Genomic DNA, 115,343 nt, shown 5'->3' with positions numbered 1-115,343 from the left:
TCCGCTTCGCGGGCGCGATCCTCGCGACGGGGGTCCTCGCCGGTCTCGTCGGGCGCCTCTGCGTCCTCGCCCTCCATCTCGTCGAGGCGATCGCGTGGAACCGCCGTTCGGGCGCCTTCCTCGATGCCGTCACTCAGGCCTCCCCCCTTCATCGCCTCCTCGTCCTCCTCCTCGCGGGCGTCATCGCCGGCGTCTCGTGGACGCTGATGTTCCGGAGGGACCGTGGGCTCGTCTCGGTCGGGGCCGCGGTCGAGGGGACTCCGATGCCCCTCGCGCGAACCCTGTGGCACGCGCTCACGCAGATCCTCGTCGTCGGGCTCGGGGCTTCGATCGGACGGGAGGTCGCGCCGCGCGAGATCTCGGCCTCCCTCGCCTCCTGGGTCGGCCGCAGGATCGGGCTGTCCGCGGAGGACCTGCGGATCCTCGTCGCCTGCGGGGCGGGCGCGGGCCTCGCCGCCGTCTATTCGATCCCCCTGTCCGGGGCGGTCTATACGCTCGAGATCCTCCTCGTCGCCCTCCGTTCGAGGACGGTCGCCCCCGCCTTCGCGGTGTCCGCGATCGCGGTCCTCGTCTCGACCGGATGGGAGAGGCCCGCCCCCTTCTACACGGTGCCCCACCTCGAGCCGAGCGCGTCCCTCGTCTGCTGGGCGCTCATCATGGGCCCCTTCATCGGATGGCTCGGCGTCCTCTTCCGCCGCACCGTCCACTCCTTCGAATCGGCGCGCCCCCGGGACCGCCGGCTCCTCGCGACCCTCCCCCTCGGCTTCGGGCTCGTCGGCCTCGTCGCGATCGGGGTCCCCTCCGTCCTCGGGAACGGGCAGGCGAGCGCTCAGACGCAGTTCGACGCCGAGTGGCTCGGCGGGGCCGGGCTCGGGCTCGCGCTCCTCGTCCTCGCGGCGAAGGCCTTCACGACGCTCCTCACGATCCGCGTCGGCGGCTGGGGAGGCACTCTCACCCCGGCGGTCGCGCTCGGCGCGGGTCTCGGCGCGGTGACGGGGCTCGCATGGTCGTGGGCCTGGCCGGGGACCTCGATCGCGGCATTCGTCTTCATCGGCGCGGCGGTCTTCCTCGGCGCCTCGATGAAGGCGCCCTTCACCGGCCTCGTCCTCGTCCTCGAGTTCACGCAGCAGGGCGCGCAGATCCTCGTCCCGACGGCGCTCGCGATCGGCGCCGCGGTCGCGGCCACGGCCTGGGCCGAGCGGAGCGCACCGGACGCCTCGTAGACCCCTTCGCCGAAAGCATCACCTTCAGGCATCGAAAGCATCACTTTCAGGCGCCGAAAGCATCACTTTTCTCCATCGAAAGCATTACCCCCGCACGCCGGGCGCAGAACCGTCGGCACGACGAGGAGAAGGGCCTCCCGGCGGGGCCTTCAACGAGGGCGACGAGGGCGGGGCGCATTTCACAAAGGGCATTTTCAGCGGGCCCCTCCGCCGAGGAGCACGCGCTCCTCTTCGACGAGCGCCCTGATCCTCAAGTGAGGCGGCCGCCCCTCGAAGTTCGATTCTGCGCGGAAATCCGCCGGTCCGATGCGATGCGCCCTCCCGGCGGGGAGGGATGAACGCGGTCCGGAGCGGGGGCGACTCGCCTTCGCAGGGGCGCTGCGCGCAGGCAGGAGCGGAGTCGACGAAGTCGAGGAGAAGGACTATCTTTCTAATGATAGCCATTCCCATTACTTATAAAGGTTTTCATGCGTCCCCTCGACAGGCTTCCCGCGCGTCACCCCCTCCAGGCCGCGCTCATCGCCCTCGCGCTCGCCCTCCTTACGGGCCTGCTCCCCCACAAGGCCATCGCCGCCGAGACGACGCCCCCGACCGCAACAGGATCGGCCACGACGACCCTCCTCACACGCGGTCACACCGACGTCTTCGCCCTCGTCCCCAACGGCGATTCGATCTCCCTCGTCGCCAAGGAGGACCTGTCCACGCCCGGAACACCGCACTTCCACAACCCGGCGACGATCATCTTCGGAGTCGGCGAAGAGGCCAAAACCGAAGCCACGGCCTCAATCGAAGGAATCGGCACGGCTGGCTACGCCCTTCCGCAATCGGAGAACCCGTCCCTGCTCTGGCCCGGATGGGACTCCACGCGCATCGCCGGCCTCTCCCCCAGCCAGATCCGCCTGGTGATCGACACCGTTGAAGGACCCGGCACGGTCCACCTGTGGCGCTCCGGAGCCTTCAACGCCGTGAACCCGGTCTTCGAACAGGGAGGGTACGATGTGGCGCCGGGTCGCTCGATCCTCCAGCACTCCCCGACCCACGAGCACGCGAATTGGCTCTTCAGCGCGCCCGGCGACTACACCCTCACCCTCCACGCCGAAGCGGAGACCCCGAAGGGACGGCTCGTGAGCGAAGCCGCGGTCTACACCTTCGCGGTGGGCGGCGAAGCCCTCGCCCGGGCGGAGGCCCGAGCCGCGACCGTGCTCCCCTCCCGCGCATCCGGCGAGAAGCAGAGCCCCTCAAAGCCCGCGAAGGACGCCCCCGCCTCCGAGAAGACCCAGACGAACGGCGCCTCGGAGCCCGCGGCCGCGACCGGCGCGGAGCAGTGCATCCCGACTCCCCTGACCTCCTCCGGCGGCGGCACGGCCGTCGGCGGCTCCCATACGATCCGCGCGAACACGCACGTCCACCCGAACTGGGTCTTCACCCAAGCCGGCACCTACAAGGTGTCGATCACCCAGAGCGCGCGCATGAAGTCCGGGCAGATCGCCCGCACCTCCGCGATCCTCACCTTCGAGGTCGGGGGCTCCGGCAACGCCGACTCCGGCCACTTCGACATCGGCACCTCCGCCAGCGCATCGGGGATCTCCATGCTCGTCAAGGACGACCGGACCCAGCCCGCCCGGTGGCTGAACCCCGCCGCCCTCGTCTTCGGACTCGGGTCGGCCGCCGAGGTGACCGCACCCGCAGGAATCGAATTCATCGCGAAGCAGGGCCAGAAGGTCTGGATGATCTCCTCCAGCCAGGTCGCCTCGGTCCCGTGGGTCGGCGCCAACACCATGCACCCCGACCTGCTCCGCAACACGAGCGGCGACGTGACGTGGACGCTCAACGGCGTCTCCGGTCCGGGGGCCCTCGCGGTCTTCGAGTCCGGAAACTTCGGATCCCTCGTCGGCACCCGCTGGTTCGGCGGCATCGGCGGCCCGGGCGGCCAGACCACCTACGTGGGGCGCACGGCCGACGGGCGGCCCTGCACCCTCGACGAGGCGACGATCGCCCGCCTGCGCGCCGAGGGCCACAACGTCGACGCCTCCGCACTGCCCTCGGGACTCGCATCGACGGGCTCCTCCGCCCTCACGCTGCTCGTCGTCGCCCCCGTTCTCGCGGTCGTCGGCTTCGCCCTCGCACGTCGGCTGCGCGCACTGTGAGCACCGCATCGACCGCGTCCCGGCACAGAAGGGGCGTGCGCAGGACGGGGCTGAGCGCCGCCGCCCTCGTCCTCGCCGCGACGGGGCTCGCCGGGTGCGCGCCGACCGGGACGGCGCCCTCCGAATCCTCCGGGCCTGGGATCTCGATCGTCGCCTCCACGCCGATCATCGCCGACCTCGTCCGCAATGTCGCCCCCGATGCCGAAGTCCACTCCCTCATCCCCGAGGGCGCCGACCCCCACTCCTTCGAGCCCTCCATGGCCCAGTTGCGCGACATCGCCCACGCCGACATCGCCTTCTCGAACGGGCTGCTCCTGGAGAGCACCGCCCTGTCCAAGCAGATCGACGCGAACCTCCCCGAGGGCGCGCCCCGCATCGACCTCGGCTCCGAATCGGTGCCCTTCGGCGCACGGCCGATCCCGCTCGTCGAAGACATCTCGCTGGCGACGATCTGGCTGGGCCTGCGCGTCGACGGCAAGGCGTCCGCGGACTCAACGGTGCGCTTCGAAGCGACGAGGGCGACCGGCCCCGGCGACATGGCGGCATTCACCACCGGCACTTTCGGCGAACCGCGCCCCTGGATCGCCTCGAAGGACGGGATCGACTCGGACGACCGGGTCGAGCTGCCGACCAACGCCCATACGCACATGTCCTGGGGCTTCACCCGGCCCGGCGACTACACGCTCGACCTGAAGGCGACCCTCGTCTCCCCCGCCGGGGAGACGCCCCTGGGCACCGCCGGCCTCGCCTTCTCCGTCGGCACCGACCCGCACGCGATGGGCCGCACGATCCTCGATTCCGGGCACGCCGACCTCACCGCGCACCTCGAAGGCGGACTCACACTGCGATCGGACGCGAAGGGCGAGCTCGACCCCGCGCGGATCGTGATCGCCGTGCCCGACACGACGACCACCCTGATCCCGGACAACAAGTGGCGCTTCCTCGCCGACCCCGGCGACGAGGTCCGCATCCTCGCCCAGGCCGTCATCGGAACGCACGTCCACGGCGAGATCGACCCGCACATGTGGCACGACGTCACGAACGCCATTGCCTACACCGAGCTCATCGCCGATCAGCTGGCCCGGATGGACCCGGAGCATGCCCCCGAATACAGGGAGAACGCCGCCCGGACGAAGGCCGAGTTCGAGACGCTCGACCGCTGGATCCGGGGCGTCATCGCCTCGATCCCCGAAGCGAAGCGCTCCCTCGTGACGGCCCATGATTCCTTCGGCTACTACGGACGGGCCTACGGGCTCAAGATCGGGGGCTTCGTCGCCCCGAACCCCTCGCTCGAGCCCTCCGCCTTCCAGCTCGCCAACCTCGCGCGAGTCCTCAAGGCCTCTCCGGCGTCCGGCGTCTTCGTCGAAGCCAACTCCCTGTCCCACCTGGGCGAACTCACGGCCCTCGCCCGGGCGACGGGCAAGTCCGTCTGCGAGCTCCACTCCGACACGCTCACCGCCGAGGTCCCCACCTACCGGGCGCTCATGGAGTTCAACACCCGTTCAATCAAATCCTGCCTCGACCCCGAGTCCCTGCCCGCATGGCCGCTCTCGGACGAGGATTCCGTCCCTTCCCTCTCAGGAGAACAGTGAAACTCTCACGCATGCTCATCCGCGCCACGGCGCTGACCGCCCTCGTCCCCGCGCTGCTCGTCGGCGCGAACCCGGCACTCGCCGAAGACTCGACCACGCTCGACCCCTCCTTGACGCAGGTCGTCGAATCCGATGAGGAGATCGCCCCCGCGGGCACCCCCGTCGAGATCTCCGCAGGGCACGTCGACTTGGGCCCGAAGTTCATCGACGGGAAGTGGACCTTCCTCGCGCGCGACGACACGGCCGAGCACCCGATCTGGCGGCACATCGATGATGTCGTGTTCCGGGTCTCGGACGCGGCCCAGCTCTCCCTGCCCGAGGACGACGCCTACTCCTTCATCCAGGCTCAGGGCCCGGTCTGGGCCGTCCCGCAGTCCGAGATCGCCGAGGTCGTCTGGCTCGGGTGGAACACCCAGGATCCCGAGGTCGTGTCGCGCCTCGCGCAGGGCGCGACCCTGGTGTTCGAAGGACACCAGGGCGAGGGCGACTTCCACGCCTTCGTCGAAGCGGGGAACTTCTCCGGTCCGCAGGAGCTGTGGAACTCGACGAAGGAGACCGCCCAGTCGATCCACATCGACGCCAACACCCACACCCACGCGAACTGGGTCTTCACCCGGCCGGGCATCCACCTCGTCCGCCTGTCCCTTCAGACCCAGCTCACCGACGGATCGACCGTCGAGGATACGCGCGTCCTCCGCTTCGCCGTCGGGAACGAGGCCGACGCCCAGAAGGCGCTGGAAACGACGTGGGCCCAGTCCACCGCCCCCGAGGCGCCCGCCCAGATCGACGAGCCCTCCGCCCTCGATTCCCACGCCTCCCTGCCCCTCTACCTCGCCGGCGGTCTCGGAATCGCCGCCCTCGCGCTCCTGGCGTTCGTCTTCGTCGCCCAGAAGCACTCCCGCTCCCGCGAGCGCGCCGCGGAGAAGATCGTCGAGGGCGAGAAGCGCGAGCAGGAGGAGGAGCGATGAACCTGGCGCTCGAGGTCGATGCGCTGTCCGTCACCCTGGGGGGGCGCCGGATCCTCGACCGCGTGAGCCTCACGGTTGAAAGCGGTGAGCTCGTCGGGCTCATCGGCCCCAACGGGGCGGGGAAGACGACCCTCATGCGCGCCATCATGGGGCTCCTCAGCACTGAGGGGCGAGTCCGCACGATGGACGGCCCCATCGGATACGTGCCGCAGCGCCAGGACCTCGACTGGTCCTACCCGATGAGCGCCGCTCAGCTCGTCGCCGGCGCCTACGTCGGGATGCGCCGCGCCCCCCGGCGCCTCGAGCGCCTGGAGGCCGTCTACCGGGCGCTCGACGCGGTCGGCATGTACGGCTATCGGAATCGCACGATCCAGGAGACCTCCGGCGGCCAGAAGCAGCGCCTCCTCGTCGCACGGGCCCTGGTCACCGGACCGAAGCTGCTCCTGCTCGACGAGCCCTTCACCGGTCTCGATCATCCGAACCAGGACGCCCTGTCGCGCCTCTTCGTCGACCTCGCGCGCACGGGGGTGGGCGTCCTCATGTCGACCCACGACCTCACTCAGGCCGTCGACATCTGCCACCGGATCGTCATGCTCAACCGCTCCGTCAAGGCGGACGGTGAGCCCGATGCGCTTCTCGAGCCCGGCCTGTGGATGGACACCTTCGACGTGGCGGAGGACTCGGCCCTGCTGCGCTCGCTGGGGATGGTGAAGCGATGACCTTCCTCGACTTCCTCACCGACTTGACGAATCCGACCTTCGCCTTCCTGCCCCGCGCGCTGCTTATCGCGATCGCATCCTCCGTGATCTGCGGCGTCGTCGGAACGCACGTGGTGCTCAGGGGCCTGTCCTTCGTCGGCGACGCGCTCTCGCACGCGGTCTTCCCCGGCATCGCCATCGCCTTCGCCCTGCACGGGTCGATCCTCGTGGGGGGCGGTATCGCGGGCCTCCTCGTCGCGGGCCTCATCTCCGCCTTCTCGCAGAACCGCAGGATTCGCGAGGATTCCATCATCGGGATCTTCTTCGCCGCGGCCTTCGCGCTCGGCCTCGTCATCGTGGCGAAGACGCCCGGATACACGGGCTCCCTCGAATCGCTCCTCTTCGGCTCACTCACCGGTGTGACGAACACGGACCTGCTCGCCTCCCTCATCGGGTGCGTCGTCATCGGGCTGCTCCTCGCCGTCTTCCACGAGCGCATCGTCCTCGTGAGCGTCGATCGGGACTACGCGAGGTCCCGGGGGCTGGGTGTTGCGGGAATCGACCTGGTGCTCCATCTGGCCATCGCCGCGGCCGTCGTCATCTCCGTCCAGACGATCGGGAACATCCTCGTCCTCGCCCTGCTCATCACGCCCGCGGCGAGTGCGCGCCTCCTCACCGACCGGGTCATCCCGATGATGATCCTCGCCCCGATCCTCGGCTCCCTCGCGGCCTTCCTCGGGATCTGGGCCTCATGGTCCTTCGACATCCCCTCCGGCGCGGCGATCGTCCTCATCTCCGCACTGCTGTTCATCCTCGTCTGGCTCTTCGCTCCTGGGCGCGGTCTCATCGCCGCTCAGTTCGCGGGCATCCGCATGGCCCGCACGGAAAGGACCCCCGTATGAGAATCCACTCCCCCGCAGCCCTCCTCGTGGGCGCCGCTCTCCTCCTCGCGCCTCTCGCATCGGCGCCCGCGGCCCGGGCAGAGTCCCCGGAGTCGGACGCGCCCGCCCTCGCCGCCGAGCACAAGCCGGGACAGGCGGGGGTCGGCGATCTGCTCCCCGCCGACCTCACCGTGCCCGCGGGATCGTCGGCCGCCGATCCTGCGGCCACTCCGGGAGCGGATGGGCGCGTTGCCCACGCCTGCGCCGGCCGCAAGATCCTCCATCACAGCCACGTCGATGCCGCCTACGCGACTCGGATCAAGGGCGAGCTCGCCATGACCGTCATCGACGGCCAGCAGGTCCTCGACGATCCCGCGTCGGTGTGCATCCGTCTCGCCCCCGACGCGCGCAGTTCCGACGGGCGTGAGGTCTCGCGGATGGTGATCCCCTCGCAGACCAAGGGGCTCTTCGACTTCCTCGGCAAGCCCGGGGACATCGTGTGGAACGCCCCGCAGGAGCTCGTCGACAACTGGCGGCCCGTCTGGGCGGGCATCGGCGCCTTCGACGTTCATCACGAGAACTCGCTGCCCGAGGGCGTGCTCCTCGATGAGATCTCGATCCAGATCACCGGGGTCTCCGGTCCCGGTCGGGTCGAGGTGTGGCGGACCGTCGGTTCGGATTCGCTGAGCCGGGGATTGTCCTCCGACCCGAGTCTCGCCCCTTTGAAGCTCCGCATCGGCTCCCACGGCCACTGGAACTGGAGCTTCACGCAGGCGGGCGTCTACCGGTTGACCATGGTCGCCTCCTATCTGCCCAAGGACGGCGGGGAACGGGTGGTCTCGCGACCGACGACCGTGACCTGGCTCGTCGGCTCCGATGCCGAAGTCGGGCTTCCCGAGGGGACGACGACCTCCCTCACCCCCGTCTGCGTGAGCGCCGAGCAGGTCCGCGATCAGCCCTCGGGTTCGGGCGCTCCGTCCGCGGGCGGGACGACTGGCGGCTCCGATCCCGCCCCTGCGGCGCCGGCCGCCGACACGACCTCCGTTGACGAGGCCCGCGCGCAGATCAACACCCTGTTCCGCCACCCGCGCTTCATTCCCGCCCCGCCCTCGGCACCGCAGAACTACGTCTACGCGGCCTCGATGACGGACGCGCAGCGCAACGGCAAGACGATCAAGGCCGTCGAGCTCACCGTCACCCGGGACGGAGCCCCCACCTCCGACGCCCCCATCCTCGAGGTGCCCGATTCGCTCCGCCAGAAGACCGAGATCGGCGAGGCCTGGGTCCTGCCCGCATCCGGCTCGAACGGCTCCCTCGGCTACGACTTCACCAAGATGCCCGCCGAGCTGCGCTCCCAGCCGATCGTCTTCGACGTCGCGGTCTTCAGCGGCCCCAAGGAGGGGCGCTACATCGCGGGCACCATCGCAGACGGGAAGATGACGACCCTCCACGACACCGTCACGAGGGCCGCCCGGAAGAACCACACGAACGATCCCAAGGCCCTGCCGCTCGCGCACGTCTTCACGAAACCCGGCGTCTACAAGGTGGAATACTCCATCAGCGCAGACGACGTCGCGAAGAACCACTCCTACGCCTCCCGGGTCGCCTACTTCGTCGTCGGAGACGCCGCCATCCGCGCCCTCAAGGAGATCGACGCGGAGAAGAAGCAGCCGACGCCCGCCCCGGACGCCCCTTCGCAATCGGGTGGGACGAGCGGCTCGAAGGATCCCGTCAGCCCCTCCGCGCCCGCAGAGGGTGAGACGAGCGGGGGCGCAGCGGCCTCGCCCCTCCACCTCATCACCGAGGGGCACATGGATCAGGCGCTCGCGTTGAAGGACGGAAAGGCTCAAGTATTCGTCCTCGACACCGTCGATCCGCGCAAACCGGTCACCCGCGAATCCGGCACCTTCGCCTACGCCGTCCCCGACCGCACGCACGCCATGATTCCCGGGACCGCGAAGGGCTACGAGGAGCTGCGGGCCGCCGCGCCGAAGGGCGTGTGGAGCCTGCCGGAAACGCAGATCGAAGGCATCCCCTGGGTCGGCTTCTCGACCGAGCGCGTCGACTATTCGGCGCTCGGCCCGGCGGGGGTCACCGTCCGCCTGGCGAATTTCACGGGCCCCGGGCGCCTCATCACGGGGAACACCTCCCTCTTCGACGGCTTCGTCACGCGCCTCGATTCCCTCAAGCCCGACACGGCCATCTCCTACCGCTTCGGATCGCACGACCATCAGGCCTTCTACTTCACCGCGCCCGGCCGCTACGCGACGGACTTCGTCTACACCGCGCATCTCAAGGACGGGACCTCCGTGGACAAGACCCTGCGCGCGGTCTTCCTCGTCGGAGATGCCGCGATCGCGAAGAACATCGCAGGAGGTGCGGCCCCCGCGCCCGGATCCGCTTCGGGTTCCGCCTCCTCGGGTCGGGGCAGGCTCCTGCCGATCGATGAACTCGTCGCGTCCCTGAACGCCGCTGCGCGCGCCGAATCGTCCGGGGGCGCCTCCACGCCCGCGGCTCCGGCCGCTTCGACCGGTGCGCAGGCCGCCTCCTCGCCGATCCCCCTGCCGACGAGCGCTCATCCGGTCCTCGGCGCTCCGAGCCCCCAGGGCGGAACGGTCACCCAGGCGGCGGGAGGCGCGAGTCCCGCACCCGTCTCTTCCGGCGCGACCGCGTCCTCCTCGGCTTCCGCCCCCTCCGGCGCATCGGGGTCCTCCGCGGTATCCGGGACACTCGTCTCGGCGAGCGGATCCGGAGAGGACGGCGCCGCCTCCACGGGCGAGACCGCCGAGGACGGCGCTGCCGAGGGCCTCTCCTTCGAGGAGGGGACAGGCGAGGGCTCGGTCCGCGCCCTGAGCAAGGCGGAGTCCCCGGTGAGCGCCCTGCTCAACCCGGAGCGCGGATCGGCCGCCTCCCCCTCGTCCGCCTGGTGGAGCTGGATCCTGGTCGGCATCGGCATCAGCGCGTTCATCGGCGTCGGCGGGTGGGCCTTCTTCGTGCGCAGGCGCGCCTGAGAGTCCCGGCGGCGGCTCGTCGATGCACCGATCCCCCGGGGGACGCCCGTTCCCAGTGGCGGCTTCACCAGGCGGAGAGGAGAAGACGAGCCTGCTCGCCGAGGGCGCGAATCGCCTGAGGCGACTCGTTGCCCCACCGGATGTAGTGGAACTCGCCGCCGCCCGCATTGATGAAGGCCTCGCGATTGAGCTGGTCGATCTCTTCGAGCGTCTCCAGGCAATCCGCGACGAATCCCGGGCAGATGACGTCCAGGCGACGCGTCCGCGCTGCTCCGAGGGCTTCGATCGTGTCGATCGTCGCAGGTCCGAGCCACTTCGAGGGGCCGAAGACCGACTGGAAGGTCGTCACGCACTCCTCCTCGGCGAGCCCGAGCCGTTCCCTCAAGGCCGCAGCGGTCTGAAGGCATTCTGATCGGTACGGATCGCCCGCCTCATGCATGGCGACGGGGATCGAGTGGAAGGAGCAGACCAAGCGGTCGCCCGCGGCGAAGTCCGGGCGCCCGACACGCCCCCAGTGGGCCCTGACCGCCTCCTCAAGCGCATCGACATACGCCGGAGCCGTCGGGAAGGAGCCCGCCAGGCGGATCCGGGGGTGCGCACGGCGCGATTTCAACCAGTCGGCCACGGCATCGTTCACGGAAGCCACGGTCGTCGCCGAATACTGCGGGTATGCGGGAAGAACGGCGATCCTGCCCGCCCCTCGGGCGCTCAGTTCATCGAGGACGTCGCCAAGAGCGGGTTCCCCGTACCTCATCGCAGGCACCACACGAACGCCGAGCTCAGCCTGGAGGAGGTCCGCCTGGCGCTTCGTGTAATGCCCCAGGGGAGAGCCCTGAGGCATCCACACCGTCGCGTATTTGGCGGCCGAAGCCCTCGGCCGGACCCTCAGGATGATCCCCTCGAGGATCGGCCGCCACAGGAGACGGGGGAGCTCGACGACCCTCGGATCCATGAGGAATTCGCGCAGGTACCTGCGCACATCCTTCGTCTTCGGGGACTTCGGCGTCCCCAGGTTCACCAGGATCAGTACGGGCTCATCGGCTTTCACCCGCTCAAGGCTAGCCCAGGAGGGCGGGCGCGCGTATGCCGCCGGATGGGCCGGAGGCTCTGCGCACCCCCGCCTCACCTTCTTCCGGGCACGACGATCCGGCCGAGGATGCCGAGCATCAGGAGGAGCAGGGCCACGCCCATCACAGCGGAGGCATCGCCTCCCGTATCGGCGAGCCCGGGCGCCGGGCCTTCGGCCGGCGGAGGCGGAGCATCCACTCGGACGGTCTGCCCCTCGTCGTCGATATCGGCGTGAACCGCGACGAGCCCCTCATCCGAGGAGAGCTCCTCGAAGACCACGAGCTCCCTGCCCGCGAGCGCCGTCGCGTTGAGCGTGAATTCCACGTCGACGCAGCCCTTGGGCTCATCCGGCGTGAACTCGAGCTCCCCCGTGACCCGGGTTTCGCCCTCGAGCAGGGGCGAGTTCAGAAGGCGGTCCATGAGCACTCCGCTCAGCCAGTAGCGCATCCCCGGGTTCAAGCCCTCATAGCAGACCTCGTCGAGGATCCGGGCCCCGGGGCCAGCCGGAATGGACGCGTCGCCCTCGTCCCCGTCGCGCGCGGTGGTGGAGATCTTCGGGGCGGGCCCGGTCCTCACGCTCTGCCCCTCATCATCGAGGTCGGCGTGCGCGGCGATGAGCGCGCCGTCACGGCTCAGGCGCTCGAAGACGACGCTCGTCCGACCGGCGAGCCGCGCGCCCTCGGCTTCGAACTCCACGTCCACGCACCCTTGCGCCGCCTCGGCGGTGAACTTTGAAGCCCCCGTGATCCGCGCGCCCGCGCCGTCGAGCACGGGTTCCCCGGAGTCGCGATCCATCAGCACCCCTTCGAGCAGGTAGGACGCCCCGCCCTCGAGTCCTTCGTAGCAGACGCGATCACGGATCCGGACGGTGCCCGCGGGCGCGAGCTCCTTGTCGCCGTCAGCGGCATCGGTGGCGGTCGTCGAGAGTTTCGGCTGCTCATCGGGCTTGTCGACGCGGAACTGCTCGCTCGGGTCCTCGACGCTCGATTCGAAGGGCCTCACTCGCGCGTCCCCGGTGAAGGACGACACGAACACGTAGGTCCCCGGCCCGCCGTCGACCTTGAAGTCCGTGGACCCCACGCTCGGATGGAATCCGTTGCGCGCCGGGACCTCGACGCTCGCAACGAGCTGCGCGCGATCCCGATTCTCGTCGAGCACTTCGAGCCCTTCGGGGAAGAAGAGCAGGCGCTGCGTGAGGGTCGGAGCGTCCGCATCGAAGCCCATGCCTCCTGTGAAGGCGGGGTGGTCCGAGGGGAAGCCCTTGATGAAGAGGTCGTCCACCAGGTAGTCCCCGGATTTCGTCGTCCGAGTCGTCAGCGAGGAGTCGATCTCGAGAACGGCGGGGACCGAGCTCGTCTCCTCGGGGAGCCCGAAGGCGTCCGACCAGTTCGCATGGACGAGGTCGCGCACGCTCACGCTCTCGCCCCGATCGTCGACGCTGTGGCTTTGCGCCTCCTTGTCGACGCGCCAGACCCACGTGAGAAAGCCCGGTTCCGCCCGCTCGTCCAGGGCCGCCGAGTACTCGCCCGGGCCTCGTGCGATGATCCGCACCGTCCCCACGGGTTCGGCTCCTTCGGGTACGTCCGTGCTCGTCTCCGGGAGCCGTTCTCCGAGGGCGTAGGCCGTTCCCTCGAAGACCACCGGGACCGGAGCGCCGCCGATGCTCATCCAGGTCCCCGACCCGTAGTCGGGATCGGCCCCGACTGTGAGCACATCCGAAGGCGGCGCGTCAACGACGTGCTTCGCGTCGCCCACCGAAGAGCGGGCGATCGGCTGGAAGTCGAACTCGACGCGCCAGCTCGGTCCGGTGACCCGGCGTTCCACGGGTTCTCCTGCGGGCCGGTCCCCGATCGATACGGTGTCTTGAATGCCCGGACTCGTCGTATAACGGGTGAGGTTCGTCCGCGCCGGATCCGTGTACACGATCGATGCGTTAACGGGGCCGTTGCCCGTCGATCTCCACGCGAGCGACACGGGTTCGCTCGCCGTCGACCCGGACCATGTGCTCGATCCGGTGGCGGTGAACACGGCCGGCCCCTCCAGGATCGCCGTCACCGCTCGGCCCGCGACCCACCCGCTCGCCGACACGATTCCTATGCCGCGAAGCTCCCCCTTGCGCTCCCCGTCACCGATCACCTCCGCCGAGGAATAGCGCACCGCTGCGGAGCGGCGGGCCTCTTCGACGTACTTCCGCGCGAGCGCATCGACCTGGGGGATCTGCGTCCTCACCGCGCTCACCAGTCGGCTCACCGAATCGGCGGGATCCCGACCCGGATCGGCGGATTCGAGATTCGCATGAACGAGGTAGGCGAGCGCGGCGCGGTTCGTCGCCTCCTGGTTCCCCTGATACTCCATCAGGATCCACGCCAGTTGCGCGGTGGTCGCATCGAGTTCCGCCGGCCCCCATTGGGAGGAGTCGGTGAGGGTCGAGAGGGAGGCGGAATGCTGAGGCTGCGGATCCGTGCGCCACATGTGCGTGCACCAGGTCGGGTAGCGCTTGTCCCCGTTCGCCGGCGCTTCGAAGGCGCCGAGCCACAGGTCCTGCCCTCCTCCCCCGATGTTCCGGACGATGATGCCCGCTCCGTTCTGACGCGCGTGCGCCGGGGAGGGGGTTCCGACGAACAGCAAGGAGAAGAGTATGAGGCACATGACGAGGCCGAGCGCTCGACGGGATCCGGTGCGGTGAACGAACTGGCGGGCAGAGGGCATGGTGGCGCCTTTCGACAAGGGTCTTCACGATTCCGGACGTATCGGAACCGGCTTCCCGCGGCACCGCGGGATTCATCGACGAGGGCGCCCTCTCGTCATCACCATCGTGCGCCGTCCGAGACGGATCTGCCTAGAGCCCCTCTAGCGCTTGTGGATAACCCGTCGCGGCGCCGAGGTGTTCGCGCCGGGCGTTCGGAGCGCAGGCCTTCTGAGTGCAGGCGTTCAGCCCGCAGCGGGTCTTCGGAGCGCAGGCGGATGCGGAGAGGGGCGGGGCGGCGGAGGGTTCAATCGTTCAGCAGTGTCAGCGCTTCGTCGAGGTCCGCGGCGGCCAGGGCCGGGTTGGTGCGCGCCAGGGCCAGAGCCGAGATGTTGAGCGCGACGAGCATGCGGGCCGTGCTGCGCGCCTGCGGGGCGCTGAGTCCGGGCTTGGCGGCGAGGACTCCGGCCGTGAAGGCCCTGAGCAGTTCGGCGTGATAGTCGGCGATCACGCCCGCCACGAGCGGGTCAGCGCCCACCGGGGCGTTGGCCGCGGCGACGAGCAGACACCCCGGGTGCCCGTCTTCGCTCACGACGCCGTCGCGCAGCTTAGTGAAGTAGCGGACGAGGGCCTCAGGGGAGACATCGGGCCCCTTCAAGCGGGCGATGAGGGGGCGCACTTCCTCATTGAGATAACTGTTGATCGCCTCGTCGAAGAGGCCTTTCTTCGAACCGAAAGCGTGGTAGAGGGAGGAGCGTTTGAGGCCGGTGGCCTCCTCCAGATCGGGGACCGCGGTCGCTTCGTAACCCTTGGCCCAGAAGATGTCCCGGGCGCGAGCGATCACGACCCGGCGGTCGAAGGTGGCGATTCTTCCCATGTGCGCAACCCCATAACCCTCACGCTTTTTGTACTGTGCATTTCACTATATATTGACGATCCTCGCCGGCCTCAGCATCGCCCGCCTCGCCGCCGCCCTGCACATCTTCATCTTCTACATCGAATCCCTCGCCTGGACCACGAAGGGCGTGAAGATCTTCGGCCTCACCCCACTCCAGGCGGAGCAGACCAAGGAGATAGCCTACAACCAGGGCTTCTACAACCTCTTCCTCGCCCTGATCGCCACCATCGGCACGATTTTCCACTTCGCGGGTTCACCCCGGGTCGGCCTCGCCCTCGCCCTCGCCGGAACGGGCTCCATGCTCGCAGCCGCCCTCGTCCTCTTCCTGTCCTCGCCCGAGAAGCGCGCGGCGGCGATCAAGCAGGGCGCTCTGCCCCTGCTCGCCGTGGCCCTACTCGCCATCGGCGCGCTCTCCTGAAACGCCCCCCTCGGAGGCGGGGCGCCACCGCGCGCAGGACCGGTGCCGCACTGAAGGAGAGGGGCGGTATGAAGCGGGGCGGCCCCGAGCGCGTGTCGTCGCACTCGGGGCCGCCCCTGCGAAGGCCGGGTTCAGCGGCCGTGAGGATCAGTCATCCTCAGGCCTTCTTGCGCCTGCCCGCTCCCCAGGCCAGCGCGCCCGCACCGCCCAGGAGGAGGGTCATCGCACCGACGCCCACGGCATCGGCACCGGTCTTGGCGAGCCCGCCCTTGGGGTTCTGGGTATTCGTCACGACGAAGCCCGCGGCCCCGTCCTTGTCGACCCGGGAGGTGTACCCCTCGATGCGGTCCTCGACGATCGTGTAGGCGATCTCCTTGCCCTTGTCCTTGAGGAAGAGGTCCGTCCAGGTGTGCGTCCACCCCGTCGATCCGCTGAGCTCGACGGGAGAGCCCAGGGCCTTCCCATCGGCAAAGAGCTGAACCTTCACCGATTCGGGGCGCTTCCCGTCCTGGTCCTCGGCATCGTCCCAGGCCTTGGTCACACTCACAGAGGTCTTGCCGGGAGTGTAGGAGTTGATGATCTGCTTCCCCTCGATCCGGGTCGCGTACTCCGGCACGGCGTCCTCGGTCACCGTGTACTCGATGAGGCGCCCCTCGGTCGTGTACTTGGGCAGCCCGGTGAAGGCGTAAGACCAGCGGCCCCCGGCGTCGGGCGTGACGGTCTTGGAATCCTTCTCCACCCCGTCGGCCTTGAGGCGGACGACGGTGCTCTCCGGCCGCTTGCCGTCGCGGTCCTCGTCGTCGGACCACGTCTTGACGCCGTCGACATCAACGGTCTCGATATTCGCATTCGTGATCGTGAAGCCGCAGATCGTCGACATGTTCCCGGTGATCTTCACCGTGTACTTCGACGGGTCGACACCCGCGACTTGCGCTTCGGAGATCGTGTATTCGATGAGCTTGCCGCTCTTGTACTTCGGCAGTCCGGTGAAGGACCCCTTCCACCCCATATCGGCGTTGAGCACCAGGGTCTTGCCCGTATCGACGCCGTCGGCCAGGAGGTGAACCGTGATCGAGGCAGGCCGCTTGCCGTCCTGGTCGTCACCGTCCTTCCACTTCTTCTCCACCGAGACCTCGACGCTCATCTTCTTATCGGTCACGGTCTGGATCGCACCGCCGGCGGGCGTGACATTGAGGGTGAACTCCTGGTCGTTGAGCTCATAGCCCGCGGGGGCCTTCTTCTCCTTAACCTTGTACATACCCTGTTCGAGGACGCCCGAAACAACCGTTCCGTCCTCGCCCGTGGTGAGTTCGAAAGTCGATCCGTCCGGCTTCGTCACCGTGAAAACCGCGTCCTTCAAAACGATCTTCTCATCAGCGGCGTCCACCTTGATGAGCTTGATCTCGAGGCGAGGTCCCCCTCAGCGGTACCACCCGATTCGGCCGACTGATAGGCGGAGGCACTCTTCCACTCCCCGTTCGTGGAGGTGAGAGAGGCACTGTTTCGCAAGACGGATCCAGGCTTATAGGTCGAGTTGTACGTGAGCCAGTACTGTCCCCCGTCAATGTTGCCGAGGTTGATCGTGAAGGATCTCTTATCCGCGGAGAGCTCGAGTTTCCCTCCCAGATCAATCTTTTCAAGTTCCGGACCCAAGTCCCCCTTCGGCGACAGCTCGACCCGGCTGAGTTTGAAGGTGTCTTCGATGTAGGTCTCGTCGCCTGCGCCTCCGGAAAGGGCGTCGGAGATCCGGACGTTCTTCAGCGTCGCCTTCGTATGATTGATGCGCATAGTCCATTGAGCAGCTCCACTTTGGCCCGCAACCGCGACGCCCCACTTCGACAGATGCTCATTTTCCAGATCCTTGTTTCCAATGATCTGAATCGACGGGGATGTCAAGACCTGAGAATTCACCGTCACCGAGAAGGTATTCGCATCATCCGTCTTAACGAGTGTTCCTTCGAAGGACGCTCCGAGGTACATCGTGCCCTTGACGTTGTACTTGTTCTCCACCGCATCGGTGAAGACGACATGCACCGTCCCCCCGAGGCCGTTTTCACCAGGGGTCACATGACCCTTCGCGAAGACGGTTACCCCATCCATGCCGAGCAGATCGAAATCCGCAGCAGAGGTATCGCTCGGGAAACGCATCTCCTTCGGCAGGGTGACATCGAAATAATCCCCCTTATGCACATTCGCGCCGAGATGCGTGGCGTCCCATTCCATTGACAAATAGAAGCGATCGTACACGAACAGAGTGCTGACACTCTGTTTCTGCAAGTTGAGAATCTGGAAGTTCGTGACCTTGACGTCCACCGCTTTCGCCTCGGCATGGGCGCGCGACCCCAAACCGGGGATGATGAGAACTAATGCAAGTACGAGTGTGAAGACGGCCCAGATGCGTCTTCTGGCAGGCAAGGTATGGGTCCGTGTGAACACGACTGACTCCTCGATGAATCGGCAGCCCCGCAGGGCTCGAAAATGGAGTGTCCTGGTTCACGAGAAGAAGGGGCAGGATACGCCCCCCATCTACGCAGTAACACGGCCAGCCTACTGCACAAAGATTTGAAGCATTAGGCTATTATGATGTCCGTCACACTGTGCGCAAGCAGGGCCCCATCGCCTCCATCAGCCCCGATAATCGCCTTCACCTGCGAGAAGAAGACGCCCGAGCACCCCACCCGCACAATCCACCGCCTTCGACGCTGTCAAGATCTCGCCACGCCGGATCGGGCCAGAGCCGCACACAGGGCGACCTGACCTCCAGCACCCCACCCGGACCGCTCATGAGCGGCCACACGTGCAGTCCCCCTGTCCAGTTTCAACGGGAAAACCCGAGACCCCAACGCTGTTTTCGTTGGAATCTCGGGCTTTTTAGAGCCACCTGTGGGAATCGAACCCACGACCTATTCAAGAATCTGTCCGCGCGCACGGAAATCGGTGGCATCATCGCCAGCGAAACCGCAGCGAAGTGCGCCGACCTCGATATGAAACTCGACTGGCTCCGCGCCACCCACGGCGCGAGGGTAGCGACCTTCGCCACTGCCACCCCGATCGCCAACACGATGGGCGAGATGTGGGTCATGACTCATTACTTGCGACCCGACCTGCTCACCGACGCTGGCCTCGACACTTTCGATGAGTGGGCACGAACCTTCACTTCCACCGAGCAGCGCATCGAATCAACAGTCGCCGGCGCACTCACCATCAGGCAGCGTGTCGCCCGCTTTCAGAACATGCCCGAGCTCATGAACATGTGGAGTGTCTTCGCTGACGTGAAGACCCGCAGCCAGCTCGACCTGAAGATCCCCGAACTCGCTGTCGGCAACAAGGGAAGACGAGAGCCGAAGGTCGTAGCCGTCAACATCGGACCGGCGATGGACGAGTTCTCTGCGGCGATCACCAATCGCGCCGACTGTATCTCAAGCGGCACTGTGCCCCCATATGAGGACAACTTCCTCGCCATCACGAACGACGGCAAGGCAATGGCCACCGCCTACCGCCTACTGTCGGAAGAGTCAGCCACGCGAGCACTCGCAAGCATCCGTACTCCGATCGGCAATCAGAAAATCGACGCCGTGGCCGCCCAAGTTGCACGCATCTACCACGCGACCAAGGGCCGCATCTACCTCGATGCCGCCGGCCGCCCCTCACCCACCCCCGGAGCCCTCCAACTCGTCTTCTGCGACCTGGGCACCCCGAAGAAGGGGTGGAATCTCTACGACGAGCTCAAGACCCTCCTCGTCAACGCCGGCGTCCCCGAAGACACGATCGCCTACACACACGACGTATCCTCCAGCGAAGAGAAGGACCGACTCTTCATGCAGGCCCGCAACGGCGCCATCGGAGTCCTCATCGGATCAACCGACAAAATGGGTACAGGCGCCAATATCCAAGCGCGGGCGATCGCCCTCCACCACGTCACTGCTCCCTGGCGACCAGCTGACCTCGCCCAACGGGATGGACGCATCCTCCGACAGGGAAACCAAAACGACGAGATTGAGATCTTCCGCTACGTCACGGAGCATTCATTCGACGAATACTCCTGGCAGACCCTCGAGCGCAAAGCCCGGTTCATCAACCAGGTGATGACCCACAACCTCAACGAGAGAACCGCTGAGGACATCACCCAGTCCGATGAAGAAGTCTCCTACGCCCAAGTCAAAGCAATCGCCTCAGGCAACCCCCTTCTCCTCGAAGAAGCCCGCCTAAAGAACCAGGTCGAAACCTACCGAGCGCGGGCCAAGAGCCACGACCTCCAGCACAAGCATCTCCAGACTCTCCTCCCCTCATTCGACCGGCAGATCACGGCTCTCACACGCAAAGCCGAAGTCCGTGAGCATTTTTCTGCACAGAGTCTCCCCACCAAGGGTGATGCATTCGCAGCCGACATGAACGGAACACACCTGTCCACCCGGACCGAAGCAGCAGAGGCCCTCGCAGCCGCTCTACGCGCCTGCGACCTCGGAGCTAACCGCATGAGCTTCGTGAACTTCTCCAGACGGGGGCTGTCCACCCTAGATGTCCACCTCGGCGGACATGACTTCGTCTTCGGCGTTGCACCGCTCCCCAGGAATGAATGGGATCGTCCTGAGATAACCGAGCCCACCATCATCGTGGCCGCCCTGGCCTCAATGCACGAAGACCCCGCCTATCTCGCATCCGAAGCCGTCCGGTTCCAAGTGACCGACCTCCTCGAAACCAGCCAGATCCTCGGGGTCATCCGCAAGCTCGAACACCATCTCGCTAACCTCGAAACCACCGCAAAACGCTACCGTCAACACGCACACGACGCGGAAGCTGAACGCGACCGCGCTCAAAGCGAACTCGCCCGCCCGAACCCGTATACAGACAAGCTGCGCGCCGCCGAAACTGAACTCGCCACCATCCACACCCAGATGGCACACATAGGCCTCGGGCAAGACACGATTCCCGCCCTCGATCCCACGCCTCTCACAGAAGATGCCGCACTCGCCCGAATCCGCGCGCTCCCGCTCGATTCCGCACACCAATCTCCAAGAGCATTCCATCCGAAAAATAAACAGCTCCTTACACAACATCAACCAAGCGAAATAATCAAACAAGCCCCCGCAAACAGATCTTCAAGGCACTGAATTGAAGAGACTTCGGAAATATGAGAAACATATTGATCGCCAAGCCAGCCTCCATCAGAAAGAGTTGTGCCGCCAAGGAACTCCTTGACGGCACAACTCAGCGAAACCAAGACAGATCAGCAGATCAGCTGGCTGACGATCTTAGCTAATCATGGCAGCGAAACATGGATACAACTCCCGTTGTACGCCTTCCATGTCATCGCACTTCCGGTTGCCGGACCATAAACGCCATCAACATAAAGACCGTGAGCGTATTGCACATTCTTGACTGCCTGCTCAGTCGCGGGACCATAGACCCCATCAACTGCGATCTGCTGACCGTTGCACCGTTTCAGTGAATACTGAAGCTCCGCAAGCCCCTGTTCTCCGAACCACGTTCCAGATAGCAGTTGTAGGAGAAACCATAGTATGGCATCCATGCAGGAAGACGCACCCATGTAGTCCCGTGCTCAACCCCTTGAGTGAACGAGTCCGTGCATTCCACAGACGCAGCCCTTGTCATAGGCAACTTTTCCAACTGCGGCGATTCCGACGGGTTGCTCGGAAGATCGATTCGGAACGGGGCGATTTCTGGATCATCATCAGGAGCAACAATCGCGACCTCCTCTCCAGCCACACCATCTACCGACTCTGAAATTTCAGTCGCATTCGCTGCTGATGCAACAAGAAGAAACCCTGCCGCGACCACAACAGAGAACACTCTTCTAAAACTACGCATATTCGACATCTGAACGACCTCAATTCATCTCACACCACACACCGTTGTGTGATGGTGAATACAGACTGCTCTCAAACGAGCGCAAGCGGAAGGGCAGCGGAATCCAGGTTGCGAAACGAACAGGACCCCTCCCTCAGCCAACAAGACGCCTCAATGGCAGAAGCCCTGCTCAGTGACCATTAGGCGGACAAGCTAGCGACTCACTGACCCCAGACTCCGGCGACACTTCGAGCGCGGCGCCATCTGAAGATTCAACTTGATCCAACAAAGGTTCCTCCGCCACCGACGCTCGCCCATCGCTCGTGACATAGCCAATTTCGTCAACGAACGGCTCATCTTGACGAAGAGAGTTCCAAAGCTGCGAAGCATACGGCTCTTGAGGCTGATCTCGATTAGGATCTTTTTCCCAAGGCTCACGAGGCATCGTGACCAATCGAACATTCTGTGAAGGAATGTTTGCAACCGCAACCAACAAAGACAAATCCGTTTCAAATGACGCGAGCTGGGGAGAAACATGCACTGCTGTCAAAACGCTCCGAACAAAAGCCACAAGAATCGGCAGATTACCGCTCGAAACCTTGCGAGACACCTCTCGCACAAGCGCCGCAACAAGCTCCTGCTGCCGCCCAATTCGAGATGTATCAGACCCGTCACCGAGCGACTTACGTGCCCGTGCATACCCTAGCGCCTGTTCACCATTTAAGAGCTGACACCCTTCTGCAAGATAGGCATTTGCCTCCGGATCAACGACATCCTGAGGAACATCAAACCAAACACCACCGAGGGCGTCCACCACACTCTCAAACCCCTTAAAATCAACGACCACAAAGTTATCGATTTGAAGCCCAGTAAGGTTTTCCACAGTCGACTGCGCACAAGCGACACCGTAAGCGATATCGTAATTGGTACCAGATCCTAACATCATCGCAGAATTTACTTGTCCGAAGGACGCCGACACCTCTTCTCCATTCGAAAGCAGACAGTTCGGAATCTCCACCATCAAGTCTCTCGGAATAGAAACCAGCGTCATTGAATCACGCTTGCCCGAAACATGCACAAGAATTGTCGCATCACCGCGTATACCTTCAACATCTTCAACAGAACCAAATTCTGGGGCCTGCTCTTTTCTTGAATCAATTCCTAACACCAAAATATTCAGCGGTTCACCGGGAGCAAGAGGGTTTACTCTTTCTTCACTACCAGATTGATTTGAGACCGTCCGACGAATTTGCTCAGTATCAAGAGATCTCTCACTAAGATCATGCGACAAATCAAGCCAAACGAAGCCTGTAGTGGCAGCCAGAAATAAAGCGACAGAAAATATAAGCAAGACTACTATCCGCAGAGGCTCATATCGACGAGGATCTTGAGCTCGATGGAGCGCCGGACGTCGCTCTAGCCACCAGTTACCAACGCTCATACAGCCACTCTAGAGCAGTCTGCTCCACTCCACCAGGTAGCTGCGGCGAGAGCTGACATCTATCAGCGTTAGATCAGCTCCAACCCAGTCGAAGAGTACCAGCCAGGGGCGAGTATTGTAACCACCAGCCCGGCAACAGCCTGCACTCACACCTGCAATCCCAAATTACACTGCACTCGGAAGCCTTAATCACAACCACCCCTTCGCACACTCAATTTGAGACCACTGAAGGCATAGACTGAGTTCCAATAGCTACATTACAGACACCCGCTCTGAATGAAGGTTTCAACTATCGCAACACAGTAATTCAGAATTAAACTGCATACCTAATAGACCCGCGACCGGCCCAGCATCAGGAACCTCATTGGAGGCGCGGCTCTTGGAGCCGCTGGCACACGTGGCGCATTTTAGCCGAACCTTCTGCTTCACAGCGCACAGTCCAACATCGTTGACGGTATGATTCGGATCAAGAACATTGAAAGCAGTGCGTCGCATCGACGTCCTCTGGATGTGCGGCGTAGATATCAGCCATCAGGGATTCTCAATCTTTGCCAACCACCTTCACGTCATCCCCGGGTTATAGGACAGATTGTGTTGGTCGGGGGTTAGTCCCAGTCGTGTCGGTGGGGGCTTGTGTGGTGGAGGTCGTTCCAGGCGATGGCGTTGCCCCATCGGGGGATGATTCCGGAGGCGCCGTGTTCGCGTGAGGCGTGGTGCCAGGCGGCTTCGATCTGGGCGTCGGTGGGCATGACCTTGAGGATCTTGGCTGCAGGCAGGGGATGTTCGGTGTGCATGTAGCACCACCAGAAGACCGCTTTGATCCGGCGGCTGAGCCGCATGCCACGATGGTCCCTGAGCAGTTGCCGCACAGGCGCGTTCGTGACCCCTTCGATCTGGTTGTTCATCGCCGGCAGGGCCCCGTCAAAGTCGGGATCGGTGTAGGTGAACAACACCCCTTGGCTAAGTAGCCGGTTCACACTGTTGCGCGCCCGCACAAGCCGCGCGTGCGTGTACCCCCACCCACCATCGTCCCCAATGGTCTTCTCGGCGAGGAACGCCTCCCACCTCATGCACCACCCCAGGTATGTCTGGTTTCAGGACATCGTTCCGGTTGTGGTGACGGTGGGGTGTTTCAGGACATTGTTCCGGGGGTGTCCCACGTGATCGTTCCGGTCGGTGCGAGGGTGGGTCATGAGTTATTCGCGTAATCGAGCTATCGTCCTGGCGATCATCGAGGGCGGCATGACCCAAACCGAAGCCGCCCACCACTTCGGGGTGTCCACCCGCTGGGTACGCAGTACGCACCCTGTACCGCCGTTTTGAACGCGACGGACCAGAAGGCCTGCATCCGTTGTCAAGGAGGCCCCACACCCAGCCTACGAAGACAAGCGCGCAGGTGACAGACCAGATCCTTGCCGTACGTGAACGGCTCGTAAGTGAGGGCCTGGACGCGGGCCCGGAGTCGATCCTGGCCCGCCTTGATCCTGCTACTGCTCCGAGCCGCACCACGATCTGGAGGATCCTCACAAAAAGTGGTGCCGTGATCGCCCAGCCTCACAAGCGTCCTCGCTCGTCATGGCACCGCTTTGAGGCCGCGAGCCCTAATGAATGCTGGCAGTCAGACTTCACCCACGTCAGGCTCGCTGACACAAGCGCCGTCGAGATCATCTCTTGGCTTGATGACCACTCGCGCTACCTGCTGCACATCAGTGCATATCGTGCCATCACCACCCCGATCGTCATCAGCACGTTCACTGCCGCCCAAGACGCTCATGGGCTTCCCGCATCCACCCTTACCGACAACGGCATGGTCTACACGACCCGACTGTCAGGAGGCCAGAACGGCTCCTACCAGCCCAATGCCTTCGAAACCCTCCTCGCCGATTTGAACATCACCCAAAAGAACGGCCGCCCCAACCATCCCACCACCCAAGGCAAGATTGAGCGCTTCCACCAAACCCTCAAACGCTGGCTCAACTCCCAACCAGCCCCCACCACCCTGACCGAACTCAACACACAGCTCACCGTCTTTCAGGCCATCTACAACACCCAACGACCCCACAGAGCACTCAACGGGCGCACCCCATACGCCGCCTACCATGCCACCCCCAAAAACGGCCCCACACTCACACAAACCCGCAACACCTGGCGTATCCGCTACGACCTCGTCCACGACAACGGCACCATCACCATCCGCTACGCCGGCCGCCTCCTCCACCTCGGCATCGGCAGAAGCCACAAAGGCCAACGCGTCATCGCTTTAGCCAACGGCCCCCAAGTCCTCATCCTCCACCCAAAAACCGCACAAATCATCGCCGAATACACCCTCGACCCCACCCGCACATACCAAAAGAAAACCCGAACATCACCGGAACGATCACCTGAGACATCACCGGAACGATCACCCGGGACATCAACACCCCGAACATAAAAGAAGTCCCAGGACATTGCCGGAACAATGTCCTGGGACATCACACGGAGCCACCTGTGGGAATCGAACCCACGACCTATTCATTACGAGTGAATCGCTCTGCCGACTGAGCTAAGGTGGCGCGCCTGCCGTTCCCCGCGAGGGGCGTTCAGACAACGGTGAGAGTCTAATGGGCCGAAGCGCCGCTGAGCAAATGACGCGGGCGCCCTCGTCGATGGTTCGGCTCACACCGCCGCACCGAATACTCGATGCTCAGCGGCAGACCAGACCGTCCTCGGGGAGCACTCCCCCGATGAAGAAATCCTCCACCGCACCCGTGATGCAGGAGTTCGCCTCACGGTCGTAAGCCGTATGCCCCCATCCCTCGTTGGTCACGAGGATCCCCGAATCCAGCTGCTGGGCGAGCCTCTTCGCCATCGCATAGGGCGTCGCGGGGTCGTGGGTCGTACCGATGACGACGATCGGAGCGCTCCCCCGAGCTGCGATCGGCCCCCGTTGCGCATGACTCGTCGGCCACTTGTCGAGCCCCGCGGACGCGTAGCCCGCGAGGTCGCCGAAGACCGGGAGCTCGGAGCGGATGAGGTCCGCGTTCTTCGCCCACTCCTCGATCGTTCCTGCCGGGCCGTAGTCGAGGTTGTTGACGGCCATCAGCGCTTCGGTCCCGTTGGAGGAGTAGCTTCCGTCATCACCGCGATCGCTGAGGATGTCCGAGACGAACAGCAACTGGGAGCCGTCCCGGCTCTCGATCGCCGGGATGAGGGCCTGGGTGATCATCGCATAGGTGCTCTCCGAGTAGAGCATGCCGATGATCGCCGTGGTCGCGAGGTTCCTCGTCAGGGGGCGCTCGGGGTCGGAGGTCTCCAGGGGGGACTCGTCGAGGCTGTCGAGGAAGTCGACGAGCTGGCTCCTCGCCTGCTCATGGCTCCCCGACAGCGGGCAGGCGCTCGAGTCGAGGCAGCTGTCGATCCAGTGGTTGATCGAGTCCTCGAATCCGCGCATCTGCATGTCGTACACCTCATCGACCGTCGCCGCGGGATCGATCGCGCCGTCGAGGACCATTCTGCCGACGCGCTCGGGGAAGAGCTCGGCGTAGGTCGCGCCGAGGAAGGTCCCGTAGGAGTAGCCGAGATAGTCGATGGTGTCGAGCCCGAGGACGGCGCGCACCATGTCGAAATCCTTGGCCGCGGAGATCGTGTCGATGTGGCCGAAGAGCTCGCCGCTCATCTTCTGGCAGCCGGCTGCGACTGCGGCGTTCTCAGCCTGGGCCTGGGCGACGATCTCCTCGGGGGTCTGCCCCGAGGCCGCCTTCTTGCCGAGAATCGACCCTTCCGCGTTGTAGAGGTCGAGTTGCTCATCGCTCAGGCACTTGACCGGGGTGGATGCGCCGACGCCCCGGGGATCCAGGGCGAGCAGATCGTAGTGATCGACGAGGGCGGTGCCCAGGTTGTCCTCGACCTGGCGGCTGAGGGCGCTGACCGCGGCGCCTCCCGGCCCTCCGAGATTGAAGAAGAGGATCGGGGCGTCGGCCTTTCCGGAACGGTGGATGCCGAGGGCGAGCGTGATCTGCTCGCCGGAGGGATCATCCCAGTCGAGGGGCGCATAGAGGGTTGCGCACTCGTAGGAGCGCAGGTCCGCCGGACGAGCGGAGCCGGTGGCGACCTGGCTGCTCGCACAGCTCCCCCAGTGGATCTTCTGCCGGTAGAAGTCCTCGGCGCTCTTCGCCGCGACCTCGTCCGCTCGGGCTTGCTCGACCTGAGATCCCCCCATCACGGACATGACCAGTCCGGCGCCCCGGTAGACGAGGGTTCCGACGAGGGCGAGGCAGATGAGGACGGAGATCACGGCGACGGCGATGACGGGTTTCGAGGCTCTCATGCCCCCAGGGTATGGGATCTGCCTGATGGTCGGGGTATTCAAGAATCGCCTTCGCCGAAATGATGCGGACTCGGGCCCCGATCCCGCCAGTCATTCCGCAGTGATCGACCAAGGCCGGGCCTCGCGCTCACGAAGGGACGGCCGCAGCCGCCTCCGCACCCGAGCGAGGCCTACGAGCCCTCCACCTGGGGACGCAGCGACACCGCCATCGCCTCGAGCACGAGGAGGGGTTGACCGTTCATGACGAGCCTGCGGCGGGCCCTTTCGATCGCCTCGATCCGCGTCATCGTCTGCTGGGGGGTGGACTCCTGCGCGATCTCGGCCGAGAGGTCCTCGAGGTCCGTATTGATGAGCTCCTGGTCGGTCCCCAATTGCAGCATCAGCACGTCGCGGTAGATCGACATGAGGTCGAGCAGCGCCCGATCCAGTTCGTCCGTAAGGGCGCGCTTCGCCCTCTTCTTCTGCTGCTCCTCCAATTGGCGGATCATCGTCGCGTACTGGCGCGGAGGGGCCTTCTTGTCCTCGATGCCGAGCTGTCGGAGCAGCGCCGCGCGTTCAGCCGCGTCGCGCGCGCTCACGCGCTCCTCGCTGCGCTTCTTCGCGATGTCGTGAAGATCCGCGGCGGCGATGACGGCATCGCCGACGGAGCGCACGCGCACGGGAGCCGTGAGCGTCGCTCGCCTCTTCCTGCGCAGCTCCGGGTCCGCGGCGAGTGCGCGCGCCAGGCCGATGTGGGACTGCGCGGCGCGGGCCGCCTCCATCGCGGTCTCCTCGTCCGCGACTCCCTCGCCGACCAGCAGGTCGGCCACGGCCCTCACCGAGGGAATCCGGAGACCGAGATGCCGGCAGCGCGAGCGGATCGTCGTCAGCATGTCTTCGACGCTGGGGGCGCACAGCAGCCACACCGTCCGCTCCGGAGGTTCTTCAATGGCCTTGAGCAGCGCATTCGCAGCCCGCTCGTGGAGCCTGTCGGCGTCCTCGACGATGATGACACGCCACCGCCCCTGAGACGGCGCGACCTGGGCGTCCAGCACCAGGCCCCGCGCGGTCTCGGTGTTGATCACCGAGGCTTCGGTCACGACCAGACGCACATCCGCATTGGAGTCCGACATCGTCGTCCGGCAGCCCGGGCAGACGCCGCACCCGGGCTCGTCGCCCGTGCACTGCAGGGCGGCCGCGAAGGCCTTCGCAGCATTGGAGCGCCCGGATCCGGGAGGCCCGGTCATGAGCCAGGCGTGGCTCATGGCTCGGGACTGATCCTCCCGGGCGCCCTCCTCGAGCCCGGCATCGACGATGGCGCGCGCAGCGCGCGCAGCCTCCTTCAGAGTCTCGACCGCGCTGTCCTGCCCGACCAGTCGGCCCCATACGCCCCGGTCGTCCGCAGAACCTCGGCGGCTCACAGCTCCGCGTCCTCATCCCCGAAGGGCCACAGGGTCGCCTGCCGTTCCAGGAGACTCGCCAGGATCGGCTGATGCGCCCCGGGAGCATCCTTCTTCACGGCGTCCTCATCGGCGCGGGACTCGTCGCCCTCACCGGTCGGCTCCTCCGCGCCGTAGGAATGGCCCGCATCCCCGAAGCGCTCTTCAAGGACGCCTCTGATCTCGGCGAACACCTCATCGGGGGTGCCCACCGCATCGATCACGACGATCCGTTCCGGCTCCGCGTCGGCGAGCCGCAAGTACTCGTGGCGCACCCGCTCGTGGAAGTCCATCGACTCCCGCTCCAGGCGGTCGGGCCGGTCCGTGCGCCTGCGCGCACCCACCTCCGGAGGCAGATCCAGGAGGAAGGTGAGGCGGGGGTGAAGGCCGCCCGTCGCCCACTGCGACAGGGAGCGGATCTCCTCGACGCCCAGGGAACGGGCCGCGCCCTGGTAGGCCAGGGAGGAATCGATGTAGCGGTCGCCGAGGACGACTTCCTCACGGGCGAGCGCCGGGGCCACCACCGTGGCCACGTGATACGCGCGGTCGGCGGCGTACAGCAGCGCCTCGGTCCTCGGATCGACATCCTCAGGACCGTTCTGCACCAGGCGGCGTATGTCGACGCCCAGCTCCGTTCCGCCCGGTTCGCGAGTGACCAGCACATCGCGCCCGCGCGCCGTGAACCACTCGCGCACGCGCTCGATCTGCGTCGACTTGCCCGAACCATCGCCGCCCTCGAAGGTGATGAAGACACCCTCGCCCGCTTCGCTCACACCAGCACTCGCCACCATGCGCCCATCCTCCCACGCGCCGTCGGCATCTCGAATCGCCCGGCGTCCGGCACCGCTCACTTCGCCGCGGATTTCTTCGCCGAGGTCCGAGCCGATGCCTTCTTCGTCGTGGTGCGCTTCGCAGTCGAACGGGCCTTCTTCGGCGCGGGCCCTTTCGCGCGCTTGTCGGCGAGGAGCTCGAAGGCGCGCTCCTGCGTGAGGTCCTCGACCGTTTCGGCGCGCGGAACCGTCACATTCGTCTCGCCATCGGTGATGTACGGGCCGAAACGGCCGTCCTTCACCGTGACCTTCTTGCCCGAGACCGGGTCCTCGCCGAACTCGCGCAACGGCGGCTTCGCCGTCCCGCGGCCGCGCGTCTTCGGCTGCGCGTAGATCTCCAGCGCCTCCTGGAGGGAGATGGAGAAGATGAGGTCCTCGCTCGCGAGCGTGCGCGAGTCCGAGCCCTTCTTCAGATAGGGCCCGTAGCGCCCGTTCTGCGCGGTGATCACCTCGCCCGTCGCAGGGTCCGTGCCGACTTCCCGGGGAAGCGCGAGCAGCTGAAGGGCCTGATCGAGATCGACCGTCGCCAAGTCCATCGACTTGAACAGCGAAGCCGTACGCGGCTTGAGCGCCGCCTTCTTCCGGCCCTTCGCCTCCGCCCCGGCCTCGGCCTCGGGCAGCACCTCGGTGACGTACGGGCCGAAACGGCCGTTCTTCGCCACGATCACGTGGTTCGTCGCGGGGTCCACGCCCAGCTCGCGGCCGTCGTCGGCGGCCAGGGCGAACAGCTCCGCGATCTTGGCGTCGTCGATCTCATCGGGCGCGATCTCCGCCGGCAGATTCGCCCGCGACCCGTCCGCCTTCTCCAGATACGGCCCGTAGCGCCCGACGCGGACGACGACGCCCTCGGCGACCTCCTGGGAGTTCACCGCGCGCGCATCGATGTCGTCGCCGAGCGAGGCGACCTGGAACTTCAGGCCATCGGCATCGCCCTCGCCGTCCGCGCCCAGGTAGAAGAGGGAGAGGAAGTCCACGCCCGATTCCTCGCCGGCCGCGATCTTGTCGAGGTCGGTCTCCATCGACGCGGTGAAGTCGTAATCGACGAGGTTGCCGAGGTTCTCCTCCAGGAGGCGCGTCACCGAGAAGGCCAACCACGTCGGCACCAAGTACTGCCCGCGATGCGTGATGTACCCGCGGTCCCCGATCGTCTGGATCGTCGCGGCGTAGGTCGAAGGACGGCCGATGCCCCGTTCCTCCATCGTCTTGACCAGAGTGGCCTCGGTGTAACGCCCCGGGGGCTGAGTCTCATGCCCCTCAGGAGTCGCTCCGACGAGGTCCGCGCCATCGCCCTCGGCGACATTCGGCAGGACCTTCTCCGCCTCGGCGTCCTTCTCCGAGTCGTACCGCCCCTTGTCCCGGCCTTCCTCGTAGGCGCGGCGGAAACCCGGTTCGGTGATGACCGTGCCCGACGCCGTCGAGATGACGTCGTGACGGCCGTCATCCAGGGAGATGCCCGTCAGGACGCGGATGGAGGCCGTGAAGCCGACGGCGTCGACCATCTGCGAGGCGACAGTGCGCTTCCAGATGAGGTCGTACAGGGCCAGCTGCTGACGATTGAGCTCCGCCGCGACCTGCGCGGGAGTCCGGAAATGATCCCCGGCGGGACGGATGGCCTCATGCGCCTCCTGAGCGCCCTTCGCGACCTTCCCGTACACGCGGGGCTTCTCGGGGATCGAGGAGGCGCCGTACAGTTCGGCGGCCTGCGCCCGCGCGGCGGCGATCGCCTGACCCGACAGGGCCGTCGAATCCGTGCGCATGTAGGTGATGTAGCCCGACTCGTAGAGGGACTGGGCCGTCCGCATCGTCGAGGCCGCGTTCCAATGCAGCTTGCGCGAAGCCTCCTGCTGGAGCGTCGAGGTCGTGAAGGGGGCCGCCGGACGCCTGCGGTACGGCTTCTGGGTCACGCCCTCGATCACCGAGGAGGCCGAAGCCTCCAGGGCCCGGGCGAAAGCGCGCGCACGGGCTTCGTCAAGATGAGCGACACCGGCAGTCGCGGCCTTCTCACCCAGGACGCCCTTCTCGGTGAAGTCCGACCCCGTCGCCACGGACCGCCCATCGATGTGGGTGACCTTCGCGTCGAAAGCCTCAGCGCCCGCCTCGACCCGGGTACGGATCGACCAGTACTCGGCCGACACGTGCGCCATGCGATCGCGTTCGCGGTCCACCACGAGTCGCGTCGCCACCGATTGGACGCGGCCTGCGGACAAGGAGGGGCGGATCTTGCGCCACAGCAGCGGCGACACCTCGTAGCCGTAGAGGCGGTCGAGGATGCGACGGGTCTCCTGCGCATCCACCAGGGAGGCGTCCAATTCACGCGTGTTGTCGAGGGCGCGGGAGATCGCCTCCTTCGTGATCTCGTGGAAGACCATGCGCTTGACGGGCACCTTCGGCTTGAGGACTTCGAGAAGGTGCCAGGCGATCGCCTCGCCCTCGCGGTCCTCATCAGTGGCCAGGTAGAGCTCGTCGGCCTCTTTCAGGGCCTTCTTCAGTTCGGAGACCTTCTTCTTCTTGTCCGGATTCACCGCGTAGTAGGGGGTGAAGCCGTGATCGACGTCGACCGCGAAGCGCCCGTAGGGGCCCTTCTTCATTTCGGCGGGAAGGTCCTTGGGCTGAGGCAGGTCGCGGATATGACCGATCGAGGCCGTCACGTGGTAGTCCGGGCCGAGGTACCCCTCGATGGTCGCAGCCTTCGCCGGAGACTCCACGATGACCAGCTTCGAGGCTCCCATGATCCACCCTTCCGGCGTTCGTCACTTAGAGACGGCGATTGCCGCTCCTGCCTGACCTTACAACGGCGCGCCCCCGTTTCCGCTCCGGCTCCACAGGACGCGCGCTCGAAGCGGAGACGATCACGCACGATCGGACGCGTCCCGGCCGGCAGCCCCGTCCCCTCCTCCCACGGGTGAGGCCCGCGCACGACGGCGGGCCCGGGCCCTCCGACGACGCGGAACACCGCGGGAACAGCGCCGCGCCGACCTGCTCAGTCCTCGACGATCCGCAGCATCCCGGCCCGCAGGAGCCCGCGCAGCGGCTCGTCGACCTCGGCGCGCACCTCGTCGGCATCGCGCTCGGTGAGCATCGCGACGGCGGCGATGATCTGACCGACCTCCAGCTCGCCGTCCGAAGCCCCCACGACCGCCGAAACCGCCGTCCCCACCATGATCGAACGCCCCAGACCCGAGCCCTGATGCAGGATCATCACCTGCGGATCGGGGCTCCCGGGCACGTAGTGCCGCTCCTCGGTGACGTCCTCGGCGCGTTCGAGCCGCAGGGGCGCGAGATCGGCCGGGAGGCGCAGCGCCCGCAGAGTCTGCGCGACATCGGCCCCTCTCGGCCTCGCCCCCGCGAGGCCGAGGTCGAATCTCAGCACCGCCGCGCCCTCGTCGCTTGCATGCCGGCGAATCGCCATGAAGCCCATCCCGATGCCGCCCACGCCCGCCGCGTCGAAGTCGGCGAGCCAGGCGCGGTAGGCGTCCTCGTTCGCGGCGCCCATCGGATCGGCGTCCTGGAGCCACATCTCGATGTAGCGAGCAGGATCGAGGACGTCGCGCTCGACGATCCACGCATCGACCGCCAGGCCCTCGAACCACTCCTCGAGCCGCAGCCCCCATTCAGCGTCGGGATCACGACCGGCGGGGATCTCCCAATTCCCGATGAGCTGGAGGATCCCGCCGGGGACGAGGTGATCGGGGCCGGATCGCACGACCGCGCGGATGAGCCCGTCGCGGCTCATCCCCCCATCGCGGTATTCGAGGAGCCCCCTCGCGCCGCGGAGCGAGTCCGGAGTGATGACGAAGGGCGGATTCGTCACGATGAGATCGAAGGCCTCGCCCGCGACCGGTTCGAAGAGGGAGCCCTCGCGGACCTCGATGTCGAGGCCGTTGAGGGCAGCGTTGAAGCGGGTGAAGGCGCAGGCGCGCGCCGACAGGTCCGTCGCGACGACCCTGCGCGCGTGAGTCGTCAGGTGCATCGCCTGGATGCCGCAGCCGCACCCCATGTCGAGGGCGGAGTCGACGCGATCGCGGATCGTCATCTCGAGGAGGCTCGTCGAGGCGCCGCCGACGCCGAGGACGTGATCGGGCCTCAACGGCCCGCCCGCCCTCGATCCGGGGATGTCGGAGGCGATCCACCAGGCGACCTCCCCGGCCGTATCGTCTGAAACGCCGGTGACGCCGAGCGTCGCCGCGTAGGGCCGCAGGTCGAGGAGGGCGCTAAGGCCAGCGCCGGCCCCGCCCTCCTCCTCAGCGGGGGCGACGAGGCCGAGGGCGCGCGCCCCGCGACCTCCGAGACGGGGGAGGGCGGCGGCGAGGTCCGCCTCGGATTCGACGTTGCCGAGCACGAAGAGGCGGGTGAGGACCGAAGCGGGATCGTCCCGGCCTTCGAGCTCGATGAGGGCCGGGAGCCGCTGCTCGCGCGCGAGGGCGGCGCGGGCCCGATCCGAAAGGATCTCCTCGAGGGCGTCGACCGTCCATCCGGCCTCCTCGAGATCGTCGCGGAGCGCGGCGATGAGGGCAGCGTCGAGGATCGGGGCGTCGTTCGCATTCATGGGGCAAGCGTATCGAGAGAGCCCGCGGGAGCCCCTCCCGCCCCCGCGCATGCCCTCTGCGAAGCCGGGAGCGGGGAGCGCTCACGGTCGATCATTCCGCTCGAATCCGCCCCCTCCGATCCGCTCGTCGTCATACTCTGAGCTCATCCCGTCAAGTGAGAGTGAAGGAGATCCGAGTCATGAGCCCCATCCGGTCCGCCGCAAAGTCCTCGGCGTGCTCGCTGTGGCCCTTGTCTTCGGAGGAATCGGGGCGCTCGTCAACGATGATCGGACTCCCCCTCAGAAGGCGCCGAGTCTCGTCGATGCTCCCGCATCGGCAGGCAAAGCCAAGACACCGGTGAAGACCTCCTCGAAGACCGAGGATCAGCAGTCCGCAAGACAAGCGGCACGACGAGCCGAGCAGCGGGCAGCAGAAGAAGCCGCCCGGCAAGCCGCACAGCAGGCCCCCGCGCCCCTGGTGAGCACTCCGAGCGCCTACTACCCGAATTGTTCCGCCGCCCGAGCCGCAGGTGTGACCCCTCTCTACGCAGGAGATCCCGGGTACTCCAGAAAACTCGACCGCGATGGCGACGGCATCGCCTGCGAGTGAGCGCAAGGGAGGCGTCCTCGGGCGCGCGAGGGATCCGGCCTGGCATGATGGGCGCAGGCGCACCCGCGCCCCTGCTCTTCGACCTCAAGGACTCACATGGCCGGCGGACTCATCGCCCTCCTCGACGACATCGCCACCCTCGCGAAAGCGACCGCCTCCTCGCTCGACGACATCGCGGCGGGCGCGGCGAAGGCCTCCTCCAAGGCGGTCGGCGTCGTCATCGACGACACCGCGGTCACTCCGCAGTACGTATCGGGCCTCGATCCGAGTCGCGAGCTCCCGATCATCAAGCGGATCGCCCGCGGATCGCTCATCAACAAGCTCGCGATCATCCTGCCGGTCGCCCTCCTCCTCACGTGGATCGCGCCCTGGGCCCTGCCGATCCTGCTCATCATCGGCGGTTCATTCCTCTCCTTCGAGGGTGCGGCGAAGGTCCTCGCCAAGTTGCGCCTGTACCCCGAGCACGCCGAACACGGCGACGAGGTCGAAGCGAAGACCCCGGACGAGGTCGAGAAGGGCATCGTGTCATCCGCGACCCGCACCGACCTCATCCTCTCGGCGGAGATCATGCTCATCTCCCTGGCGAATGTCACCGCCGAATCCAACGCGGTCCGCGTCGGGATCATGGTGTTCGTCGCCTTCTTCATGACCTTCTTCGTGTACGGCCTCGTCGCGATCCTCGTGAAGATGGACGACCTCGGGCTTCGTCTCGCAGAGCGCGACGGGGCGGTCGCGGGCTTCGGGCGCTCCCTGGTCTCAGTCATGCCGAAGGTCTTCACCGTGATCGGCGTCGTCGGCACGGTCGCGATGCTCTGGGTCGGCGGGCACATCGTCATCGCCTCCCTTTCCGACCTCGGATTCGATCCGCTGCACCATTTCGTCGAACAGGCGGTCCACCTGGTTGAGGCATGGGGCGGGGCCGCGAAGTGGACGATGGAGACGCTTCTGTCAGGGGTCTTCGGCCTCCTCTGGGGCTCGCTCATCGCCTACGCATGGTTGGGGATCTCGAAGCTGGTGCCGAAGAAGGCGCACGCCTGAAGGCGCCCCGCCTCGAGCGGGGCTGGGCGCGGGGGCGATCGCGCTTCGAGCGGACGCGCTCGAAAGGGGGCGGTGTGCGCTCTGGGCGAAAGGAACGCGGGTCACACGCCCTCCCCCTCCCGAATAGGACTAAAGACCTGTAGCCTAATTCGTGTGCAGGGCTCACCAGAGCCGCAGCAATCTCACTTAAGGAGTCGACATGTCCGTCTACACCCTCCCCGATCTCCCCTACGACTACGCCGCCCTCGAACCCCACATCTCCGGGCGGATCATGGAGCTCCACCACGACAAGCACCATGCGAACTACGTCGCCGGCGCCAACGCCGCCCTCGCAAAGCTCGAGGCCGCGCGCGAGTCGGGCGACTTCGCCGCCGTCAACCTCTTCGAGAAGAACCTCGCCTTCAACCTCGGCGGACACACGAACCACTCGATCTTCTGGCTCAACATGACCCCCGAGGGCCAGGGCCGCCCCGAGGGCGAACTCGCGAGCGCGATCGACGAGTTCTTCGGCTCCTTCCAGAAGTTCCAGGCGCAGTTCGCAGCCGCCGCCCTCGGCCTCCAGGGCTCGGGCTGGGGCGTCCTCGCCTGGGACGCGCTCGGCGCGCGCCTCGTCACCTACCAGCTCACCGACCAGCAGGGCAACATCCCGGTCGCGACGGTTCCCCTCCTCATGCTCGACATGTGGGAGCACGCCTTCTACCTCGACTACCAGAACGTCAAGGCCGATTACGTCAAGGCGTGGTGGAACGTCGTGAACTGGGACGACGTCGCCGCCCGCTTCGCGAACGCCCGCTCCTGCACGGGTCTGGTCACCGCCTGATCCGAGTCACGGCACCGCTTCCGGCCTTCTTCAGATCGTCGAGGGCGGGGCGCCGTCCTCGACGGACTCGGGGGTCGCACCATGCGGTGCGACCCCCTTCGTCGTCCCCTGTTGATCCGGATGCCGGACCGTCTCCGGCCTCAGATGAGCGAGAGCATCGTCGGGGAGACGAGCTTCAACACATTGGCGCGCCCCTCCTCGGCGGTCGGAGCGTCGACGGCGAAGGCCGCCATCTGCTGACACGTCGCGAGGTCGTGGAGGCGGAGCGCGGCCCGCACCGCATTGACCTTCGAGGGGGCCATGGACAGCGATGCCACGCCGAGGCCCGTGAGGACGAGCGCGAGGAGCGGATCGCCCCCGGCCTCGCCGCACACGCCGATCGGCTTCCCGGTCGCGCGACCGCCTTCGCAGGCGAACTTGATCATCTGGAGGACCGCGGGCTGCCAGGAGCTCAACAGCGGCGCGAGTTCGCCGTCCATCCGATCGGCGGCCATCGTGTACTGCGTGAGATCGTTCGTGCCGATCGATGCGAAGTCGACGACGTCGAGGAGGTGGTTCGCGCGGATCGCGGCCGCGGGGACTTCGATCATGACGCCCACCTTCGGCAGGCCCGCACCGCGGGCCTTCTCGGCGAACCACTCGGCCTCTTCAAGAGTCGACACCATGGGGGCCATGACCCAGAGCTCGGCCTTGGTCTTGGTGTGGGCGGCCGCAAGCGCCGCGAGTTGCGTGTCGATGAGGTCTTCACGGGCCTGGCACAGGCGCAGGCCCCTGCGTCCGAGCGCGGGGTTCGCCTCAGGGCCGAGGTCGGCGAAGCTCAGCGGCTTGTCGGCGCCCGCATCGAGGGTCCTGACGACCACGCGGCGCTCGCCGAAGGAGTCGAGCACCTGCGTGTAGGTCGCGATCTGCTCGTCGAGCGAAGGGGCTTCGGCGCGGTCCAGGAAGAGGAACTCCGTGCGGAAGAGCCCCGCGCCCTCCAGATCGAAGGCCGCGGCGCGCTGAGCGTCGTCGACCGTGCCGATATTGGCGAGGAGTTTCACCCGGTACCCGTCGTAGGTGGCCCCCTCGCCGGAGGAGCCGGCGAGGGCCATCGCCCGCCGTCGGGAGCGTTCTTCGAGCTGCTCGATCTCCTCCGCGGTCGGCGAGACGACGACCTCTCCGACACCGCCGTCGAGTGCGAGCAGCTCCCCCTCTTCGACCTCGAGGATCCCCTTCACTTTGACGATCGCGGGGATGCCGAGTTGAGCGGCGAGGATCGCCGTGTGCGAGGTCGGGCCTCCGACTTCGGTGAGGATGCCCTTGACGGTCGCGGGGTCCAGGGTCGCCGTTTCCGCGGGCGCGAGGTCGCGGGCGACGAGGACGACCGGCTCATCGAAGACCGGCACGCCCGGAGCGGGCAGTCCGCGCAGCTCGCAGATCGCCCGATCCCTCACGTCGTACAGGTCGGTGGCGCGTTCGGCCATGTAGCCGCCGAGGCTCTTGAGCATCTCTGCGTACTCCTCGACGGCCGCATGCACGGCCTGGGTCACGCCCAGCCCCTTCTTCAGCTTCTTGTCGACGGCTTTGGCCAGGCCGCGATCGGCTGCGAGCTGGGCGGTCGCGTTGAGGATCGGCGCGGATTCCTCGGGAGCCCTCTCCGCCCGTTCTTTGAGCGAAGCGGAGACAACGGCGAGGGCGGCGCGCACGCGCGCGCCGTCGGCCACCGGATCGGTGCTCGGCGGTTCGTCGGGATCCGCACCCGGCGCGGGGCGGACGACGGCCGCCCTGCCCGAAGCGGTTCCGGCCGAAACACCGATTCCGTGGAGGACGGTGTGCTCGGTCATCGTCACTCCTTGTCGAGGTCGCGGGAGAGGAGGGCGACGAGGGAATCGAGGACGTCGCCCGCGGAGTCGTCGTCGGTGGAGAGGGTGACCTCATCGCCGTGCTTGACGCCGAGGGTCATGATCTCGAGCAGGGAGGCGGCATCGGCTTCGTCCCCGTTGAAGGAAATGGTGATTTCGACGCCGGAATCGTCGACCGCTTCGGCGAGGAGGGCCGCGGGGCGGGCGTGAAGACCGACCGAGGAGGCGACGGCAACGGTACGGGAGATCATGGGGTTTCCTTCCGCTCGTGGTTCTGTCCATCGTTGGGCAGAACCGATTCTTGCCTTCATCGTATGGGGTTTGGAGCGATACGGATACCCGATCGGACTTCTCGATGCCTCGAACGCTCACGGATTCCCCGGGTTCCGGCGGGAAAGGGGCGCGTCCTGCGGCGCTTCGGAGCCCGCGCGAGGAGCCGCGACTAGACTGTCCCCCGACAGATCAACGCTCATGCGCGGAATCCGGAGCGGGATTCACGGCGAAGCAATGGAGGACCTGGGGTGGCACAACCGTCGGAACCGACTCTCGCAGATGTCGCCAGGGAAGCGGGGGTCTCACTGACGACGGTATCCCGCGTCCTCAACAACCGGGGGTACCTCTCCCAGGCGACGAAGGACAAGGTCGCCGCGGCGATCCAGCACTTGGGCTATCGCCCCAACCAGGTCGCGCGCTCCCTTCACGGGAAGTCGACGCAGACGATCGGGCTCATCGTCCCCACGGTCGCCCTCCCCTTCTTCGGGGAGCTCGCGGTCGAGATCGAGAACGCCCTCGCGGAGCACGGCTACCGCATCCTCATCTGCAATTCGATGGGACGCTCGGATCGGGAGCGCGACTATCTGGACCTTCTCGTCGGCAATCGCGTCGACGGGATCATCTCCGGCGCCCACAATGAGGATCTCGATGAGTACCACTCGATCCGCATGCCCCTGGTGACGATCGATCGGACCCTGTCGCCGCGGATCCCGAACGTCAGGTGCGAGAACGAGGCGGGCGGCCGAATGGCCACCCGGCGCCTCCTCGACGCAGGCGCGCGCAGGCCCGCGCTGCTCACCTCCCGCTCGCATCCACTCAACCTCCGCGAGCGCGGTTACCGCTCCGTCTTGAAAGAGGCGGGAATCGAGCCGATCGTCCTCGAAGTGCCCTTCCACACCCCCGCGCAGGAGCGGCCGATCCTGGTCGCCGAATGCTTGGACGGAGCGACTGAGATGATCGACGCGGTCTTCGCGACCGACGACCTCGCGGCCGCGGAAGTGATCGAATGGGCACGTCAGCGCGATCTGGAGATCCCCCGGGATCTGCGCGTGATCGGCTTCGACGGGACGGGCACCGTGAGGCGGGCCCTGCCCGGCCTCACGACGATCCGCCAGCCCCTGGACCTCCTCGCGCGCAAGGCGGTCGAGATCCTGATGGAGCAGATCGCCTCGCCGCGATCGACCAAGCGGGACGGGGGAGGCGATCCCCTCGCGGACGAGGACGAGGCGATCGCTCTCACCGTCGAGTTCCCGGTGACGCTCATCGAGGGCTGGACCGCCTGATCCTGCTGCGAACTCCGTGAGAGGGGGAGCGCCCTGCCGGGCGCTCCCCCTCTCACGGAGGGCTCATCGGCTCAGGCCGTGGGGGCCTTCGGGGAGATCGCGAGGATCTCGTCGCCGAGATCCACCACGCCCTGGGCGAGGGGCGCAACGGCGTCGAACTTCTTCTTGTTCGTCACGACGACCGGGGTGATCGTGTCGTAGCCGGCTTCACGGATGAGATCCCAGTCGACCTCGGCCAGGACGTCACCGCGACGGACCGTGTCGCCCTTGGCGACGCGGGGCGTGAAGCCCTTGCCCTCGAGCTTGACGGTGTCCATGCCGATGTGGATGAGGACCTGCACTCCGGAGGCCGCTTTGAGGCCGTAGGCGTGGCCCGTGCCGAAGGCGACGGTGACGACGCCGTCGACCGGGCAGACCACGACCCCGCCCGCGGGCGCGATCGCGACGCCGGGGCCCAGGAGCCCGCGGGCGAAGGACTCGTCCTTGACGGATTCGAGGGGGACGATCCTTCCTGCGAGGGGCGCAGTCACGGTGTAGTCGTTCGCGGCCTCGGCGGGCAGCTCGACGAGGGCGGCAGCTCCGGCCGCAACAGACGGGAGCGCGCCGCTCGCAGGCGCCGGAGAGGATGCGGCGGCGGTGCCGCTCGCGGGCACGGCGGCCGGGGCGTCGAGGATCGAAGCGGGGGCCGGGGCATCGGCGGCATCGGCCGGGACGACGCTCTTCGCCTGCATGTCGGCGCGCCCCTTCGAGGAGGCGTAGACGAAGACGCCGGCGAAGGACAGGGCGAAGACGACGACCTCGAGGAGCAGGTACATGGGGATGTCCTGCGGGATGATCGAGACGAAGCCGACGAAGCCGGCGGCTCCGAGGGCCTGGCCGCGCACGTCGAAGAGCGCGACGCCCGCCGAGCCGATCGCGGCTGCGATCATGCCGATGAAGAAGGGCCAGCGCAGGCGGAGGTTGACGCCGAAGATCGCCGGCTCGGTGATGCCGAAGACGGCGGAGGCGCCGCCGGCGCCGGCGAGGCCCTTGAGCTTGGCGTCGCGGGTCTTGGCGAAGACCGCGAGGGCGGCCGCGCCCTGGGCGATGTTCGCCATGGAGGCGATCGGGAAGATGAAGTCGCCGATGCCGCCGTTGACGGGCAGCAGCGGGATCTCGACCGCGGGGAAGGACTGGTGCAGGCCGGTGACGACGATCGGCGAGTAGACGAGGCCGAAGAGGAGGCCGCCGATCGGGCCGAGGGTCGTGTAGCCCCAGTTGATGCCGTCGGTGAGCCACTGGGCGAGGATGCGGGTGACGGGGCCGATCGCGATGAAGGCGAGGAAGCCGGTGACGAGGAGTGTGACGAGCGGAGTGAGAAGGAAATCGACCGTGCCCGACAGTCGCTTGTGGAGCTGCTTCTCGATGAGGCACATGACGTAGGTGACGGCGAGCGTAGGGATGACCTGCGCCTGGTAGCCGATCTTCGCGACGTCCATGCCGAACATGTGCCAGTACTGGACTTCGGCCTGTCCGGCGAGGGCCGCGCCCGTATTCCAGGCGTTGAGGAGGTCGCCGGAGATCATCGCCGCGCCGAGGGCGGCGCCGAGGTAGACGTTGCCACCGAAGCGCTTCGCGGCGGAGAATCCGACGAGGACGGGGAGCGCGGCGAAGGCCGCGGCCGAGACCATGTTGATGAGGTTCGCATAGTCGGCGACCCAGGGGAACATCTCGACGACCGACTTCGGGCCGAAGAGGCCTTGGGCGGTGAGGACGTTGTTGATCGCCATCATGAGGCCGCCGGCGACGAGGGCGGGGAGGATCGGGACGAAGATGTCCGCGATCATCTTGATGAAGCGGGAGAAGACGTTGCCGGTCTTCGCGGCCTCTTCCTTGGCCTCGTCCTTGGAGACTTCGCGGACGCCGTGGTCGGCGACCATGTGCGTGTAGACGATGTCGACGTCGCCGGGGCCGACGATGATCTGGTACATGCCGCCCGCGGCGAAGGTCCCCTTCAGATCTTCGTTGGCGTCGAGGGCCGCTTGGTCGATCTTCTTCTCGTCCGCGAGGACGAGTCGGAGGCGTGTCGCGCAATGGGCGGCGGCGGTGATGTTGGCGGCCCCGCCGACGGCTTCGACGACTTCGGATGCCACCTTGGCGTGATCCATTGCCATTCCACGTTCCTTTCTCGGTGGACCCGGGAAGGACGACGGTGTCACCATGACTCCCGGGCGATATAGCAATCGATTGACATACTAGGATCGCCCGCGCCCTTCGCGCAAGGGTTTCCCCTCGGAATTCCCCCGAATTTCCCAGGTTTTCCCGACCCCGACGAGGACTACTCCCCCGCTTGAGCCCTGACCTGGGGTTTCACCAAGCGGGAAGGGCGCGCCGCAAAGACAGAGCACCTCAATCCAGACGGGCGAACTCAGCGGCGACCACTCCCGCACCGCCCTCGACGAGCACGCGCAGGCCCGCGCCTTCACCCGTGAGGAAGGAGCGGAAGGTGAAGACCCGACTCCCGCCCCCGAGCACGATTTCGGTGAGCGAGCGGTCGTGGATGACCTCGATGCGCGAGGCCTCGCCCGCCTCGAGGGCCACTCGCCGCACGTCCCCGTGCGGATAGCGGGAGGCGGAGCGATCCACCTCGAGCGATTCCGGCGTCACCCGGATGCGCACACCCCCACCGCTTTCCGCTTCAAGGACGAGGGCGGAAGCGGCGGGCAGATTCAGGCAGGCCGAATAGCGCCAGGACCTCGACCCCTCGAGCTCGACAACGCCTCCGGCACCGCCCTCGTCGATCGAGGGGGCCGAAGCCGGCACGAACGGCAGGCCGGGGAGGAAGGGGCGCTGCACGAGGCGGCCCGAGACGAGGGCGAGGGCGCGCGGACTGGTGAGGCAGTGGACCCAGCCGCCGGACTCGATGGAGGGCTGATCATCCTCGCCCGCATTGCCGGCCCAGCCGATGAGGAGGGCCGGATCGCCGGAGTCGAAATCCCCCCAGTCGGCGCCGCGGCGCGCGTACACCTGGGGCGCATAGAACTCGAAGCCCCTGTCGACCTCCTCGAAGGCGCCGTCCGCGCCGCGCAGCTCAGTGCCGACGAGGTTTCCGACGACGTAGACGCAGGGGAAGACGTTCTCGAAGCCCTCGCGCTCGGGGCTGATGCCCTGCGGGCAGAAGATGAGGACGTCACGGACATCGCCGCTCGCCTCGTCGCGCAGGCGGACGAGATTCGGGCACTCCCACATATAGCCGAAGTCGTCGAAGGCGCCGCCCGCATCGGGGAAGGTCATCTCACCCTCGCAGACCCAGTTCCTCCGGTCGCTCGAACGGTACAGGAGGATCGCTCCGGTGAGGTTCGCGCGCTGGACGCCGAGCATCATCCGGTAGGACCCGGCGGGATCATCGGGATCCTTCCAGACCTGCGGGTCGCGGAAGTGGGCGGTGTAGCCCTCGGGCTGGCGGGCGATGATCGCTTCGCGCGTCTTCACGAAGGTCCGCAGGTCCGAGGTTTCGACGAGGCACTGGGTCGCTTCGCGCTCCCCCGTCCCGGGATCCTTGTAATTCCCCGTATACCAGAGTTCAACGCCGCCCTCGACGCCGATCGCCGTGCCCGAGTAGGCGCCATTGGCATCCTGATGGGAGTCGGGGAGGATCGCGGGGGCCCGGTAGTCCCAGTGGACGAGGTCCTTCGAGACCGCATGCCCCCAGTAGACGAATTTGAGCGGATGCTCGGGCGTGTACTGGAAGAAGGCGTGGTAGTCCTCGCCGTCGACGATGAGGCCGTTGGGGTCGTTGAGGCGCCCGACGGGGGGCGCGACATGGAAGGCCGGACGGTCCGCGTCATCGCGGGCCCTCGAATTCCGCTCCGCCGCTTCGGCGCGAGCGAGGAAGTCTGTGCTCATGCGCCGAGCGTAGCAAGTCTGACATTCGATTGACAGACTCGAGAGGGGATCGTCCCGCTCCCGGAGGCCCGAAACCCCGGCCGGGACATAAGGTGAGCATAACCTCTCTCACTTGCTACTGGGAATCGATCTCATTAGTCTGGATGTGCTCAACAGTCGCATCGATCACCGCAAAAACGCGGTTTCACGCGAGTCGTCGCACCCACCAACAGGAAGCAGAGATGATATTCACGAAGTCGCGAATCGCGGCGGGGCTATTGGCATGCGCCGTCGCCGTTTCCATGCTGGCACCACCCGCTCAAGCGAGCGAACGCCTTGACATCGATGCGGGCCACACCGACGCCTTCTACATCGAGACCGCCTCAGGGGCACCAAAGGTCCTCGTCAACAACGGGATCCAGAACCAGAAGCACAATCCCGACGACGTCGCCTTCGTCATCAGCGCCGACACCTACGGCCGCTACGAGCCCTTCGCCCCCTACCTCGATCGCGGGAACGTCGGCTACTACACCGCCTCCGAGAACGCCAACTACTTCGAACCCGGATGGTCGGCCCCCTCCTTCCGCGAGAACGGATTCAGCTCCGTGCGCATCGACTTCACCTCGGTTCAGGGCCCCGGAGACGTTGCGATCATGGGGAACAGGCTGTCGTCGGAGGAGCCCTTCGCAAAGTTCCTCATCCCGACCGAGCGGATCGGCGAGATCACCGCCCTCGGCAATCAACTGCAGGACTCGAAGGCGCTCGAAGGATTCGGCACCAGCGGGATCCCCAACGGGACCTACTACGTCGAGCCGGGCGTCTCCCTGCCCGTCTTCGGGCACACCCACGCCCACTGGTTCTTCACCGCCGCCGGGGAATACCGCCTGCAGGCGAAGGCCGTCGGCGTGAAGAGCAGCGGGGAAACCGTGGAATCCGCACCGTTCACGACCGTCTTCAAGGTCAAGCAGACCTCTTTGGCTGAGCCCCCGGTGATCACGGGCAACGAGGACGACGCGGACGACAACACCGGCTCCGATGAATCCGAGGACGAGCCGGACAGCGATTCGGACGATTCCGGCACTGATTCAGACGATGCGGACTCCGACGATGCCGACTCGGACTCCGATTCCGACGAGCCGAGCGGCAAGCCGGAAGGCGGATCCCCCAGCGGAAGCGGCAGCTACTCGCCGATCTCCACTCCGGTCACCTTCAAGTCCGGCCACATGGACGCCTTCTACATCGGCACCCGCGGAGGCACCCCCCAGCTCTTCCTCAAGGAGGACGTCAGCGCCTCAGAGCCGACGGCCCGCGTCCCCTCCTCGGTGACGATGGTGTTCGTCAAGGAGCGCTACGAAAAGACCGGCAACTTCAAGGGCTCCATCCAGGAGACGGCCGGATACCACTCGAACGCGAAGAGCCGCACGATGAGCATCTACTCCCCGGGATGGTCGATCGACGACTACGCGGGCAACGGCTTCTCGAAGGCCGAAGTCCGTTTCACCTCGGTGGAGGGCCCCGGGAGGATCGTCCTGACGGGAACGCAGACCATTCAGGGGACGCTGCCGCCGGTTCTCACGAACAACAGCCCCTACCTCACCGCGGGCGCGGTTCTGCCCGTCAGCGGGCACACCCACGGATACTGGCTCTTCAGCCGCCCCGGCACCTACACGGTCAAGGCCCAGGCGGTCGCGACGAAGGCCGACGGCTCGGGCGAACTCAAGTCCCCGGAGGAGACCTACACCTTCATCGTCGAGCCCAACCCGGCCGACCCCTCGGTCGGCTCCGGAGATTCCCCCTCGCCGGATCAACCCGATTCCGACGATGATGAACCGAGCCTCGAGATCCGAACGCCGGGCGCGTCGATCACCCCGGGAGCGACGGTCGAGGTCCTCGCCAAGGGCTTCACCCCTGACAGCCGGATCGAAGCCGCGCTCACCGCGCTCAGCACCCCCTTCACGCGCACGCCCCTCGTCTCCGACGTCCCCGTCGGCAAGGACGGCAAGGCCACCCTCTCCCTCGCCCTGCCCGCCTCGCTCAAGCCGGGCATGTACAACCTCTCCGCAGGCCCGGTCGGCGAAGATCCCACCGCCTTCTCCGTCATGAACGTCGCTTCCTCCTCGAAGCCGATCACGCCGGTCCCCTCGACCCCGGAAGACCTCGGGCCTTCGCCCAAGACGATCGGAGCGGTGGACGAGAAGGTCGAGATCTCCCACGGGCACCTCGACCTGTTCACGGCGATCGCGAAGAACGGATTGCTGTACCTCGTGGCGAAGGACGATTCGAAGGGCACTCCGGTCCTGCGCGATCCTGCCGACGTCACCTTGCGGATCGGCCAGAACTCCTTCATCTCCTTCGACAAGCAGATCGCACCGAACCTGCCGAAGTCGGGGTACTTCCTCGACGCGGGAGGCCTCAAGCAGCAGGAGATGCTCTTCCCCGGATGGGACACGAACGGCGTTCGACCCGACTTCGAAGCAGTCGATTTCGAGATCCTCTCGATGAGCGCTCCCGAGGGCGCCAAGGCGTACATGTTCAACACGAAGACCTTCGGGGGCGTGACGCCCGCCTTCACGAACGGCAAACTCGAAATCGGCGCAGGATCGGTGATCCGCCAGGCGCACCCGGCCCACGTCCACACGAACTGGCTCTTCTCCGCTCCCGGCACCTACACGATGAAGGTGCGGGCGAAGGCGAAGGCCCTCAACGGCTCGGGCGAAGCGCTGTCACGGGTCGCGACCTACACCTGGAAGGTCGGCGACGACAAGGCCCCCGAACCTGAGAAGAAGCCCGAGTCCGAGAAGAAGCCCTCGCCCGACTCCGCAGCCCCGGCCGTCGAACCCCCGTCGCCGTCCGTCTCCCCGGCGGGCTCCACCTCGGCCTCCCCGACTCCTTCGACCTCCGGCGGGAGCGCTCGCAGTTCCTCGGCTCCGAGCGTCGCCAAGGCGAAGTGCTTCCCGAAGCAGAGCGGCGGTTCGGGCGCCGATACCCTCCTCCCCCGCATCAAGGACGACCGCACCTCGCCCGGCGAATGGGTGGATCCGCAGCGCCTGTCCTTCTCGATCTCCGATGCCGGGAAGGCGACCGTCCCCATGGACATCGGCGCGATCTCCAAGGGATCGTCCGTCTGGATGATCTCGATGTCGCAAGTCGCCGGGGTCCCCTGGATCGGGGTCAACACCCAGCACCCCAGCCTCGGCGAGAAGGCCCAGGGGCCGACGACCTTCGCACTCACCTCCTTCTCCGGACCCGGAAGGCTCGAGGTGTTCGAATTCGGGCGAGGGCTGTCGGCGAGCGTCGGGAGCATCTGGTTCTCCGGAGGCGACGGGAGCGCGAGCGGCTCCACGACGGTCGCCCCCAACACCCACGTCCACCCGAACTGGGTCTTCACCAAGCCCGGGCGCTACGAGCTCGGAATCACGATGACGACCCGCGCGAAGGACGGTTCGGAGCTCAGCGGCTCGACGGTCCTCACCATTGACGTCGGTTCCGCAGACGGCATCAGTGACGGGCACTTCGACCTCGGCCCCTCCATCGGCCCCGCGGGCTCGACGACGGTGTGGGTCGATGCGGACGGCAAGCCCTGCACCCCTGACGCCAACGATCTGGCCGCTGCCGGACTCGCCCATACCGGCGTGTCCGACCTCGCCCAGATCCAGACGGCGATCCTCGCGCTCGCCTTCGTCGGAGGCGCTCTGGTCATGCTTCGCTCGCGTCGCCTGAGAAGGCGCTGAGCACGCGCATCAGAGGGGCGGGCGGAATCCCGGTGGATTCCGCCCGCCCCGAGTTTTATGCGACTGGATCGAGGGGCCTCCTCGATTCGGGAGGTACGGCGAGAAGGCGGGCCCCACCGGGCCCGGCGGCCTCCCCTCCCATGACGATCCCGCGAGAACGGTGACGGGGAGGGGCAGTCACTCGGAGCCCCGAAGCGCCGCGCACCCGGTGCGCGCTTCGCGCAGTATGGAAATCCCCGCGATCCCGACTTCTCGTCGGAATCACGGGGAAAACCGTGGCGGTAGCGCTGGGATTTGAAAGCGGCGCGAATACTGTGCCGTTTGCCCCGAGATTCTGCGATTTGGCTTGATTCCTGGGGAAAGTGCCCCTTGGAACATTCCACAGTCTACCCCATATGCCCCATAAAGCCCGTAGAATGGGCGCGCCGTGTACCCCGTATGTACCCGACGGAGAAGGGGAGAAAACGTTGAGAACAGAGACTTCCTGGAGCATCGACCCGCGATTTTCCGACTCCGAATACGCCGACTGGAAGGCCGGGAAGCGTCCGGCGAAGCCCAAGCCGAAGTATTGGCGCGTCCGCTACCGGGATCCCCGCATCGACCTCCCCCAGCTTGGACCGTGGATCAACGGCCCCCACTTCCCGACGAAGAGGGCCGCCGAGGCGTGGGCATCCAAGATGAAGACGGCCATTGCATCCGGGCAATGGAAGCACCCCGACCAGGTGAAGGCCGAGGAAGAGGCCGCGAGGATCGCAGAGGAGGAAGCCGACCGCGAGCGCGCCCGCGCCGAGGCCGAGGCGAAGTTTCCCTTCAAGGCCTACGCCGAATCGTGGTTGAAGACCCGGCGACTGGCAGCCTCGACCCGCGACGGCTACGAGACCTACCTCAACGCCCACATACTCCCCAAGTGGGGGGAGACGCCCATCCGGGAGATCACCACCGCGCAGGTACGCGAGTGGATCGCCACGGAACTGGCCCCGGGCAAGCCGGGAGCCCGTAAGCACGCCTTCGAGCTGTTCAAGACGATCATGGCGACCGCCGTCGACGACGACGTGATTCCCTCCTCCCCCTGCAAGCGGAACATGCTCGGGTCGACGAAGGCCGACGCGGGCCAGTCGCAGCGGCACGCGCCCCGAGCCCTCACCGCCGAGGAGGTTCAAGCGCTCGCGGCCGAGGTGCCCGCCTACATGCGCGCCGCCGTCCTCGTCGACGCGACGACGGGCCTACGCATGGGAGAGCTGCGGGAGCTGCGAGTGAAGGACTTCGACCGTCAGGAAGGCACCCTCAGCGTGTCCCGATCCGTATCCGGCACCGGCAAGACGCTGCACCTCAGTACACCGAAGACGAAGGCGGGCACGCGCGTCGTGCAGCTCGACCCGGCGACCGTCCAGCTCGTCGTGCAGCACCTCGCCGCCCGACACATCACCGACCCCGAGGCGCTCATGTTCCCCTCGTCTAGGGACGTGAACGCCTACATGCCGCCCAAGACGTTCCAGCTCAACATCAAGCACGCCTTGGAGCGGCTTGGCTTGTCTCATGCGTCGCCCCATGACTTCCGGCACACGGCCGCGTCAGTGGCGGGCAGGACTCCGGGCGTCTCACCGAAGGACGTTCAAGGACTGCTTGGGCAGTCGACCCCGGGCATGGCGCTGCGCTACATGAAGACGGACGACGAACACCAACGCCGGATCGCGTCAGCGCTCGCCAAGGAGCTGCTCACCCCGCCGACGGCGAAGGATCCGGAGGGCGCGAAGGAGGGCGCGAAGGTGACCGACCTCGAGGAGCGGCGCAGGGAGCGGGCCGAGTCTGTGGAAGCCGACGCCCTGCGGGCTGCCGAGCTGCTCGAGGAGCTGCGCCGGATGGGCATCAGCGACCCCGACACTGTGGCACGGCTGCTCAACAGCTAGGGCGCTCGCGGACGGGCTCGGGAGGAGTTCGTGAAGCACCTTCTCCAACATCTTCGGTAGGTGGCGGATCCAGCTCGAGGAGTAGCTCATTCGCGAGTCGCTGCTCGAGGTGAAGCGCGTCTTCGAGCACCTACTCACGGAGCGCGACCTCACGACGTTTCGAGATCCCGCTCGAGGCGAACGACCTCGAGAAGCTCAAGGTGCACGACTTCGCGTGACTCAAGATGTACGACCTCAGGAAGTTGACGAGGAAGGATATCCACAACTTTTCGCGCTCGCGGACCAGTGGACAACTCGCCCCGAGGGGCAGGGAGCGGCGCAGCGGGATCCGCATCCATTCCATGTGTGTTGCAATTCACATTCTGCAGATTTATCCACAGGAAGAACGGCGTCATTTCAACGTTTCGCTGCGGGCATCCGCAGTCACATGCCCAACACACGGTTATCGACGGTTATCGACGGTTATCGACGGCTATCGACGGCTATCGACGGCTATATATCCACGGGCGCAGCGGATCGGCAGGTCAGCCCATAAAGGCGTCACACGCCTTTTTCATGCCGTTGTGCGACCATTGATGACGCCAGCGGGGAACCGAAACCCCCGTTCGGCAGTTACGACGAAGCCGAGGATCCGAACGGCGCTGCAACGCCGGACCGCCCCCTAAGGCGGCCACCGAATCCCCGGCCCGTCACTCCCCTTGTCCTTGCATGAACTTGAAGGAGCACATCCATCATGGCGCATATCGACGCCCCTGCGCACACTCACACACCTTCCAACACCCTTGAAGGTGACCCACGCGGCACCTCCCACACCGCCGGACGGACCGCCTACACGCCCGCCGAAGTCGCCCAGATGATCGGATGCACCGCGAAGGGCGTCCGCCTCATGGTGGCCCACGGCGATATCAAGGGAGTGAAGATCGGCCGCCGAATGGTGCGGATCCCCGCCGAAGAGCTCGCCCGACTGAGCATCCTCCCCGAAGGCGGCGACCTTCGATGACCGTCAAGAAGCCGACGACGACGGACGCGCTCAACCTGTCCGTGAAGAAGTTCGCGCTCATGTGCGACATGTCCGAATCGACCGTGCGGAGCCTCATCGACCGGGGCGAACTTCGCGGGATCCGGATCGGGACCGTCGTGCGGATCCCCGTCTCCGAATTCAAGCGTCTCGGACTCGACTCCCCGACCGTTCGGGAGGTGGCGTGACTATGAAGCAAAGAAGAAGCCGCCCCGCCCCGAAGGGCGGGACGACCGTCGCCACTGTCAAGCATACGGCCTCCGGGGACATGGAGCGAACCGCGTGGCATGCGCTCCACGGATCCGCGCTCAGGCTCGCAGAGACGACCGGCCGGACTGTCGTCGAAGGTGCGCGAGGGCGTTTCTCATCGGAAGTTCGGCGGATTGTTGAACGGCTCGACATTCTCGCCCTTCGCCTTGTCGCCCTCGCAGACGAGGGGGCGGACGAATGAGCGAATGGAAGTGTACGGCTCGCGGATGTCCCATGTACCTCAACGGTTTTGACGCGGGCGAAGCGTTCGGCCACATGATCGGAGTCCAAGAGGGCTACGCGTGTGGCCTAAAGGAGACTAATCGCGCGCAGTTCGAGGAGGGGTATCGGGCCGCAGAAGAGGACATGGCGCGCCTTCAACGTCATGGCGTTGCCGTGGCCCAGTGGGCGGCGTCGAATCCGATCTTCGAGGAGTTGTGTCACCGGCGCGGCGATGTCGTGCGGGAGGCTCAAGCCAGAGCGGACCGTGAGCGCATTGATGCCGATGGGTCCCCGTGGCGTCGCGTGTTGGGGGGTGCGGCGTGAACCTCGAGCCCGACACCTGGGAGGACTACGCACCCGGTGAGGATGGTGATTCGGACGGCTGGCACGACTCGGACGGGCACCCGCTGTTCACCGATCTTGCGGTTGTGCTCGCCGACGGCTACCGGCCGCCCAAGCCCACCGTTATGCGCAGGGATGACCGTATCGGATTGTTCTATGCCAACGCGGTGAACGTGCTGTTTGGCGAGTCCGAGTCTGGCAAGACGTGGATTGCGCTCGCGGCCATTGCCGAGGTGCTGACCGATGGGGGGCGTGCCCTATTCGTCGACCTGGATCATAACGGTGCACAGGCGATTGGTGCTCGATTACTCGCGTTCGGGGTTCCCTTCGCGACCGTGGTCGACCGGACTCGGTTCCGCGTCTCCGAGCCCGACGAGTGGCAGGACCTACAAGCGGTGATCTCGATTGCCGTCTCAACGTTCCGCCCGGCTCTCGTCGTCGTCGATTCGGTGGGCGAGGTTGTGCCACTTCGGGGCGGCAACTCAAACAGTCCCGACGACTATACGGCCGTACATCGGGCGGTGTTCACCCGTCTTGCGTCGGCCGGGGCCGCCGTTGTCGCTATCGATCATGAGCCGAAGAATCGGGAGACGGCGAAACTCGGAGCGACTGGGACGGCCGCGAAGCGCAGAGCGGTGAACGGCGCTTACCTTCGCGTCAAGAAGGACGCGCGTCGACCGTTCGCGCCCGGGCATGGCGGGGCCGCGTACATCTCGATTGCGAAGGATCGGTTCGGGGGATTGCGCGGAGCGTCCCCCACGGGCACAGAGGAGCGTGAACCGCTCGCAGCGCGTTTCGTCATGGACACGGACGGCGACCGGCTCAATTGGCACCTGTATGCGCCCGGCGACAATGAGCGCAACCCCGACAGCGCGGCCAACGAAGATCATGTTCGCCGACTGCTTGAGGATCCGAACGTGTTCGCGATGACCATCTCCGGAGCGTGCAGCGTCCTACACATTCGCCGGGAGGACGCAGCGAAAGCGCTCGCAGAGGCGAAGCGGAGGAAGGAATCGGAGTTGGATGCAGTTCCCAGTTCCCACACTATGGGTACGGAACCGGGAACTATCCCCACAACGGGACGGCGGGCGGCACAGTTCCCGCATGATTCCACGGTTCCCGACGGTTCCCGGACAGTTCCCGGAACTACTCACCCCAATGCGGTTCCCGCGATAGTTCCCAGTTCCCACACTATGGGTACGGAACCGGAACCACAGACCGCACCCCTATGGGAGGACGGCGCAGCATGAGCCGAGCAACTCCACCGATCCGGATCACGAGTGGGCAAGCCTTCGACCTCGGGACACTCACTCAACGGGCCGCGCTCGCAGGGGCCCCATGCGCTGGGGATCCGCGTTTCATTGATGATGATCGAGGATCCAAGCCGAGGCCACCCGCGAAAAGGGCGCGGGTGCCATGCCCCTACCCGGATCCTCCCCAGCCCTGTTTTCCGAGCATCCTCGGAAAAGTCAGTCATTCACCGGCCCGCGCTCGCGGATACGCCACCAGGGAGAAAGGATCACCCTCCCATGTCAGTCATTCACCGGCCAGCCCCCGGCGCGCGCATCGTCGCGACCATTGAAGGCCACGACCTTACGATCACCGGGCCGACCGCCCACACTCTCGACGAGTGGGAACAAGCCGGGCCCGCACTCCACATCCCGAGCATCGTCGTGCGCGACCTCGAGGACGCCGAACGCTTAGCAACCGCCCTCAAGGAGTACACGCGCGACCGCAAACGCTGGACGGCACACCACGGGACGCGACAGCCAATCGAGTAGGCGGATTGTGCCCACCCCAGGGCAGTGGGCGCGTCGGGGATGGGATGATTCTGAGTCACATCCATTCACCCGCACATCCCAGGGGGGAACCCCAGGCACAATGACTCCGGACCGCCGGTGAAAACTGAAAAATGCGCGCAGGGTTCAAAATTTTCGCCCACACACCCGCCAGCGCTCCCATGCGCGCAGATCACCACAAACTCACCCGCCCTCACGCGACGCCCACAGCGGGCCCGCGAGCGCCCCTATCGGCCCGAAATGGGCCACCACTCACCCACCATCAGAGGCGCAGGGGGTCCACGTTCAGTGTGGACCCCCTCCTCTGAGGGGTTTCCAAATAGTGGAACCCCATCGTGACGGCCCGCGCAGATGTTTCGCGATCCCAAGGCCCCTCCCCAGTGCTCGCGTTGCCCCAACACATGAAGCCCCAACACCCACCCTCACACGCACGCACGCACACAGGACGGCACGGTACCGAATCCCGAAAACCCGTACACAGTCCGAGGGCGCATACGCGTAGCGGTCGGGTGTGGGTGCCCCGGGGTATCCCCCTCCCCCCACCTGCCTCGCGCTCCACGAGGCATAGCGACCTCCACACACAGAGGACCCACGAGCGCGGTTGAACAGGCTGTGAACAGGTGAAACAGCCCGGGCCATACTCACGGGCTAAAGGGAGGGCACGTAACGCTTATTCGCTTGCGCCGTCATCAACGAAGAGGCGTCATCCGCGTGAAGGCCCCTCCGGGCCGGGAGGCACTGTGTCTGCTTCCCAGCCCGGAGGGTGTCAGTCAGATTGACGCAGCGCCCTTCCCTCACGCGCGCCCCCTAGTGTCGGGGGAGAGGAGCACTGCCGGCCACCTCGACGGTCCCGCCATCACGGTCGCTCACTCCGACGACCTCGAGGAAGGAGCGACGGGCGGGGTCCTTGTAGTGGTGACCGTGGCGGGAGAGGGTGAGCGGATCAAGTTCGAGGAGCAGGGCGAGACCTTCCGAGTCGTGCAGCGTCTCGGAGTCATTCCCAGCGCGCCGTGTACCCCGTGTGTACCCGACGGGCGCCCGCGCTATACAAATTTGCCCCGCGACTCCGACTTTTCGTTGGAATCACGGGGCAAACCGTGGCGGTAGCGCTGGGATTTGAACCCAGGGTGGCTGTGACACCACACAGCATTTCGAGTGCTGCACCTTCGGCCGCTCGGACACGCTACCAGTGGGAACGAGTATAGCGCCCCCGCCACCGAGCTCGCCAATTCGATCAGCTCATTGCGATCCGTCCCACATCGCCATCCGTCGGCAGGCGGCGTCGCGACGCGCCCGCATGAGCCCCCGCGCAAGTCAGCGCAAAGCGATCCCCCGTCGCCCGGGCAGGCTCGGCATTCCGAGCTCGACGGGCCGACGAGCCCCCTCCTCCCCTGAAGCGCCGCCGCAGGGCGACGAGGAGCGGACGCCCCCGCAGCCGCAGGCCGAGGGCTCCGGCCCCTCGCCCTCGCCCACCGCTGTCCCGCCCTCGTCCCCCGCGCAGGCGGAAGCGTGGAGCTGCAGGACCCCGCCCGCATCCCCGGTGTCGTTGCGGCGCTCGATCGCCGTGGAGAGCATGAGCTTGATGCGGTTGAGCTGATTGACCTCGGACGCGCCCGGGTCGTAGTCGACGGCGACGATGTTCGCCTCCGGGTAGCGGGTGCGCAGGGCCCGGAACATGCCCTTGCCGACGATGTGGTTCGGCAGGCAGGCGAAGGGCTGGGCGCAGATGATGTTCGGACAGCCGTGCTCGATCATGTCGACCATCTCGGCCGTGAGGTACCAGCCCTCGCCGGCCTGGTTGCCGAGGCGGGCGATCTCCTGAGAGCGCGCGGCCATGTCGCGCACGTCGCGGTGCGGCTCGAACTTGCCGCCCGTCGCCGCGAAGGCCCTCTTCACGGGTTTCTCGTACTGGAGCATCGCCCACAGCGCGAGCGGCAAGAGCCTTAGGCCCCGCCCGTTGATCCCGAGGTTCTCCCTGTCCCATTGCGAAGTCGCGACCGAGTTGTGGAAGAACTGCATGAGGCCGGGCAGCTCCGCCTCACAGCCTTCGGACTCGATGACGTCGACGGCGTGGTTGTTCGCATCCGGGTGGAACTTCACGAGGATCTCGCCGACGAGACCGACCCTGGGCTTGCGGGGGATGTCGAGGAGCTCGAGGGCGTCGAACTCCTCGACGCATTCGGCGATGAGGCGCGAGTAGCCCAGCCGTTTCCCGAAAGTCGCCGACGCCCCGGTCTGGAGCCACTCCTGCCAGATCGCATCCCAGCGCCGGTAGAGGGCCATCGCCGATCCCGGCACCGCCTCGTAGGGGCGGACGCGCAGGAGCATCGACTGGAGGGCGTCGCCGATGACGATCGCCTGAATCGCCTTGTGGAGCATCGGCAGGGTCGTCCGGAACCCGGGATTGTCCTCGAGCCCTTGGACCGACAGCGCGATGACGGGCACCTGCGGGTACCCGGCGTCGCGCAGACCCTTGCGCAGCAGGGCCGCGTAGTTCGTCGCACGGCACATGCCGCCGGTCTGCGTGATGCCGACGGCGGTGCGGTCCGGATCGGCGCGCCCGGAGACGAACTCGTCGATGAGCTGGCCGATGACGACGATCGCCGGGTAGCAGGCGTCATTGTTGACGAATTTCAGGCCGGTCTCCATGGTGTCGCGACTCGTGCGCTCGAGGAGTCGGACCCTGAACCCGGCCCGTCTGAGGACGGGCATGACGAGGCGGAACTGGATCGGCGCCATCTGGGGGGCGAGGATCTCATAGCCGGCGTCGAACATCTCCTTCGTGAAGACCGCACGCGGGTGGATGTGCCCGGCGGCGACGCCTTCGCCTTCGGCCGCGGCGGCCGCTTCGGCGGGATCGACGAGGGCGGTGTCGATGCGCTCGGAGACGGAGGCCCTTTCAGCGACGGCCGCATCGAGCGAACGCAGCCGGATCTTCGCGGCGCCGAGGTTGGAGACCTCGTCGATCTTCAGCACCGTGTGGACGTCGCCGCGGCCCTCGAGGATCTCCTGGACCTGGTCGGCGGTGATCGCGTCGACGCCGCAGCCGAAGGAGTTGAGCTGGACGAGCTCGAGGTCGGGCTCGTCGCCGACACGGGCGGCGGCCTCGTAGAGGCGCGAGTGGTAGCTCCACTGGTCGCGCACGCGCAGGGGCCGCTCGAGGCGGCCGTCGACGACCGCGTCCTCGGTGAGGACGCCCATGCCGAGGCCGACGATGACCTCGGGGATGCCGTGGTTGATCTCGGGGTCGAGGTGGTAGGGGCGCCCGGCGAGGACGATGCCGCGGACCCCGTGGGCGCGCATCCAGGCGATGGACTCCTCGCCCTTCTCCCTGATCTCGCGTTTCACCGCCGCGTCCTCGTCCCAGGCGGCGTCGAGTGCGGCCCTCATCTCCTCCAGCGGGATCTCGTAGCCGTACTCGGCGAAGGTTCTCACGAGGTGGGCGGGCAGGTAGTCGCGGTTGCCGAGGTTGACGAAGGGGCTGATGAACTTCACGCCCGGCTCGTTCAGGCGCTCCATGTTGTTGCGGATGACCTCGGGGTAGGTCGCGACGACGGGGCAGTTGAAGTGGTTGTCCGCGCCGGTCGATTCCTGCTCGTAGTTCACGCAGGGGTAGAAGATCGTCCGGATCCCCTTGTCGAGGAGGGACTCGATGTGCCCGTGGACGAGTTTGGCCGGGTAGCAGACGTTCTCCGAGGGGATGGACTCCATGCCGGTCTCGAAGAGCTCGTGGTTGGAGCGGCCCGAGACCATGACGCGGAAGCCGAGCTTCGTGAGCATGGTGAACCAGAAGGGGTAGTTCTCGTACATGCCGAGGACGCGGGGCACGCCGATGTCGCCGCGGAAGGCCTTCGCCTCCGTGAGGCGCCGGTAACCGAAGATCCGCTTGTACTTCCAGTCGAACATGTTCGGCAGTTCGGACTTCTTGGGGATGCGCTCGAGGGAGGCGCCGCGCTCGCAGCGGTTGCCGGACACGGAGCGCTCGCCGTTGGAGAAGGTCGAGATCGTCATCCGGCAGTGGTTCTGGCACAGGCGGCAGGTCTTGCGGGTCGTCTCGACGCAGAAGGACTCGAGGTCCTCGATGCGCGCCAGGGTCGACTCGCCCTGCCCCGAGTCGTGCATGCGCGCGGTGAGGGCGGCCCCGTAGGCGCCCATGAGGCCGGCGATGTCGGGGCGGACGACCTCGCGCCCGGTGAGGAGCTCGAAGGCGCGCAGGACGGAGTCGTTGAGGAAGGTGCCGCCCTGGACGACGACGCGCTCGCCGAGGTCGGAGGGATCCTTGAGCTTGATGACCTTGTAGAGGGCGTTGCGCACGACCGAGTAGGACAGGCCCGCGGAGATGTCGCGGACGTCGGCGCCCTCCTTCTGGGCCTGCTTGACGGAGGAGTTCATGAAGACCGTGCAGCGGGTGCCGAGGTCGACGGGCGAGCTCGAGTCCATCGCGGCCTTCGCGAAGGTGCGGACGTCGACCCCCATCGTCTCGGCGAAGGTTTGGAGGAAGGAGCCGCAGCCCGAGGAGCAGGCTTCGTTCACGCTGATCGAATCGACCGCGCGATCGCGGATGCGCAGGTACTTCATGTCCTGGCCGCCGATGTCGATCACCGAGGTGACGCCGGGCGCGATGTGCTCGGCGGCGCGGAAGTGGGCCATCGTCTCGATCTCGCCCTCGTCCATCGTCAGGGCCGCGGTGACGAGGTTCTCGCCGTAGCCGGTCGCGCAGGCGCGGCCGATGACGGCGCCCGCGGGCAGTTCGGAGCGGACGCGCTTGACGATCTCGACGGCCGCGGCGACGGGGTCGCCCTCGTTCGAGGCGTAGTGGGTGAAGACGATGCGGTCGAATTCGTCGATGAGGACGGCTTTGATGGTCGTCGATCCGGCGTCGACGCCGAGCCAGCAGCGCCCCTGGGCCTGGGAGATGTCGGCCTTCTCGATGACCTCGGCGCCGTGGCGCTCGGTGAATTCGGCGCGTTCGGCCTCGCTGGCGAAGAGGGGGCGCATGCGGGGGGATTCGGCGATGATCGTCGCGGTCTTGAGGGAATCGATGAGGGAGAGCAGGGGGCGGGCGGAATCGGTCTTCGTCGCGCCTCCCGCAGTCCCGCCGGCCCCGCCCTCGTGAACGGAGGGCTCGGGGGAAGCGGCGGCGAGGACGCGGCGGTGGTCGCGCTCGGCGAGGAGCGCTGCGCCGATCGCGACGTAGAGCTGGGCGTTCTCGGGCGTGATGAAGGCGTCGGCCTTGGGCAGGAGGGCCCGGTAGGCGGCGCGGAGCTGCGGGAGGAAGTGGAGCGGGCCCCCGAGGAACATCACGGTGCCGCGGATCGGCCGTCCGTTCGCCAGGCCCGCGATGGTCTGGGTGGCGACGGAGGTGAAGATCGAGGCGGCGAGGTCGGAGTGGGCGGCGCCCTGGTTGATGAGGGGCTGGAGGTCGGATTTGGCGAAGACGCCGCATCGGGAGGCGATCGGGTAGAGCTGCGTGTGATTGGCGGCGAGGTCGTCGAGGCCGGAGGCGTCGGTCTTGAGCAGGGTCGCCATCTGGTCGATGAATGCGCCGGTCCCGCCCGCGCAGGTGCCGTTCATCCGTTGTTCGGGCGTGGGGTGGAGGTAGGTGAGCTTGGCGTCCTCGCCGCCGAGCTCGATGATGACGTCGGCCTCGGGGTGGAGGCGCTTGGCGGATTCGGTGCCGGCGATGACCTCCTGGACGAAGGGGATGCCCATGGCGCGGGCCGCAGCGAGACCGCCGGAGCCGGTGATCGCGGCGCGGACCTCGAGACCGGGGTACTCGGCTTCGATATCGGCGAGGAGCCTGCCGAGTTCGGCGCGGACGTCGGCGTTGTGGCGGCGGTAGTCGGCGAAGAGGATGGTGTCGGCGTCGAGGAGGACGGCCTTCACCGTTGTCGATCCCACGTCGATGCCGAGGGGGCAGGGGTGATCGGGGGGTCGTTTCGCGGTGGTCGTCCGCAGGCTCGGGCCGAGGCCTTCTCGCATCATTTCCACATTCGTGAAATTAGGAGGGGCGAGCAGGAATTTCCAGAGTGATGAAAATACAGTGAGATCATGGATCGTCACTTCGCCCAAGGCGCGGAATCAAGCGCAACGCACGGATTCCGACGACAATGGGGACGAGGGCGGAACAGCCCGCGCGTGGAAACCAGGTGCAGCCATTAGGAGAAGACCCAGATGACGGAAATCGCCGCCGACTCTCAGAAGCGAGCGACGTCTCGAAGCGCGGGCACCTCGAAGAAGCGCGCCTCCGGCTCGAGCCACAGAGGACCCGCCGCCGCCCGGGGCGAAGTCCGTTCCCGGATTCTCACCGCCGCCCGCGAGGAGTTCATCGAGCGCGGATACGACGGGGCGACGGTTCGCGCCATCGCCCGGCGCGCCGAATGCGACCCCGCCCTCGTCTCCTACTACTTCGGCTCCAAGCAGAAACTCTTCCGCGCGTGCATGGACCTGCCCCTCGACCCCGCGGCCGAAGTCATTCGCCTGCTCGCCCCGGGCCCCGAGGGCGCGGCCCGGCGCCTCCTCGAATACGGGATCTCGATCTACGAGGAGAAGCTCACGGCGGACACCCTCTTCGCCCTGATGCGCGCGCTGCTGACGGATGCCGCGACCTCACGCCGCTTCCGCACGTACATCCGCACCGAGATCATCGACCTCGTCGGCGACTACCTCGGAGCGGACGAGCGATTCGGCGAGCAGATCGCCCTCACCCTGGGCACCATGTACGGGATCGCGTCGATGCGCTACATCGTCAAGCTCGAACCGATCGCCTCCATGCCGCGCGAGCGCTTCATCGACCTTTTGACCCCCTATCTGCAAGAGCGCATCGATCGATTCTGGGCGGCGCCCTGAAAGCGCACCGGGAGGCCCGCCGCCTCCCGGAAGGGCCGCTGATGACGAGCAGAAAGCCTCAGACCCACCCGTGATCGGGAACAGCCCGGCCGGGGCGGATCGAGGGGTCGGCGCCGCCGCGCGGACCGAGCCCGGGCGGAGCCCGCGACGGGACTCTACGATCAACACGACGAGCAGCACCGATCCGAGGGGGATTCCATGGGCAATCGACTTCAGACCCAGGACCGGCTCATCGAAGCCGCGCGCCGGATCATCATCAACGAGGGCATGGAGGCGACCTCTCTCGAGCACATCTGCAAAGCCGCCGGCTTCACCCGCGGGGCCTTCTACTCGAACTTCTCCTCGAAGGACTCCCTCCTCGCAGCCCTCGCCGAGGAGGAGTACACCGGCCTCATCAAGCGCCTCCGCGCGACCGTCGAGCGCTGGAGCGCCCCGGGCGATGAAGCCGCGCCCGCCCGAGCGGGCGGGGACCGCGACTCCGAGGCGCTCCTCATGGAGAACCTCCTCTTCGAGGCGCTCGACGCGATCGGCGTCGAGCGGGACCTCTACCTCCTCCACTCCGAGCTCATCCTCCGCTCGATCCGCGACCCCGAATGGGCGGAGCGCTTCAGCGCCATCAACGAGGAATTCGTCGACGAACTCGGCCTGGTCCTCGTGACGATCCTCTCGGCGGCGGGCCGCGAACTCGTCTCCTCGCGCCGGGCCCTCACGCACTCGGTGATCGGCGTCGTCCTGCGCGCCTCGGCGATCGCGGGCTGGAGGCTCTCCGCCTCCGAACGGGTCGGGGCCGACGAGCGGACCCGAGGCTCCGAGGAGGACGCATCATCGGCCCCGCGAGCCGGGGCGAAGTCCTCCGCGGCGCGCGAGATCCTCGAGGTCGTCCTCACGATCCTCTACGCCTCCTCGCGCCCGCGCAGCTGAACGGGGGCGCGGGCGCGCAGGGGAGCAGATCCCATTCAGCGCCTCCCACTCCTTGAGATTCCGCGGTAGCTCAAATGCTGAACTTTTTCGCGGGATCCCGCCGAAAATACGGAACCGTATTCGCGCGCCCCCGCGACGCGCCCCAGGGTGGGATCCGATGAACACCGCCCCCGACTCCCCCGCCCCCTTCGCGCTCCGCCGCTTCGGCGAGGTCGATTCCGCCCTCGCCGTCCTCGCCCGCGCCGAAGCCGAGGAACGACTCGCCCCCTTCACGACGATCCTCGTCGACCACCAGAACGCGGGCCGCGGGCGCTCGGGCCGCCGATGGGAGGACGCCTCCTCCTCGATCCTCACGGCGATCCTCGTCGAGAGCGCCGAACACCACCTGACCTGGACGCCCCTCCTCGCCGGGATCGCAGTCGCCCGGGCCCTCGAGGCGCGCGGCGCCTCCCCGCTCCTCAAATGGCCGAACGACGTCCTCATCGACGGCCGCAAAGCCGCGGGGATCCTCTGCGAGCACCTCGGAACCGACCCGGCCACCGGCCTCCACCGGATCGGCGTCGGCATCGGAGTCAACCTCGAGACGGCGCCTGAAAGCGCGGGCGAAGGCGCCGGAGCAGTCCCCCTCCTCGAAGGCGAGACCCCCTCCGAAGCGCGCGAATCGATCCTCCCCGCGATCATCACCGCCCTCGCCCGCCTCCTCGCCGCCGACCCCTCCTCCTGGCACGAGGCCTGCGCCTCCCGACTCCTCCCCTTCGGCGAATGGACGACGGTCCGCCTCCCCGGACGCCCGCCCCTGCCGATCCTCCCCGACGGCCTCGCCGCCGACGGCGCCCTCCTCGCCCTCGACGCCCGAGGGCGGCGCCTCACCATCACCGCGGGCGACGTCGATCTGCCCGCGCCGACCCGAGGAGAACGCCCATGAGCTTCCTCTTCAAACGCCGCGCGAAACGCCCGATCCGCAAGATCCTCATCGCCAACCGCGGCGAGATCGCCGTCCGCGTCATCCGAACGGCCCGCGACCTCGGCCTCGCCTCGGTCGCCGTCTACTCCGACCAGGACATGCACTCCCTCGCCTGCGACCTCGCCGACGAAGCGCTCGCCCTGGGCGGATCCGCGCCCGCCGACACCTACCTCTCGATCGAGGCGATCCTCGCGGCGGCGAAGAAATCGGGGGCCGACGCGATCCACCCCGGATACGGCTTCCTCTCCGAGAACGCCGATTTCGCCGCCGCGGTCCGCAAGGCCGGGCTCGTGTGGATCGGCCCGAGCGCGAACGCGATCCGCTCCCTCGGCGACAAGATCTCCGCCCGCGCGATCGCGGCGAAGACCGGCGTCCCCGTCATCCCCGGAACGCCCCTGCCCACCCGCCCCGACGCCGCCCGAGACCGCCTCCTCGACTTCGCGCGCCGCGCCGGCTATCCCGTCCTCGTCAAGCGCGCCGACGCCGGCGGCGGGCGCGGGATCACGCGCTTCGACTCCGAGGACGACGTCCTCGGCCACTTCGAGGCCCTCCTCGGCTCCGCGCCCCTGAACGGCTACTTCGTCGAGAAGATGGTGACGAGGGCGCGCCACGTCGAGACCCAGTGCGCCCGCGACGCCCACGGCTCCTTCGCGGTCATCACGACCCGCGACTGCTCGGTCCAGCGCCGCAACCAGAAGGTCGTCGAGGAGGCGCCCGCACCGCACCTGGCGCCCGCCGTCGAGCGCGCCCTCGAATCCCACTCCCGCGCCCTCTTCGAGGCCGTCGACTACATCGGCGTCGGGACCTGCGAATTCCTCGTCGCCGAGGACTCGAGCGTCTACTTCCTCGAAGTCAACCCCCGCCTCCAAGTCGAGCACACCGTCTCCGAGGAGGTCGCGGGCATCGACCTCGTCGCCGAGCAGATCCGCATCGCCGACTCCCTGCCGCTCAGCGAACGCCGAGCGGCGCGCGGCCACTCCTTCGAAGTCCGCATCACCTCCGAGGACCCCGCCGCCCGACTCATGCCCGCGACCGGACGCATCTCGCAGATCTCCTGGCCCGGCGGGCCCGGAGTGCGCGTCGACGCCTTCATCCGCCCCGGCGACGCGATCGGCTCCGACTACGACTCGCTCATCGGCAAGCTCATCGTCTCCGCCCCGACCCGCGCCGACGCGCTCGCACGGCTGAGCCGCGCCCTCGGCGAATTCTCCCTCGAAGGCCTGCCGACCTCGGTCCCCCTCATCGAGAAGATCATCACCCACCCCGACTTCTGCGGCCCGGACTCGCCCGCGGCCAGGCCCCTGCCCGCGGGCCCGCCCGGAACGGCCGGCGGACGATTCCCGAAAGGCGAACGCCCCTTCGCCGTCCACACGAAGTGGTTCGAGGAATCGAGGATCCTCGACGAACTCGCCGCCCCCGTCCCCTCCCCCGCCCGCCCCGCCAGGAGCGCCCCCGGGGGCGCCAAACCGGAGGACATGGAGTCCTTCACGATCGAACTCGACGGGCGGCGCACGACCCTCCGCCTCCCCAGGGAGTTCTTCGACCTCGCCAGCAGGAGCGGGGCAATCCCTGAGCGGCCCGCCCGCACCCAGCACCTCCGCAAGCGCGGCGGACGCCGCGAGGAGCGGGGCGCCGCCGACTCCGGACCCGCGCTCCGCGCTCCGATCCAGGCGACCGTCGTCCGCGTCCTCGTCGAGGTCGGGCAGAGCGTGAACGCGGGCGACCTCGTCCTCGTCCTCGAATCGATGAAGATGGAGAAGCCGATCCTCGCCCACCGGGGCGGGAGGATCGCAGACATCCGCGTCGCCGCCGGGGACTCCGTCACAGCCGGGGACCCCCTCGTCCTCGTCGAACCCGAAGAGGAGACGCGATGACCGAAGCGCACGACTCCCGAGCAACTGGGACGCAGGACCGGCCCGACGAGGGCGTCGCCGTCTCCCGCGAGAACTTCGCCGCCCGCAACCGCGAGGTCGTCGAAGCCGCCGAGGAGCGCGCCCGCTCCCGCCAGCACCCCCACGGGAGGCGGACCGCCCGCGAGCGCATCGCCGAACTCCTCGACGAGGGCTCCTTCACCGAACTCGACCGCTTCGCAGGCGGAGACATCGACAAGGGCGCCCTCGGCTCGGCCGTCATCACGGGCGCCGGGACGATCGACTCGCGGCCCGTCGCCGTGTACGCCCAGGACTTCTCCGTCCAGGGCGGCACCCTCGGGCAGGTCGAGGGCGACAAGATCCTCCGCCTCATGGACCGCGCCCTCTCCCTGCGGATCCCGATCATCGCCCTCCTCGACTCGGGCGGCGCGCGCATCCAGGAGGGCGTCACGGCGCTCGCCCAGTACGGGCGGATCTTCAAGAAGACGAGCGAATGCTCGGGCGTCGTCCCCCAGCTCTCCGTCATCCTCGGTCCCTGCGCGGGCGGCGCCGTCTACGGGCCGGCCCTCACCGACTTCATCATCATGACGAAGGCCTCCTCGTACATGTTCGTCACCGGCCCCTCCGTCGTGAAGGCCGCGACCGGGGAGGACATCGCCGCCGAGGACCTCGGCGGCGCCGACCTCCACAACTCCGTCTCCGGCGTCGCGCACTTCCTCGCCGAGGACGAGTCCGAGGCCCTCGACTACGCGCGGACCCTCCTGTCCTACCTCCCCTCCCACTGCGAGGAGCCCGCGCCCCTCTTCGCCTACGACCCCACTATGAGCGAACCGCCGAACGCCTCGCGCGTCGGCGACCTCGTCCCCGAATCCCCCAAACAGGCCTACGACATGGTCGAGGTCGTCGAGGCGATCGCCGACAATGAGGAGTTCCTCGAGGTCCAGCCCCTCTTCGCGCCCTCGATCCTCATCGGCTTCGCGAGCTTCGAGGGGCGCCCCGCCGGGATCGTCGCCTCCCAGCCGGCCGTCGACGCGGGCACCCTCGACGTCGACGCCTCGGAGAAGGCCGCCCGATTCGTCCGCTTCTGCGACGCCTTCGGGATCCCCATCGTCACCCTCGTCGACGTCCCCGGATACCGGCCCGGCTCCGAGCAGGAGCGCGCCGGGATCATCCGCCGCGGAGCCAAGCTCATCACCGCCTATGCGAGCGCGAGCGTCCCCCTCGTCACCGTCATCATCCGCAAGGCCTTCGGCGGCGCCTACATCGTCATGGGCTCGAAGTCCCTCGGCGCGGACGTCAGCTTCTCCTGGCCGGCCTCCCAGATCGCCGTCATGGGCTCCGAGGGCGCGGTCGACATCGTCTTCCGCCGTCAGCTCGCCGAGGCCGGGCAGCAGGGCCGCGACATCGCCGCCCAGCGCGCCCACTACCAGGCGCTCTACGAGAAGCACTCCGTCAACCCCAACCTCTCCCTGCGCGGGGGCCAGCTCGACGGCCTCATCGAACCGGGGCGGACACGGGAGGCGATCGCCTCCTCGCTCCGCCTCCTCGCCCGCAAGGACCGCGCCGTCCACTCCCCCAGGGTCCACGACAACGCCCCCCTGTGACGGAACCCCCACCAGACCCCCACACGAAGAAGAACGGAAGCACCCGATGACCAGCGCCCTCGATTCACTCGAGTCCCTCGACTCGCCCCTCGCCCTCCTCCTCGGCGGGCAGGGCTCCGCCTGGCGGCCCGCCCTCGCGCAATCCCTCGCCCTCCCGCGCGCCGGTGAGGACATCCGCCGCGCCTACCGCGAGGCGCGCGAGTTCGTCGCGCCCATCGCCCTCGAGCTCCTCACCGCCGCCCCCGGCGCCGCCGACCGCCTCGAAGCCGTCCTCGCGGGCGCGGACGACTCCCCCGCGGATCTCGCCCCGGCCGTCTCCGGCCCGGGCATCCTCCTCGCCCAGCTCGGCGCCCTCGCCGACCTCGACGCACTCGGCCTCGACTGCTCGCGCGAATCTCTCGCGATCCTCGGCCACTCCCAGGGGGCCCTCGGCGCAGAACTCCTCCGCGCCCGCATCGACGGCGAGGAGCCGCGCGCCCGAGCCGTCCTCGCCCTGTCCCTCCTCATCGGCGCGGCCGCCGAATCCGCCGCCCAGCGCCTCGGAGCGCGCCCGGGCGGCGCCGACTCCCCCATGCTCGCCGTCCGCGGACTCCCGCACGGGCTCGTCGCCGAAGCCATCGCCGACATCGAGGACGCGGGGATCGCGGTCGTCAACGGCCCTTCCGCACTCGTCCTGTCCGGTCGTCCCGAAGCCCTCTCCCGGGCCCGCCTCACCCTCGACGCCCGCGCGAAGGCCGCGAACCGCGAACTCGAGGAGCGCCTCCACGGCGGCTCAGCGCTCGCCCCCGTCTTCGATCCGCTCCCCATCGGCGCCCCCTTCCACTCCCCCCTCCTCGACGGGGCCCTCGCCCTCGTCGACTCCTGGGTCGACGCGCTCATCGCCTCAGGACGCGAGATCGACGCCGAGCGCGCGCACAGCCTCGCCGCCCGGATCCTCGTCGAACCCGCCGACTGGGCCGCGCAGGTCGCCCGCGCCCTCGACTCCGGCACGCGCGTCCTCCTCGACCTCGGCCCCACCCCGATGGTCGGGCGCCTCACCGAGCCCCTCCTCGCCGGCACCGGAGCCCTCGTCCTCGACGCCTCCTCCCGGCGCGCGCGCACCGCCCTCGACGCCCCCGGCTCGACCCTTCCCGCGCCGGCCTCCTGGGAGTCCTTCGCGCCGCGCCTCGTCCGTCTCCCAGACGGGTCCGTCCGCGCCGACACCGCCTTCACGCGCCTCACCGGTAAGTCGCCGATCCTCCTGCCCGGCATGACCCCGACGACCGTCGCCCCCGAGATCGTCGCCGCGGCCGCGAACGCCGGGCACTGGGCGGAGATGGCCGGCGGCGGCCAGTACTCCGAGGAGGTCTTCGCCGAGAATCGCGAGGGCCTCGAGCGCCTCCTCGAACCGGGCCGCACCGCCGGATTCAACACGATGTTCTTCGACCGCTTCATGTGGAACCTCCAGTTCGGGGCGACCCGGATCGTCCCGAAGGCCCGCCGCGCCGGCGCGCCGATCGACGCGGTGACAATCGCCGCGGGCATCCCCGACCTCGACGAGGCGGCAGAGCTCATCACGCGCCTGCGCGCCGACGGATTCGAATACCTCTGCCTCAAGCCCGGCACCGTCGAGCAGATCGGGCGCGCCCTCGACATCGCCGACGCGAACCCCTGGGTCGAGCTCATCCTCCAGGTCGAGGACGGGCACTCCGGCGGGCACCACTCCTGGGAGGACCTCGACGACCTCCTCCTCGCGACCTACGCCCGCATCCGCTCGACCCCGAACGTCGTCCTCGCCGTCGGCGGCGGCATCGGCCGCCCGAAGGACGCGGTCGCCTACCTCACCGGCTCCTGGGCCCTCGCCCACGGGCGCCCGCGCATGCCCGTCGACGCTGTTCTCGTCGGCACCGCCGCGATGGCGACCCTCGAGGCGCGGACCTCCCCGCAGGTCAAGCGCCTCCTCGTCAACACCCCCGGGGTCGAGGGCGACGGTTGGGTCGGCCGCGGGCAGGTGAAGGGCGGGATGACCTCTGGCCTGTCCCACCTCGACGCCGACATGCACGAGGTCGAGAACTCCTCCTCGCGCGCATCCCGGCTCATCCACGAGCTCGGCGGCGACCTGGAGGCGATCCTCGCCCGTAAGGACGAGCTCGTCGCCGCCCTCGACGCGACCGCGAAACCCTACTTCGGCGACCTCGAGGAGATGACCTACGCGCAGTGGGCGACCCGCGCCGTCGAGCTCTCCTTCCCCTACGCCGACTGGACCTGGGCCGACCGCGTCCTCGACCTCTTCCACCGGATCGAGGCCCGTCTCGCGCACGCCGACCACGGCGAGATCCCCACCCTCTTCCCCGATGCCGACGCGATCGCTAACGCCCCCGCGGCGCTCGCGCGCCTCCTCGACGCCCACCCGGACGCGGCCTCCACCCGCGTCGCCCCCGCCGACGCCGCATGGTTCCCCGAGCTGTGCCGCAAGCACCACAAGCCGATGCCCTTCGTCCCCGTCCTCGACACGGACCTCGCGAGATGGTGGGGCACCGACACCCTCTGGCAGGCCCAGGACCCCCGCTTCCCCGCCGACGCCGTCCGCATCATCCCCGGACCGCGCTCCGTCGCAGGCATCGACCGCGTCGACGAGCCCGTCGGAGAGCTCCTCTCCCGCTTCGAAGCCGCCCTCGTCGACGCGCTTCAGACCGATGGCGTCGAGCCCGCGCCCATCTTCGCCCGCTACCGCGACTGCCGCGACCTCGCCGAGTTCGTCCGCGCGATCCCCTCGATCGAATGGGCGGGCACCCTCGTCACCAACCCCGCCGCCGCCATGCCCGCTTCGACCGAGATCCGCATCAATGAGGCCGAGCCCGAGCGGGTCGCCGTCCTCGTGAAGTGCGAGACCGCCTGGGACGGCCTCGCCGAGCCCGCGCCCCACGCGGTTCGCGAGATCGAGATCCCCCTCCTCGTCTCCGAGGGGTGCCGGACGGGGGCCGTGCCCGTCGTCGACATGGAGCGCCTCTCCGTCACCGCCTACGACCTCCTCGCCGGCGCCGCTGGAGTCGGGACGACGAGCGTCAACGACGATCGCATCGAGGCGATGCCCTCCGTCGAACCCGATGAGGGCTTCGGCACCGTCCGCGCCTCCTTCACCCTGTCGGCCGAACTCGGCCCCGCGCACGCCCGCGTCACCGGCGCCGCCCTGCGCGCCCGGACCGCGAGCATCGTCCCCGACGCCCTCGTCGGCCCCTGCTGGCCGGCGATCTACACGGCCCTCGGCACGGCGGTCCACGAGGGCGTCCCCGTCATCGAGGGCCTCGTCAACGCCGTCCACCTCGACCACACGATCCGCCTCGACGACGCCCCGCCCGCGGCCGGCACGCGCGTCGAGGTCGAGGCCCACTGCGCCGAGCTCTCCGACTCCTCCGCCGGCCGCCTCGTCCGCGTCGAACTCGTCCTGGCCGCCAAGGGCTCCCCCTTCGCGCGCCTCACCGAGCGCTTCGCGATCCGCGGGCGGGTCGCCTCGACCCAGCCGCCCTCGCCCGCGCCCTCGATCGAGCCCGAGAGCGGCGTCACCGACACTCCCCGCTCCTTCGTCCGCCGGGCCCGCGTCCAGGCGCCCGCCGACATGACCGCCTTCGCGAATGTCACGGGCGACTTCAACCCGATCCACACCTCCGTCGCGGCCGCTGGCCTGTCGGGCCTGTCGGCCCCGCTCGTCCACGGGATGTGGCTGTCGGCGACCGCCCAGCACCTCATCGAGGCCTCCGGGGCGCTCGGTCCCGACGAGCCCGCCCGCCCCGGCGTCATCCGTTCGATCCCGACGCCCCCGATGCGGATCGCCTCCTGGTCGTACCGGATGCACGGGATGGTCGACCTGCTCGACGAGGTCGAAATCACCGTCGAGCGCGTCGGCCGCGCCGGAGCCGCCCCCGTCCTCGAGGCGACCTGCCGCGTCGACGGGGAGGTCGTCTCCACGGCCACGGCCCTCCTCGAAGCGCCCCGCACCGCCTACGTCTACCCCGGTCAGGGCATCCAGCGCCCCGGCATGGGCCTCGAGCGCCCCTCCGCCGCCGAACGCGCCGTGTGGGAGCGCGCCGACCGCGCGACCCGAGAGCGCCTCGGCTTCTCGATCCGTGCGATCGTCGCAGACAACCCGAAGGAGATCCGCGTCGGCTCCCGGGTCTACCGCCACCCCGAAGGCGTCCTCAACCTCACGCAGTTCACCCAGGTCGCCCTCGCGACCCTCGCCTACGCGCAGACCGAGGACCTCCGCGAGCGCGGCGCACTCGTCCCCGGGGCCTTCTACGCGGGGCACTCCCTCGGCGAGTACAACGCGCTCGCCGCATGCGCGCGGATCTTCCCCTTCGAGAAGGTCCTCGAGATCGTCTACCAGCGCGGATCCGCGATGCACCACCTCGTCGAGCGCGACGAGCACGGCCAATCGGATTACCGCCTCGGCGCCCTGCGCCCCAACCAGTTCGGCGTTGACGACGCCGGCGTGCGCGAGTACGTCGCCGGGATCGCCCGCGAATCCGGGGAATTCCTCCAGATCGTCAACTACAACCTCGCCGACACGCAGTACGCCGTCGCCGGCACGGTCGCCGGACTCGACGCCCTCCAGCGCGACGCCGAGGCGCGCGCGGCCGCCGCCGGGGGCAAGCGCCCCTTCATGCTCATCCCCGGCATCGACGTCCCCTTCCACTCCGAGCGCCTGCGCGCAGGCGTCGCGCCCTTCCGCGAAAAGCTCGAAGAGCTCATCCCCGACGACCTCGACCTCGAGGTCCTCATCGGCCGGTACATCCCCAACCTCGTCGCACGCCCCTTCGCGATCACCGAGGACTTCGCCCGGGCGATCCTCGAGGTCGCCCCCTCGGGGCCGGTCGAATCCCTCCTCGCCGACTGGCCGCGCGCCCTCGCGGATCGGCCCGGGACCGGCCGGACCCTCCTCATCGAGCTCCTCGCCTGGCAGTTCGCCTCCCCGGTCCGCTGGATCGAGACGCAGAACCTCCTCTTCGACGCGCAGGCCCTCGGCGTCGAGCGCCTCGTCGAGATCGGCCTCGGCGCCTCCCCGACGCTCGCGAACCTCGCCGAGCGGACCCTGGCGCGCCCCGCCTTCGCCTCCCGAGGGGTCGAGGTCCTCAACTGCGAACGCGACGCCGCGCGCCTCCTCTCAGAGGACGTCGTCGCCGCGCCCGTCGACTCGGCCCCGATTCCCGAGGGCTCTGCCGACGGGGGCCCCGCCGAGCGTCCGGGCGCCGAGGACGCGGCGGGCGGCGCTCCCGAGGCCGAGCCCGCCCAGACGCCCTCCCCGGCCCCGGCTCCGAGCCCGTCGTCGCACGCGACCTCGGGCGACCGGGTCCCCGAGGCCCCGATCCCCGCCTCCGAAGCGGTGCGGATCCTCCTGGCCCTGTCGAACAAGATCCGCCCCGAGCAGATCGAGGACGCCGACACCGTCGACACCCTGACGAACGGCGTCTCCTCGAAGCGGAACCAGCTCCTCATGGACATGGCCTCCGAACTCGGCGTCCCTCAGATCGAGGGCGCCGCCGAGGCGAGCATCGGCGAGCTCATGGGCACGATCGACCGGGCGGCCCCGACCTACGCGGCATTCGGCCCCGTCCTCACCGAGGCGATCGGGGCCAGGACACGCAAGCTCCTCGGAGCGGTGGGCCTTCCGGCCGGCCACATCGCCAAGCGCGTCACCGGCCCCTGGGGCCTGCCCGCCTCCTGGGCGCGCCGCGTCGAAGCCCGGATCCTCCTCGAGACGCGCGAGGGCGACTCGGTCCGCGGAACAGCCCTGGCCTCCCTCCCGTCGGCCGCGAGCGCCCAGGAGATCGACGCCCTCGTCGACCGCGCGATCGGCGACGAGGCCGAGGCCCTCGGCCTTCAGGTGACGATGCCCGGATCGGGAGGAGGGGCGAGCGGGGAGGTCGTCGATTCGGCCGCGCTCACCGCCCTCGCGGAGAAGATCCTCGGAGCGGACGGCCTCCTCGCCACCCAGGCCCGCTCCCTCCTCCAGGCCCTCGGGCACGCCCCCGCGCCGCGCGACGGGACGGGAGAGGACCTCTCCGCCCTCGCCGAGGCGGTCGAGGCCGAGCTCGGCCCGGCTTGGCTCGACTCCGTGCGCCCCGCCTTCGAACCCCGGCGCGCCGTCCTCCTCGACGACCGCTGGGCTCTCGCCCGCGAGGACCTCGCGCGCCTCGCCTCGGGGGAGTTCACCCCCTCCGACCTCGCCGATGCGGGATTCACCGGGGGCGGGCGGGATCTCGCCGACCTCGCCTCCTGGTACGCGGCGCGCGCCGAGGGCGAGCCGAAGGTCTTCTTCGAACGGGTCGCCCGCCTCGCACTCGAGGAGCCGAGCGGGGAGTTCCTCGACGACATCGCCCTCGTCACGGGAGCCGCCCCCCGCTCGATCGCGGCCGCCGTCGTCGCGAGGCTCCTCGAAGGGGGCGCGAGCGTCATCATGACCTCCTCGCGCGTCGACGACGCCCGCCTCGCCTTCGCGAAGGAGCTCTACCGCAAGCACGCCGCGATCGGGGCCTCCCTCTGGCTCGTCCCCGCGAATGCCGCCTCCTTCCGCGACATCGACGCCCTCGTCGAGTGGATCGGGCGCGAAGCGGTCGAGACGAGCGGCGCGAGCTCGACCCTCGTCAAGCCCGCTCTGCGTCCAACCCTCCTCCTCCCCTTCGCCGCACCCCCCGTCATGGGCAGGCTCGGCGAGGACCCGCGCGGCGCAGTCGCCCAGGAGCGCCTCCTCCTCTGGTCCGTCGAGCGGATGATCGAACGCCTCGCCTCCCTCGACGCCTCGACCGCGATCGACCACAGGCTCCACGTCGTCCTCCCCGGCTCGCCGAACCGGGGCATCTTCGGCGGGGACGGGGCCTACGCGGAGGCGAAGTCCGCCTTCGACGCGATCGTCAACAAGTGGGGGACGGAGAGCGGCTGGCCCGAACGCGTCACCCTCGCCCACCCGCTCATCGGCTGGGTGAAGGGGACGAGCCTCATGGGGGCGAACGACTCCCTCGTCCCCGCGGCCGAGCGCGCCGGCGTCCACGTCTTCACGACCGAGGAGATCGCGGATGAACTCTGCGCCCTCGCGACCCCCGACGCCCGCGAGCGCGCTGCCCTCGCCCCGCTCGACGCCGACCTCACCGGCGGGCTCGCCTCGGCCGGCCTCGACCTCCCCGCACTCGCGGAAGCAGAGCGCGAGCGCGCCCGGGCCCTGCGCGACGCCGGGATGCTCCCGGGCGGGGCGGGCGAGTCGGGGCGGGCCGCCGTGATCCGCGCCCTGCCCAACCTCCGCGCCCCCGCCCTCGCCGACCGCCTCGATTGGGGCGAGGTCGAAGCGCCCCTCGACGAGCAGATCGTCATCGTCGGCGTCGGCGAGGTCTCCGCATGGGGATCGGGGCGCACGCGCAGGGAGGCCGAGCTCAACGCCGCCGACTTCGACCTCACGGCCGCCGGAGTCCTCGAACTCGCGTGGATGACCGGGCTCCTCCACTGGTCGGAGTCGCCCGCGGCCGGCTGGTACGACGCCGCCGGGGCGAACGTCGCCGAGGAGGAGGTCTACGAGCGTTTCCGAGACGAGGTCATCGCCCGCGCCGGCATCCGCCCGCTCGACGACGACGGCGTCCTCGTCGACGCCGCCTCCGACGACGTCGCGACCGTCTACCTGACGAGCGATCAGGAGTTCCCCGTCCGTTCCGCCGAGGACGCCGCCGCCTACGCGGCCGCCGATCCCGAGCGGACGCGGACGTGGTTCGACGAGGCGAGCGGGGAATGGCGGGTCCGCAAGGCGGCCGGCTCCCCCGTCCGCGTCCCGCGCCGCGCGACGCTCTCGCGCAGCGTCGGCGGGCAGATCCCCACCGACTTCGACCCGAGGGCGTGGGGCGTCCCCGCCCCGATGATCGAGGCGCTCGACCGGATCGCCGTGTGGAACCTCGTCACCGCGGTCGACGCCTTCGTCTCGGCTGGCTTCTCCCCGATCGAGCTCCTCGCCGCCGTCCACCCCGCCGACGTCTCCTCGACGCAGGGCACCGGCATCGGCGGCATGGAGTCGCTGCGCAAGGTCTTCCTCGACCGCTTCCTCGGCGAGGACCGCCCCCAAGACATCCTCCAGGAGGCCCTCCCGAACATCGTCGCCGCTCACACGATGCAGTCCTACGTCGGCGGATACGGGCAGATGATCCACCCCGTCGGCGCGTGCGCGACCGCGGCCGTGTCCATCGAGGAGGGCTGCGACAAGCTCGCCCTCGGCAAGTCGGACTTCGTCGTCGCCGGCGGCATCGACGACATCGGCGTCGAATCCCTCACCGGCTTCGGCGACATGAACGCGACCGCCGAATCCGCCGCCCTCGCCGCGCGCGGCATATCGCCGCGCCGCTTCTCGCGGGCCGGCGACCGCAGGCGCGCGGGCTTCCTCGAGGCCGCGGGCGGCGGCACCGTCCTCCTCACGCGCGGCTCGATCGCCGCCGATCTCGGCCTGCCCGTCCTCGGCGTCGTCGCCTACGCGCGCTCCTTCGCCGACGGCGCCCACGCCTCGATCCCGGCCCCCGGCCTCGGCGCCATGGCCGCGGGCCGCGGCGGGCCCTCCTCCGCCTTGGCGAAGGCGCTCGGCGCGCTCGGCCTTGCGGCCGATGATGTCGCGGTCGTCTCCAAGCACGACACCTCGACGAATGCGAACGACCCGAACGAGGCGGAGCTCCATGCGACCCTCGCCCGCGCCCTCGGGCGCACCCCGGGCAACCCGCTCCACGTCATCAGCCAGAAGACCGTGACGGGTCACGCGAAGGGCGGCGCGGCCGTCTTCCAGACGGCGGGCCTGCTCGAGGTCTTCCGCGACCAGGTGATCCCCGGCAACGCCTCGCTCGACTGCCTCGACCCGGCGATGCGGGCCTTCGCGCCGCTCCTGTGGCCGCGCCGGCCGCTCGACCTGTCGGCCTCCCCCGTGCGCGCCGCGCTCCTCACCTCCCTCGGCTTCGGGCACGTCTCCGCCCTGGTCGCCCTCGCCCACCCGAGCGCCTTCGAGGCGCGCCTCGCCGCCGAGCGCGGCGAGGACGGGGCCCGGGCATGGCGCGAACGGGCGCAGGAGCGCCTGCGCGCGGGCCGGGTGAGGCTCGAGCGCGGCATGATGGGCAGGGCCCCGCTCTTCGAGCCCATCGAGGGGCGCCGCCTCCCCGCGACGGGCGCGCATGAGGCCGAGGCCGCGATGCTCCTCGACCCCGGAGCCCGGATCGGCGCCGACGGCGTCTACCCCGCGGGAGCGCGCGGATGAGGGACCCCCGCCCGGACAGGGCCGTCCTCGCCCAGGGCTCGGGCGTCGACCTCGTCGGGGTCGCCGACTTCGCGCAGCGGGTCGGCGCTCCCGGCTCGGCCTTCCCCCGCGTCTTCACCGACGCCGAGTGGGCGTCCTGCCTCGGCCTCGACGAGGGGTGGAGCGTCGAGCGCGTGAATGCCGGGGGCCCCGCCCTCGGCCCCCGAGCCGGGGAGTCCCTCGCCGCCCGCTGGGCCGCGAAGGAGGCCGCCGTCAAGGCCTGGTCCGCGATCCTGATCGGTCAGGCCCCGCCGATCCACCCCGAGGAGCTCGACTGGTCCGAGATCGAGGTCGTCCACGACCTGTGGCGCCGGCCCCTCCTCCGATTCCGCGGGCGCGTGGGGGCCCGGCTCGATGAGCTCGCCGAATCGCTCGACGCCGAGCTCGACTGGTCGCTCTCCCTCTCGCACGACTCCGGGTTCGCGCTCGCCCTCGTCCACGTCCTCGCATTCGGGGCCCGCCCCGACACCCCCGGCCCCCAGTGAATCCAGTGGAAGGAAAGCTCATGTCCACCGCATCCCCACTCACGGCTCCCGGCGTCCTCGCCGACCGCCTCCTCTCACGCGCGGATCTGGCGAGCGACGCCCTGCTCGTCCTCGTCTCGGCCGCCGCCGTCGGCGTCCTCGCCCAGGTGAGCATCCCCGTGCACCCCGTGCCGATCACCGGCCAGACCCTCGGCGTCATGCTCGTCGGCGCCTTCCTCGGCGCGCGCCGAGGGGCGGCGGCGCTCGCGCTGTACGCGGCCCTCGGCGTCGCGGGCCTCCCCTGGTTCGCCGGCTTCGGCGGCGGGCCCGCCTACGTCCTCCAGCCGTCCTTCGGCTTCATCCTCGGCTTCATCCCGGCGGCCTGGGTCGTCGGCCGCCTCTCGGAGCGCCGCTGGGACCGCAGGCCGCTCGCCTCGCTCGGGGCCTTCGGGCTCGCCTCGGCGATCCCCTTCCTCGTGGGCGTCCCGTGGATGTGGGCGGTCCTCCGCTTCCTCCTCGGCAAGACGCTCGGCCTGATGGCGACCCTCGAGGCGGGAGTCCTCCCCTTCCTTCCGGGCGGCGTCGTCAAGTGGCTCCTCGCCTCGGCGATCCTCACCGGCGTGTGGAGGATCCTCGACGCTCGCGACTAACGGCGCGATCGGGTCCCATGGGGAGCCATGAAATCCGAGGACAGTGTTCCGACAGTGTCCGGGATGCCTTTACACGCTCAGGGCCTTGCTCTCTCAGATGCTCGCTCCGGTTCGGGGCTCGCCCTCTGTCAACATCGGCGCCGTCGATTGCTCAAGCGCGGTTCGGACGGGTGCGCCACGTGGCCCTCGGCCTCCAGGTCCGCGCTCGGGGGTGCCCGCGCCGATCCCCCGCCCAGTGCCCACCCCGGGCACTCCGATCCGATGACCGCGCCACGCGCCCGCCTGCCTCCTCGGCGTCCGGCCTCAAAGCCCGTTGTCGAGGACAGGCGACGCGAGCGGGATCGCCCGCACCTGCATTGCCTTGATCGCGCACCACACGTCCGAGCCCGGGCCGAGCTCGAGCTCCGCCCACGCCGCCGCGGTGAGCCTCGCGCGGATCGGGGTGCCCGCGACTTCAAGGTCGACCGCGATCGAGTCGGCGGAAGCTTCGACGCTCCGGATCCGCGCCCGCAGGACAGTGCGCGGCGATCCCGCCACAGGTTCGCGCGAGAGGATCACCGCCTCGGGTGCGAAGAGCAGAGCGACCGGTGCTCCTCCGCGGGGGATCTCCTCCGCCTCCGATGCAGCTGCGGCCCGGCCGCAAGTGCCGGCAGCCCGACGGGTCGAGTCGACGACGCCCGTCAGACGTCCGTCGGCGAGCGCGACGGACACCAAGGGTGAACCCGGAATCCTCGGAAGCGCCTCGCCCCGCACGATGTTGAGCCCGGCCAATCGCGCGCCGAAGAGCGAGGATGGCGACGCAAGGATCCGGGAGGGGGCGCCCTCCTCGACGACGTGCCCCTCCTCGAGGATGAGGAGACGCGAAGCGAGCGCGAGCGCCTCGACAATGTCATGGGTGATGAGGAGCGCCGTGATCCGCTCGCCATCGAGACGACGGGCGATCACCGACGCGACCCTCGCCGCGGCCTCGACGTCGAGCGACGCGGTCGGCTCGTCGAGGACCAGGACCTCCGGGTCGAAGACGAGCGCGCGGGCCAGAGCGACGCGTGCCGTCTGCCCGCCTGAGAGGGAATCTCCGCGTCGCTCGGCCAGCGCCCCGCAGCCGACCGCGTCGAGCTGGACTCGCGCTCGCGCCCGCGCTTCGGCGCGCGGGACGCCCCGCGCCCGCAGGGGGAATGCGACCTCGTCGATCACCCTTTTCCATCCGAAGAGGCGCGGATGCTGGTCGACGACGGCGACCGAGCGGGCGCGCGCAGGGACGAATACTCCGTCGCCGTCGACGAGGACCCGCCCGATCCTCGCTTCACCCTCGTCGAGGGCGAGGGCGCCGGCGACGACACCGGCGAGGGTCGACTTGCCCGAACCGTTGCGGCCCATGACCGCGGTGACGCGCCCCGCGGGCAACGCGCAGTAGACGCCCCATCCGCGCGACTCGACGCGACCGTGGACGCGGACCTCGACAGGTTCGCGCGGCGGTGCCGTGTCCGGGTCCGTCGCGGGATTGCGGCGCTCGAGCGCGCCCTCAACCTCGTCCTCGTCTTCGGGGACTGAACGGGGGCGGGGAGTGCTGATCGCCTCGGTGAGCGTGACGACGACGAGCGCCGCGCCGAGAAGGACCGCCCCGAGCGCGAGCGCAAGGTCGGTATCGGACTCGCGCGCGAGGTAGATCTGGAGCGGAAGGGTGCGCGTCACACCCTGGAGGGACCCGGCGAAGGTGAGGGTCGCCCCGAATTCACCGAGGGAGCGCGCGAGGGCGAGGGCGCTTCCACGGGCAAGAGCAGGGACCACGCACGGGAGGGTGGCGGAGAAGAGGATGCGCGTCGGCCTCGCTCCGAGCGATGCCGCCGTCTTCTCCAGGCCGCCGGATCGCGAGCGCAGCGCCGACTCGAGGGTGACGACGAGAAATGGAAGGGAGACGAAGACCTGCGCCATGACGACGGCGATGGACGAAAAGGCGATGTCGACGCCGATCGCTTCGAGAGAGCCCCCGAAGGGGCTCCGACGGCCGAACGCCGAGAGGAGCGCCATACCGGCGACGACCGGGGGGAGGGAGAGCGGGAGTGCGACGAGGACGCGTGCCGCCCTCACGCCCCGCCAATCCCTCGAGAGGAGGACGGCCGCGGGGACGCCGAGGAGGACGTCGATTGCGAGTGCGGCGAGCGAGGTCTTCACGGAGAGGCAGATCGCGTCGAGCGCCGCCTCGGAGACGAGGAGCGCGGGGAGCCTCGACCACGGGACGCGCGCCCCCATGAGGAGGAGTGGGAGCCCCAAGTACGCGAACGCGAGCGTGCCAAGGAGGCCGACCCAAACTGGGATCGGCGAAATCGCCCCACGACGTGCCCTCATTGCGCCGCCGGGGTGAATCCGGCCGCCCCGAGGACCCTCTGCCCCGCGTCCGAGAGGACGAGGTCGACCCACGCGCTCGCGGGGTCGGGATGGACGGCCTCGATGGCGACGGCGATCGGGTAAACGGCGGCCACCGCCTCAGTGCCCGCTATCGGGATCGTTTCGACGGCATCACCCGCCGCGAGGGCGTCGGTCCGGTAGACGATCCCGGCGTCGGCTTCCCCCGAGGAGACTTTGCCGCGCACGTCAGTGACGGCCTGTTCCTCGGACGCGGGGTCGAGCCGGACGCCGCGGGCCTCGGCGAGCTGCGCGGTGAGGGCGCCGCAGGGAACCTCGGGGGCGCAGATGACGAGCTTTGCGCGAGAGAGCGAGGAGTCGAGGCCCGTGACCCCCGCCGGATTGCCCGCGGGGGTGATGAGAGCAAGGGTGTTCGTCGCGAACACGCGGGGCTCCCCGACAAGACCCCTGCTCACGGCGTCCGCCATCGTCGACTCGTTCGCGGTCGCGAGAACGTCGGCGCCACTGTTGGCGGCCATTTGGGCGACGAGGTCCTGGGAACCCGCGAGGTTGAGGACGACATCGACATTCGGGTGCCCAGACTCGAAGGTCTTCTCGAGAGCACCGAAGGCCTCGGTGAGGGAGGCGGCGGCGAAGACGTTGAGGATCGTGCGCTCGCCGTCGGCCGCGCTCGTGGGCGCTCCACCTGAGGCACAACCGGCGAGGACGAGGGCGCTCGCCGCGAGGGCGGGGAGGAGCGTACGGGGGCGTGTCATCATCAGCATTCACTCTATTCATCGGACCGGAGTCGCTCATATCCTCTACACGAAGCCTCGGATCCGGCGATGCTCGGATCTCATCGATTATCACGAAAAAGCATGCACCTCATCGATCCTTCGATCCGGATCCCCTATGGAGGATCCCCGCAGCTCGAAGAGGTACGCCCCCGCGACCCGGTGACGGACCATCCAGGAAGGACGCCCTCATGCCCCAGCCGACGACCCTCGCCCCCGGCGAGATCCGCGCCCACATCGTCGTCTTCTCGGACCGCGTCCTCGTGGGGACGAAGGAGGACCACACGACTCCCGCGTGCGCCCAGGCCCTCGCCGCGGCGAACATCACCGTCGCGTCCTCCTCGGTGGTCGCCGAGTCGCACGAGGCCCTCTACGCCGACCTGCGCTCCGCCCTCGCAGCGGGCGCCCGCCTGATCCTCGTCCTCGGTGGCACGGGATTCGGTGTCGGGAACGTCGCCCCGGAGGTCGTCCGTGAGCTCATCGAGGTCGAGATCCCCGGGATCGCCGAGCAGATCCGCGCTCACGGTCTCGCGTCCACTCCCTTGTCGAGCCTGTCCCGGGAGGTCGTCGGTGTCACCGCCCGCGATTCCTCGGGCGCCCTCCTCCTCACCTCCCCAGGATCGAAGGGTGGGGCCCTCGATGCCCTCGAGATCCTCATCCCACTCCTCCCCGCGATCTACCACCAGCTCGACGAGGAGCGCTGAAGCGGAGCCAGGACGAGCGAGTGGCCCGCGCCGACCGGGCCGCTCACGCGAGGAGAGCGCGCCAGTGCGCGAGATCCTCCGGATCGTCGAGGTCCCGGCACTCCTCGCCCGCCTCGACCCGCACGAGATCGAGACCGTGCAGCGCCCGGCGCACACCGCATCCGTGGAGCGAGCCGCCGTTCGCGCGGCGGGCGGCGTCGAGAGCTGCGCCGAGCGCGCGCGCCGAGTAGGCGCCCTGGAGGAACTGATCGAAGGGCTCGGGATCGCCGCCCCGGATGATCGCGCCGTCCCGGCCCTCCACCACCGCCTCGGCTCCCGCTCGGAAAAGCCTGTCGGCGAGATCGCCGAGGCCGGGGGTGTCGACGCCCACGACGACGACGAGGCGATCCGCCCGGCCGGGACCGCCCTCGCCGATCGGTCCGAGCGCCTCGAGGCCGGCTCCGATCCCGGCGAGCGGGCCCCCGCCGCAGGGCTCCTCCGCCGTGCGAAGGACGCCCGAGGGGACTGCGACCGATTCGGGCGCGACGACAACGATCCGGCGCGGAGCGAGCACCCGGAGCGCGTCGAGCACCCGGTCGAGCAGACGGCCGCCGAGTTCGAGATCGGCCTTCGACACTCCCCCGAGCCGGGAGCCCCTGCCGCCCGCGAGGACAAGCGCGTCGACGGCAAGGGCGCCCGCCGCCGTCGATGGCGCGGCTCTCGTTTCGAATCCCTCTCCCACGCCCTCATTGTGCCCGCCCACGATCGCCCCGCGCGACGAGGATGACCGGGCGCCCGCGACGCCGATCCCGCCCCCTGGGCACCGGAAGCGCCGACGCCCACCTATTAAGAGGGGCCATCCCCTTCGAGTTCGCGCTAGGCTGTCGCCCATGACCCTCGAGCGCAGCGACGCACCCTGCGAGTCCGCGGTCCGCGGGCCCCTCGTCGATCGCTTCGGACGGGTCGCCCGCGATCTGAGGATCTCCCTCACCGACCGCTGCACCCTCCGCTGCTCCTACTGCATGCCCCCCGAGGGGCTCGACTGGCTGCCGACGGAGGAGACGCTGACCGACGCGGAGGTCGTCCGGCTCGCCCGGATCGCCGTCGAGCGCCTCGGGATCCGCAGGATCCGCTTCACCGGGGGCGAGCCGCTCCTGCGCCGCGGACTCGAGGAGATCGTCGCCGCCTGCGCCCGGCTGCGCACCGACAAGGATGAGCGCCCCGGCCTCGCGCTCACGACGAACGGGCTCGGGCTCGAGCACCGGGCCGCGGCCCTCAGGGCCGCCGGCCTCGACCGCGTGAACATCTCCCTCGACACCCTCGACGCCGCCCACTACGCGGCGATCACCCGGCGCGACCGCCTCGGCGACGTCCTCGCGGGAATCCGCGCCGCCCTCGACGCCGGGCTCGCGCCCGTGAAGATCAACGCTGTCGTCCTGCGCGGCCTCAACGACGCGGACCTGCCCGACCTCCTCGATCACTGCCTCGCCCTCGGCCTCGAGCTGCGGGTCATCGAGCAGATGCCAATCGGCCCGCCCGGCTCCTGGTCGCGCAGCGGCCTCGTCACCGCAGACGAGATTCTTTCCCTCCTAGGGACCCGCCGCGACCTCGTCGCCCTCGACCGCGACGACCCGCACGCGCCCGCCGACTCCTGGACCGTCGAAGGGACCGATTCCCGTGTCGGCGTCATCGCCTCGGTCTCGCGCCCCTTCTGCGACGCCTGCGACCGGACTCGGCTCACCTCAGACGGGCAGATCCGCTCGTGCCTCTTCTCGACGCGGGAGACCGACCTCAGATCTCTCCTGCGGAACGGCGCCGCGGACGAGGCGATCGTGGAAGCATGGAAGCACGCGATGGCGATGAAGCCCGCCGCGCACGGTCTCGACGCCGACGACTTCGCCGTCCCCTCGCGGACGATGAGCCGGATCGGCGGTTGACGCCGAAACCCCCTTCGGCGCCCTTTTTCACTGCTAAACTCCTCCATATTCGACGGGGGTTCTTCGCCGCCTCCGCGCAGTCAGAGCCGACTAGGAGAGACATGAGCACCGCAACCTCCCCGACCAACCCCCGCCGACAGGGGCGGCTCCTCACTGATTGGAACCCCGAGGACCCGCAGAAATGGGACTCGAGGATCGCGTGGACGACGCTCGCGATCTCCACCTTCTCGATGGTCATCGCCTTTTGCGTGTTCTTCCTCGTCTCAGCGATCGCCCCAAAGCTCAAGCTCATTGGTTTCGACCTCACCGCCGGCCAGCTCTACTGGCTCGCCGCGATGCCAGGACTCTCCGGCGGCCTCGTCCGCCTCCTCTACATGTTCCTCCCGCCGATCCTCGGCACCCGCAGGCTCATCGGCTGGTCCTCGCTTCTCTACCTCATCCCGATGCTCGGTTGGTTCTTCGCCGTGCAGGACACCTCGACCCCCTACGGCGTCCTTCTGCTCCTCGCCTTCCTCTGCGGCATCGGCGGCGGCACCTTCTCCGGCTACATGCCCTCGACCGGCTACTTCTTCCCCAAGCGCCTCGCCGGAACCGCGCTCAACCTCCAGGCCGGCATCGGCAACCTCGGCATGTCGATCATCCAGCTCCTCGGACCCTGGCTCATGGGCTTCGGCCTCCTCGGCATCACCTTCATCGCCCCGCAGCGCCAGGCCGACGACACGGCGATCTTCGTCCACAACGCCGCCATCTTCTTCGTCCCCTGGACGATCGTCGCCGCCATCCTCGCCTTCACGATGCTCAAGGACGTCCCCGTCAAAGCAAACTTCCGCCAACAGATCGATATCTTCTCGAACCCCAATACGTGGTTCATGACTCTCCTTTACGTCCTCACCTTCGGGCTCTTCTCCGGTTTCTCCGCCCAGTTCGGCCTCCTCATCAACAACACCTTTGGCGCCTCCTCCCCGCTCGCCGAAGCCGGCTTCTCCAACCTCCCCCTCGGCGCGACCTACGCTTTCCTCGGACCGCTCATCGGTTCCCTCGTCCGCGTCGCCTGGGGGCCCCTGTGCGACCGCCTCTCCGGCGGCTTCTGGACCTTCGTCTCCGCCGTCGGCATGGCCCTCACCCTCGGGACCGCCGCGCTCTTCCTCCACCCGAGCGACCCCAAGCAGTTCACCCCCTTCCTTTGGGCGATGCTCGCGATGTTCTTCTTCGCCGGTATCGGCAACGCCGGCACTTTCAAGCAGATGCCGATGATCATGCCGAAGCTCCAGGCCGGCGGAGCGATCGGCTTCACCGCCGCGATCGCCTGCTTCGGCCCGTTCTTCGTCGGCGTCGCGCTCTCCGCGATGGACGCACAGCTGTGGTTCTGGATCTGCGCTGCCTACTCCGCGCTCTGCGCGCTCATCTGCTGGATCCGCTACGCCCGACCGGGAGCCCCCTTCCCCGGCTGAGGCCCCGGCCTTTACCACGGGGACGGCCGCCCCGCCCTCGTCCCCGACGCCGCCCGACGATCCGACCCGATCGACAAGGAGTCCCCCGATGACCACCCCCACCACCCCGACCGCCACCGGCGGGCGACCGACCGGAGCCGCCCTCTTCGCCATGGGATCGTGGCTGCGACGCGGGACCGCGAGCGCCGACGCCCGACAGATCTTCCTCGAGGGCGGGCGCGAGGCCGACGAGTTCTACCGCCAACGCCACCACTACGACAAAGTCGTGAGGTCGACGCATGGCGTCAACTGCACGGGCTCGTGCTCGTGGCAGGTCTACGTCAAGGACGGGCTCATCACCTGGGAGTCCCAGGCGACCGACTACCCCTCAACCGGCCCCGACATGCCGGACTACGAGCCGCGCGGCTGCCCCCGCGGCGCCGCCTTCTCCTGGTACGAGTACTCGCCGACCCGCATCAAGCATCCCTACGCGCGCGGTGTCCTCGTCGACATGTACCGGGAGGCGAAGGCCCGCCTCGGCGACCCGGTCCTCGCATGGGGGGACGTCGTGTCGGACCCGGAGAAGGCGAGGGCGTATAAGTCCCAGCGCGGACGCGGCGGCATGATCCGCGTTTCCTGGGAAGAGGCGATCGAGATGCTCGCGGCCGCCTACGTGTGGACGGTGAAGACCTGGGGGCCCGACCGCTGCGCCGGGTTCACCGTCATCCCCGCGATGTCGATGGTCTCCTACGGAGCGGGCGCCCGCTTCCACCAGCTCATCGGCGGCACGATGCTGAGCTTCTACGACTGGTACGCGGACCTTCCGCCGGCCTCGCCGCAGGTGTTCGGCGACCAGACGGACGTCTCCGAGGCGGGCGACTGGTACAACGCCCAGTACCTCGTCATGTGGGGGACGAACCTCCCACTCACCCGCACGCCCGACGCCCACTTTATGACCGAGGCCCGCTATCACGGCCAGAAGGTCGTCGTCGTCTCCCCCGACTACGCGGAAAACACGAAGTTCTCCGACGAGTGGCTTCGCGTCCACCCCGGCACCGATGCCGCCCTCGCAGAGGGCATGGCGCACGTCGTCTTCAAGGAGTTCTACGTCGACCGGCGCGAGGCGATGTTCACCGACTACGTGACGCGATACTCCGACTGCCCCTTCCTCGTCGTGCTCGACGAGGTCGACCCGTCCTCGCTCGGCGGGGTCGTCGGGGCCGAGGGCGCGACCTCGCCCCACCGACCCGGCAAGTTCCTCACAGCCTCGATGATGCCGGAGGGGACGACCCAGCGGAGCGAGCACAACGCGCACCGGCCCCTCGTCATCGAGGCGGACGGGACCGTCAAGGATCCGGGCGGCACGCTCGCCGACCACTACGGCGCCGAGGGCGAGGGGAAGTGGAACCTCGACCTCGAGGGCGTCGAGCCGGTCTTGACGATGATGGACACGGACGAATGGTTGCCCGTCGAGGTCCTCCTCAACCGCTTCGACCTGCCGGCCTCACAGGGGACCGAGTCGGTCGGAGCGGGAGTCGTCCGCCGCGGCGTCCCCGCCCGCCGCATCAACGGGCGCCTCGTCACGACCGTCTTCGACCTCATGCTCGCCCAGCACGCCGTCGAGCGCGAGGGCCTGCCGGGAGCATGGCCGAGCGGCTACGACGATGCCTCCCAGCCAGGCACCCCCGCCTGGCAGGAGACGATCACCGGCGTCCCGGCAGCCGCCTGCGAGCGGATCGGCCGCGAGTTCGCGCTCAACTCGATCGAGTCTGGCGGGCGCTCGATGATCCTCATGGGCGCCGGCACGAACCACTACTTCCACTCCGATCTCATGTACCGCGGCTTCCTCACGCTGACGACGATCTGCGCGTGCGAGGGGAAGAACGGCGGCGGCTGGGCCCACTACGTCGGCCAGGAGAAGGTCCGCCCGATCACCGGCTGGCAGCAGTACGCCCTCGCCCTCGACTGGCAGCGGCCCCCGCGTCAGATGATCGCGACCGGCTGGTACTACATGACGACGAGCCAGTGGCGCTACGACGGCGCCCGCGCCGACGCGATGGCGAACCCGCTCGGGGCAGGCTCTCTCGAGGGGAAGATGATCGCCGACACCCTCGTCGAATCCGCTCAGCGCGGCTGGATGCCGTCCTTCCCCGCCTTCGACCGCTCGCCCCTCGAACTCGGGCGCCAGGCGACGGAGGCGGGCATGGCGCCCGCCGACTACGTCGCGCGCGAGCTCACCGAGGGCCGCTTGAGGTTCGCGGTGACGAACCCCGACTCGCCGGAGAACTTCCCCCGCATCCTCGCGAACTGGCGGACGAATCTCCTCGGGTCCTCCGCGAAGGGCACCGAGTTCTTCCTGAAGCACATGCTCGGCGCCGTCGACCACGTGAACGCCGAGGAGCTCCCCGCCGACCACCGGCCCTCCTCCATCGAGTGGAAGGACGAGGGCGCGACCGGCAAGCTCGACCTCATGTGGGTCGCGGACTTCCGCAACACCTCGACGACCCTTCACTCCGACATCGTCCTGCCGGCCGCGACCTGGTACGAGAAGCACGACCTCTCCTCGACCGACATGCACCCCTTCGTCCACTCCTTCAACGCGGCCGTCAACCCGCCATGGGAGGCGCGCACCGACTTCGAGATCTTCCGATCCCTCGCGACGGTGTTCTCCGAGTTCGCGAAGGACCACCTCGGGACGCAGCTCGACGCCATGTCGATCCCGCTCTTCCACGACTCGCCCGACGAGTACACGCTCGCCAACGGCGTCGTGCCCGAGCGCGACGGCTGGCACCCGGGCGTCGACATGCCGAAGATCATTCCCGTCGAGCGCGACTACACGATGATCGGGACGAAGTTCGAGCGCCTCGGTCCGCTCGCCGAAAAGGCCGGGCTCGCCCAGAAGGGCTTCATGTTCGAGGTCGCTGAGGAGGTCGAGCGCCTCGCGCATCTCAACGGGCGCGCCCCCATGGACGGCCTGCCCGGCGAGGGATCCGCGCTCCTCGACACCGATGTCAAGGCGTGCGACATGGTCCTCGCCCTGTCCGGGACGACGAACGGACGACTCGCCTACACGGGCTTCCAGAACCTCGAGAAGCGGACGGGCACGAAGCTCGCCCATCTCGCAGAGGGCGACGAGGAGAAGCGGATCACCTTCGCCGACACGACGATCCAGCCCCGCTCGGTCATCACCTCGCCCGAGTGGTCGGGCTCGGAGAAGGGCGGGAGGCGCTACTCCGCGTTCTGCCAGAACATCGAGCAGCACCGCCCCTGGCACACGCTCACGGGGCGCCCGCAGTTCTACCTCGACCACGACTGGATCCGGGACCTCGGCGAATCGCTCCCCGTGTTCCGCCCGCCGCTCGACCGCGCCCACATGTACGGCGAGCGACCCGTCGGCCACATCGGCACTTCGCCCGAAGGAACCGCCGAAGTCGCGGTGCGTTACCTCACCGTCCACAACAAGTGGGCGATCCATTCCCAGTACTTCGACAACCCCTACATGCTCACGCTCGGGCGCGGCGGCCAGACGATCTGGATGAGCCCCCAGGATGCGGACAAGATCGGGGTAAGGGACAACGAGTGGGTCGAGGCCTACAACCGCAACGGCCTCGTCACCGCGCGCGCCGTCGTCTCCCACCGGATACCCGAGGGAACGGTCTTCATGCACCACGCCTCCGAACGCATGGTCGGCACCCCACTCACCGAGCGGACCGGCAAACGCGGTGGCATCCACAACTCGCTCACGCGGATCGCGATCAAGCCGACGCACGTCGCCGGGGGCTACGGCCAGATCTCCTTCGCGTTCAATTACTACGGCCCCACCGGCAACCAGCGCGACGAGGTCACGATGATCCGCCGCCGCGACCAGGAGGTGCAGTTCTGATGAAGGTCATGGCACAGATCGCGATGGTGATGAACCTCGACAAGTGCATCGGCTGCCACACGTGCTCGGTCACGTGCAAGCAGGCGTGGACGAACCGCGAGGGCGCCGAGTACATGTGGTTCAACAACGTCGAGACCCGCCCGGGCGTCGGCTACCCGCGCGGCTGGTCGGATCAGGGGACGTGGAAGGGCGGCTGGAGCCGGACGAAGGCGGGCGGGCTGCGCCTCGCACAGGGCGGTCGGCTCGCCACACTCGCGAAGATCTTCCACAACCCGACGATGCCGACGCAGGACGACTACTACGAGCCGTGGACCTACGAGTACGACAAGCTCCTCCAAACCCCGGCGAACCAGACGTCCTCCCCCTCAGCGCGCCCGGTCTCGGCGATCACCGGCGACCCGATTGACACCGTGAAGTGGGGTCCGAACTGGGATGACGACCTCGGCGGCTCGATGGAGACCCTCGACTCCGACCCGGTCCTCAAGGCGATGAGCCTTCAGGTCTCGAAGACCATCGAGGACGCCTACATGTTCTACCTCCCGCGCATTTGCGAGCACTGCCTCAACCCCGCGTGCGTCTCCTCTTGTCCCTCCGGCGCGATGTACAAGCGGACCGAGGACGGGATCGTCCTCGTCGATCAGGACAAGTGCCGCGGTTGGCGCATGTGCGTGTCGGCGTGCCCCTACAAGAAGGTGTATTTCAACCACACGACCGGCAAAGCCGAGAAGTGTACGCTCTGCTACCCGCGCCTCGAGGCAGGACTGCCGACGGTCTGCTCAGAGACCTGCGTCGGCCGCCTCCGCTATCTCGGCGTCCTCCTCTACGACGCCGATCGGGTGACCGAGGCCGCCTCCGTCGAGCACGAGGGGGACCTCTACGACGCGCAGCGCGACATCCTCCTCGATCCCTTCGATCCCGGGGTCGTCGCCGCCGCGAAGGCGAACGGCGTCCCCCACTCATGGATCACGGCCGCCCAGGAGTCGCCCGTCCACAAGCTCATTTCCGTCTACCGTCTCGCCCTCCCGCTCCACCCGGAGTTCCGGACTCTCCCGATGGTGTGGTACGTCCCACCCCTCTCACCGGTCGTCGACGAGGTCACAGCGTCCGGATCGGACGGCGAGGACCACCGGGTCCTACTCTCCGCGATCGCACAGATGCGCATCCCCCTCGAGTACCTCGCCGGCCTCTTCACCGCGGGGAATACCCGCCCCGTCGAGCTCGCTCTGCGTCGCCTCGCCGCGATGCGCTCGTACATGCGCGACCTCCACAACGGGAACCCCGGAAACGAGGAGATCGCGCAGTCCGTCGGGATGACGGGCGACGAGGTCGAGGCCATGTATCGGCTCATGGGGATCGCGAAGTACGACGACCGCTACGTCGTCCCCTCCGCCTCCCCCGAGACGCCCCGAGGGATCGATGACCTCGGGGGCTGCTCCGTCGCCTACGACGTCGAGGCCTTCCACGGGGCGACCCCGACGACCGGGGTGCCACGGCCCGCCGGCGCGACGATGCTTCCGTTCGAGGTCCGCCGATGAGCGCCGCCCTTGGCCTGCCGACCTTCCCGGCCGTCGAGGCGGTCGATGTCGACGACGAGGCGCGCCGCCTCGTACGGATGGCGTGCTCGATCCTCCTCGACTACCCCGAAAACGGCTTCGCGGAGCGCATCCTCGCCGTCCGCGCGATGCTCCCGCGGCTGCCGGAGGCGGTGGCCCGGCTCCTCACAGACTTTTGCGACGCGGCCGACGCGCTCGGCGAGCGCGGCCTCCAGATCGCCTACGTCGACATCTTCGATCAGACGCGCCGCTGCGCCCTCGGGCTCACCTACTACACGCACGGCGACACGCGCTCGCGCGGGCAGGCCCTCATCGGCTTCCGGCGCGCGCTCGCCTCCGCCGGATTCGAGCTCGCCCGCGAGGAGCTCCCCGACCACCTTCCCCTCCTCCTCGAGGCGGCCGCCCTCGACGAGACGGGCATCGCCGAGGACCTCATCGAGGCGAACCGGGAAGGCATCGAGGTCGTCCGCACGGCCCTGCGCTCCTACGGGGCGCCCTGGGCGCGCGTCCTCGACGCCCTCGTCCTCACCCTCCCTGAGCCGAGCCCCGAGGTCGCCGCCGCCTACGCCCGCCTCGTCTCCCAGGGCCCGCCGACGGAGCTCGTCGGCGTCGCCCTCCCCGCCCTCTCCGATTGCCCGATCCCCGTCCAGGAAAGGTGACCATCATGGACCTCGCGCGCACCGCGCTCCTCCCCCTCGAGGGCCGAGGCGCCGCTCTCGGCGTCGGGGACCTCCTCGCCTGGGTGGCCCTCCCCTACCTCGCGATCGTCCTCCTCGTCGTCGGCCTCGTCTGGCGCTACCGGACGGACCAATACGGCTGGACGTCCCGCTCATCGAACTGGAACGAGTCCGCGATCCTCCGCTGGTCCTCGCCGATGTTCCACTTCGGGATCCTCTTCGTCGCCCTCGGCCACGTCCTTGGCCTTGTCGTACCGAAGTCATGGACGCAGGCGGTCGGCATCAGCCAGGAGGCCTACCACCTCATGGCGACGATCCCCGGCTCGCTCGCCGGCCTCGTGACGATCATCGGCCTCGTCGGCCTCCTCTACCGGCGCATGGTCGTGAAGTCCGTGCGGCTCGCGACGACCCGCGCCGACATCGTCACCTACGTCCTCCTCGTCATCCCGATCCTCCTCGGGGCCTTCGCGACGATCTCCACCCAGGTCCTCGGCGGCGCCCACGGCTACGACTACCGGGAGACGATCTCCGTGTGGTTCCGCTCAGTCCTCCTCCTCTCGCCGAGGCCCGAGCTCATGGTCGACGTCCCCCTTGCCTTCCGGCTCCACATCGTCGCCGGGATGCTCCTCTTCTGCGTGTGGCCCTTCACGCGCCTCGTCCACGTCGTCTCCGCCCCGGTCGGCTACCTCACCCGTCCGTCGATCGTCTACCGTTCGCGCGACGCGGCCCGCCCCGTGAGGACCCCGCGCGGTTGGTGAGCGCGCGGACGCGCTGGCACACTGGACGCCGAACGCCCTCACGCCCCCCGGAGAACCCCTCATGACCTCACGCGTCGCCCCGCCCTCACTCGCCGACATCCTCGCGACGATGGCGACGCTCACCTCGGCGCAGCACGCTCTCCTCGAGCGCATCGCCGAGCACGACGCCCCGGCGACCGTCGCCGAGCTCGCCGCGGAGGCCGACCTGCACGTCTCCTCGGTCCGCGAGACCCTCGAGGCCCTCTGCGAGATGGGGCTCGTCACCCGCGAGCAACTCCCCTCCCAAGGACGAGGGCGCCCCGCCCTCGGCTATTCGACGACGACCCCGGCAGACCCCGCCTTCCCGGCCCTCATGCTCACGCAGATGACGGCCGCTGTCCTTGACTGGCTCCGCGTCGGGCTCGACGAGCCGACGCTTTCCGCCCGGGAGATCGGACGGAACTGGGCGGATCGCGCCCTCCGCGAGATGGGGGTCCCCGATCACACCCACGGGGTGCGTGTGCCCGAGGGCTTCATCCTCGCCGACCACATGGGGAAGATCCGGATGTTTCTCTCCGCGCTCGGCTTCGCCGCCCACCCCTCGAAGCGTCGCCCTTGCGCCCTCGTCCTCACGGCTTGCCCCTTCACCGACCCGGCTTCCCCAGACCCGCTCGCCCTCGAGGTACGGCGCGGCCTCGTCGAGCGGGCGCTCGAGAGAACCGCCTCGGGCCTCGCGACCTGGACCTACTCGCCCGACCCCACCGATCCGATACGCGCCGAGGTCGCCCTCGAGGCGATCACCCCGACCGAAGGGACCCCCCTCATGACGACCATCCGCTTCTACGGCGGCGCCGCGGAGGCCGCCGGCACCGACTCCCTCGAGATCAACGCGGCTGCGACCCCCGCGACCCTCGGCGAGCTCCTCGACGGCCTCTCCGCCTCGCGCCCCGCCCTCGCCGGAGTCCTCGACGTCTCAAGCTTCCTCGTCGACCAGCGCCCCGCCGACCGGTCGTGGGCGCTCGCGCCGGGCTCGCGGGTCGACGTCCTCCCGCCCTTCGCCGGAGGCTGACACCCCCTCAACCCGACCGACCCCGACCCTGGAGGACCCATGACCCACACCGTCCGCGCGGTGATCACCGACGAACCCCTCGACGCCGCCGCAATCTGCGCCGCTACCCGCGACGAGCTCTGCGGCGCCGTCGCGTCCTTCGTCGGCGTCGTCCGCAACCACGACGGCGGCGCGGGCGTCGAATCGATCGACTACTCCGCCCACCCGCTCGCCGAGGAGACGCTCCGGGTGATCGCCGAGTCGCTCGCCGACCGCCCCGGCGTCCACCGGATTGAGGCTTGGCACCGAGTCGGGCACCTCGAAATCGGCGACGAGGCAATGGTCGTCGCCGTCGGCGCCGAGCACCGCGCCCAGGCCTTCGGCGCCTGCGAGGCCCTCGTCGAGGAGGTGAAGGCGCGCCTGCCGATCTGGAAGAAGCAGTACCGGACCGACGGCTCGCACGAGTGGTCAGGCCTGCCGTGACGGGCGACCACCGGGTCCGCATCCCCCTGCACGACGCCCCGCTCCCCCTCGTCCCCGAGGATCCGGACTGGGAGCGGTATCGGCGCAACTGGCTCGTCGCCGGCATCGGCGAGGAGGGTCAGGCGCGCATCCGCGCCGCCCGCGTCCTCGTCGTCGGAGCCGGGGGCCTCGGCTCCCCCGTCCTCCTCTACCTCGCCGCCACCGGCATCGGGACCCTCGGCGTCGCCGACCCCGATGTCGTCGAGATCTCCAACCTCCAACGTCAGCTCCTCCACGCGGAGGGCGACGTCGGGGTGCCGAAGCCCGACTCAGCGGCCGCCCACCTCGGCGCGCTCAACTCGGGGATCAGGATCGAGAGCTTCGGGGCCGTCACGCGCGAGTGGCTCGACGCCCACGGCCGCGAGTGGGACCTCGTCCTCGACTGCACGGACACCTTCGCTGCGAAGTACCTTGTCGCCGACTGGTGCGCCGGGGCCGGCATCCCCCTCGTGTGGGGGACGGTCATCGCGATGCACTACCAGGTCTCCGTCTTCTGGTCGAAGGCCCCCTCCCCGGCGCCCTCAACAAGCCTGCGTACCCTCCACCCGCGCCCGCCCGAGCCCGGCGCCACCCCGGCCTCCACGCAGGTCGGCGTCCTCGGCCCGGTCGTCGGACAGGCGGGGACGGCGATGGCGACCGAGGCCCTCAAACTCATCGTCGGCTTCGGCGAACCGCTCCTCGGCCGCGTCCTCGTCGGCAACGCCCTCGCTCAGCGGACCGACGTCCTCGTCTTCGCCCCGTGGGAGGAACGATGAGCGCGCACTCCGGCGGGCACGACCCCGCCCTCGCAATCGACGAGCACCGCGCCCGCATCGAAGCGGCCCTCCCCCGGCTCGCGCCCGTCGAACTCCCCCTCGAGCGATGCCGCGGCCTCGTCCTCGCCGCGCCCGTGCGGGCGCGCGTCCCCGTCCCGGCCTTCACGAACTCCGCGATGGACGGGTTCGCCGTCCGCGCGGCCGACCTCGTCTCGGGGGCTGACGGCGTCGTCGACCTGCCGGTGGCGGGCGACGTCCCCGCCGGCGACTCCCGCGCCAACGTCCTCGCCCCCGGCACCGCGTGGCGGATCATGACGGGCGCCCCCCTGCCGATGGGCGCCGACACCGTCGTCCGTGTCGAGCGGACCGACCACGGCCCCGGGATCGCCATTCCCCCCTCGCGCGTCCGCATCCTCAATCCGGTGGCCGCGGGCGCCGATGTCCGGTGCCGCGGCGAGGCGATCGACGAGGGCGCCCTCGTCTTGCCCGAGGGCGCCCGGCTCGGCGCGGGGGCTCTCGCCGCTGTGGCCGCCGCCGGGGTCGGCTCCCTCCTCGTCCGACGGCGCCCGCGCATCGTCGTCGTCGCCACCGGTTCCGAGCTCGTCGCCCCCGGCGAGCCCCTCGGACCGGGCAGGATCCCCGACTCCAACGGGCCGATGCTCGCCGCCCTCGTCGAGGAGTCCGGCGCCGAGGTCGTCGCCCGTCTCACCGTCCGCGACGATCCCGCCGCGCTCCTCCGCCTCCTCGCCTCTGCCCCCGAGGCGGACCTCATCCTCACGGCCGGCGGGATCTCCCAAGGCGCCTACGAGGTCGTCCGTCTCGCGATCGGCGGGCACGGCGACTTCCACCACGTCGCACAGCAGCCCGGCGGCCCCCAGGGCATCGGGGTCCTCCCCCTCGGCCCCTCGCGGCTCCCGGTCCCCGCGCTCTGCCTTCCGGGCAATCCCGTCTCCGTCTTCGTCTCCTTCCACGTGTACGTCGCGGGCGCCCTCGAGGCGATGGCGGGCCTGCGCCCCGACGCATCCGGCGCCACTGCCCCCCTCCTCGTCCCCGGGGTCGCTGCCGCCGCATGGTCCTCGCCCGCCCGAAAAACACAGTTCGTCCCCGCGCGCGCGGTCGCTGCTGACGAGGGCGCGCTCGAGGTCGCACCGGTGCACGTCCTCGGCTCCGGATCCCACCTCGCCACCGCTCTCGCCAGCGCCTCGCACCTCGCGCTCGTCCCCGAGGACATTGATCGCGTCGCGTCCGGCGACCTCCTCGACCTCATCCCTGTCCTCAGGAATGCGCCGTCCGCCCCCGCCACGCGACGAAGGGAAGCACCATGACCGATCTCACCTTCACCCACCTGGATGAGAAGGGCGCTGCCCGCATGCTCGACGTCACCGGGAAGGCCCCGACAGTCCGCGAGGCGAGCGCCGTCGCCCGCGTCGACTGCTCCCCACTCGTGATGACCGCACTGCGAGAGGGGACCGTCCCCAAGGGCGACGTCCTCGGCGTGGCCCGTATCGCCGGAATCCAGGCCGCCAAGCGCGTACCCGATCTGCTCCCCCTCGCCCACACGATCGGCATTCACGGATGCGCCGTCGAGCTCTCCCTCGAGGAGCATCACGTCCTCATCCGCTCGACCGTGCGAAGCGCCGACCGGACGGGCGTCGAGATGGAGGCTTTGACCTCGGTGACGGTCGCTGCGCTCGCGATCATCGACATGGTGAAGGGCGTCGACCGGTCCGCCCTCATCCGCGAGGCGAAGATCGTCTCGAAGAGCGGCGGACGGTCCGGCACCTGGACCCGACCCGAGGACTGATGCCCGACCGGCTCAGCGGGAGTGGTCCCCTCCCGCGAGCTGATCGAGGAGGTGGGCGACGAGCGGCCCGACGACCGCGACGGCATCCTCCACTCCGCCACGCGACCCCGGCGCGTTGACGATGAGGGCGCCGCGCGCATCCCTGCGCGTCACGCCGACGAGGCCCCGACTGAGCGCCGCGGTTGGCGCGTGGAGTTGTCCGGCGCGGCGCATCGCGTCCTCGAGCCCGGGGATCCTCGTGACGAGGAGCGGCTCGGTCGCCTCGGGCGTCACGTCCCGCGGCGACACGCCGGTCCCCCCGGTCGTGAAGACCACGCGAGCGCCCGCGTCGAGGGCACGTGCGATCGCGAGCCGGATCGCCTCGTCCTCGTCGGGGACACAGTCGAGATCCGCGTCGACGCCGTGGTCCGCGAGGCGGGAGACGGCGAGCGGGCCCGACAGATCGTCCGTCTCGCCGCGGGCGCAGCGGTCCGAGACAGTGATGACGCGCGCGGGGACTCGCTCAGCCGACATCAGTGCCTCGCGGTCCCACGGGATCGGCTCCTGACCGGGATCCCCAGGATCCCACGGTCCGAGATCGCGGGCGCCGCAGCCTTCGCCGTCTGCGTCCGGCTGCGCTTGGGGAACGGCGAGACCGCGGGGTGCTCGGCCGAAGAGTCCGACGGCGTCGCAGGAGCAAGGAGAGAATCAGGAGAGGCGTGAGTGGAGTCGGCGACTCGCTCCTTCCCCTCGGTTGGGCGCGCGGCCCCGGCCTCGTCGGCCCAGGAGGACACGCGCTCGAAGGTCGGCGCGACGACGGGCTCGGCCGCGAGGGCGGAACGCCCGCTCGGCTCGGACGAGGACTCGCGCCTGCCCTCGAAGAAGGCCTTGAGCTGGACCGTCGCCTCAGAGGCGAGGACCCCGCCGATGACCTCGACACGGTGATTCATCCGCGAATCATGCAGGACATCGCGCAGCGAACCGGCAGCGCCGGCCTTCGGATCCCACGCGCCGAAGACGACGCGGTCCACGCGCGCAGCGAGCGCAGCACCCGCGCACATCGTGCAGGGCTCAAGAGTGACCACCAGAGTGCACCCCACGAGATTCCAGCGCTTGAGGGTGCGACCGGCCTCGCGCAGGGCGTTGATCTCCGCATGGCCGCAGGGGTCGTGCTCGCCCTCGCGCGTGTTCCACCCGGTACCGACGACCCGACCCAGCGGATCGACGACGACGGCCCCCACCGGGACGTCGCCCGACTCCCTCGCACGGTTGGCTAAGAAGAGCGCGCGGCTCATCGCATCTCGATAACGCTTCATGGCTGTCACAGACCCAAGAGTAGCGGCCCCGGGCGTGTAAGAGGGAGGGGGGACGCGGTAGCCTTGGAGCATGCGCCTTCACGTTGCTGACCACCCGCTCATCGCCCACAAGCTCACCGTCCTGCGGGACCGGAACACCCCTTCCGCGACCTTCCGCCAGCTCGTCGACGAACTCGTCACGCTCCTCGCCTACGAGGCGACCCGTCACGTGTCCGTCACCGAACGGGCCATCAACACCCCGGTCGCCCCGACGATCGGCCGCAAGCTCTCCGAGCCGCGCCCGATCGTCGTACCGGTCCTGCGCGCGGGCCTCGGCATGCTCGAAGGAATGACCCGCCTGCTCCCGACCGCCGAAGTCGGCTTCCTCGGCATGCGCCGCGATGAGGACACCCTCGAGATCGAAACCTACGCGAACCGTTTGCCCGACGATCTGTCCGGCCGCCAGTGCTTCATCCTGGACCCGATGCTCGCCACCGGCCACACGATGGTCGCCGCGACGAACTACCTGCTCGAACGCGGAGCGAAGGACGTCACCTGCGTGTGCCTGCTCGCCGCCCCGGAGGGTCTGAAGGTCCTCGAGGAGTTCATCGGCGAGCGCGCCGAGGTCTCGGTCGTCGTGGCCGCCGTCGACGATCACCTCAACGAGAAGTCGTACATCGTCCCCGGCCTGGGTGACGCGGGCGATCGCCTCTACGGGATCGTCGACTGACCGCTGTTCGCGCCATGCGGGCCGTCTTCCTTCGGGAGGGCGGCCCGCACTGCGCGTCGGATCGTCGCCGATGGTCGTCCGGGCGGACGGGGGCGGTGCGCCGTGGGGCGGCGAGGGCGGGGCGGCGAGCCCGGATCGGGCCCCGGCCGACCCGTCACTCGGCGAGCAGGGACCTCACTCGCCGGACATGGCCGCCGCCGACGCGAGATTCGTCGCGGCGACCGGCGACATGAGGACCCGGCCCGTGCCGCGGAAGACGTTGACCAGGCCCTCGCCCGACGCCATCGAGCCGATGAGTGAACGGCCCGAGCGCTCGACCGTGAATTGCAGGCTCGGCGACCACGCCACCGCCAGCGGGCCGTCGATGTGGAGCTCATCCTCGTTGAGATCGACGGCGATGAGTTCGGCAGCGGGAACAGCGGACTCGAGGGCGACGACGCCGGAGCCGAACAGGCCGAGGTTGAAGAGCCCCTCCCCGCCGCCGACGGCCGAGGACAAGTTGGAACGGGCGATGAGCTTGTGCTCGACACCCGCATCGCAGGCGAGGAACATCCCGTCCTCGACGACGACTCCGCCGCCCCACTGGGCAAGGTCCTGCAGGAGGATGTGCCGCGTCGTCGGCTCCAGCACGACGAGGCCCGTGCCGGAATACTCGGGCTTGATCGCGGATTCGCCGGTCACCGCTCCCCGGAACATCTTGCCGATGAAGTCGCCCGCGCCTTTGACTCCGGTGTTCGCGGACACGCGCCCGGCCGTCCATTGCATCGCCCCGGCTTGAACCATCACCGCGCCGCCCTGCAGTCCGATGACCAGCTGCTTGCGGCGCACATTCATCTGGGATTCGAAGAAGGCGCGCTGCGCGCTCGCGGTATCGACCGAGAGATCCTTCGCGTACTCGATGACCGAGAACGCGCCGATCTGGGCGATGGTCGTGATGTCGTCGTTATCGGTGAAGTTGTGGATCTGGAAGGTCATGAGGGTCCTTTGTCTCGATGGCCCGGACGGGTTCCGCCATTCATCCTAGAGCCCGCGGGCAGGACCGGTATCGGCGCCGGGCGCGGGAAGGGGCCGAGCCGTCCTCCTCATTCGACCGGCCGGGCCGGATCGGTGATCCAATCGCTCCACGAACCCGCGTACAGTGCGGCCCCCTCGAGGGCTCCGCTCGCCTCAGCGGCGAGGATGACGTGACTCGCCTGGATGCCCGAACCGCAGTAGACGCCCACTTCCCCGGCTTCGAGCGCGCCAACGCTCTCGAATCGGTCCACGAGCTCCTCCGAGTCGAGGAATCGCCCGGATTCATCAACGAGGGACAGGGCGGGGAGGGAACGCGCACCCGGGATGTGCCCGGCAACGGGGTCGACCGTCTCGTCCTCCCCGCGGAATCGATTGGCCGGTCGTGCATCGAGGAGCACGCCCGACGCGCTGATGCGCGCCGCGCCCTGCGCATCGATCAGGGGGCGGTGCCCGGCAGCGGCGCGGAAGTCGCCGGGGACGGCGTCGACCTGCCCGGTGTGGACCGGGTAGCAGGCGTCCCGCCAGGCCTTCCACCCGCCGTCGAGGACGCGGACATCCGTGTGCCCCGCCCAGGTGAGGAGCCACCAGGCGCGAGCGGCGGCGATTGAGAACCAGTCGTCGTAGACGACGACCGGACGCTCGTCGCTCACCCCCGCCAGGCGCATGGCGGCTTGGAAGGCATCGAGGTCCGGAATGGGGTGGCGTCCCGTTCGCCCCGGTTGATGCGGTGCGGCGAGCGCCTCATCCAGCGATACGTAGACGGCTCCCGGGATGTGCCCCGCGAGGTACTGGGCCCGTCCATCGACGTGTGATCCCGGGCCCGGGTAGCGGACGTCGAGGATGACGGGTGAATGCGGACCGCCCGAAGCGGCGGGGCGCTTCGAGGAGTCGATGAGCACGGGAATCGACCCCGTGACGGGGAATTCCTCGGGGTCGAGGTCGAGCAGGGCGACGAGGACCTCGACGGAGAGGAGGGGTGAGCTCGAAATGGCCATGGCCACACAGTACCCGTCGCCCCGTTTCTTCTCGGCGGATGTCACGACCTGGGACTCGACGGCTTCCGGAACGCAGCGGTGGGGCCCGCGCTGCGCGCGGGCCCCACCGGGAGTCCGATCGGGCTCGTCAACCGAGCCCTCGTCGATCAGAACGCGGGGATGACGGAACCGTCGGCCCAGGTGTCCTCGATGAACTTCTTGACCTCATCGGAGTGGAGGAGCTCCTCGAGCTTGGCGATCGCCTCGCCCTTCTCGGTCTTGGTCGGCCACACGAGGACGTTCACAGCCGGGTTGTTCTCGGGCGACTCGACGACCAGCGCGTCCTTCGCCTGGGAAAGGCCGCCCTCCTGGGCGAAGTTGCCGTTGATGACGGCGATGTCGACGTCGTCGAGGGAGCGGACGAGCTGCGGGCCCTCGACCTCGGTGAAGGTGAAGTCCTTGAGGATCTTCACGTTGTTGACGTTCGCCTCCTGGCCGTCGCTCGGGAGCTCGACGAGGCCGTTGTCCGCGAGGAGCTTGAGGGCGCGGGCCTGGTTCGTCACATCGGAGATGATGCCCACTTTCGCGCCGGCGGGCAGCTCATCGAGGGACTTGATCTTGTTGGAGTAGACCGCGAGGGGCTCGAGGTGGACGCCCTTGCCGGGGGTGAAGTCGAAGCCGTTCTCGGCCTCCTGGGCATCGAGGTAGGGCACGGTCTGGAAGAAGTTCGCGTCGAGGTCGCCGTCGTTGAGGGCGGTGTTCGGGAGGATGTAGTCCGTGTACTCGACGACCTCGAGGTTGAGGCCCGCGTCGGCGGCGAGATTGTCCTGGATGTACTGGAGGATCTTCGCGTGCGGCGAGGGCGAGGCGCCGACCTTGAGATCGACGAGCGCCGAGGACGACGCGTCGGAGGAGGTCGCGGAATCGGCGCCGGAGTTCGAGGAGGAACCGCAGGCCGCGAGGCCGAGGGACAGGATGGCCGCGGCGGAGGCGGCGACGATGGTGCGGATGGAACGCATGGTGGGTCTCTTTTCTGTGAGGGCCCTCCGACGACTCGGGCGGAGCATGAGCGGCTCGCCCTCGTCGATCGGCGGAAAGCGGGGCGCCCGGGGGCGCGGATTGAGGGGGTTGAAGTTCGGGGTGCTGGGCTGGGGGTCACCCGGCCGGCGGTCGCCTCAGCGGTGGTCCACCAGCCGGCTGATCATGTCGCCGATCATCTGGACGAGCTGAACGATGATGATGATCGCGATGACCGTGGAGATCATGACGTCGTCCTGCCAGCGGTTGTACCCGTAGTTGATCGCCATCTGGCCGAGGCCGCCGCCGCCGACGGCGCCCGCCATCGCGGAGTAGCCGATGAGGGTGATCGCGAGCGTCGTGATCGATTGGACGAGGACGGGGGCCGCTTCGCGGACCTGCACGCCCCAGCGGATCTGCCGGTTCGAGGCACCCATCATCTGCGCCGCTTCGATCTTGCCCGGATCGACGGCGAGGATGTTCGATTCGACGAGGCGGGCGAAGTAGGGGACGGACAGGAGGACGAGCGGGACGACGGTCGCCTGCCATCCGAGCGAGGTCCCGACGATGAGGCGGGTCACGGGGATGAGGACGACGATGCCGATGATGAAGGGGAAGGAGCGGACGACGTTGACGATCGCGGACGCCGTCTCGTAGACGGGCCGATTCGGCGTGAGGCCGTTCTTCCCCGTTTGAACGAGGAGGAGGCCGAGCGGCAGGCCGATGAGGACCGTGAACAGGGTCGCGAAGCCCATCATGAGGAGCGTGTCGATGATCGCGGGCACGAACTGCTTGGTGAGCGCCGGGTTGTCGAGCCACTTGGGATCGTTGACGCCGCCGGGCAGGATGCTCGTCAGGGGCGCGGCTCCGAGGAGGGCGGTCTGGGCGAAAGCGGTCATGATCTCACCTCCGCGTAGATGTCGTCCTCGCGCAGGCGCGAGATGATCTTGTCCGCGTGGTAGCTCGGGACGGAGAGCGCGAGCCTGCCGACTTGGACCGTTCCGATGGATTCGAAGGTCCCGGCCGTGACGTCGGCGCCCATCGAGGCGGCGAGGTTGAGGACCGTCGCCCCCGTGGGCACGCCGGGCGTGGAGGTGAAGATGACGTCGAGGAGGGTCGCGTCCTCGCGCAGGTCCGCCTCGTCGACGGAGGGCGCGGGGACGAGTTCGCGGGCGAGGGGGCTGGTCGCGTCGGCGACCACTTCGCCGACGGCGCCGGTCTGGATGACGCGGCCGTGCCCGAGGAGGGTGACGGAGTCGCAGATCTCGCGGACCACGGCCATCTCGTGCGTGATGACGAGGACCGTGACGCCCTCGGATTCGCGGATGGAGCGGATGAGTTCGAGGATCTGCCGCGTCGACTCGGTGTCGAGGGCGGAGGTCGGCTCGTCGCACAGGAGGACCGAGGGCGAGTCGGCGAGGGCCCGGGCGATGCCGACGCGCTGGCGCTGACCGCCCGAGAGCTGCGAGGGGTAGGAGTCGCCGCGCCCGGCGAGGCCGACGAGTTCGAGGAGTTCCTCGACGCGGGCCTTGACCTTGTCCTTGGGAACGCCTGCGAGCTTGAGCGGGTAGCCGATGTTCTGCGCGGCGGTGCGCGCGTCGAGGAGGTTCGCCGCTTGGAAGACCATGCCGATGCGACGGCGGGCTTCGCGCAGTTCCTTGCCGCCGAGGCGGGCGAGGTCGAGGCCGTCGACGACGATTTCGCCTTCGCTGGGGTGCTCGAGGGCGGTGAGGCATCGGATGAGGGTCGATTTGCCGGCGCCGGATTGTCCGACGATGCCGTGGATCGAGCCGCGCTCCACGTGAAGCGTGACGTTGTCGAGGGCGACCACTTCGTTGCCGCCCTTGACGGAGTACACCTTCCGCACTCCGTTAAGGTCGATCATTTCGCCCTCCACTAGGCCGTCGATCCCGTTGTTTGACCTTTTCAGCATAGGTGGCCGTCCGAATCGCCCCAAATAACTCGTTACAACTCTCCACTATTCGAAATGATTTACCCTCTGATCTGCGGAAATAGCGTCTCATTCTGGAAGTGATCCAGGTAACTCCCCCATCGATCCCCCTCGCCGTCCTCAAAGCGCGCACGATCCGCGCCCGTCACCGGATTGAACGAGCCGACCGGATGTCGCGGCCGGGCACGAGCGGATGTCACGGCCGAGCACGAGCGGATGTCAGGGCCGGACGAGCGCTCCCGCGAGTGCGGCGCCGAGGCTCAGGGCCGCCAGGGACAGGGCCCAGACGCCGAGGAGGAGCGCGAGCGCCGGCCCCCTGCGCCCCGCGCGCCAGAGGTTCCAGCAGTCCATGACCGCGGTCGAGAAGGTCGTGAATCCTCCGAGGAAGCCCGTCACGATCAGTGCGCGCGCCAGCTCCGCCCCGGGATCGAGCGCGCGAATCGCGGCGCCCAGGAGGAGGCTGCCGAGGATGTTGACGATCCCGATCCCCAGAAGGGGCAGCGCGGCAGGCCGGCGGACGGGGTCGTCGGAATCGCGATGCCCGTGCAGGCGATGCCGGGCGGCGAGGGCGGTCACGGCCCGACGGACGAGGATGTCGAGCCTCCAGCGCGAGACGGCGCCGAGGGCCCCGCCCAGGGCGATCGCGAACACGGTGAGGGGGTTCATCGGCCCCCTCCCCCGCGCTCATCGCCCTCGTCCCCTTGGAGGAGGGCACGAAGGAGGAGCCACCCGGCCCCCGCGCACGCCACCCCGATGATGAGAAGCAGGCAGGAGGCGGCAGCGGCGGCGAGGATTCCGCCGAGGGCCGGGGCGGCGGACATCCCGGAACGCGTCGCACTGATGAGGGTCCCGTAGGTCGTGAAGGCGCCCGCGAAGCCCGTGGCCGCGAAGAAGCGGAGATTCACCCGGCCGCGCGTCGGAGCGGCTCGGCGCGCGAGGGCCGCCGACAGCGCGCCGAGGAAGAAGGCCCCCACGAGGTCGACGACGACGGTCGACCACATGAGGGGAAGGAATCCCGGCAGCGGGAGCGACCACGGGTGAGCCGCGGCGAGGGCGTCGAGTCCGCCGCGTGCGAGCGCCCCGAAAGCGCCGCCGAGGGCGACGAAGGCCCATGCGGGAATGCGCTCCCCAGTCCCCCGGGTCGATGCCGCGCGCTCAGCGCCTCCCGCCTTCACGCACCCAGTGTAGGGCCTCGCTCCGCATAGAATGGCCCCATGCTCTTCGCCTTCTCCGTCTCCCCCACGACTTCCCCTTCCGCCGACGGCGCCGTCACTGAAGCCGTGGCCCGCGCGGTCAAGATCGTGCGCGAATCCGGGCTCCCCCATGAAACGACTTCGATGTTCACCACGATCGAAGGCGAGTGGGACGAGGTCATGCCCGTCATCAAGGCCGCCTGCGATGCCGTCGCCGAGACTTCGCCGCGCGTTTCACTGGTCCTCAAGGCGGATCTGAGGCCCGGGCGCACCGATGAGATGCACGCGAAGCTCGAGCGCCTCGACTCGGCGATCGCGGACCTTGACTGAACGGGCCTCGGGCGAGCGGGCTCCGCTCGAGGCGGGCGCCGGGCGCTTCGCCCCCTCCCCGACCGGGGACTTCCACCTCGGCAACCTCCGAACGGCCCTCCTCGCCTGGATCTGGGCGCGCCGCAGCGGCCGCCGCTTCCTCCTGCGCATCGAGGACATCGACCGGGTCCGCTCCGGCAGTGCCGAGCGTCAGCTCGCCGACCTCGCCGAGATCGGGATCGACTGGGACGATGAGCCCCTCATCCAGACCTCCCGAGCCGATGCCCACGAGGCCGCGCTGAAAGACCTGGCCGAACGCGGGATGCTCTTCGAGTGCTACTGCTCGCGACGCGACATCCGCGAAGCGGGATCCGCGCCCCACGTCCCGCCCGGCCACTATCCCGGCACCTGCTTGGACCTCGATGAGGCGACCCGCGAGCGCCGCCGCGCCGAACTCGCCGCCGAGCACCGCGCACCCGCCCTTCGGCTGCGCGCCCCCGCGCCCGAATGGACCGTCTTCGACGAGCTCTATGGCCCGTACACGGGCCCTGTCGACCATTTCGTCCTGCGTCGCGCCGACGGCGCTCCCGCCTACAACCTCGCGGTCGTCGTCGACGACGCCCACCAGGGCATCGACCAGGTCGTCCGCGGGGACGACCTCCTCACTCAAGCACCCGGACAGGCGGCGCTCGCCGCCCTCCTCGGCGTGACGCCGCCGACCTACGTCCACGTGCCCCTCGCCCTCGGCCCTTCCGGAGAGCGGCTCGCGAAGCGCGACGGCGCCGTGAGGCTCGGCGAGCTCCACGCACTCGGCTGGTCGACCGCGGATGCGATCGGCTTCATCGGCTCGTCCCTCGGCGTCGAGCGCGCCAGGAGCGCCCGGGATCTGTTCGACGCCCTCGACCTTGGGGCCCTGCGGGCCCTTCCTCTCAAGCCTTGGATCGTCGAGGCGCCCGCGGCCCCCTGAGCGACATGGGCGGCCTCTGGCAGACTAGCCCCATGGATTTCTTCCAGAAGCTCTTCGGGTACAAGGAACCGACCCTCATCGTCGCGGAGTCGGAGACGTGGACCGAACTGCCCGTCTCGGACGAGCTCGACGCGGCGATGGTGAAGCGCGCCCGGAAGGAGGGGTGGACCGGGACCGCCGACGAGGAGCACGCCTTCCACTGCCTCGTCAGGGTCGAGGGCCCCTTCTCGAGCGCCCTGCTCGAAGTGGAGTCCCTCGGCATCAGAATCGCCGTGCTCGACCACGGCACCGCGGCCGGGATCATCGAGCGCATGCGCGCCGACAACGGCCTGCGGGTCACTGCGGTGAAAGCCCTCGCCCGCCTCGACGCGGCGGGCCGGTGGGGCGTCCGGGTGAATATCTGAGCCCTCGGGCACCCGGGGCCGCGACGGGGAAGAACGGGTTAAGGGTCAAAAAGTGTGTCCGGAATCGCGGATTTTCACGGATTGACCTGTAGGTTTCCGGAAAGTATATGCTCCGGAAGCATATATCTAGCCCCCGACGGGAAATCCTCGGTGTGGCAGCCGTGATGTGCTATGCGCGGCGTGGTGTGGTGTCGCAATGTCGAAGAACCAACCACGCTGCCACTGCGGCGGTGAAATGAAACGCAACGGCACCACCAGCAAAGGCACCACCAGATGGCGCTGCAAACAATGCGGCGCCTCCAGCGTCAAACGTCGAAACGACATCACCAACGCGGCAGTGTTCACCCAGTTCATCGAGCATTGCACCACCGCAATATCACTCGACGACCTAGCCAAACGAAACGGTGTTAGCCGCGCCACCATGAAGCGGCGCTTCAAGTGGTGCTGGCTCGTTGATGTGCCTGACCCCACCGCCGGCCACCACAAGCGGATCTACGACCAGGTATTTCTCGATGGCACCTACACCGCCGGTGGCTGCCTGATCGTCGCGGCGACCATCGACCACGTGATCGCCTGGCACTGGTGCAAACACGAAACCACCCGCGACTACCAACTGCTGCTTGAACGCATCGAAGCCCCACTCATCGCCGTCATCGACGGCGGCCAAGGCGCATACAGCGCAATCAAAAAGTGCTGGCCGACTACGAAAATTCAACGCTGCCTCGTCCACGCCCAACGCGTGGTCCGCCGCTACACCACCACCAACCCACGCACCGATGCCGGGCGCACCATCTACCGACTTGCGCTGAAACTGACCCGGATCACCACACTGGATGAAGCCGCCGCGTGGGGTGTGCAACTGCACGAGTTTTCAACGATCTACCGGGAATGGATGAACGAGAAAACCATGATCAAAGACCCCAAAACAGGTGCATGGACCCGCGTGTGGACCCACCACAACGTGCGCAAGGCCTACAACAGCCTCAACCATCTTTGGCGGTCCGAGATGCTGTTTGTCTACCTCAACCCGCCAGCAGGAGTCCTTGCGCCCGAGCGGATCAAATCCACCACCAACAGCTTAGAAGGCGGCATCAACGCCCAGCTCAAACTGCTCGCCAGAACCCACCGCGGCAGATCAGGCGAACGACAACGCCGCATGCTGGATTGGTGGCTCTACTTAAAAACGGAACTGCCTGACGATCCAGTACGAATCGCCAGGCAGTCCGACTGGGGCCAGGGCCAACTCGCCAAAGTATCCACCCTGACCCAAACCGAGAACCAAGCCGACCACGAAACAGGACGCCCAGCCCTCTACGACAACGCTATCGACACCGACTACACCCACTCAATCGGCATTCAAAAAGGCCAAATCTAACCCCCGCGACACGCCGAGCCAGACACACATTTTGACCCTTAACCCACGCTATCGACACCGACTACACCCACTCAATCGGCATTCAAAAAGGCCAAATCTAACCCCCGCGACACGCCGAGCCAGACACACATTTTGACCCTTAACCCGGAAGCCCGAGAAAGGGATGCCCCCTGAAAAACGCAGAACCCCGACCGGTGGATCGCACCGAGCGGGGCCGCTGCGCGCCCGAAGGGACTCGAACCCCCAACCTTCTGATCCGTAGTCAGATGCTCTATCCATTGAGCTACGGGCGCATCGCCGTTTGGCTGACGCCAACTGTACGCGTTCGCCGGGGGCGAATACAAACTGGCGAATGGGGCTTCGATCACACCGGCGGCGCGGCGCTGATCGTGGCGCTCGCCTCCTCCCGTGAGGCTCCGCGAGCGGGTCCCTCGGACTGCGCGCCCGCAGCCCGCGAATGGGCCCTTCGGACTGCGGGTCCGCGCGCGACGATCGACGCGACCGGGAGCGCTTCATAGCGTTGCCCCGCTCCGCGGATCGGGGCTCCCAACCAGCCGATTGGGAGCCCCGGGTGTCCCGCGCTTCACACCAGTGAGGCGGGCAAGGAGTGCTCGTCGATGAGGGCCAGCTCATCCTCGCTGAAGGCGAGGCGATCGAGGGCTCCGAGCGAGTCCCTCAACTGGTCGGGCGAGGAGGCGCCGACGAGCACCGTCGTCACGCGCTCATCGCGGAGCAGCCAGGAGAGCGCCATCTGGGCGAGGGTCTGCCCGCGCTCGCCCGCGAGCGCGTCCAGCGCGCGCAGGCGGGCGATCCGCTCGTCGGAGAGGGCCTCGGGCGAGAGGTAGCGCTGCTCGGTGACGCGCGAGCCCTTCGGGAAGCGGTCGTCGCCGAGGTATTTCGAGGTGAGGAGGCCCTGGGCGAGCGGGCTGAAGACCGCCATGCCGAGCCCGAGCTCGCCGCACACCTCCAGCAGGCCCTTCTCGACGGTCCGGTCGAGCATCGAGTAGCGGGGCTGGTGGACGACGAGGGGCAGGCCGATCCTCCGCGCGATCCCGACGGCCTCGCGCGTCTGCTCGGGCCCGTAGGAGGAGATCCCCGCGTAGAGGGCCTTGCCGGAGCGGACCGCCTGCTCGAGCGCTCCCATCGTCTCCTCGAGCGGGGTCGTCTCGTCGAATCGGTGCGAGTAGAAGATGTCGACGTAGTCGAGTCCCATGCGCGCAAGGGATTGGTCGAGGGAGGCGAGGATGTACTTCCTCCCGCCGCCGCCCGCCCCGTAGGGCCCGGCCCACATGTCGTAGCCCGCTTTGGAGACGATGATCATCTCGTCGCGGTAGGGCTTGAAATCGTGGGCCATGTGCCGGCCGAAGTTCTCCTCGGCGGAGCCGTAGGGCACGCCGTAGTTGTTCGCGAGGTCGAATTGCGTGATCCCCAGGTCGAAGGCGGTTCGCAGGATTTCACGTTGGGAGCCGATCGAGTGGTCGTCGCCGAAGTTGTGCCACAGTCCGAGGCTGATCATCGGCAGGTCGAGTCCGGAGCGCCCGCATCTGCGGTAGTGCGCGCCGACGGCCTCGTAGCGGTCGGGGGCTGCGCTCCACATCGGGTCGAATTGCTGCTGGGCGATCGGGGTGGGCAGCTCGGGGGTGCTCGTCACGGTGTCCTCCAGTGGCGTCGCTGTTCGGTTTCAGGCGCTCCGGCCGGGCGCGTCCTCATCGACGAGGGCGGGGCGGCGCACGATTCAGGGGGAAATGAAGGACCCTCCACGCACCCGGCAGCGCACCCTTATCCTTGCTGCCTTCCGGCCCTGGGGAGGTTCGGATGATACCGTCACGTGGAGGATCGGTTCCAAGTCTACACGGGTCGTGAGGGTCCGCCGAACCGCCTGCGTGACGCCGACTCTGCCCCGGCCCGCCGAACCGATCCTGGAGCGCTCGCAGAACAGGGCCTCGTCCTCGTCAGCAGGCGACCTCGGCGGGCCCGGAGATGATGAGACGGCGATGTATGATCGAACGCATGGCCGAAGTCACTGAGTACCAGTGGGCTGCCGTTCGCAGAATCTCGCAGGACCACTACGACTCGACGCTGGCCTTGCGGAGGCTCGGACCGAGCATGCCCTCACGAGTCGATGCCGGTGTGCATTCCGAAAGCGTCGCGGACATCGTTAAGGAACTCGCGTGCTCGATCGCGAATCTATCCGCCTATGTGGAGACCATCGGCGACCGTGTCGACGAAGCTCTGACGAACATGCAGACCATGGAAGATGTTCTCACCGCCGAATTCACGAGATTCGCGAACGGAGGTGGCGGCAGTGTCTGATGCATTCGACACCACGATTCCCGGCATTCCGGCGGATCTTCATGAGGCGAGCAGCTGGTTCGAGGACTGTTTCAACTCTTTGGAAGAAGTGCAGGATTGCCTTGTTCATGCAGCAAGCATCCGCGAAGTAGCCTGGCAGGGTGCGTCCTCCGACGCCTACTACGAGGTCTGCGGCGCCCTGTCCACGCTCATCCTTGAGATCCAGGCACGATTGAGGGAAGGCGCGGACATCCTGCAGACCTACGGCGACCAGCTGCATCGAGCCCAAAGAGACATGACGGAGATTCTCGATGAGGCCGAGGCCGGAGGCCTCGTGACCGACGGCCCTCTCATCCAGCATCCATTCCTCACTGTCGACCCGGCCCAGTATGCCGACCCGTCCTTCGCCGGAGAAGTCGAACTCGCCGAGCGCCGGGCGCGTCTCTACGAGCATCTGGAATCCGAAGCGGAGAACGCGGCCAACGAGTTGGAGACCTGGGTGGCGGAGTACCTCATTCCCTTCGAGAACAAGATAAGGGCGATCGATCTCAACGGCCTGCTCAGCGATCTGGCACAGAACCTCGGCATCGCCGCTGTGGAGGTCTCCGGCAGCGTGCTGATCGCGAACGCAGAATCGCTGAGCAACGAGGCTGCGAGCCTCGCCAACCGGGCGGACAATGCAGCGAAGTTCAGCCCCCTGAAGGACATCGGTTTCCCTTCGCGCAAGGCGCAGGCCCTTTCGCGAGCCGCCGGATCGCACCTCGCGTCCTCCCGGCTCTCACACGTCTTGGGCAAGGGGCTTGGTGGGCTGAGCTCGCTCGGGGATGTCCTCTTGACGGCCAACAGCATCTGGACATCGGACAACTCTTCAGCAGAGGTCGTCGAGGCGGGTTCTGGGGCCATAACGACTGCAGCAGTTCTCGGTCTCGATATAGCCGGCCCCATCCCCGCGATTGCGGCCGGAGGCGTTGCTGCATTCGGGGGCAAAAAACTTTACCAGAACGCGGCATCACTTGAAACTCAAGAGGATCTCGACGATCTCATCGACAGGACTATCGACAAGATCGACGATGAGTGGGATCGCATTTCTAATGACTACTGATGACCTTAAACGATGCGAATCTACGGAGCACTCATGAGACTTCGCGGATGGCCCTGCTCTGAGAGGCGCTGGCTCAACGCGGCGCGCCTAGTTCTTGGGCTCATCGTCGCCTGCGCCTTTCTTCCGCTCGCGGCGCTTCGCACACTGACGCTTAGTCATCCCGTTCGGCTACTCTTCCTTCTCGTTGCCCTGATCGGCTTCTGCTTTGCCCTGCGCAGTCTCGTCTCGATGGTCGTAGATCGAAAGGCAGCGATTCGCTGGCAGACACGTTCAACGGGCTTGACGCTCACAGGCGGGCCCATTCGATTCCTTCTCGAGGCCCTTGAAGTCCTTATTTCGCTTGCTGCTGGACTCACATTTGCCTATGTCGCTTTTCCTGGCGCGACAGTATCGACCACATTTCTTGTCCGCGCTTTCGCGGTTACAGTACTCGTACTGGTCGATACGATCATTCGACTGGCCCGCCTCGTCGTGTGGCGTGGTGTCAATCCGCGTATCGAGGTCGACCCCGAATGCATCCGGGTCATCAGCACGGACGGCCGTCCCTGGATAGCACGCTGGAAAGACCAGCCTTATGCCAATGAAAGCCTCCGAAGCAATCGAATCGCACTCACCGACAGGAACCACCCCTACCAACGCGTCTCCATGAACGGCGTTCCCGTCACACACGCCTACCTCCAGAACCTCCTCGACCATTTCCGCGAACACCCGGAGGACACCGCCGCCCTCGGCACCCCCGAAGGGCTCGACATCCTCAAACGCATCACCGGCTGATCACCTTCGAGGTCGTGACCTGCCGTGCAGGAAGCAATGGCCGGGCGAGCGGGTGCTATGGCCGAGGGGTGCACGAGGGCGGAGCGGGTGGAAGTGATGCTCTCGACAAGAGGGGCGGGGCGGGGTCAGTCAGCAGGATTCGCGGGCGATGAGGCGGGTCGGCAGGAGGATGGGCTCCCTGTTCCAGGTGCCGTCGCTCATTTCCCGAAGCATCCGCGCCGCGGCCCGCCCCATTTCCTCGGCCGGGTTGTCGATGGTGGGTTAAGGGTCAAAATGTGTGTCTGGCTCGGCGTGTCGCGGGGGTTAGATTTGGCCTTTTTGAATGCCGATTGAGTGGGTGTAGTCGGTGTCGATAGCGTGGGTTAAGGGTCAAAATGTGTGTCTGGCTCGGCGTGTCGCGGGGGTTAGATTTGGCCTTTTTGAATGCCGATTGAGTGGGTGTAGTCGGTGTCGATAGCGTTGTCGTAGAGGGCTGGGCGTCCTGTTTCGTGGTCGGCTTGGTTCTCGGTTTGGGTCAGGGTGGATACTTTGGCGAGTTGGCCCTGGCCCCAGTCGGACTGCCTGGCGATTCGTACTGGATCGTCAGGCAGTTCCGTTTTTAAGTAGAGCCACCAATCCAGCATGCGGCGTTGTCGTTCGCCTGATCTGCCGCGGTGGGTTCTGGCGAGCAGTTTGAGCTGGGCGTTGATGCCGCCTTCTAAGCTGTTGGTGGTGGATTTGATCCGCTCGGGCGCAAGGACTCCTGCTGGCGGGTTGAGGTAGACAAACAGCATCTCGGACCGCCAAAGATGGTTGAGGCTGTTGTAGGCCTTGCGCACGTTGTGGTGGGTCCACACGCGGGTCCATGCACCTGTTTTGGGGTCTTTGATCATGGTTTTCTCGTTCATCCATTCCCGGTAGATCGTTGAAAACTCGTGCAGTTGCACACCCCACGCGGCGGCTTCATCCAGTGTGGTGATCCGGGTCAGTTTCAGCGCAAGTCGGTAGATGGTGCGCCCGGCATCGGTGCGTGGGTTGGTGGTGGTGTAGCGGCGGACCACGCGTTGGGCGTGGACGAGGCAGCGTTGAATTTTCGTAGTCGGCCAGCACTTTTTGATTGCGCTGTATGCGCCTTGGCCGCCGTCGATGACGGCGATGAGTGGGGCTTCGATGCGTTCAAGCAGCAGTTGGTAGTCGCGGGTGGTTTCGTGTTTGCACCAGTGCCAGGCGATCACGTGGTCGATGGTCGCCGCGACGATCAGGCAGCCACCGGCGGTGTAGGTGCCATCGAGAAATACCTGGTCGTAGATCCGCTTGTGGTGGCCGGCGGTGGGGTCAGGCACATCAACGAGCCAGCACCACTTGAAGCGCCGCTTCATGGTGGCGCGGCTAACACCGTTTCGTTTGGCTAGGTCGTCGAGTGATATTGCGGTGGTGCAATGCTCGATGAACTGGGTGAACACTGCCGCGTTGGTGATGTCGTTTCGACGTTTGACGCTGGAGGCGCCGCATTGTTTGCAGCGCCATCTGGTGGTGCCTTTGCTGGTGGTGCCGTTGCGTTTCATTTCACCGCCGCAGTGGCAGCGTGGTTGGTTCTTCGACATTGCGACACCACACCACGCCGCGCATAGCACATCACGGCTGCCACACCGAGGATTTCCCGTCGGGGGCTAGATATATGCTTCCGGAGCATATACTTTCCGGAAACCTACAGGTCAATCCGTGAAAATCCGCGATTCCGGACACACTTTTTGACCCTTAACCCTCGATCGTCAGGGCGGGAATCGCCTCCGCCGCGGCCTCGGTCCCGTCGAAGCCGATGACGCGCAGGTCCTCGGGTATGCGGATCCCGTGCGACTTCCACACGCGCATCGCCGCGAGCGCCATCGGGTCCGAAGACACGAAGACCCCGTCGATGTCTCCTGCCGTGATGAGAGGCGCGAGCTCATCGGCGGCCGCCTCGCCCGATGCAGGGGTGAAGCGGGCCTCCGCTTCGAAAGGGACCATGCCCTGCGCCGAGAGGAGCTCCCGAAAGCCGAGCAGACGATCCGAAGCAGCGACCATGTCGAGGGGGCCCGTGATGATCGCAGGGCGCTTGACCCCCGCCTCGATAAGACGTCGGGCGGCAATCCGCCCGACCTCGAGGTTGTCGACGTCCACCCAGCAGGGAGGAGGATCCTCGATGAAGGGGCGGCCGATGAAGACCACGGGGAGCGGCGCCGAGAGGTAGGAGTCGAGCTGCTCGGGGATCCGGTGGTGGGAGACGACGATCGCCCCGTCGACGCGCCCGTCGCGCAGGAAGGCCGCAGCTCTCTTCGAGCCGTTCGCGCTGTCCGCGAAAGCGGTGACGAGCTGGATGTCGGATGCGGCGAGTACCCGCGACAGGCAGATCGCGATGCGCGCGAAGAAGGGATCGGTGAAGACCAGCAGATCCGGCTCGGGGATCATGAGAGCGACCGTGTCCGTCCGCTGCGTGACGAGCATCCGGGCCGCCGAGTTCGGCACGTAGCCGAGCTCCTTGACGGCCCGCTCGACGGCGGCGAGGTGGGCCCGGCCTCGCTTGTCGATGCGGACGAGGGGCGAGCGGTCCTCCGGGTCGGCGGCGGCGACCATCTGTCCGTTGTAGAAGTTCACGCCGAGCACCTCGATGGGCGCGTTGATGATCTCGAGGTCGCCCACGTGGATCCAGGTGCGCATGTCGCAGCGCTCGTCCCCGTCCTCGGTGGCCGCCATGTCGGCGACGACGTCCTCAGGGTAGGCGCCCCGGAAGATCGGGTCGAGGAAGAGGCGGTTCGCAGTCCCGTCGATCCTGCGCGCCGCATCGAGGTCGGCCTCGTTGGACGGGTCGGCGGGGTGGGCGACCGTGAGGTTCAGGGTGATGCCGATGCTCGGCTCCTCCGAGCGCGCTGCCGCGGCCTCGCGAATGGCCTTGACGCCCAGGCCGTGGGCGAGCAGGAGGTGGTGGACGGCAGCGACCGCCTCACCGGGGTCCGTGTGAGCGGGGGCGTGCTCGCCGCCCGCGTAGGACAGTAGCGAGGAGCACCAGGGCTCGTTGAGGGTCGTCCACACGCCGACCTTCGCACCGAGACGCTCGTAGAAGGCGAGCCCGTCCTCGTTGAGGGTACGCCCGTCGGGCATGACGCGAGCCCAGGATACCGAGAAGCGGAATGTCCCCACCCCGAGATCCTTCATGAGGGCGATGTCCTCGTCGAGGCGGTGATAGTGGTCGCAGGTGACGTCGAGGTTCGAGGAGTCGAGGAGTCGAGGAGTCGAGGAGTCGAGGAGTCGAGGAGTCGAGGATCGCACCGGGCTCTCGGGCGTAGGCGTCCCAGATGGAGTGGCCCTTCCCGCCCTCGTGGGCGGCGCCCTCGATCTGCGCGGCGGCGGTGGCGACGCCCCCAGCGGAATCCCTCGGGGAAAGAGAGTGGTCATCCTTTGACGGTTCCTTGCATGATGCCGGCGACGAGCTGGCGTCCGGCGGCGACGAGCTGGCGTCCGGCGGCGACGAACAGAATGAGGAGGGGCAGTGTCGCGACGACGACGCCCGCCATGACGAGCGAGTAGTCCTTGAAGTAGGACGCCTGGAGGAGCTGGAGGGCGACCGGGAGAGTCGGGTTTTTCGCTCCGAGGACGATGAAGGGCCAGAAGAAGTTCGTCCAGCTCCCCACGAAGGTGAAGAGGGTCAGCATCGAGGCCGCCGGACGCGCAGCCGGCAGGGCGACCGACCAGAAGGTGCGGAACATCGAGGCGCCGTCGACGCGGGCCGCTTCGATGAGCTCGTAGAGTGCGTCGCGGATGTACTGGGTCAGCCAGAACACCCCGAAGGCCGTGACCGTCGTCGGGACGATGACCGAGACGAGCTCGCCGTTCCGCCCGAGGGCCGGGTCACCCGAATACGCCCGCTGGGCACGGAGCTCGACTCCGTGCCCAGCGGGCCCTCATATCGCGAGGAGGACTACGCGCGCTGCTTCTTCACCGTGCGCATTCCCACTCCTGCGAGGAAGAGCAGGGTCGCCGCCGCGGCCGCGAGGGCGGATGCCCCGCCCGTCGAGGCGAGCGCGCTCGCGCTCTTCCCCGGGCTCTGCGGAGCCGCGGGCAGGACGGCCGAGGCGGCGACGGCCCGCATCGGCTTCGCGAACACGTCGAATGAGGCTTCAGCGGTGTGCCCGTTCTCAATCGAGGCGACGACTCGGTGCGCACCGGCGGAGAAGCCCTCCGGCACGGTCCAGTCCAGGGTGGCCGTCCCGTCCGCCCCGACGCGGGCCGTGCCCACGACGAGGGGATCGGAGTGAACGGTGAAGGTGACGTCCTGTCCGACCGCGAAGCCCGTCGCGGTGAAGGAGATGGCCGATCCTGCTTCGACGCCCGACCCCGAGGGCACCACGGCGCGTTCGGGCATCGGCACCGCCTCGGGCTCGCCGTAGGGGAAGTCGTCGCAGACGTCGCCGATTCCGTCGCCGTCGGCGTCGGCTTGATCCTCATTACGATCGGCGGGGCAGTTGTCGATCGCGTCATCGACCGAGTCCCCGTCCCGGGTGACGACGAGCGGCATCTCGGCCGTCGCGGTCTTCCCGTATTCATCGGTGACCCGCAGGGTGACGTTCGCACTGATCGGAGCGTCGAAGCGCGCCGAATGGACCGGGTTCGCGGCGATTCCGTTCTCCGTGCGGGTGACGGCCTCGAAGACCCCGTCGCCGTTGACGTCCCATTCGTAGGAGACGAGTTGCCCTTCGGCTGCGAAGGAGCCGGAGGCGTCGAATTCGACGTCCTCGCCGATGCCCGCGGGATCGATGGTGGATATGCGGGCCGTCGGCGCTTCGACGATGAGGGGCTTGAGGGTCTGCGCCGTGGTGACGTGACCGCCGGTGTTGAGTGCGAGGTCCTTCACCGATGCGTCGACGCTGTCGTCGGGGTCGATGACGAGGACCTCGGCGACGTCGGCGGTGAATGCGTTGCGCAGGAGCCTGTCCCAGTCGGGGGTCTCGCCTTCGGGGGCTTCGGCGTCCCCGAGGAGGATGACGACTTTACGGGCGCCGGCCTTCCACTCGCTTTGGAGGGCCGTGTCGAGGGCTTTGTAAGTGGAGGGGCCGCCGCCCTGCTCGCTTCCTGTCGCCACTGTGCCCAGCGAAGCCGTCAGGGCCTCGGGGCTGTCGAAGAAGACGCCGTTCTTCGTCACCGAAGCACTCGGATCAGCGGCGTTCCGGTAGGTGATGAGGCCGAATCGAGCGGCCTTGCCGCCTTCGTTCGCCTTCTGCGAGACCTCGGAGGTGATGCGCGTTATCTGCTTCTTCAGATCGGCGAGGGATTCGGCGGTGTCGAGGGAGTCCTCGAGGGCGAAGACGAGGTCGATGTCGCGCGAGAATGCGCGCGTCGTGCGGACGGAGGCGGGGATGCCGACCTCGCGCTGGAGGAGCTTGCCGATCTCCTCATGCCCGGTGATGTTCGGGTGGTACCAGTAGGCGGGCGTCGTGAGGGCCCTCTCGGACTGGGTCTTGCCGTCAGGACCGATCTTGCCCTCGGTTTCCAGGAACTCGTTGATCCAGCGGTAGTCGTTGCGCTTGGTCGTATCCGGATCCGGTTCGTGCCCGGCGAAGAGCACCTCGACGGGGACGTAGGTGAGTCCGACGTCGTTGTGCTCGGCGCGATTCCATTCATCGACGAGTTGCTGCTGACGCGCCGTCGCCTGCTGGCCGAATGCGCGGATCTCCTGGGCCGCCGGGTAGGGCGCACCCCAGAACCACGGCTTCATCTGCCACGAGGTCTCGATGGAGAGCAGGGGGTAGCCGACGAGGACGATCTGCGCTCCGGGGCGGATCTTCGCAGCGACTTGCGTCAAGAGGTCCTGCGTCCGCTGAACGACCGAGGGGAACACATCCTTCGCCTTGCTCATCGCGCCCTTGCACTTGTCGATCGTCGCGACGAAGGGGATGTTCGTGAAGCATGAGGTCACGATGTTCGCGAATTCGACGTCGTTCCCGCCCGCGGTGAGCATGACGACGTCCGACTCGGGGTCGAGGGCGGGCAGCTGCGTGTTGAGGACGTCGTTGATGACGGCGCCCGAGAAGGCGTAGTTGCGGATCGTCGTGTGAACGCCCTGTCGGTTCAGCCAGTTCGAGTAGGTGTGCCCCCAGTTGCGGGTGGAGCGCAGGCTGTCCTTGGGCCCGTAGTAGGAGCCGGCTCCGTTGCCGGCGGTGTAGGAGTCCCCGATGAGGGACAGGGTGAGGTACTTCCCCGTGTCATCGGCCTGCGCCGCGGGGGCGAGCACCGCGAGGGCGACGATCGCAGCGGTCATGCCGCCCAG

At 68.1% G+C, this 115,343-nt stretch carries 86 protein-coding genes, 3 tRNA genes and 1 other RNA gene (1 of these 90 only partly in view); 49 read left to right on the top strand and 41 right to left on the bottom strand.

Annotated elements, in window-relative coordinates:
* The 7 genes from HD592_RS02185 to HD592_RS02155 form a co-directional block, all read left to right on the top strand.
* Positions 1-1,223, top strand: the 3' portion of a protein-coding gene (locus HD592_RS02185) for a chloride channel protein (RefSeq protein ID WP_184451533.1). 40 nt of this gene lie to the left of the window's left edge; 1,223 of the gene's 1,263 nt are visible here — the last part of the coding sequence; the start codon falls outside the window, past its left edge; it ends in the stop codon at positions 1,221-1,223.
* 467 nt (positions 1,224-1,690) lie between these two features.
* Positions 1,691-3,370 carry a choice-of-anchor M domain-containing protein gene (locus HD592_RS02180; RefSeq protein WP_184451532.1) on the top strand — a complete coding sequence of 560 codons (1,680 nt, stop codon included), beginning with the start codon at positions 1,691-1,693 and terminating at the stop codon, positions 3,368-3,370.
* A complete protein-coding gene (locus HD592_RS02175) occupies positions 3,367-4,962 on the top strand; it encodes an anchored repeat ABC transporter, substrate-binding protein (protein WP_343058709.1) in 1,596 nt (531 codons plus the stop codon). The genes HD592_RS02180 and HD592_RS02175 overlap by 4 nt, the downstream gene beginning before the upstream one ends.
* Entirely contained in the window at positions 4,959-5,930 is a 972-nt protein-coding gene (locus HD592_RS02170; protein ID WP_184451531.1) for a choice-of-anchor M domain-containing protein, read from the top strand. Before HD592_RS02175 ends, HD592_RS02170 begins: the two co-directional genes overlap by 4 nt.
* Positions 5,927-6,649, top strand: a complete 723-nt coding sequence (locus HD592_RS02165) for a metal ABC transporter ATP-binding protein (RefSeq protein WP_184451530.1) — start codon at positions 5,927-5,929, stop codon at positions 6,647-6,649. The genes HD592_RS02170 and HD592_RS02165 overlap by 4 nt, the downstream gene beginning before the upstream one ends.
* Positions 6,646-7,530: an anchored repeat-type ABC transporter permease subunit gene (locus tag HD592_RS02160; protein WP_184451529.1), complete on the top strand. Its 885-nt coding sequence runs from the start codon at positions 6,646-6,648 to the stop codon at positions 7,528-7,530. The genes HD592_RS02165 and HD592_RS02160 overlap by 4 nt, the downstream gene beginning before the upstream one ends.
* Positions 7,527-10,520, top strand: a complete 2,994-nt coding sequence (locus HD592_RS02155; protein ID WP_184451528.1) for a choice-of-anchor M domain-containing protein — start codon at positions 7,527-7,529, stop codon at positions 10,518-10,520. The genes HD592_RS02160 and HD592_RS02155 overlap by 4 nt, the downstream gene beginning before the upstream one ends.
* Before the next feature lie 64 nt (positions 10,521-10,584).
* Here HD592_RS02155 and hemH read toward each other — a convergent pair whose 3' ends face one another.
* The 3 genes from hemH to HD592_RS02140 form a co-directional block, all read right to left on the bottom strand.
* Positions 10,585-11,568: a ferrochelatase gene (gene hemH, locus HD592_RS02150; RefSeq protein ID WP_343058708.1), complete on the bottom strand. Its 984-nt coding sequence runs from the start codon at positions 11,566-11,568 to the stop codon at positions 10,585-10,587.
* Positions 11,569-11,642: 74 nt separating this feature from the next.
* Positions 11,643-14,297 (bottom strand): VaFE repeat-containing surface-anchored protein, encoded by a 2,655-nt coding sequence (locus tag HD592_RS02145; RefSeq protein WP_184451526.1) that lies wholly within the window; start codon positions 14,295-14,297, stop codon positions 11,643-11,645.
* A 284-nt stretch (positions 14,298-14,581) separates the two neighbouring features.
* Positions 14,582-15,151, bottom strand: a complete 570-nt coding sequence (locus HD592_RS02140) for a TetR/AcrR family transcriptional regulator (protein ID WP_184451525.1) — start codon at positions 15,149-15,151, stop codon at positions 14,582-14,584.
* Between the two features lie 52 nt (positions 15,152-15,203).
* Here HD592_RS02140 and HD592_RS02135 point away from each other — a divergent pair, with 52 nt between their 5' ends.
* A complete protein-coding gene (locus tag HD592_RS02135; RefSeq protein WP_221437798.1) occupies positions 15,204-15,590 on the top strand; it encodes a DUF1304 domain-containing protein in 387 nt (128 codons plus the stop codon).
* A gap of 157 nt (positions 15,591-15,747) precedes the next feature.
* On the opposite strand, the gene HD592_RS02130 is transcribed toward HD592_RS02135, so the two are convergent.
* Together HD592_RS02130 and HD592_RS02125 are read right to left on the bottom strand one after the other, a co-directional pair.
* Positions 15,748-16,977, bottom strand: a complete 1,230-nt coding sequence (locus HD592_RS02130; protein ID WP_184451524.1) for a Cna B-type domain-containing protein — start codon at positions 16,975-16,977, stop codon at positions 15,748-15,750.
* Positions 16,947-18,026 (bottom strand): Ig-like domain-containing protein, encoded by a 1,080-nt coding sequence (locus HD592_RS02125; protein WP_184451523.1) that lies wholly within the window; start codon positions 18,024-18,026, stop codon positions 16,947-16,949. Before HD592_RS02125 ends, HD592_RS02130 begins: the two co-directional genes overlap by 31 nt.
* A 347-nt stretch (positions 18,027-18,373) precedes the next feature.
* Between HD592_RS02125 and HD592_RS02120 the strand changes: the two genes are divergently transcribed.
* The gene (locus HD592_RS02120; RefSeq protein WP_184451522.1) at positions 18,374-20,701 is read left to right on the top strand and encodes a hypothetical protein; all 2,328 of its coding nucleotides are present in this window, start codon (positions 18,374-18,376) and stop codon (positions 20,699-20,701) included.
* A gap of 149 nt (positions 20,702-20,850) precedes the next feature.
* On the opposite strand, the gene HD592_RS12565 is transcribed toward HD592_RS02120, so the two are convergent.
* The 4 genes from HD592_RS12565 to HD592_RS02100 all read right to left on the bottom strand — a co-directional run bounded on the left by HD592_RS12565 (position 20,851) and on the right by HD592_RS02100 (position 23,678).
* A complete protein-coding gene (locus HD592_RS12565; RefSeq protein ID WP_221437797.1) occupies positions 20,851-21,120 on the bottom strand; it encodes a peptidoglycan-binding domain-containing protein in 270 nt (89 codons plus the stop codon).
* Positions 21,033-21,428: a hypothetical protein gene (locus tag HD592_RS02110; protein ID WP_184454703.1), complete on the bottom strand. Its 396-nt coding sequence runs from the start codon at positions 21,426-21,428 to the stop codon at positions 21,033-21,035. Before HD592_RS02110 ends, HD592_RS12565 begins: the two co-directional genes overlap by 88 nt.
* Positions 21,429-21,588: 160 nt before the next feature.
* Entirely contained in the window at positions 21,589-22,839 is a 1,251-nt protein-coding gene (locus HD592_RS02105; protein WP_184451520.1) for an LCP family protein, read from the bottom strand.
* 605 nt (positions 22,840-23,444) lie between these two features.
* Positions 23,445-23,678, bottom strand: a complete 234-nt coding sequence (locus HD592_RS02100; RefSeq protein WP_184451519.1) for a hypothetical protein — start codon at positions 23,676-23,678, stop codon at positions 23,445-23,447.
* Positions 23,679-24,190: 512 nt separating this feature from the next.
* Between HD592_RS02100 and HD592_RS02095 the strand changes: the two genes are divergently transcribed.
* Positions 24,191-25,270 (top strand): integrase core domain-containing protein, encoded by a 1,080-nt coding sequence (locus tag HD592_RS02095; RefSeq protein ID WP_246429964.1) that lies wholly within the window; start codon positions 24,191-24,193, stop codon positions 25,268-25,270.
* A gap of 48 nt (positions 25,271-25,318) precedes the next feature.
* On the opposite strand, the gene HD592_RS02090 is transcribed toward HD592_RS02095, so the two are convergent.
* The 6 genes from HD592_RS02090 to HD592_RS02065 all read right to left on the bottom strand — a co-directional run bounded on the left by HD592_RS02090 (position 25,319) and on the right by HD592_RS02065 (position 33,939).
* Positions 25,319-25,391 (bottom strand) — tRNA-Thr (locus HD592_RS02090).
* Positions 25,392-25,522: 131 nt separating this feature from the next.
* Positions 25,523-27,145: an alpha/beta hydrolase gene (locus HD592_RS02085; protein ID WP_184451518.1), complete on the bottom strand. Its 1,623-nt coding sequence runs from the start codon at positions 27,143-27,145 to the stop codon at positions 25,523-25,525.
* A gap of 170 nt (positions 27,146-27,315) precedes the next feature.
* Positions 27,316-28,545 (bottom strand): DNA polymerase III subunit delta', encoded by a 1,230-nt coding sequence (locus HD592_RS02080; protein WP_184451517.1) that lies wholly within the window; start codon positions 28,543-28,545, stop codon positions 27,316-27,318.
* Complete coding sequence (gene tmk, locus HD592_RS02075; RefSeq protein ID WP_184451516.1) at positions 28,542-29,354, bottom strand: dTMP kinase; 813 nt, start codon at positions 29,352-29,354, stop codon at positions 28,542-28,544. The genes HD592_RS02080 and tmk overlap by 4 nt, the downstream gene beginning before the upstream one ends.
* A 56-nt stretch (positions 29,355-29,410) precedes the next feature.
* The gene (topA, locus tag HD592_RS02070) at positions 29,411-32,122 is read right to left on the bottom strand and encodes a type I DNA topoisomerase (RefSeq protein WP_184451515.1); all 2,712 of its coding nucleotides are present in this window, start codon (positions 32,120-32,122) and stop codon (positions 29,411-29,413) included.
* 251 nt (positions 32,123-32,373) lie between these two features.
* Positions 32,374-33,939 (bottom strand): DUF7059 domain-containing protein, encoded by a 1,566-nt coding sequence (locus HD592_RS02065; RefSeq protein ID WP_184451514.1) that lies wholly within the window; start codon positions 33,937-33,939, stop codon positions 32,374-32,376.
* A 214-nt stretch (positions 33,940-34,153) separates the two neighbouring features.
* Here HD592_RS02065 and HD592_RS11875 point away from each other — a divergent pair, with 214 nt between their 5' ends.
* From HD592_RS11875 to HD592_RS02050, 3 genes are all read left to right on the top strand, one after another.
* Positions 34,154-34,528 (top strand): excalibur calcium-binding domain-containing protein, encoded by a 375-nt coding sequence (locus HD592_RS11875; RefSeq protein ID WP_320657553.1) that lies wholly within the window; start codon positions 34,154-34,156, stop codon positions 34,526-34,528.
* Positions 34,529-34,624: 96 nt separating this feature from the next.
* Positions 34,625-35,566 (top strand): DUF808 domain-containing protein, encoded by a 942-nt coding sequence (locus HD592_RS02055; protein ID WP_184451513.1) that lies wholly within the window; start codon positions 34,625-34,627, stop codon positions 35,564-35,566.
* A 199-nt stretch (positions 35,567-35,765) separates the two neighbouring features.
* Entirely contained in the window at positions 35,766-36,386 is a 621-nt protein-coding gene (locus HD592_RS02050; RefSeq protein ID WP_184451512.1) for a superoxide dismutase, read from the top strand.
* A gap of 140 nt (positions 36,387-36,526) precedes the next feature.
* Here HD592_RS02050 and ptsP read toward each other — a convergent pair whose 3' ends face one another.
* Both ptsP and HD592_RS02040 read right to left on the bottom strand, forming a co-directional pair.
* On the bottom strand, positions 36,527-38,209 hold the full coding sequence (gene ptsP, locus HD592_RS02045; RefSeq protein WP_184451511.1) for a phosphoenolpyruvate--protein phosphotransferase: 1,683 nt from the start codon (positions 38,207-38,209) through the stop codon (positions 36,527-36,529).
* A 2-nt stretch (positions 38,210-38,211) separates the two neighbouring features.
* On the bottom strand, positions 38,212-38,478 hold the full coding sequence (locus HD592_RS02040) for an HPr family phosphocarrier protein (protein ID WP_184451510.1): 267 nt from the start codon (positions 38,476-38,478) through the stop codon (positions 38,212-38,214).
* A gap of 270 nt (positions 38,479-38,748) precedes the next feature.
* Between HD592_RS02040 and HD592_RS02035 the strand changes: the two genes are divergently transcribed.
* The gene (locus HD592_RS02035; protein ID WP_184451509.1) at positions 38,749-39,783 is read left to right on the top strand and encodes a LacI family DNA-binding transcriptional regulator; all 1,035 of its coding nucleotides are present in this window, start codon (positions 38,749-38,751) and stop codon (positions 39,781-39,783) included.
* 71 nt (positions 39,784-39,854) lie between these two features.
* On the opposite strand, the gene HD592_RS02030 is transcribed toward HD592_RS02035, so the two are convergent.
* Both HD592_RS02030 and HD592_RS02025 read right to left on the bottom strand, forming a co-directional pair.
* Positions 39,855-41,936 carry a sucrose-specific PTS transporter subunit IIBC gene (locus tag HD592_RS02030; protein WP_184451508.1) on the bottom strand — a complete coding sequence of 694 codons (2,082 nt, stop codon included), beginning with the start codon at positions 41,934-41,936 and terminating at the stop codon, positions 39,855-39,857.
* A gap of 235 nt (positions 41,937-42,171) precedes the next feature.
* Positions 42,172-43,668, bottom strand: a complete 1,497-nt coding sequence (locus HD592_RS02025) for a glycoside hydrolase family 32 protein (RefSeq protein ID WP_184451507.1) — start codon at positions 43,666-43,668, stop codon at positions 42,172-42,174.
* Positions 43,669-43,889: 221 nt separating this feature from the next.
* Between HD592_RS02025 and HD592_RS02020 the strand changes: the two genes are divergently transcribed.
* The 7 genes from HD592_RS02020 (at position 43,890) to HD592_RS01990 (ending at position 52,897) form a co-directional block, all read left to right on the top strand.
* On the top strand, positions 43,890-47,378 hold the full coding sequence (locus HD592_RS02020) for a choice-of-anchor M domain-containing protein (RefSeq protein WP_184451506.1): 3,489 nt from the start codon (positions 43,890-43,892) through the stop codon (positions 47,376-47,378).
* A 467-nt stretch (positions 47,379-47,845) separates the two neighbouring features.
* Positions 47,846-49,285: a tyrosine-type recombinase/integrase gene (locus tag HD592_RS02015; protein ID WP_184451505.1), complete on the top strand. Its 1,440-nt coding sequence runs from the start codon at positions 47,846-47,848 to the stop codon at positions 49,283-49,285.
* A gap of 733 nt (positions 49,286-50,018) precedes the next feature.
* Positions 50,019-50,285, top strand: coding sequence for a helix-turn-helix domain-containing protein (locus HD592_RS02010; RefSeq protein WP_184451504.1), 267 nt, complete (start codon positions 50,019-50,021; stop codon positions 50,283-50,285).
* The gene (locus HD592_RS02005; protein ID WP_184451503.1) at positions 50,282-50,491 is read left to right on the top strand and encodes a helix-turn-helix domain-containing protein; all 210 of its coding nucleotides are present in this window, start codon (positions 50,282-50,284) and stop codon (positions 50,489-50,491) included. Before HD592_RS02010 ends, HD592_RS02005 begins: the two co-directional genes overlap by 4 nt.
* A gap of 295 nt (positions 50,492-50,786) precedes the next feature.
* Positions 50,787-51,098 (top strand): hypothetical protein, encoded by a 312-nt coding sequence (locus HD592_RS02000; RefSeq protein WP_184451502.1) that lies wholly within the window; start codon positions 50,787-50,789, stop codon positions 51,096-51,098.
* A complete protein-coding gene (locus HD592_RS01995) occupies positions 51,095-52,366 on the top strand; it encodes an AAA family ATPase (RefSeq protein WP_184451501.1) in 1,272 nt (423 codons plus the stop codon). The genes HD592_RS02000 and HD592_RS01995 overlap by 4 nt, the downstream gene beginning before the upstream one ends.
* A gap of 279 nt (positions 52,367-52,645) precedes the next feature.
* Positions 52,646-52,897 carry a hypothetical protein gene (locus HD592_RS01990; RefSeq protein WP_184451500.1) on the top strand — a complete coding sequence of 84 codons (252 nt, stop codon included), beginning with the start codon at positions 52,646-52,648 and terminating at the stop codon, positions 52,895-52,897.
* A gap of 1,116 nt (positions 52,898-54,013) precedes the next feature.
* On the opposite strand, the gene HD592_RS01985 is transcribed toward HD592_RS01990, so the two are convergent.
* A tRNA-Ser gene (locus tag HD592_RS01985) sits at positions 54,014-54,103 on the bottom strand.
* A gap of 126 nt (positions 54,104-54,229) precedes the next feature.
* On the bottom strand, positions 54,230-58,897 hold the full coding sequence (locus HD592_RS01980; protein WP_184454341.1) for an acyl-CoA dehydratase activase-related protein: 4,668 nt from the start codon (positions 58,895-58,897) through the stop codon (positions 54,230-54,232).
* A 192-nt stretch (positions 58,898-59,089) separates the two neighbouring features.
* Between HD592_RS01980 and HD592_RS01975 the strand changes: the two genes are divergently transcribed.
* The 8 genes from HD592_RS01975 to HD592_RS01940 all read left to right on the top strand — a co-directional run bounded on the left by HD592_RS01975 (position 59,090) and on the right by HD592_RS01940 (position 75,521).
* On the top strand, positions 59,090-59,764 hold the full coding sequence (locus tag HD592_RS01975; protein WP_184451499.1) for a TetR/AcrR family transcriptional regulator: 675 nt from the start codon (positions 59,090-59,092) through the stop codon (positions 59,762-59,764).
* A gap of 198 nt (positions 59,765-59,962) precedes the next feature.
* A complete protein-coding gene (locus tag HD592_RS01970) occupies positions 59,963-60,685 on the top strand; it encodes a TetR/AcrR family transcriptional regulator (protein WP_184451498.1) in 723 nt (240 codons plus the stop codon).
* 157 nt (positions 60,686-60,842) lie between these two features.
* Complete coding sequence (locus HD592_RS01965; protein ID WP_184451497.1) at positions 60,843-61,610, top strand: biotin--[acetyl-CoA-carboxylase] ligase; 768 nt, start codon at positions 60,843-60,845, stop codon at positions 61,608-61,610.
* Complete coding sequence (locus tag HD592_RS01960) at positions 61,607-63,523, top strand: acetyl/propionyl/methylcrotonyl-CoA carboxylase subunit alpha (protein WP_184451496.1); 1,917 nt, start codon at positions 61,607-61,609, stop codon at positions 63,521-63,523. The genes HD592_RS01965 and HD592_RS01960 overlap by 4 nt, the downstream gene beginning before the upstream one ends.
* The gene (locus tag HD592_RS01955) at positions 63,520-65,124 is read left to right on the top strand and encodes an acyl-CoA carboxylase subunit beta (RefSeq protein WP_184451495.1); all 1,605 of its coding nucleotides are present in this window, start codon (positions 63,520-63,522) and stop codon (positions 65,122-65,124) included. The genes HD592_RS01960 and HD592_RS01955 overlap by 4 nt, the downstream gene beginning before the upstream one ends.
* Before the next feature lie 46 nt (positions 65,125-65,170).
* Positions 65,171-74,368: a type I polyketide synthase gene (locus tag HD592_RS01950; protein WP_184451494.1), complete on the top strand. Its 9,198-nt coding sequence runs from the start codon at positions 65,171-65,173 to the stop codon at positions 74,366-74,368.
* Positions 74,365-74,892 carry a 4'-phosphopantetheinyl transferase superfamily protein gene (locus HD592_RS01945; protein ID WP_184451493.1) on the top strand — a complete coding sequence of 176 codons (528 nt, stop codon included), beginning with the start codon at positions 74,365-74,367 and terminating at the stop codon, positions 74,890-74,892. The genes HD592_RS01950 and HD592_RS01945 overlap by 4 nt, the downstream gene beginning before the upstream one ends.
* A 20-nt stretch (positions 74,893-74,912) precedes the next feature.
* Positions 74,913-75,521, top strand: coding sequence for a biotin transporter BioY (locus HD592_RS01940; protein WP_184451492.1), 609 nt, complete (start codon positions 74,913-74,915; stop codon positions 75,519-75,521).
* A 303-nt stretch (positions 75,522-75,824) separates the two neighbouring features.
* Here HD592_RS01940 and HD592_RS01935 read toward each other — a convergent pair whose 3' ends face one another.
* Entirely contained in the window at positions 75,825-77,771 is a 1,947-nt protein-coding gene (locus HD592_RS01935; protein ID WP_320657969.1) for an ATP-binding cassette domain-containing protein, read from the bottom strand.
* A 92-nt stretch (positions 77,772-77,863) separates the two neighbouring features.
* Positions 77,864-78,640 carry a molybdate ABC transporter substrate-binding protein gene (gene modA / locus HD592_RS01930; protein ID WP_184454339.1) on the bottom strand — a complete coding sequence of 259 codons (777 nt, stop codon included), beginning with the start codon at positions 78,638-78,640 and terminating at the stop codon, positions 77,864-77,866.
* Between the two features lie 209 nt (positions 78,641-78,849).
* Here modA and HD592_RS01925 point away from each other — a divergent pair, with 209 nt between their 5' ends.
* The gene (locus HD592_RS01925; protein ID WP_184451490.1) at positions 78,850-79,362 is read left to right on the top strand and encodes a molybdopterin-binding protein; all 513 of its coding nucleotides are present in this window, start codon (positions 78,850-78,852) and stop codon (positions 79,360-79,362) included.
* 43 nt (positions 79,363-79,405) lie between these two features.
* On the opposite strand, the gene mobA is transcribed toward HD592_RS01925, so the two are convergent.
* Positions 79,406-80,083: a molybdenum cofactor guanylyltransferase gene (gene mobA / locus HD592_RS01920; RefSeq protein WP_320657968.1), complete on the bottom strand. Its 678-nt coding sequence runs from the start codon at positions 80,081-80,083 to the stop codon at positions 79,406-79,408.
* Positions 80,084-80,231: 148 nt separating this feature from the next.
* Between mobA and moaA the strand changes: the two genes are divergently transcribed.
* From moaA to moaC, 11 genes are all read left to right on the top strand, one after another.
* On the top strand, positions 80,232-81,278 hold the full coding sequence (gene moaA / locus HD592_RS01915; protein WP_184451488.1) for a GTP 3',8-cyclase MoaA: 1,047 nt from the start codon (positions 80,232-80,234) through the stop codon (positions 81,276-81,278).
* 101 nt (positions 81,279-81,379) lie between these two features.
* Positions 81,380-82,729, top strand: coding sequence for a nitrate/nitrite transporter (locus HD592_RS01910; protein WP_184451487.1), 1,350 nt, complete (start codon positions 81,380-81,382; stop codon positions 82,727-82,729).
* 88 nt (positions 82,730-82,817) lie between these two features.
* On the top strand, positions 82,818-86,591 hold the full coding sequence (locus tag HD592_RS01905; protein WP_184451486.1) for a nitrate reductase subunit alpha: 3,774 nt from the start codon (positions 82,818-82,820) through the stop codon (positions 86,589-86,591).
* Entirely contained in the window at positions 86,591-88,126 is a 1,536-nt protein-coding gene (gene narH, locus HD592_RS01900) for a nitrate reductase subunit beta (RefSeq protein ID WP_184451485.1), read from the top strand. The genes HD592_RS01905 and narH overlap by 1 nt, the downstream gene beginning before the upstream one ends.
* Entirely contained in the window at positions 88,123-88,803 is a 681-nt protein-coding gene (narJ, locus tag HD592_RS01895) for a nitrate reductase molybdenum cofactor assembly chaperone (protein ID WP_184451484.1), read from the top strand. The genes narH and narJ overlap by 4 nt, the downstream gene beginning before the upstream one ends.
* 5 nt (positions 88,804-88,808) lie before the next feature.
* Positions 88,809-89,579 carry a respiratory nitrate reductase subunit gamma gene (gene narI / locus HD592_RS01890; RefSeq protein ID WP_184454337.1) on the top strand — a complete coding sequence of 257 codons (771 nt, stop codon included), beginning with the start codon at positions 88,809-88,811 and terminating at the stop codon, positions 89,577-89,579.
* A 61-nt stretch (positions 89,580-89,640) separates the two neighbouring features.
* Entirely contained in the window at positions 89,641-90,627 is a 987-nt protein-coding gene (locus HD592_RS01885) for a MoaD/ThiS family protein (RefSeq protein WP_246429962.1), read from the top strand.
* A gap of 39 nt (positions 90,628-90,666) precedes the next feature.
* Positions 90,667-91,089, top strand: a complete 423-nt coding sequence (locus tag HD592_RS01880) for a molybdenum cofactor biosynthesis protein MoaE (protein ID WP_184451483.1) — start codon at positions 90,667-90,669, stop codon at positions 91,087-91,089.
* Complete coding sequence (locus tag HD592_RS01875) at positions 91,086-91,883, top strand: HesA/MoeB/ThiF family protein (RefSeq protein ID WP_320657966.1); 798 nt, start codon at positions 91,086-91,088, stop codon at positions 91,881-91,883. Before HD592_RS01880 ends, HD592_RS01875 begins: the two co-directional genes overlap by 4 nt.
* Positions 91,880-93,208, top strand: a complete 1,329-nt coding sequence (locus HD592_RS01870; protein WP_184451481.1) for a molybdopterin molybdotransferase MoeA — start codon at positions 91,880-91,882, stop codon at positions 93,206-93,208. The genes HD592_RS01875 and HD592_RS01870 overlap by 4 nt, the downstream gene beginning before the upstream one ends.
* Entirely contained in the window at positions 93,205-93,687 is a 483-nt protein-coding gene (moaC, locus tag HD592_RS01865; protein WP_184451480.1) for a cyclic pyranopterin monophosphate synthase MoaC, read from the top strand. Before HD592_RS01870 ends, moaC begins: the two co-directional genes overlap by 4 nt.
* Positions 93,688-93,699: 12 nt before the next feature.
* Here the strand turns inward: moaC and HD592_RS01860 are convergent, their stop codons facing one another.
* Both HD592_RS01860 and tadA read right to left on the bottom strand, forming a co-directional pair.
* Positions 93,700-94,200 carry a MogA/MoaB family molybdenum cofactor biosynthesis protein gene (locus HD592_RS01860; protein ID WP_184451479.1) on the bottom strand — a complete coding sequence of 167 codons (501 nt, stop codon included), beginning with the start codon at positions 94,198-94,200 and terminating at the stop codon, positions 93,700-93,702.
* Positions 94,200-94,961: a tRNA adenosine(34) deaminase TadA gene (gene tadA, locus HD592_RS01855; protein WP_246429961.1), complete on the bottom strand. Its 762-nt coding sequence runs from the start codon at positions 94,959-94,961 to the stop codon at positions 94,200-94,202. The genes HD592_RS01860 and tadA overlap by 1 nt, the downstream gene beginning before the upstream one ends.
* 91 nt (positions 94,962-95,052) lie before the next feature.
* Between tadA and upp the strand changes: the two genes are divergently transcribed.
* Entirely contained in the window at positions 95,053-95,691 is a 639-nt protein-coding gene (upp, locus tag HD592_RS01850; protein ID WP_184451478.1) for a uracil phosphoribosyltransferase, read from the top strand.
* A 174-nt stretch (positions 95,692-95,865) separates the two neighbouring features.
* On the opposite strand, the gene HD592_RS01845 is transcribed toward upp, so the two are convergent.
* From HD592_RS01845 to HD592_RS01815, 7 genes are all read right to left on the bottom strand, one after another.
* Positions 95,866-96,666, bottom strand: a complete 801-nt coding sequence (locus tag HD592_RS01845; RefSeq protein WP_184451477.1) for an AIM24 family protein — start codon at positions 96,664-96,666, stop codon at positions 95,866-95,868.
* 107 nt (positions 96,667-96,773) lie between these two features.
* A complete protein-coding gene (locus tag HD592_RS01840) occupies positions 96,774-97,700 on the bottom strand; it encodes a sulfurtransferase (RefSeq protein ID WP_184451476.1) in 927 nt (308 codons plus the stop codon).
* A 146-nt stretch (positions 97,701-97,846) separates the two neighbouring features.
* The gene (locus HD592_RS01835; RefSeq protein WP_184451475.1) at positions 97,847-98,698 is read right to left on the bottom strand and encodes a MetQ/NlpA family ABC transporter substrate-binding protein; all 852 of its coding nucleotides are present in this window, start codon (positions 98,696-98,698) and stop codon (positions 97,847-97,849) included.
* 156 nt (positions 98,699-98,854) lie between these two features.
* Complete coding sequence (locus HD592_RS01830) at positions 98,855-99,595, bottom strand: methionine ABC transporter permease (RefSeq protein ID WP_184451474.1); 741 nt, start codon at positions 99,593-99,595, stop codon at positions 98,855-98,857.
* Positions 99,592-100,581 (bottom strand): methionine ABC transporter ATP-binding protein, encoded by a 990-nt coding sequence (locus HD592_RS01825; protein WP_154475374.1) that lies wholly within the window; start codon positions 100,579-100,581, stop codon positions 99,592-99,594. The genes HD592_RS01830 and HD592_RS01825 overlap by 4 nt, the downstream gene beginning before the upstream one ends.
* A gap of 285 nt (positions 100,582-100,866) precedes the next feature.
* Positions 100,867-101,313, bottom strand: a complete 447-nt coding sequence (locus tag HD592_RS01820; protein WP_184451473.1) for a fluoride efflux transporter FluC — start codon at positions 101,311-101,313, stop codon at positions 100,867-100,869.
* Positions 101,310-101,822 (bottom strand): CrcB family protein, encoded by a 513-nt coding sequence (locus HD592_RS01815; RefSeq protein WP_320658143.1) that lies wholly within the window; start codon positions 101,820-101,822, stop codon positions 101,310-101,312. Before HD592_RS01815 ends, HD592_RS01820 begins: the two co-directional genes overlap by 4 nt.
* Positions 101,823-101,861: 39 nt before the next feature.
* Between HD592_RS01815 and HD592_RS01810 the strand changes: the two genes are divergently transcribed.
* The 4 genes from HD592_RS01810 to HD592_RS01795 all read left to right on the top strand — a co-directional run bounded on the left by HD592_RS01810 (position 101,862) and on the right by HD592_RS01795 (position 104,895).
* The gene (locus tag HD592_RS01810; RefSeq protein WP_184451471.1) at positions 101,862-102,170 is read left to right on the top strand and encodes a thiamine-binding protein; all 309 of its coding nucleotides are present in this window, start codon (positions 101,862-101,864) and stop codon (positions 102,168-102,170) included.
* Positions 102,163-103,116: a tRNA glutamyl-Q(34) synthetase GluQRS gene (gene gluQRS, locus HD592_RS01805; protein WP_246429960.1), complete on the top strand. Its 954-nt coding sequence runs from the start codon at positions 102,163-102,165 to the stop codon at positions 103,114-103,116. The genes HD592_RS01810 and gluQRS overlap by 8 nt, the downstream gene beginning before the upstream one ends.
* A 32-nt stretch (positions 103,117-103,148) precedes the next feature.
* Positions 103,149-103,520, top strand: a complete 372-nt coding sequence (locus HD592_RS01800; protein ID WP_184451469.1) for a hypothetical protein — start codon at positions 103,149-103,151, stop codon at positions 103,518-103,520.
* 196 nt (positions 103,521-103,716) lie between these two features.
* Positions 103,717-104,895 carry an IS256-like element IS1249 family transposase gene (locus HD592_RS01795; RefSeq protein ID WP_005323424.1) on the top strand — a complete coding sequence of 393 codons (1,179 nt, stop codon included), beginning with the start codon at positions 103,717-103,719 and terminating at the stop codon, positions 104,893-104,895.
* A 220-nt stretch (positions 104,896-105,115) separates the two neighbouring features.
* On the opposite strand, the gene HD592_RS01790 is transcribed toward HD592_RS01795, so the two are convergent.
* The 3 genes from HD592_RS01790 to ffs form a co-directional block, all read right to left on the bottom strand.
* Positions 105,116-105,188, bottom strand: a tRNA-Arg gene (locus HD592_RS01790).
* A 290-nt stretch (positions 105,189-105,478) separates the two neighbouring features.
* Positions 105,479-106,546, bottom strand: a complete 1,068-nt coding sequence (locus tag HD592_RS01785) for an aldo/keto reductase (protein WP_320657974.1) — start codon at positions 106,544-106,546, stop codon at positions 105,479-105,481.
* A gap of 94 nt (positions 106,547-106,640) precedes the next feature.
* Positions 106,641-106,736, bottom strand: an RNA gene (gene ffs, locus HD592_RS01780) — signal recognition particle sRNA small type.
* Positions 106,737-106,893: 157 nt separating this feature from the next.
* Between ffs and HD592_RS01775 the strand changes: the two genes are divergently transcribed.
* The 3 genes from HD592_RS01775 to HD592_RS01765 are packed head-to-tail and all read left to right on the top strand — an operon-like array spanning position 106,894 to position 109,063.
* Positions 106,894-107,208, top strand: coding sequence for a hypothetical protein (locus HD592_RS01775; protein WP_184451468.1), 315 nt, complete (start codon positions 106,894-106,896; stop codon positions 107,206-107,208).
* Positions 107,201-108,289, top strand: coding sequence for a hypothetical protein (locus HD592_RS01770; RefSeq protein ID WP_184451467.1), 1,089 nt, complete (start codon positions 107,201-107,203; stop codon positions 108,287-108,289). The genes HD592_RS01775 and HD592_RS01770 overlap by 8 nt, the downstream gene beginning before the upstream one ends.
* A 33-nt stretch (positions 108,290-108,322) precedes the next feature.
* Positions 108,323-109,063, top strand: coding sequence for a hypothetical protein (locus HD592_RS01765; protein ID WP_184451466.1), 741 nt, complete (start codon positions 108,323-108,325; stop codon positions 109,061-109,063).
* 129 nt (positions 109,064-109,192) lie between these two features.
* Here HD592_RS01765 and HD592_RS12560 read toward each other — a convergent pair whose 3' ends face one another.
* The 5 genes from HD592_RS12560 to HD592_RS01740 form a co-directional block, all read right to left on the bottom strand.
* Positions 109,193-109,318: a substrate-binding domain-containing protein gene (locus HD592_RS12560; RefSeq protein WP_425503118.1), complete on the bottom strand. Its 126-nt coding sequence runs from the start codon at positions 109,316-109,318 to the stop codon at positions 109,193-109,195.
* Between the two features lie 149 nt (positions 109,319-109,467).
* Positions 109,468-110,646, bottom strand: coding sequence for an IS256-like element IS1249 family transposase (locus HD592_RS01755; protein WP_005323424.1), 1,179 nt, complete (start codon positions 110,644-110,646; stop codon positions 109,468-109,470).
* 154 nt (positions 110,647-110,800) lie between these two features.
* On the bottom strand, positions 110,801-112,348 hold the full coding sequence (locus HD592_RS12325; RefSeq protein WP_343058700.1) for a family 1 glycosylhydrolase: 1,548 nt from the start codon (positions 112,346-112,348) through the stop codon (positions 110,801-110,803).
* A 122-nt stretch (positions 112,349-112,470) separates the two neighbouring features.
* Entirely contained in the window at positions 112,471-112,890 is a 420-nt protein-coding gene (locus HD592_RS01745) for a carbohydrate ABC transporter permease (protein WP_320657984.1), read from the bottom strand.
* A gap of 107 nt (positions 112,891-112,997) precedes the next feature.
* Positions 112,998-115,334, bottom strand: coding sequence for a GDSL-type esterase/lipase family protein (locus HD592_RS01740; RefSeq protein ID WP_184451464.1), 2,337 nt, complete (start codon positions 115,332-115,334; stop codon positions 112,998-113,000).
* Positions 115,335-115,343: the final 9 nt, after the last annotated feature.

Source organism: Schaalia hyovaginalis, from assembly GCF_014208035.1.
In the GTDB taxonomy this organism is placed as follows: domain Bacteria; phylum Actinomycetota; class Actinomycetes; order Actinomycetales; family Actinomycetaceae; genus Pauljensenia; species Pauljensenia hyovaginalis.
Note: the sequence above shows the minus strand (reverse complement) of the source record. Positions and strands in the feature narration are given on the sequence as shown.

Excerpts from the sequence above, each read along its gene's own strand:
- HD592_RS01825 (WP_154475374.1), bottom strand. The coding sequence starts at position 100,581 with ATGATCGACCTTAACGGAGTGCGGAAGGTGTACTCCGTCAAGGGCGGC.
- HD592_RS01980 (WP_184454341.1), bottom strand. The coding sequence starts at position 58,897 with ATGCGAGAAGGCCTCGGCCCGAGCCTGCGGACGACCACCGCGAAACGA.
- tmk (WP_184451516.1), bottom strand. The coding sequence starts at position 29,354 with ATGGTGGCGAGTGCTGGTGTGAGCGAAGCGGGCGAGGGTGTCTTCATC.
- HD592_RS01775 (WP_184451468.1), top strand. The coding sequence starts at position 106,894 with ATGATCGAACGCATGGCCGAAGTCACTGAGTACCAGTGGGCTGCCGTT.
- HD592_RS01905 (WP_184451486.1), top strand. The coding sequence starts at position 82,818 with ATGACCACCCCCACCACCCCGACCGCCACCGGCGGGCGACCGACCGGA.
- HD592_RS02160 (WP_184451529.1), top strand. The coding sequence starts at position 6,646 with ATGACCTTCCTCGACTTCCTCACCGACTTGACGAATCCGACCTTCGCC.
- HD592_RS01965 (WP_184451497.1), top strand. The coding sequence starts at position 60,843 with ATGAACACCGCCCCCGACTCCCCCGCCCCCTTCGCGCTCCGCCGCTTC.
- HD592_RS01940 (WP_184451492.1), top strand. The coding sequence starts at position 74,913 with ATGTCCACCGCATCCCCACTCACGGCTCCCGGCGTCCTCGCCGACCGC.
- HD592_RS02110 (WP_184454703.1), bottom strand. The coding sequence starts at position 21,428 with ATGTCGAATATGCGTAGTTTTAGAAGAGTGTTCTCTGTTGTGGTCGCG.
- HD592_RS01860 (WP_184451479.1), bottom strand. The coding sequence starts at position 94,200 with ATGTCGGCTGAGCGAGTCCCCGCGCGCGTCATCACTGTCTCGGACCGC.
- HD592_RS01960 (WP_184451496.1), top strand. The coding sequence starts at position 61,607 with ATGAGCTTCCTCTTCAAACGCCGCGCGAAACGCCCGATCCGCAAGATC.
- HD592_RS02050 (WP_184451512.1), top strand. The coding sequence starts at position 35,766 with ATGTCCGTCTACACCCTCCCCGATCTCCCCTACGACTACGCCGCCCTC.
- HD592_RS02065 (WP_184451514.1), bottom strand. The coding sequence starts at position 33,939 with ATGAATGCGAACGACGCCCCGATCCTCGACGCTGCCCTCATCGCCGCG.
- HD592_RS01910 (WP_184451487.1), top strand. The coding sequence starts at position 81,380 with ATGAGCACCGCAACCTCCCCGACCAACCCCCGCCGACAGGGGCGGCTC.
- HD592_RS01795 (WP_005323424.1), top strand. The coding sequence starts at position 103,717 with ATGTCGAAGAACCAACCACGCTGCCACTGCGGCGGTGAAATGAAACGC.
- ptsP (WP_184451511.1), bottom strand. The coding sequence starts at position 38,209 with ATGACCGAGCACACCGTCCTCCACGGAATCGGTGTTTCGGCCGGAACC.
- HD592_RS01955 (WP_184451495.1), top strand. The coding sequence starts at position 63,520 with ATGACCGAAGCGCACGACTCCCGAGCAACTGGGACGCAGGACCGGCCC.
- HD592_RS01880 (WP_184451483.1), top strand. The coding sequence starts at position 90,667 with ATGACCCACACCGTCCGCGCGGTGATCACCGACGAACCCCTCGACGCC.
- HD592_RS02120 (WP_184451522.1), top strand. The coding sequence starts at position 18,374 with ATGAGCGGCCACACGTGCAGTCCCCCTGTCCAGTTTCAACGGGAAAAC.
- HD592_RS02010 (WP_184451504.1), top strand. The coding sequence starts at position 50,019 with ATGGCGCATATCGACGCCCCTGCGCACACTCACACACCTTCCAACACC.
- HD592_RS01740 (WP_184451464.1), bottom strand. The coding sequence starts at position 115,334 with ATGACCGCTGCGATCGTCGCCCTCGCGGTGCTCGCCCCCGCGGCGCAG.
- topA (WP_184451515.1), bottom strand. The coding sequence starts at position 32,122 with ATGGGAGCCTCGAAGCTGGTCATCGTGGAGTCTCCGGCGAAGGCTGCG.
- HD592_RS02165 (WP_184451530.1), top strand. The coding sequence starts at position 5,927 with ATGAACCTGGCGCTCGAGGTCGATGCGCTGTCCGTCACCCTGGGGGGG.
- HD592_RS12565 (WP_221437797.1), bottom strand. The coding sequence starts at position 21,120 with ATGGATGCCATACTATGGTTTCTCCTACAACTGCTATCTGGAACGTGG.
- HD592_RS01810 (WP_184451471.1), top strand. The coding sequence starts at position 101,862 with ATGCTCTTCGCCTTCTCCGTCTCCCCCACGACTTCCCCTTCCGCCGAC.
- HD592_RS02100 (WP_184451519.1), bottom strand. The coding sequence starts at position 23,678 with ATGCGGCTCAGCCGCCGGATCAAAGCGGTCTTCTGGTGGTGCTACATG.
- moaA (WP_184451488.1), top strand. The coding sequence starts at position 80,232 with ATGACCCTCGAGCGCAGCGACGCACCCTGCGAGTCCGCGGTCCGCGGG.
- HD592_RS02085 (WP_184451518.1), bottom strand. The coding sequence starts at position 27,145 with ATGAGAGCCTCGAAACCCGTCATCGCCGTCGCCGTGATCTCCGTCCTC.
- HD592_RS01830 (WP_184451474.1), bottom strand. The coding sequence starts at position 99,595 with ATGACCGCTTTCGCCCAGACCGCCCTCCTCGGAGCCGCGCCCCTGACG.
- HD592_RS01975 (WP_184451499.1), top strand. The coding sequence starts at position 59,090 with ATGACGGAAATCGCCGCCGACTCTCAGAAGCGAGCGACGTCTCGAAGC.
- HD592_RS02155 (WP_184451528.1), top strand. The coding sequence starts at position 7,527 with ATGAGAATCCACTCCCCCGCAGCCCTCCTCGTGGGCGCCGCTCTCCTC.
- HD592_RS01870 (WP_184451481.1), top strand. The coding sequence starts at position 91,880 with ATGAGCGCGCACTCCGGCGGGCACGACCCCGCCCTCGCAATCGACGAG.
- HD592_RS02055 (WP_184451513.1), top strand. The coding sequence starts at position 34,625 with ATGGCCGGCGGACTCATCGCCCTCCTCGACGACATCGCCACCCTCGCG.
- narJ (WP_184451484.1), top strand. The coding sequence starts at position 88,123 with ATGAGCGCCGCCCTTGGCCTGCCGACCTTCCCGGCCGTCGAGGCGGTC.
- HD592_RS02000 (WP_184451502.1), top strand. The coding sequence starts at position 50,787 with ATGTACCTCAACGGTTTTGACGCGGGCGAAGCGTTCGGCCACATGATC.
- moaC (WP_184451480.1), top strand. The coding sequence starts at position 93,205 with ATGACCGATCTCACCTTCACCCACCTGGATGAGAAGGGCGCTGCCCGC.
- HD592_RS01885 (WP_246429962.1), top strand. The coding sequence starts at position 89,641 with ATGACCTCACGCGTCGCCCCGCCCTCACTCGCCGACATCCTCGCGACG.
- HD592_RS01950 (WP_184451494.1), top strand. The coding sequence starts at position 65,171 with ATGACCAGCGCCCTCGATTCACTCGAGTCCCTCGACTCGCCCCTCGCC.
- HD592_RS01835 (WP_184451475.1), bottom strand. The coding sequence starts at position 98,698 with ATGCGTTCCATCCGCACCATCGTCGCCGCCTCCGCCGCGGCCATCCTG.
- HD592_RS02005 (WP_184451503.1), top strand. The coding sequence starts at position 50,282 with ATGACCGTCAAGAAGCCGACGACGACGGACGCGCTCAACCTGTCCGTG.
- HD592_RS02025 (WP_184451507.1), bottom strand. The coding sequence starts at position 43,668 with ATGAGCACAGACTTCCTCGCTCGCGCCGAAGCGGCGGAGCGGAATTCG.
- HD592_RS02030 (WP_184451508.1), bottom strand. The coding sequence starts at position 41,936 with ATGGCAATGGATCACGCCAAGGTGGCATCCGAAGTCGTCGAAGCCGTC.
- narI (WP_184454337.1), top strand. The coding sequence starts at position 88,809 with ATGGACCTCGCGCGCACCGCGCTCCTCCCCCTCGAGGGCCGAGGCGCC.
- HD592_RS02105 (WP_184451520.1), bottom strand. The coding sequence starts at position 22,839 with ATGAGCGTTGGTAACTGGTGGCTAGAGCGACGTCCGGCGCTCCATCGA.
- HD592_RS02020 (WP_184451506.1), top strand. The coding sequence starts at position 43,890 with ATGATATTCACGAAGTCGCGAATCGCGGCGGGGCTATTGGCATGCGCC.
- HD592_RS01765 (WP_184451466.1), top strand. The coding sequence starts at position 108,323 with ATGAGACTTCGCGGATGGCCCTGCTCTGAGAGGCGCTGGCTCAACGCG.
- upp (WP_184451478.1), top strand. The coding sequence starts at position 95,053 with ATGCGCCTTCACGTTGCTGACCACCCGCTCATCGCCCACAAGCTCACC.
- HD592_RS02040 (WP_184451510.1), bottom strand. The coding sequence starts at position 38,478 with ATGATCTCCCGTACCGTTGCCGTCGCCTCCTCGGTCGGTCTTCACGCC.
- modA (WP_184454339.1), bottom strand. The coding sequence starts at position 78,640 with ATGACACGCCCCCGTACGCTCCTCCCCGCCCTCGCGGCGAGCGCCCTC.
- tadA (WP_246429961.1), bottom strand. The coding sequence starts at position 94,961 with ATGAGCCGCGCGCTCTTCTTAGCCAACCGTGCGAGGGAGTCGGGCGAC.
- HD592_RS01820 (WP_184451473.1), bottom strand. The coding sequence starts at position 101,313 with ATGAACCCCCTCACCGTGTTCGCGATCGCCCTGGGCGGGGCCCTCGGC.
- HD592_RS01925 (WP_184451490.1), top strand. The coding sequence starts at position 78,850 with ATGCCCCAGCCGACGACCCTCGCCCCCGGCGAGATCCGCGCCCACATC.
- narH (WP_184451485.1), top strand. The coding sequence starts at position 86,591 with ATGAAGGTCATGGCACAGATCGCGATGGTGATGAACCTCGACAAGTGC.
- HD592_RS02140 (WP_184451525.1), bottom strand. The coding sequence starts at position 15,151 with ATGGGAAGAATCGCCACCTTCGACCGCCGGGTCGTGATCGCTCGCGCC.
- HD592_RS01840 (WP_184451476.1), bottom strand. The coding sequence starts at position 97,700 with ATGGCCATTTCGAGCTCACCCCTCCTCTCCGTCGAGGTCCTCGTCGCC.
- HD592_RS02180 (WP_184451532.1), top strand. The coding sequence starts at position 1,691 with ATGCGTCCCCTCGACAGGCTTCCCGCGCGTCACCCCCTCCAGGCCGCG.
- HD592_RS01800 (WP_184451469.1), top strand. The coding sequence starts at position 103,149 with ATGGATTTCTTCCAGAAGCTCTTCGGGTACAAGGAACCGACCCTCATC.
- HD592_RS02145 (WP_184451526.1), bottom strand. The coding sequence starts at position 14,297 with ATGCCCTCTGCCCGCCAGTTCGTTCACCGCACCGGATCCCGTCGAGCG.
- HD592_RS01945 (WP_184451493.1), top strand. The coding sequence starts at position 74,365 with ATGAGGGACCCCCGCCCGGACAGGGCCGTCCTCGCCCAGGGCTCGGGC.
- HD592_RS01755 (WP_005323424.1), bottom strand. The coding sequence starts at position 110,646 with ATGTCGAAGAACCAACCACGCTGCCACTGCGGCGGTGAAATGAAACGC.
- HD592_RS01845 (WP_184451477.1), bottom strand. The coding sequence starts at position 96,666 with ATGACCTTCCAGATCCACAACTTCACCGATAACGACGACATCACGACC.
- HD592_RS01990 (WP_184451500.1), top strand. The coding sequence starts at position 52,646 with ATGTCAGTCATTCACCGGCCAGCCCCCGGCGCGCGCATCGTCGCGACC.
- HD592_RS01935 (WP_320657969.1), bottom strand. The coding sequence starts at position 77,771 with ATGGGGGCGCGCGTCCCGTGGTCGAGGCTCCCCGCGCTCCTCGTCTCC.
- HD592_RS01970 (WP_184451498.1), top strand. The coding sequence starts at position 59,963 with ATGGGCAATCGACTTCAGACCCAGGACCGGCTCATCGAAGCCGCGCGC.